The sequence below is a fragment of the Streptomyces pyxinicus genome (genome assembly GCF_024753135.1).
Classification (GTDB): Bacteria; Actinomycetota; Actinomycetes; order Streptomycetales; family Streptomycetaceae; genus Streptomyces; species Streptomyces pyxinicus.
Genome location: NZ_JANUGP010000001.1, coordinates 341,961 through 454,186, shown reverse-complemented (window position 1 = coordinate 454,186; position 112,226 = coordinate 341,961). Strand labels below are relative to the sequence as shown.

General features: G+C 72.8%; 102 protein-coding genes, 1 tRNA gene and 5 pseudogenes (2 of these 108 cut by a window edge). 63 read left to right on the top strand and 45 right to left on the bottom strand.

Translation table 11 applies throughout. From position 1 onward, the window contains the following. Together NX794_RS01960 and NX794_RS01955 are read right to left on the bottom strand one after the other, a co-directional pair. A protein-coding gene (locus NX794_RS01960) for a TetR family transcriptional regulator (protein ID WP_258776256.1) crosses the window boundary here: on the bottom strand, positions 1-652 show its 5' portion. The gene continues 173 nt to the left of window position 1, outside the view; the window shows 652 of its 825 coding nt (coding positions 1-652); its start codon is at positions 650-652; the stop codon falls past the left edge of the window. Positions 653-803: 151 nt separating this feature from the next. Next, positions 804-2,615 (bottom strand): 3-hydroxyacyl-CoA dehydrogenase family protein, encoded by a 1,812-nt coding sequence (locus tag NX794_RS01955; RefSeq protein WP_258776254.1) that lies wholly within the window; start codon positions 2,613-2,615, stop codon positions 804-806. A gap of 404 nt (positions 2,616-3,019) precedes the next feature. Between NX794_RS01955 and NX794_RS01950 the strand changes: the two genes are divergently transcribed. Then, entirely contained in the window at positions 3,020-3,604 is a 585-nt protein-coding gene (locus NX794_RS01950) for an adenylosuccinate lyase (RefSeq protein WP_258776252.1), read from the top strand. A 595-nt stretch (positions 3,605-4,199) separates the two neighbouring features. Here NX794_RS01950 and NX794_RS01945 read toward each other — a convergent pair. From NX794_RS01945 to NX794_RS01930, 4 genes are all read right to left on the bottom strand, one after another. Beyond that, positions 4,200-4,724 carry a GNAT family N-acetyltransferase gene (locus tag NX794_RS01945; protein ID WP_258776251.1) on the bottom strand — a complete coding sequence of 175 codons (525 nt, stop codon included), beginning with the start codon at positions 4,722-4,724 and terminating at the stop codon, positions 4,200-4,202. 49 nt (positions 4,725-4,773) lie between these two features. Beyond that, entirely contained in the window at positions 4,774-5,172 is a 399-nt protein-coding gene (locus NX794_RS01940) for a RidA family protein (protein ID WP_258776250.1), read from the bottom strand. 47 nt (positions 5,173-5,219) lie between these two features. Further along, the gene (locus tag NX794_RS01935) at positions 5,220-6,779 is read right to left on the bottom strand and encodes an alpha/beta hydrolase (RefSeq protein ID WP_258776249.1); all 1,560 of its coding nucleotides are present in this window, start codon (positions 6,777-6,779) and stop codon (positions 5,220-5,222) included. 167 nt (positions 6,780-6,946) lie between these two features. Continuing rightward, the gene (locus NX794_RS01930; RefSeq protein WP_258776248.1) at positions 6,947-8,020 is read right to left on the bottom strand and encodes an Rv2578c family radical SAM protein; all 1,074 of its coding nucleotides are present in this window, start codon (positions 8,018-8,020) and stop codon (positions 6,947-6,949) included. Positions 8,021-8,155: 135 nt separating this feature from the next. Here NX794_RS01930 and NX794_RS01925 point away from each other — a divergent pair, with 135 nt between their 5' ends. From NX794_RS01925 to NX794_RS01880, 10 genes are all read left to right on the top strand, one after another. After that, positions 8,156-8,599 (top strand): SRPBCC family protein, encoded by a 444-nt coding sequence (locus tag NX794_RS01925; RefSeq protein ID WP_258776245.1) that lies wholly within the window; start codon positions 8,156-8,158, stop codon positions 8,597-8,599. Between the two features lie 193 nt (positions 8,600-8,792). Continuing rightward, a complete protein-coding gene (locus tag NX794_RS01920) occupies positions 8,793-11,249 on the top strand; it encodes an MFS transporter (protein WP_428985831.1) in 2,457 nt (818 codons plus the stop codon). Between the two features lie 132 nt (positions 11,250-11,381). Then, entirely contained in the window at positions 11,382-13,844 is a 2,463-nt protein-coding gene (locus NX794_RS01915) for a SpoIIE family protein phosphatase (protein ID WP_258776244.1), read from the top strand. Between the two features lie 98 nt (positions 13,845-13,942). Beyond that, a complete protein-coding gene (locus NX794_RS01910; RefSeq protein ID WP_258776243.1) occupies positions 13,943-14,662 on the top strand; it encodes a class I SAM-dependent methyltransferase in 720 nt (239 codons plus the stop codon). A gap of 84 nt (positions 14,663-14,746) precedes the next feature. Beyond that, positions 14,747-15,580, top strand: coding sequence for a M55 family metallopeptidase (locus tag NX794_RS01905; protein WP_258776242.1), 834 nt, complete (start codon positions 14,747-14,749; stop codon positions 15,578-15,580). Then, positions 15,573-16,877 carry a M20/M25/M40 family metallo-hydrolase gene (locus NX794_RS01900; RefSeq protein ID WP_258776241.1) on the top strand — a complete coding sequence of 435 codons (1,305 nt, stop codon included), beginning with the start codon at positions 15,573-15,575 and terminating at the stop codon, positions 16,875-16,877. Before NX794_RS01905 ends, NX794_RS01900 begins: the two co-directional genes overlap by 8 nt. A 16-nt stretch (positions 16,878-16,893) precedes the next feature. Then, entirely contained in the window at positions 16,894-18,846 is a 1,953-nt protein-coding gene (locus NX794_RS01895) for an LpqB family beta-propeller domain-containing protein (protein ID WP_428985830.1), read from the top strand. Beyond that, the gene (locus NX794_RS01890) at positions 18,843-19,766 is read left to right on the top strand and encodes a S66 peptidase family protein (protein WP_258776239.1); all 924 of its coding nucleotides are present in this window, start codon (positions 18,843-18,845) and stop codon (positions 19,764-19,766) included. Before NX794_RS01895 ends, NX794_RS01890 begins: the two co-directional genes overlap by 4 nt. A 33-nt stretch (positions 19,767-19,799) precedes the next feature. After that, complete coding sequence (locus NX794_RS01885; RefSeq protein ID WP_258776238.1) at positions 19,800-20,351, top strand: GNAT family N-acetyltransferase; 552 nt, start codon at positions 19,800-19,802, stop codon at positions 20,349-20,351. Positions 20,352-20,435: 84 nt separating this feature from the next. Next, positions 20,436-22,388 carry a DUF5107 domain-containing protein gene (locus tag NX794_RS01880; protein WP_258776237.1) on the top strand — a complete coding sequence of 651 codons (1,953 nt, stop codon included), beginning with the start codon at positions 20,436-20,438 and terminating at the stop codon, positions 22,386-22,388. Positions 22,389-22,392: 4 nt separating this feature from the next. On the opposite strand, the gene NX794_RS01875 is transcribed toward NX794_RS01880, so the two are convergent. Together NX794_RS01875 and NX794_RS01865 are read right to left on the bottom strand one after the other, a co-directional pair. Then, positions 22,393-22,740, bottom strand: a complete 348-nt coding sequence (locus NX794_RS01875; protein WP_258776236.1) for a VOC family protein — start codon at positions 22,738-22,740, stop codon at positions 22,393-22,395. A 241-nt stretch (positions 22,741-22,981) separates the two neighbouring features. Then, complete coding sequence (locus NX794_RS01865) at positions 22,982-23,938, bottom strand: LLM class F420-dependent oxidoreductase (RefSeq protein WP_258776235.1); 957 nt, start codon at positions 23,936-23,938, stop codon at positions 22,982-22,984. A 192-nt stretch (positions 23,939-24,130) separates the two neighbouring features. On the opposite strand from NX794_RS01865, the gene NX794_RS01860 reads away from it, so the two are divergent. The 14 genes and pseudogenes from NX794_RS01860 (at position 24,131) to NX794_RS01795 (ending at position 33,929) form a co-directional block, all read left to right on the top strand. Then, positions 24,131-25,519 carry an NAD(P)/FAD-dependent oxidoreductase gene (locus tag NX794_RS01860; protein ID WP_258776234.1) on the top strand — a complete coding sequence of 463 codons (1,389 nt, stop codon included), beginning with the start codon at positions 24,131-24,133 and terminating at the stop codon, positions 25,517-25,519. Beyond that, a complete protein-coding gene (locus NX794_RS01855; RefSeq protein ID WP_258776233.1) occupies positions 25,516-27,363 on the top strand; it encodes a transketolase in 1,848 nt (615 codons plus the stop codon). Before NX794_RS01860 ends, NX794_RS01855 begins: the two co-directional genes overlap by 4 nt. Continuing rightward, positions 27,360-28,139 (top strand): annotated as a pseudogene (gene ligD, locus NX794_RS01850) (non-homologous end-joining DNA ligase); the annotation flags it as partial. The gene NX794_RS01855 and the pseudogene ligD, both read left to right, overlap by 4 nt. Positions 28,140-28,371: 232 nt before the next feature. Further along, positions 28,372-28,524: pseudogene (locus NX794_RS01845) on the top strand (non-homologous end-joining DNA ligase); the annotation flags it as partial. A gap of 67 nt (positions 28,525-28,591) precedes the next feature. Further along, entirely contained in the window at positions 28,592-28,936 is a 345-nt protein-coding gene (locus tag NX794_RS01840; RefSeq protein WP_258776232.1) for a gas vesicle protein GvpO, read from the top strand. A gap of 56 nt (positions 28,937-28,992) precedes the next feature. Further along, positions 28,993-29,427 (top strand): gas vesicle structural protein GvpA, encoded by a 435-nt coding sequence (locus NX794_RS01835; RefSeq protein WP_258776231.1) that lies wholly within the window; start codon positions 28,993-28,995, stop codon positions 29,425-29,427. Then, a complete protein-coding gene (locus NX794_RS01830) occupies positions 29,424-30,194 on the top strand; it encodes a GvpL/GvpF family gas vesicle protein (RefSeq protein WP_258776230.1) in 771 nt (256 codons plus the stop codon). Before NX794_RS01835 ends, NX794_RS01830 begins: the two co-directional genes overlap by 4 nt. A 31-nt stretch (positions 30,195-30,225) precedes the next feature. Continuing rightward, positions 30,226-30,489: a gas vesicle protein GvpG gene (locus tag NX794_RS01825; RefSeq protein ID WP_258776229.1), complete on the top strand. Its 264-nt coding sequence runs from the start codon at positions 30,226-30,228 to the stop codon at positions 30,487-30,489. Then, entirely contained in the window at positions 30,486-31,088 is a 603-nt protein-coding gene (locus tag NX794_RS01820; protein WP_258776228.1) for a DNA primase, read from the top strand. The genes NX794_RS01825 and NX794_RS01820 overlap by 4 nt, the downstream gene beginning before the upstream one ends. Further along, positions 31,085-32,290, top strand: coding sequence for an SRPBCC family protein (locus NX794_RS01815; RefSeq protein ID WP_258776227.1), 1,206 nt, complete (start codon positions 31,085-31,087; stop codon positions 32,288-32,290). Before NX794_RS01820 ends, NX794_RS01815 begins: the two co-directional genes overlap by 4 nt. Continuing rightward, the gene (locus NX794_RS01810) at positions 32,287-32,622 is read left to right on the top strand and encodes a gas vesicle protein (protein WP_258776226.1); all 336 of its coding nucleotides are present in this window, start codon (positions 32,287-32,289) and stop codon (positions 32,620-32,622) included. Before NX794_RS01815 ends, NX794_RS01810 begins: the two co-directional genes overlap by 4 nt. Beyond that, positions 32,619-33,422 carry a GvpL/GvpF family gas vesicle protein gene (locus NX794_RS01805; protein WP_258776225.1) on the top strand — a complete coding sequence of 268 codons (804 nt, stop codon included), beginning with the start codon at positions 32,619-32,621 and terminating at the stop codon, positions 33,420-33,422. The genes NX794_RS01810 and NX794_RS01805 overlap by 4 nt, the downstream gene beginning before the upstream one ends. Positions 33,423-33,435: 13 nt before the next feature. Further along, positions 33,436-33,624: a gas vesicle protein gene (locus NX794_RS01800; protein ID WP_258776224.1), complete on the top strand. Its 189-nt coding sequence runs from the start codon at positions 33,436-33,438 to the stop codon at positions 33,622-33,624. Beyond that, positions 33,621-33,929 carry a gas vesicle protein K gene (locus NX794_RS01795; RefSeq protein WP_258776223.1) on the top strand — a complete coding sequence of 103 codons (309 nt, stop codon included), beginning with the start codon at positions 33,621-33,623 and terminating at the stop codon, positions 33,927-33,929. Before NX794_RS01800 ends, NX794_RS01795 begins: the two co-directional genes overlap by 4 nt. 23 nt (positions 33,930-33,952) lie before the next feature. Here the strand turns inward: NX794_RS01795 and NX794_RS01790 are convergent, their stop codons facing one another. Next, on the bottom strand, positions 33,953-34,786 hold the full coding sequence (locus NX794_RS01790; protein WP_258776222.1) for a class I SAM-dependent methyltransferase: 834 nt from the start codon (positions 34,784-34,786) through the stop codon (positions 33,953-33,955). 91 nt (positions 34,787-34,877) lie between these two features. Then, positions 34,878-36,371, bottom strand: a complete 1,494-nt coding sequence (locus NX794_RS01785; protein WP_258776221.1) for a bifunctional phosphatase PAP2/diacylglycerol kinase family protein — start codon at positions 36,369-36,371, stop codon at positions 34,878-34,880. 103 nt (positions 36,372-36,474) lie between these two features. Here NX794_RS01785 and NX794_RS01780 point away from each other — a divergent pair, with 103 nt between their 5' ends. The 3 genes from NX794_RS01780 to NX794_RS01770 all read left to right on the top strand — a co-directional run bounded on the left by NX794_RS01780 (position 36,475) and on the right by NX794_RS01770 (position 39,177). Next, entirely contained in the window at positions 36,475-37,131 is a 657-nt protein-coding gene (locus NX794_RS01780; protein ID WP_258776219.1) for a histidine phosphatase family protein, read from the top strand. 73 nt (positions 37,132-37,204) lie between these two features. Next, positions 37,205-38,824 carry an ABC-F family ATP-binding cassette domain-containing protein gene (locus NX794_RS01775; protein WP_258776218.1) on the top strand — a complete coding sequence of 540 codons (1,620 nt, stop codon included), beginning with the start codon at positions 37,205-37,207 and terminating at the stop codon, positions 38,822-38,824. Positions 38,825-38,919: 95 nt separating this feature from the next. Then, positions 38,920-39,177 (top strand): DUF6158 family protein, encoded by a 258-nt coding sequence (locus NX794_RS01770; RefSeq protein ID WP_258776217.1) that lies wholly within the window; start codon positions 38,920-38,922, stop codon positions 39,175-39,177. 68 nt (positions 39,178-39,245) lie between these two features. Here the strand turns inward: NX794_RS01770 and NX794_RS01765 are convergent, their stop codons facing one another. The 3 genes from NX794_RS01765 to NX794_RS01755 form a co-directional block, all read right to left on the bottom strand. Beyond that, positions 39,246-39,788, bottom strand: coding sequence for a type 1 glutamine amidotransferase domain-containing protein (locus NX794_RS01765; protein WP_258776216.1), 543 nt, complete (start codon positions 39,786-39,788; stop codon positions 39,246-39,248). A gap of 104 nt (positions 39,789-39,892) precedes the next feature. Then, positions 39,893-40,270 (bottom strand): DUF2795 domain-containing protein, encoded by a 378-nt coding sequence (locus NX794_RS01760; protein ID WP_258776215.1) that lies wholly within the window; start codon positions 40,268-40,270, stop codon positions 39,893-39,895. A gap of 89 nt (positions 40,271-40,359) precedes the next feature. Beyond that, a complete protein-coding gene (locus NX794_RS01755; protein WP_258776214.1) occupies positions 40,360-42,156 on the bottom strand; it encodes a thiamine pyrophosphate-requiring protein in 1,797 nt (598 codons plus the stop codon). 287 nt (positions 42,157-42,443) lie between these two features. Between NX794_RS01755 and NX794_RS01750 the strand changes: the two genes are divergently transcribed. The 3 genes from NX794_RS01750 to NX794_RS01740 all read left to right on the top strand — a co-directional run bounded on the left by NX794_RS01750 (position 42,444) and on the right by NX794_RS01740 (position 45,640). Then, complete coding sequence (locus NX794_RS01750) at positions 42,444-43,157, top strand: hypothetical protein (RefSeq protein WP_258776213.1); 714 nt, start codon at positions 42,444-42,446, stop codon at positions 43,155-43,157. A 114-nt stretch (positions 43,158-43,271) separates the two neighbouring features. Continuing rightward, complete coding sequence (locus tag NX794_RS01745) at positions 43,272-44,528, top strand: aminotransferase class I/II-fold pyridoxal phosphate-dependent enzyme (protein ID WP_258776212.1); 1,257 nt, start codon at positions 43,272-43,274, stop codon at positions 44,526-44,528. Next, positions 44,525-45,640: an MBL fold metallo-hydrolase gene (locus NX794_RS01740; RefSeq protein WP_258776210.1), complete on the top strand. Its 1,116-nt coding sequence runs from the start codon at positions 44,525-44,527 to the stop codon at positions 45,638-45,640. The genes NX794_RS01745 and NX794_RS01740 overlap by 4 nt, the downstream gene beginning before the upstream one ends. Positions 45,641-45,665: 25 nt before the next feature. Here NX794_RS01740 and NX794_RS01735 read toward each other — a convergent pair whose 3' ends face one another. Continuing rightward, positions 45,666-46,277 carry a DedA family protein gene (locus NX794_RS01735; RefSeq protein WP_428985835.1) on the bottom strand — a complete coding sequence of 204 codons (612 nt, stop codon included), beginning with the start codon at positions 46,275-46,277 and terminating at the stop codon, positions 45,666-45,668. Positions 46,278-46,297: 20 nt separating this feature from the next. Next, on the bottom strand, positions 46,298-47,071 hold the full coding sequence (locus NX794_RS01730) for an MBL fold metallo-hydrolase (RefSeq protein ID WP_258776398.1): 774 nt from the start codon (positions 47,069-47,071) through the stop codon (positions 46,298-46,300). A 114-nt stretch (positions 47,072-47,185) separates the two neighbouring features. Between NX794_RS01730 and NX794_RS01725 the strand changes: the two genes are divergently transcribed. The 3 genes from NX794_RS01725 (at position 47,186) to NX794_RS01715 (ending at position 50,330) form a co-directional block, all read left to right on the top strand. Next, on the top strand, positions 47,186-47,587 hold the full coding sequence (locus NX794_RS01725; protein WP_258776396.1) for a hypothetical protein: 402 nt from the start codon (positions 47,186-47,188) through the stop codon (positions 47,585-47,587). Positions 47,588-47,717: 130 nt separating this feature from the next. Continuing rightward, entirely contained in the window at positions 47,718-49,829 is a 2,112-nt protein-coding gene (locus NX794_RS01720) for a phage holin family protein (RefSeq protein WP_428985829.1), read from the top strand. A 75-nt stretch (positions 49,830-49,904) separates the two neighbouring features. Beyond that, positions 49,905-50,330, top strand: coding sequence for an OsmC family protein (locus tag NX794_RS01715; protein ID WP_258776206.1), 426 nt, complete (start codon positions 49,905-49,907; stop codon positions 50,328-50,330). A 114-nt stretch (positions 50,331-50,444) separates the two neighbouring features. Here the strand turns inward: NX794_RS01715 and NX794_RS01710 are convergent, their stop codons facing one another. Further along, positions 50,445-51,308, bottom strand: coding sequence for a helix-turn-helix domain-containing protein (locus tag NX794_RS01710; protein ID WP_258776205.1), 864 nt, complete (start codon positions 51,306-51,308; stop codon positions 50,445-50,447). A gap of 98 nt (positions 51,309-51,406) precedes the next feature. Further along, complete coding sequence (locus NX794_RS01705) at positions 51,407-52,252, bottom strand: helix-turn-helix domain-containing protein (protein WP_258776204.1); 846 nt, start codon at positions 52,250-52,252, stop codon at positions 51,407-51,409. Between the two features lie 89 nt (positions 52,253-52,341). Between NX794_RS01705 and NX794_RS01700 the strand changes: the two genes are divergently transcribed. The 3 genes from NX794_RS01700 (at position 52,342) to NX794_RS01690 (ending at position 54,443) form a co-directional block, all read left to right on the top strand. Further along, the gene (locus NX794_RS01700) at positions 52,342-52,647 is read left to right on the top strand and encodes a 4a-hydroxytetrahydrobiopterin dehydratase (RefSeq protein WP_258776203.1); all 306 of its coding nucleotides are present in this window, start codon (positions 52,342-52,344) and stop codon (positions 52,645-52,647) included. Between the two features lie 5 nt (positions 52,648-52,652). Then, complete coding sequence (locus NX794_RS01695) at positions 52,653-53,396, top strand: class I SAM-dependent methyltransferase (protein ID WP_258776202.1); 744 nt, start codon at positions 52,653-52,655, stop codon at positions 53,394-53,396. A 150-nt stretch (positions 53,397-53,546) separates the two neighbouring features. Next, positions 53,547-54,443, top strand: a complete 897-nt coding sequence (locus NX794_RS01690) for a class I SAM-dependent methyltransferase (RefSeq protein ID WP_258776201.1) — start codon at positions 53,547-53,549, stop codon at positions 54,441-54,443. 75 nt (positions 54,444-54,518) lie between these two features. Here NX794_RS01690 and NX794_RS01685 read toward each other — a convergent pair whose 3' ends face one another. After that, on the bottom strand, positions 54,519-55,208 hold the full coding sequence (locus NX794_RS01685; protein ID WP_258776200.1) for a glycoside hydrolase family 75 protein: 690 nt from the start codon (positions 55,206-55,208) through the stop codon (positions 54,519-54,521). 206 nt (positions 55,209-55,414) lie between these two features. Between NX794_RS01685 and NX794_RS01680 the strand changes: the two genes are divergently transcribed. After that, positions 55,415-56,029: a hypothetical protein gene (locus NX794_RS01680; RefSeq protein WP_258776199.1), complete on the top strand. Its 615-nt coding sequence runs from the start codon at positions 55,415-55,417 to the stop codon at positions 56,027-56,029. 96 nt (positions 56,030-56,125) lie between these two features. Here the strand turns inward: NX794_RS01680 and NX794_RS01675 are convergent, their stop codons facing one another. From NX794_RS01675 to NX794_RS01665, 3 genes are all read right to left on the bottom strand, one after another. After that, positions 56,126-56,962: an aldo/keto reductase gene (locus NX794_RS01675; protein WP_309505952.1), complete on the bottom strand. Its 837-nt coding sequence runs from the start codon at positions 56,960-56,962 to the stop codon at positions 56,126-56,128. 94 nt (positions 56,963-57,056) lie between these two features. Next, positions 57,057-58,883, bottom strand: coding sequence for an AMP-dependent synthetase/ligase (locus tag NX794_RS01670; protein WP_258776197.1), 1,827 nt, complete (start codon positions 58,881-58,883; stop codon positions 57,057-57,059). Between the two features lie 274 nt (positions 58,884-59,157). Further along, positions 59,158-60,027: a LysR substrate-binding domain-containing protein gene (locus tag NX794_RS01665; RefSeq protein WP_258776196.1), complete on the bottom strand. Its 870-nt coding sequence runs from the start codon at positions 60,025-60,027 to the stop codon at positions 59,158-59,160. 196 nt (positions 60,028-60,223) lie between these two features. Between NX794_RS01665 and NX794_RS01660 the strand changes: the two genes are divergently transcribed. Further along, positions 60,224-61,267 (top strand): bile acid:sodium symporter family protein, encoded by a 1,044-nt coding sequence (locus NX794_RS01660; RefSeq protein WP_258776195.1) that lies wholly within the window; start codon positions 60,224-60,226, stop codon positions 61,265-61,267. Here the strand turns inward: NX794_RS01660 and NX794_RS01655 are convergent. Further along, positions 61,217-63,106, bottom strand: coding sequence for an exo-alpha-sialidase (locus NX794_RS01655; protein WP_258776193.1), 1,890 nt, complete (start codon positions 63,104-63,106; stop codon positions 61,217-61,219). The genes NX794_RS01660 and NX794_RS01655 overlap by 51 nt on opposite strands. Positions 63,107-63,403: 297 nt before the next feature. Here NX794_RS01655 and NX794_RS01650 point away from each other — a divergent pair, with 297 nt between their 5' ends. Next, positions 63,404-63,931, top strand: coding sequence for an isochorismatase family protein (locus tag NX794_RS01650; protein ID WP_258776192.1), 528 nt, complete (start codon positions 63,404-63,406; stop codon positions 63,929-63,931). 196 nt (positions 63,932-64,127) lie between these two features. Here NX794_RS01650 and fdhD read toward each other — a convergent pair whose 3' ends face one another. Both fdhD and NX794_RS01640 read right to left on the bottom strand, forming a co-directional pair. Further along, positions 64,128-64,976 carry a formate dehydrogenase accessory sulfurtransferase FdhD gene (gene fdhD, locus NX794_RS01645; RefSeq protein WP_258776190.1) on the bottom strand — a complete coding sequence of 283 codons (849 nt, stop codon included), beginning with the start codon at positions 64,974-64,976 and terminating at the stop codon, positions 64,128-64,130. Positions 64,977-65,072: 96 nt separating this feature from the next. After that, positions 65,073-65,331, bottom strand: a pseudogene (locus NX794_RS01640) (ketopantoate reductase C-terminal domain-containing protein); the annotation flags it as partial. Between the two features lie 118 nt (positions 65,332-65,449). Here NX794_RS01640 and NX794_RS01635 point away from each other — a divergent pair. From NX794_RS01635 to NX794_RS01620, 4 genes and pseudogenes are all read left to right on the top strand, one after another. Continuing rightward, positions 65,450-66,397, top strand: coding sequence for a beta-ketoacyl-ACP synthase III (locus tag NX794_RS01635; protein ID WP_258776189.1), 948 nt, complete (start codon positions 65,450-65,452; stop codon positions 66,395-66,397). Between the two features lie 95 nt (positions 66,398-66,492). After that, positions 66,493-67,170, top strand: a complete 678-nt coding sequence (locus NX794_RS01630) for a GntR family transcriptional regulator (protein WP_258776188.1) — start codon at positions 66,493-66,495, stop codon at positions 67,168-67,170. Positions 67,171-67,204: 34 nt separating this feature from the next. After that, positions 67,205-67,461 (top strand): annotated as a pseudogene (locus NX794_RS01625) (aldehyde dehydrogenase family protein); the annotation flags it as partial. Positions 67,462-67,598: 137 nt separating this feature from the next. Then, positions 67,599-67,686, top strand: a tRNA-Leu gene (locus NX794_RS01620). 485 nt (positions 67,687-68,171) lie between these two features. Here NX794_RS01620 and NX794_RS01615 read toward each other — a convergent pair. Together NX794_RS01615 and NX794_RS01610 are read right to left on the bottom strand one after the other, a co-directional pair. Next, positions 68,172-68,801, bottom strand: coding sequence for a class I SAM-dependent methyltransferase (locus NX794_RS01615; RefSeq protein ID WP_258776187.1), 630 nt, complete (start codon positions 68,799-68,801; stop codon positions 68,172-68,174). Positions 68,802-68,875: 74 nt separating this feature from the next. Further along, the gene (locus NX794_RS01610; RefSeq protein WP_258776186.1) at positions 68,876-69,328 is read right to left on the bottom strand and encodes a glycine-rich domain-containing protein; all 453 of its coding nucleotides are present in this window, start codon (positions 69,326-69,328) and stop codon (positions 68,876-68,878) included. Positions 69,329-69,573: 245 nt separating this feature from the next. Here NX794_RS01610 and NX794_RS01605 point away from each other — a divergent pair, with 245 nt between their 5' ends. Together NX794_RS01605 and NX794_RS01600 are read left to right on the top strand one after the other, a co-directional pair. Beyond that, positions 69,574-70,347 (top strand): helix-turn-helix domain-containing protein, encoded by a 774-nt coding sequence (locus tag NX794_RS01605; protein WP_258776185.1) that lies wholly within the window; start codon positions 69,574-69,576, stop codon positions 70,345-70,347. A 340-nt stretch (positions 70,348-70,687) separates the two neighbouring features. Continuing rightward, a complete protein-coding gene (locus tag NX794_RS01600) occupies positions 70,688-71,113 on the top strand; it encodes a hypothetical protein (RefSeq protein ID WP_258776182.1) in 426 nt (141 codons plus the stop codon). A gap of 147 nt (positions 71,114-71,260) precedes the next feature. Here NX794_RS01600 and NX794_RS01595 read toward each other — a convergent pair whose 3' ends face one another. Beyond that, complete coding sequence (locus NX794_RS01595) at positions 71,261-72,544, bottom strand: ROK family protein (protein WP_258776181.1); 1,284 nt, start codon at positions 72,542-72,544, stop codon at positions 71,261-71,263. Positions 72,545-72,740: 196 nt separating this feature from the next. Here NX794_RS01595 and NX794_RS01590 point away from each other — a divergent pair, with 196 nt between their 5' ends. The 6 genes from NX794_RS01590 to NX794_RS01565 all read left to right on the top strand — a co-directional run bounded on the left by NX794_RS01590 (position 72,741) and on the right by NX794_RS01565 (position 81,493). Next, positions 72,741-74,057, top strand: a complete 1,317-nt coding sequence (locus NX794_RS01590) for an ABC transporter substrate-binding protein (protein ID WP_258776180.1) — start codon at positions 72,741-72,743, stop codon at positions 74,055-74,057. Positions 74,058-74,062: 5 nt separating this feature from the next. Then, complete coding sequence (locus NX794_RS01585) at positions 74,063-75,049, top strand: carbohydrate ABC transporter permease (RefSeq protein ID WP_258776394.1); 987 nt, start codon at positions 74,063-74,065, stop codon at positions 75,047-75,049. Then, on the top strand, positions 75,042-75,902 hold the full coding sequence (locus tag NX794_RS01580; protein WP_258776179.1) for a carbohydrate ABC transporter permease: 861 nt from the start codon (positions 75,042-75,044) through the stop codon (positions 75,900-75,902). Before NX794_RS01585 ends, NX794_RS01580 begins: the two co-directional genes overlap by 8 nt. 50 nt (positions 75,903-75,952) lie before the next feature. Continuing rightward, positions 75,953-77,317: a GH1 family beta-glucosidase gene (locus NX794_RS01575; protein WP_258776178.1), complete on the top strand. Its 1,365-nt coding sequence runs from the start codon at positions 75,953-75,955 to the stop codon at positions 77,315-77,317. 135 nt (positions 77,318-77,452) lie between these two features. Continuing rightward, complete coding sequence (locus tag NX794_RS01570) at positions 77,453-79,366, top strand: discoidin domain-containing protein (RefSeq protein ID WP_258776176.1); 1,914 nt, start codon at positions 77,453-77,455, stop codon at positions 79,364-79,366. A gap of 240 nt (positions 79,367-79,606) precedes the next feature. Next, entirely contained in the window at positions 79,607-81,493 is a 1,887-nt protein-coding gene (locus NX794_RS01565) for a DUF2075 domain-containing protein (protein WP_258776174.1), read from the top strand. A gap of 22 nt (positions 81,494-81,515) precedes the next feature. On the opposite strand, the gene NX794_RS01560 is transcribed toward NX794_RS01565, so the two are convergent. Together NX794_RS01560 and NX794_RS01555 are read right to left on the bottom strand one after the other, a co-directional pair. Continuing rightward, positions 81,516-83,318: an HNH endonuclease gene (locus tag NX794_RS01560; protein ID WP_258776172.1), complete on the bottom strand. Its 1,803-nt coding sequence runs from the start codon at positions 83,316-83,318 to the stop codon at positions 81,516-81,518. Between the two features lie 105 nt (positions 83,319-83,423). Then, complete coding sequence (locus tag NX794_RS01555) at positions 83,424-84,191, bottom strand: CDP-alcohol phosphatidyltransferase family protein (RefSeq protein ID WP_258776169.1); 768 nt, start codon at positions 84,189-84,191, stop codon at positions 83,424-83,426. Positions 84,192-84,298: 107 nt separating this feature from the next. Here NX794_RS01555 and NX794_RS01550 point away from each other — a divergent pair, with 107 nt between their 5' ends. The 5 genes and pseudogenes from NX794_RS01550 to NX794_RS01530 form a co-directional block, all read left to right on the top strand. After that, positions 84,299-85,270: a zinc-dependent alcohol dehydrogenase gene (locus tag NX794_RS01550; RefSeq protein WP_258776168.1), complete on the top strand. Its 972-nt coding sequence runs from the start codon at positions 84,299-84,301 to the stop codon at positions 85,268-85,270. Between the two features lie 140 nt (positions 85,271-85,410). Beyond that, the gene (locus NX794_RS01545) at positions 85,411-85,809 is read left to right on the top strand and encodes a 6-pyruvoyl trahydropterin synthase family protein (RefSeq protein WP_258776166.1); all 399 of its coding nucleotides are present in this window, start codon (positions 85,411-85,413) and stop codon (positions 85,807-85,809) included. Continuing rightward, complete coding sequence (locus NX794_RS01540; RefSeq protein ID WP_258776165.1) at positions 85,806-86,993, top strand: glycosyltransferase family 4 protein; 1,188 nt, start codon at positions 85,806-85,808, stop codon at positions 86,991-86,993. The genes NX794_RS01545 and NX794_RS01540 overlap by 4 nt, the downstream gene beginning before the upstream one ends. Beyond that, complete coding sequence (locus NX794_RS01535; protein WP_258776164.1) at positions 86,990-87,958, top strand: trans-aconitate methyltransferase; 969 nt, start codon at positions 86,990-86,992, stop codon at positions 87,956-87,958. Before NX794_RS01540 ends, NX794_RS01535 begins: the two co-directional genes overlap by 4 nt. Beyond that, positions 87,955-88,899 (top strand): annotated as a pseudogene (locus NX794_RS01530) (lysylphosphatidylglycerol synthase transmembrane domain-containing protein); the annotation flags it as partial. The gene NX794_RS01535 and the pseudogene NX794_RS01530, both read left to right, overlap by 4 nt. Before the next feature lie 53 nt (positions 88,900-88,952). Here the strand turns inward: NX794_RS01530 and NX794_RS01525 are convergent. Beyond that, entirely contained in the window at positions 88,953-89,711 is a 759-nt protein-coding gene (locus NX794_RS01525; protein WP_309505951.1) for a creatininase family protein, read from the bottom strand. Positions 89,712-89,749: 38 nt separating this feature from the next. Here NX794_RS01525 and ribA point away from each other — a divergent pair, with 38 nt between their 5' ends. Then, on the top strand, positions 89,750-90,409 hold the full coding sequence (gene ribA / locus NX794_RS01520; protein WP_258776162.1) for a GTP cyclohydrolase II: 660 nt from the start codon (positions 89,750-89,752) through the stop codon (positions 90,407-90,409). Between the two features lie 11 nt (positions 90,410-90,420). Here the strand turns inward: ribA and NX794_RS01515 are convergent, their stop codons facing one another. Genes NX794_RS01515 through NX794_RS01505 form a run of 3 tightly spaced genes read right to left on the bottom strand, consistent with a single transcriptional unit; the run spans position 90,421 to position 93,624 of the window. Beyond that, positions 90,421-91,647, bottom strand: coding sequence for a serine hydrolase domain-containing protein (locus NX794_RS01515; RefSeq protein WP_258776161.1), 1,227 nt, complete (start codon positions 91,645-91,647; stop codon positions 90,421-90,423). A 52-nt stretch (positions 91,648-91,699) separates the two neighbouring features. Beyond that, positions 91,700-93,049, bottom strand: coding sequence for an MFS transporter (locus NX794_RS01510; RefSeq protein ID WP_258776159.1), 1,350 nt, complete (start codon positions 93,047-93,049; stop codon positions 91,700-91,702). Next, positions 93,046-93,624, bottom strand: coding sequence for a TetR/AcrR family transcriptional regulator (locus tag NX794_RS01505; protein ID WP_258776158.1), 579 nt, complete (start codon positions 93,622-93,624; stop codon positions 93,046-93,048). The genes NX794_RS01510 and NX794_RS01505 overlap by 4 nt, the downstream gene beginning before the upstream one ends. A 78-nt stretch (positions 93,625-93,702) precedes the next feature. Here NX794_RS01505 and NX794_RS01500 point away from each other — a divergent pair, with 78 nt between their 5' ends. Then, complete coding sequence (locus NX794_RS01500; protein ID WP_258776157.1) at positions 93,703-94,143, top strand: PPOX class F420-dependent oxidoreductase; 441 nt, start codon at positions 93,703-93,705, stop codon at positions 94,141-94,143. 35 nt (positions 94,144-94,178) lie between these two features. On the opposite strand, the gene NX794_RS01495 is transcribed toward NX794_RS01500, so the two are convergent. The 7 genes from NX794_RS01495 to tkt all read right to left on the bottom strand — a co-directional run bounded on the left by NX794_RS01495 (position 94,179) and on the right by tkt (position 103,309). After that, the gene (locus tag NX794_RS01495; protein WP_258776156.1) at positions 94,179-94,844 is read right to left on the bottom strand and encodes a TetR/AcrR family transcriptional regulator; all 666 of its coding nucleotides are present in this window, start codon (positions 94,842-94,844) and stop codon (positions 94,179-94,181) included. A 170-nt stretch (positions 94,845-95,014) separates the two neighbouring features. After that, on the bottom strand, positions 95,015-95,893 hold the full coding sequence (gene gnd, locus NX794_RS01490; protein WP_258776155.1) for a phosphogluconate dehydrogenase (NAD(+)-dependent, decarboxylating): 879 nt from the start codon (positions 95,891-95,893) through the stop codon (positions 95,015-95,017). Between the two features lie 2 nt (positions 95,894-95,895). Continuing rightward, positions 95,896-97,560: a glucose-6-phosphate isomerase gene (pgi, locus tag NX794_RS01485; protein WP_258776154.1), complete on the bottom strand. Its 1,665-nt coding sequence runs from the start codon at positions 97,558-97,560 to the stop codon at positions 95,896-95,898. 1 nt (position 97,561) lies between these two features. After that, positions 97,562-98,488, bottom strand: coding sequence for a glucose-6-phosphate dehydrogenase assembly protein OpcA (gene opcA, locus NX794_RS01480; protein ID WP_258776153.1), 927 nt, complete (start codon positions 98,486-98,488; stop codon positions 97,562-97,564). Then, a complete protein-coding gene (gene zwf / locus NX794_RS01475) occupies positions 98,485-100,074 on the bottom strand; it encodes a glucose-6-phosphate dehydrogenase (RefSeq protein WP_258776152.1) in 1,590 nt (529 codons plus the stop codon). Before zwf ends, opcA begins: the two co-directional genes overlap by 4 nt. Then, the gene (gene tal / locus NX794_RS01470; protein ID WP_258776151.1) at positions 100,074-101,216 is read right to left on the bottom strand and encodes a transaldolase; all 1,143 of its coding nucleotides are present in this window, start codon (positions 101,214-101,216) and stop codon (positions 100,074-100,076) included. The genes zwf and tal overlap by 1 nt, the downstream gene beginning before the upstream one ends. Positions 101,217-101,233: 17 nt before the next feature. Beyond that, the gene (gene tkt, locus NX794_RS01465; protein ID WP_258776150.1) at positions 101,234-103,309 is read right to left on the bottom strand and encodes a transketolase; all 2,076 of its coding nucleotides are present in this window, start codon (positions 103,307-103,309) and stop codon (positions 101,234-101,236) included. Between the two features lie 146 nt (positions 103,310-103,455). Here tkt and NX794_RS01460 point away from each other — a divergent pair, with 146 nt between their 5' ends. Both NX794_RS01460 and NX794_RS01455 read left to right on the top strand, forming a co-directional pair. Next, on the top strand, positions 103,456-104,370 hold the full coding sequence (locus tag NX794_RS01460) for a helix-turn-helix domain-containing protein (protein WP_258776149.1): 915 nt from the start codon (positions 103,456-103,458) through the stop codon (positions 104,368-104,370). 62 nt (positions 104,371-104,432) lie between these two features. After that, entirely contained in the window at positions 104,433-104,774 is a 342-nt protein-coding gene (locus NX794_RS01455; RefSeq protein ID WP_258776148.1) for a VOC family protein, read from the top strand. Here the strand turns inward: NX794_RS01455 and NX794_RS01450 are convergent. Beyond that, positions 104,738-105,757 carry a hypothetical protein gene (locus tag NX794_RS01450; RefSeq protein WP_258776147.1) on the bottom strand — a complete coding sequence of 340 codons (1,020 nt, stop codon included), beginning with the start codon at positions 105,755-105,757 and terminating at the stop codon, positions 104,738-104,740. The two genes, NX794_RS01455 and NX794_RS01450, sit on opposite strands and share 37 nt — an antisense overlap. 197 nt (positions 105,758-105,954) lie before the next feature. On the opposite strand from NX794_RS01450, the gene NX794_RS01445 reads away from it, so the two are divergent. Continuing rightward, complete coding sequence (locus tag NX794_RS01445; RefSeq protein ID WP_258776146.1) at positions 105,955-106,122, top strand: hypothetical protein; 168 nt, start codon at positions 105,955-105,957, stop codon at positions 106,120-106,122. Between the two features lie 92 nt (positions 106,123-106,214). Here NX794_RS01445 and NX794_RS01440 read toward each other — a convergent pair whose 3' ends face one another. From NX794_RS01440 to NX794_RS01430, 3 genes are all read right to left on the bottom strand, one after another. Then, entirely contained in the window at positions 106,215-107,627 is a 1,413-nt protein-coding gene (locus tag NX794_RS01440) for a glycoside hydrolase family 16 protein (RefSeq protein WP_258776145.1), read from the bottom strand. 217 nt (positions 107,628-107,844) lie between these two features. Next, the gene (locus NX794_RS01435; protein WP_258776144.1) at positions 107,845-108,690 is read right to left on the bottom strand and encodes a hypothetical protein; all 846 of its coding nucleotides are present in this window, start codon (positions 108,688-108,690) and stop codon (positions 107,845-107,847) included. 60 nt (positions 108,691-108,750) lie between these two features. Beyond that, on the bottom strand, positions 108,751-109,203 hold the full coding sequence (locus NX794_RS01430) for a hypothetical protein (protein WP_258776143.1): 453 nt from the start codon (positions 109,201-109,203) through the stop codon (positions 108,751-108,753). Between the two features lie 128 nt (positions 109,204-109,331). On the opposite strand from NX794_RS01430, the gene NX794_RS01425 reads away from it, so the two are divergent. Then, complete coding sequence (locus NX794_RS01425; protein ID WP_258776142.1) at positions 109,332-110,669, top strand: 6-phospho-beta-glucosidase; 1,338 nt, start codon at positions 109,332-109,334, stop codon at positions 110,667-110,669. A 96-nt stretch (positions 110,670-110,765) separates the two neighbouring features. On the opposite strand, the gene NX794_RS01420 is transcribed toward NX794_RS01425, so the two are convergent. Then, positions 110,766-112,226 carry the 3' portion of a carbohydrate binding domain-containing protein gene (locus NX794_RS01420; protein WP_258776140.1) on the bottom strand. It continues 225 nt past the right edge of the window, so the window shows 1,461 of its 1,686 coding nt (coding positions 226-1,686); its start codon lies beyond the right edge, outside the window — the gene reads right to left on this strand; it ends in the stop codon at positions 110,766-110,768.

Here is a 112,226-nt window from a genome sequence, read left to right as displayed (position 1 = left end):
TCTTGCGCACGATCGCGAAGGCATGGTCGAGCTGCGTCTCCACGTCCCCCTGCCCGCCCGCCCGGAGCCAGCGTCTGAGGACGTGGTTGTGGGCGGTGACGACGGCGGAGGCGGCGACCTCGGCGAGCAGCGGGTCGTCGTTGGCGTCGTCGGCGTGCGCCCGCTCGTCGAAGTGGCCGAGCAGATAGCGCGTGAACAACCGCTCGTAGCGGGCCACCGAGGCGATCTCGGCCTCGCGCAGGGTGGGCACCTCCCGGGTGAGCTTGTAGCGGGCCACCGAGATCGCCGGCTGGGCCGCGTACATCTTCATGACTTCCTTGATCCCGCGGCACACCGTGTCGAGCGGGTGCTCGTGCGCGGGGGCGGCGTTCAGGACCGCCTCGGCACGGACCAGGGTGTCGTCGTGGTCCGGGAAGATCGCCTCTTCCTTGGAGCGGAAGTGCCGGAAGAAGGTGCGGCGGGCGACGCCGGCCGCCGCCGCGATCTCGTCGACGGTGGTGGCCTCGTACCCCTTGGCCGCGAACAGCTCCATGGCCGCTGCCGCCAGTTCTCGGCGCATCTTGAGCCGCTGGGCGGCGGCGCGACTGCCTGCGGCACTCTCCGGCGCGTCGGGCGTTGCTGGTGTACGTGAGGACTTGGCGGGCTGGGACATGACCCGAACGTACTGCATGCGCCCGGCAAGACGCGCAGGTACGGGGTATCCCCCGCCCGTGCGGGGCGGGGGATCTCCGGGCTGGACCGGGTCGAGCAGGCCGCCCCAGTCCGCGCCGTCGTCGTCGCCGTCGAACCAGGCGCCGGCGCCGTCAGCGGCGGGCATACTCGCGGAAGCCGCGGCCGGTCTTGCGGCCGAGGCAGCCCGCGGCCACCAGGTGCTCCAGCAGCGGGGCCGGGGCGAGACCGGGGTCGCGGAACTCGCGGTGCAGCACCTTCTCGATGGCCAGCGAGACGTCCAGGCCCACCACGTCCAGCAGTTCGAAGGGGCCCATCGGATAGCCGCCGCCCAGCTTCATCGCCGCGTCGATGTCGTCCAGGGACGCGTAGTGCTCCTGGACCATCTTGATCGCGTTGTTGAGATAGGGGAACAGCAGCGCGTTGACGATGAAGCCCGCCCGGTCGCCGCAGTCCACGGCGTGCTTGCCGAGCCCGGCGCAGACCTCGCGCACCGTCGCGTGCACGTCGTCGGCCGTGAGCACCGTGCGCACCACCTCGACCAGCTTCATCGCGGGCGCCGGGTTGAAGAAGTGCATGCCGATCACGTCCTGCGGGCGCGAGGTGGCACGCGCGCAGGCGACGACGGGCAGCGAGGAGGTGGTGGTGGCCAGCACCGCGCCGGGCCTGCACACCTTGTCCAGCGTCGCGAACAGCTGCCGCTTGACCTCCAGGTCCTCCGCGACCGCCTCCACGGCCAGGTCCACCTCGGCGAAGGCGTCGTAGGACCCGGCCGGCGTGATCCGGTCCAGGATGCCCGCGGCGGCCTCGGCGGTCAGCCGGCCCTTGTCGACGGAGCGGGCCAGCGACTTGCCGATCCGGGCCTTGGCGGTCTGCGCCTTCTCCGCGCTGCGGGCGGCCAGCACCACGTCGTGGCCCGCCTTCGCGAACACCTCCGCGATGCCGGACGCCATGGTGCCCGAGCCCGCCACCCCGACCGAGCGGACCGTGCGGCCGGCGCCGGCCGTGCCGCCCGGGGGCGGGGTCAGCGGGTCCGGCACCACGGTGGCGCTGCCCGGCGCCTCGTAGGTGTAGAAGCCGCGCCCGGCCTTGCGGCCCGTCAGGCCCGCCTCGCTGAGCTGCTTGAGGATCGGGGCGGGCGCGTGCAGCCGGTCGCGGGACTCGGCGTACATGGCGTCCAGGACGGTCCGGGCGGTGTCGATGCCGATCAGGTCCAGCAGGGCGAGCGGGCCCATCGGCAGGCCGCAGCCGAGCCGCATCGCCGCGTCGATGTCCTCGCGGGAGGCGTAGCGGGCCTCGTACATCGCGGCGGCCTGGTTCAGGTAGCCGAACAGCAGCCCGTCGGCGACGAAGCCCGGCCGGTCGCCGACCGCGACGGGCTCCTTGCCCAGCTCGATCGCCAGGTCCGTGACCGCGGCGACGGCGTCCGGCGCGGTCAGCACCGAGGAGACGACCTCGACCAGCTTCATCGCGGGCGCCGGGTTGAAGAAGTGCAGGCCCAGCACCCGCTCGGGGCGGGCCGAGTCGGCGGCCAGCCGGGTCACGGACAGTGCGTTGGTGCCGGTCGCGAGGATCGTCTCCGGGCGGACCACGCCGTCCAGCTCACGGAAGATGCGGTGCTTGACCTCGTACGACTCCGGCGCCACCTCGATCACGAGGTCCGCGTCGGCCGCCGCGGCGAGGTCGGTGCCGGTGCGGACGCGGGAGAGGGCGTCGGCGCGCTCCTGTTCGGTGAGCCGGCCGCGCTCGACGGCGCGGGCGGTGGCGGCCTCCAGCGCGGCGAGCGACCGGGCGGCCTGGGCCTCGCTGACATCGATGCCGATCACCTCGCGGCCGGCCTTCAGCAGCACCTCGGCGATGCCGGTGCCCATGGTGCCGAGGCCCACGACGGCGATCGTCTTGAGCGGGGACGGAGAGTCGGACTGAGGGGACAGGGGAGTGGCCATCGCGGGACTCCAGAAAGAGGGTGACGACGAGGAGCGCGCCGGGTGCGTCCGAGGACGCACCGCGGTGCGGAGGAGGAATGCGAGGGATGCGGGTGTCGCCGGGCTGCTAGACGACAGGGCCTAGCGCACACGCCCGGTGCCACCGGTGCCACGGGCGTGCACGCGCCCGCGCGGCGGCGGATCTCCGACCGGCCCTGTCCCGGAGCCGGGTCGTACAGCGGTACACACGGGTACCGAACCGACCAATCAGACGCTCGCGACGGTTGCGTCACCAAACCGTCGCCAGCGGAAGTGCGAGCGGTAACTCGCTCATCCGAGCTTAACCGGTGGGTAACGAGCGCGCCAGCCCCCCGAGTTTGTGATCTGCCTCCCCCTTCCGCCCCCACCCCTCTACGCTGGTGCGCGTGGACGAAGAGTTGCGATCGCTCACGGAACGCTTACGGCGCGAGGCGGCCGGTTCGACCGCTTTCGAACCGCTGGTGGCCACCGGGGACCGGGACGAACTGGCGGACGTCCTCACCGCGCCCGGACAGCCGCTGTGGGCCCGGGAAATGGCCGCGTTCCGCCTCGGCACCGCCGGCGACCGGCGCGCCTTCGAGTCGCTGGTGCTGCTCCTCAACCACCGCGACCCGCCGCGCTGCGCCTCCGCCGCCCACGCCCTCGCCCGGCTCGGCGACCCGCGCACCGCCCGCGCCGCCGCCGCCCTCGCCACCAACGAACTCCGCGTGGCCTACGCCCTGCACCCGGTACGGCTCCTGGTCACACTGCGCGCCCCCGAGGCCGTGCCCGCCCTCATCACCACCCTGGAACGCCGGCTGCGCCCCCACGACCCCTACCGCCGGGTCGCCCTCGCCTGCGTCGACGGCCTCGGCGAACTCGGCGACACCCGCGCCCGCCGCGTCCTCAACGAGGCCCTCGCCCACCCGGCCCTGGCGGAGGCGGCGGTCCACGCGCTGGCCCGGATTCCCCGGCAGCGGGAGGCACGATGAGGCTCCGCCGGCACTCACGGCGGTAGGTGCCGGTGCCCCGAGCGGTGCTCCTTCGCCGCGGTGAGCGGGGCGCGGCCGACCCCGGCGCCGAGCCGAGCCGAGGCGGGCCGGGCCGGATCGTTCGGCGTCCGTGGGGTGCGTCTGTGCGTCGGCTGGTGGTGCCGGCAGGGGGAGGCGGGGTGAGGCGCCGCCTGCCTTGCAGTCGGCCTGCGCAGCGTCAGGTGCGGGTCTCCGGAGTGGCGTTTCGTTTTCGTGGTGAGCGGGGCGTGGCCGGTGCGGTGCCGGGCGGGGCCGGGTCGTTCGGCGTCCGTGGGGTCCGTCTGCGCGCCGGCCGGTGGTGCCGGCAGGGGGAGGCGGGGTGAGGCGCCGCCTGCCTTGCAGTCGGTCTGCGCAGCATCAGGTGCGGGTCTCGCGAGTGGCGTTTCGCTTTTGTGGTGAGCGGGGTGTGGCTGGTCCGGTGCCGGGCGGGGCCGGATCGTTCGGCGTCGGGGGGGGGTGCGTCTGCCGGCCGGGGTCGCCGGCAGCGGGAGGCGGGGTGAGGCGCCGCCGGCCTCGCTGTCGGTGTGTTCGCGGGAGTGGCGTGCGTGACGTGCCGTCAGGCTCGCGACTCCCTGACATACCGCACCTCGGGCACCTGTGCCCCGCCCGCCTCGAAGGTCTCCTCGGTGCCGTCCGCCCGGAAGCCGGCCCGCTCGTAGAACCGGCGCGCGCGGGTGTTCTCCCTCAGGACCCACAGCAGCAGGCGCGGGTGGTCCGAGCAGTGGTCCAGCGTCGCGGCCAGCAGGGTTCGGCCGATTCCGGTGCCGAGCCGGGCCGGGGCGACGTAGATCGCGTACAGCTCGGCGTCCGCGGTGTGCCGCTCGCCCTCCCGGTAGGGGCCGTGTGCCGCCCAGCCGACCACTTCGCCGGCGTGCTCGGCGACCAGGTTCGTCACCGAGCCGTCCCCGGTCAGGAACCGGTCCCGGCGCCGGGCGGCGTCCGCCGGGACGCTCAGCGCGTCCAGGTAGGGCCCCGGCATCAGGCCCCGGTAGGCGTGCTGCCAGCCGCGCACGCGCAGTTCGGCGACGCGGTCGCAGTCGGCGAGGGTCATCGGGCGGATGCGGATGGGGTGTTCGTCCATGACGGGACCCTAGGGAACACCGCCAGGGACCCGCCTCCGGATATCCGGCTTATTCGGCCACCACCGCCAGCGCCTCGATCTCCATCAGGAACTCCGGGGCCACCAGGCCGGCGACGCGTACGGCGGAGGAGGCGGGCAGGCGGTCGTCGGGTATGTGCGTGGCGCGGGCCGCGCGGATGGCCGGCAGGTGGGCCGTGTCCGTCACGAAGTACGTCAGCTTCACCACGTCCTCGAAGCCGGCGCCGGCGGCGGCCAGGCAGCGCCGCAGGTTCTCGAACACCTGCCGTGCCTGGGCCGCCGGGTCGTCCGGGCCGACCAGCCCGCCGTCCTCGTCCAGGGCGAGCTGGCCGGAGACGGCGACCAGGCGGCCGGTCGCCGAGACCACATGGCTGTACTGCGTGGCGGGAGCGACCCCGGCGGGGGCGGTGATGCGGGTCGGTTCGCTCATGGCCCCATGATGGACCGGCCCACTGACAACGCCCCGGCCAGGGGAGTTCAGCGGCGGAAGCCGAGCAGCCGGTGCAGCGTCGACCCACGCGACGAGACCGAGGCCGCCCTCGCGGCCAGGGGCTTCGGACCGGGCGACTTCGAGCACACCGCGTCGGCCACCGGTCCGCCCCGCGGCAGCGTGCCGTCGGCCAGATACGCCGACAGGTACCCGTCGAGGCAGGCGTTGCCGCTCAGCGTGATCCCGTGGTTGCCGCCGCCGTCCTCGACCACGAGCCGGGAACCGGCGAGCAGCCGGTGCGTGGTGACACCGCCCGCGTAGGGCGTGGCCGCGTCGCCGGTCGCCTGGAAGAGCAGTGCCGGCGGCAGCTTGCCGTTGGCCACGTTCACCGGCTCCAGCGGCGCGGTCGGCCAGAACGCGCAGGGCGCGTTGTACCAGGTGTTGTTCCAGACCATGAAGGGCGCCTTCGCGTGGACCTCTTCGGCGTCCGAGCGCCAGCGGTTCCACGAACGCGGCCAGGAGGCGTCCCGGCACTGCACCGCCGCGTAGACGCTGTAGCCGTTGTCGCCCGCGCCGTCCACGGCGGCGAGGTTCTCGTACGCCCGCACCAGCGGACCGGTGTCCCGGTCGTGGACGTACGCCGCGAACGCGTCCGCGAGGTGGGGCCAGTAGCCGTCGTAGTAGCCGCCGGGGACGAAGGTGTCCTCCAGCTCCGAGGCGCCGACCTTCCCGCCGGCCGGCTGCTTCGCCAGGGCCGCCCGCATCGCGTACCACCGCGCCTCGACCCGGGCGGGGTCCGTGCCGAGCCCGTAGGCGTCGTCGTGCGCGGCGATCCACGCCATCAGGGCACGGTGGCGGTCGTCGAAGGCGTGGTCCTGGCCCAGATTGTCCTCGTACCAGATACCGGTCGGGTCCACGACGGAGTCCAGCACCAGCCGGCGCACCCGCTCCGGGTACAGCTTCGCGTAGACCGCGCCGAGGTAGGTGCCGTAGGAGTAGCCGAAGTAGCTGATGCGCGGCGCGCCGAGGGCCTGGCGGATCGCGTCCAGGTCCCTGGCGGTGCTGACGGTGTCGATGTAGGGCAGCACGTCGGCGTACTTGCGGCCGCAGGCGGTGGCGAAGGAGCGGGCCCGGTCCAGGTTGGCCTGCTCCAGGGCGGGGGTGGCGGGCACGCTGTCCGGGCGGACCGGGGTGAAGTGGCCCGGCGCGCAGTCCAGGGCGGGGGTGCTCTCGCCGACCCCGCGCGGGTCGAAGCCGATGACGTCGTACCGGGCGGCCACCTTCGCGGGCAGCGCCGAGGCGACGAACCCGGCGAGGGTCAGTCCGCTGCCGCCGGGGCCGCCGGGATTGACCAGCAGCGGGCCCTGGGAGGTCGGCGCGGTGTGCGGGACGCGGGACAGGGCGAGCGTGATCTGCCGGCCCCCGGGGCGCGTGTGGTCCAGTGGCACCTTCAGGGAGGCGCACTGCAGGGTGGGGTAGTCGCCGCTGCCGCAGGTCTTCCAGGCGAGGTCCGCGGCGGTGGCCGGCCGGGCGGCCCGCGCGGGGGCGGCGGTGACCGAGCCGGCCAGGACGGCGGCGGCGCACAGCACGGCTGCGCGTTTCTTCATGGGGCCTCCCGGGACGGAGGGGCGGAGAACCGCGAGGATCACGGTTCTCGCCGCATCGTCCCGGCAATGGCGACCCGCCGAACGCGTGCGGGCGATAGATGACCCGATTGGGCCGTGCGATGCCCTCGAACGCGCTCAGCGGAAGGAACGCGCTCAAGGGAACGCGCTCAGAGGAGGGTGAGTTGCGTCGGTTCCGTCGCGACGGCCGGCGGCTCCGGCTCCTCCGGGCGGACCCGGCGGGCCAGGCCCGGGCGGCTGGGCCCGATGCCGTACTCCCGGGCCAGCTCGTGCACCTGGCGGGTGATCCGGCGCTGGTACCAGCGGGGCGCGTAGGCGCCCTCCGCGTACAGCCGCTCGTAGCGGCGCACCAGGTGCGGGTGGTGCTGTCCGAGCCAGGCCATGAACCACTCCCGGGCACCCGGCCGCAGATGCAGCACCAGCGGGGTCACGGAGGTGGCGCCGGCCGCCGCGATCGCCCGTACCGTGGCCCGCAGTTGGGCCGGCTCGTCGCCGAGGAACGGGATCACCGGCGCCATCAGCACCCCGCAGCCGATGCCGTGCTCGCCCAGGGTGCGTACGACGTCCAGCCGCCGTTCCGGGGCCGGGGTGCCCGGCTCCACCGTGCACCACAGCTCGGCGTCCAGGAAGCCGACGGAGACCGAGACACCGATGTCGGTCACCTCGGCGGCCCGGGTCAGCAGGTCCAGGTCGCGCAGGATCAGGGTGCCCTTGGTCAGGATCGAGAACGGGTTCGCGTGCTCGGTGAGGGCGGAGATGATGCCCGGCATCAGCCGGTAGCGGCCCTCCGCGCGCTGGTAGCAGTCCACGTTGGTGCCCATCGCCACGTGGTCGCCCTGCCAGCGCCGGGAGGCGAGCTGGCGGCGCAGCACCTCGGGCGCGTTCACCTTGACCACGATCTGGGAGTCGAAGCCGACGCCGGTGTCCAGGTCGAGGTAGCTGTGCGTCTTGCGGGCGAAGCAGTAGACGCACGCGTGCGTGCAGCCCCGGTACGGGTTGACCGTCCATTCGAACGGCATCCGTGAGGCGCCCGGCACCCGGTTCAGCACCGAGCGGGCCCGGACCTCGTGGAAGGTGATCCCCGCGAATTCGGGCGTGTCGAAGGTCCGGACCGTCACGGCGTCCGCGCCGAACAGCGCGGCGTCGGCCGCCCGGCCGTGCTCGGCGGGCTCGCCGGACCGCCCGGAGTTCCCGGGCCCGACGGTGAGGTTCTCCCAGCGCATGACGCCTCCTCGGTACGACTGCGGCACAGAATAGAACATCTGTTCCCATGATCGTGCGGACCCCGATTTGGGCGGCCGGGCGCCGGGGTGGTTGGCTTTCCCCAACCCCGAGCAACCAGGTCCTGGAGGAACGCAATGGCGCAGGTCGAGGCCACTACGGAGCGGGTCGTCGCGGCGGACGCGGAGAAGGTGTTCGACGCCCTCGCCGACTACCGCGGCACCCGGCAGAAGCTGCTGCCCGAGCACTTCAGCGAGTACGAGGTGCGCGAGGGCGGCGAGGGCGCGGGCACCCTCGTGCACTGGAAGCTCCAGGCGACCAGCAAGCGGGTGCGCGACTGCCTGCTGGAGGTGAGCGAGCCCACCCGGGGCGAGCTGGTCGAGAAGGACCGCAACTCCTCCATGGTCACCACCTGGCGCGTCACGCCGGCCGGCGAGGGGAGGTCCCGGGTCGTCGTCACCACCACCTGGAACGGCGCCGGCGGCATCGGCGGCTTCTTCGAGAAGACGTTCGCCCCCAAGGGGCTCGGCCGGATCTACGACGCCGTGCTCGCCAACCTCGCCGCCGAGGTCGAGAAGTAGGCCAGCCCCTCACCGGGCCCAAGCACCCGCCGGTGAACCGGGGCCCAAGCACCCACCGGTGAAAGGGCGTTGAGCCCTTCACCGGTTCGGGTGGATCTCCGCCCGATCTCTGGCCGTGCCGTAACTCGCCGCAGTTGTTCGCAGTTGCCGCCTTGCGCGGGAAATGTGACAGGTGTGACGAGAGGAGCGGTACGTGGGCGGCACGACTCTGGTGCAGGACGAACCGGTGACGACACCGGTCACGGGGGAGGAGACCGGCCGGACCGAGGCGGGCGAACCGGTCCGGGACGCGGCGGCACCCCCGCCCCCGATGCCCCCGCCCCCGGCGCCCCCGAGCGCCGCCGAACTCGCGCCGCGCCGCGTGCGGTTGGTGTTCGTCGGGCTGATGCTCGCCCTGCTGCTCGCGGCGCTCGACCAGATGATCGTCGCCACCGCGCTGCCGAAGATCGTCGGCGAGCTGCACGGCCTGGACAAGATGTCCTGGGCGATCACCGCCTATCTGCTGACCTCCACCATCGGCCTGCCCCTGTACGGCAAGCTCGGCGACCTCTTCGGCCGCAAGGGCGTCTTCCAGTTCGCCATCGCCGTCTTCGTGGTCGGCTCCGCGCTCGCCGGCCGGGCCGGCACCATGGACCAGCTGATCGCCTTCCGCGCGGTCCAGGGCGTCGGCGCGGGCGGCCTCATGATCGGCGTCCAGGCGATCATCGCCGACATCGTGCCGCCCCGCGAACGCGGCCGGTACATGGGCCTGATCGGCGCCGCCTTCGGCCTCGCCTCCGTCGCCGGACCGCTGCTCGGCGGCTATTTCACCGACCACCTCTCCTGGCGCTGGTGCTTCTACGTCAACGTCCCCTTCGGCCTGGTCACCCTCGCCGTCGTCGCCGTCGTGCTCGAACTGCCCAAGCCCGCCACCCGGGGACGGCTCGACGTGCCCGGCGCGCTGCTGCTCGCCGCCGCCTCCACCTGCCTGGTCCTGCTGACCAGTTGGGGCGGCACCGAGTACGCCTGGGGCTCCCGGCAGATCCTCGGACTCGGAGCCGGCGCGGTCGCCGCCGTCGCCCTGTTCCTGGTCGCCGAGCGCTTCGCCGCCGAACCCCTCATCCCGCTCCGGCTGTTCCGCGACTCGGTCTTCAACGTCAGCGGCCTGGTGGGCCTCGTGATCGGCGTCGCCCTGTTCGGCGCGGCCAGCTATCTGCCCACCTTCCTCCAGATGGTCGACGGCGCCAGCGCCACCGAGTCGGGGCTGCTGATGCTGCCCATGATGGCCGGGATCGTCGGCGCCTCGATCATCGGCGGCCAGCTCATCAGCCGCACCGGCCGCTACAAGGTCTTCCCCGTGCTCGGCGGCGCCGTCTCCACCCTCGGCATGTGGCTGCTGTCCCGCCTGGAGACCGACACCCCCCGCCTGCACTACAGCGTCTGGATGGCTGTCCTCGGCGCCGGCATCGGCCTGGTGATGCCCGTCCTGGTCCTCGCCGTGCAGAACTCCGTGCGCCCCGCCGACCTCGGCACCGCCACCAGCGCCAACAACTACTTCCGGCAGATCGGCGGCAGCGTCGGCGCCGCCGTCTTCGGCACCCTCTTCGCCGACCGGCTCGCCGACTCCCTGCGCGACGAACTGCCCCCGCGCGCCGGCGCCGGACTCCCCGACGCCGACTCCCTCACCCCGGGGCTCGTCCACGCGCTGCCCCCGGCCCTGCGCGACGCCTACATCCGCGCCTACGCCGACGCGATGCCCCGGATCTTCCTCTATCTCGTCCCGGTGCTCGCCCTCGGCCTGCTCATCGCCTTCTTCCTCAAGGAGAAACCACTGGTGTCCCACCACACCGCCGAAACCGACCCGGGGACCCTGAACGGCGCCCCCATCCCCACCGCCCGGCAGCCGCACCCGGCCGGCATCCCGGTCTGCGGCACCGTCCAGCACCCGGACGGCACCGTGGTGCCGCGCGCGGCGCTCACCCTCATCGACGTCGCCGGACAGCAGGTCGGCCGGGGCGCCAGCGGCGAGGACGGACGGTACGCGCTCAGCACGCCCGGCTCCGGGGCGTACGTCCTCATCGCCGCCGCCGGCGGGCACCAGCCGCAGGCCGTCTCCGTCACCGTCGGCGAACGTCCCGTGGAGCTCGACGTCGTCCTCGGCGGCGCCGGACGCCTCGCGGGCAGCGTCCTGACCGCCGACGGCAGCCCGGTCAGGGACGCCACCGTCACCCTCACCAACGTGCACGGCGAGGTCGTCGCCACCACCCGCAGCGGGCGCGAGGGCGGCTACGTGATCAGCGAGCTGGTCGCCGGCGAGTACACCCTCGCCGCCAGCGCCCCCGCCTTCCGGCCCGCCGCCCTGCCGGTCACCGTGCAGGCCTCCCGGGAGACCCGGCAGGACGTCGAGCTTGCGGGCGGCGCCGTGCTGCGGGGCACCGTCCGGGCGAGCGGCGGACGCGCGGTGGAGGACGCCCGGGTCACGCTCCTCGACGCCGCCGGCAACGTCGTCGACACCCTCACCACCGGACCCGACGGAACGTTCCGGTTCGTCGATCTGTCCTCCGGTGAGTACACCGTCATCGCGGCCGGATACCCGCCGGTCGCCACGGTGTTGCAGGTCGCGGGCGGCGGCCGGACCGAGCGGGACCTGCAACTGGGCCACGAGGACTGAGGCGGCGCCGGCCGGTGCGATCACGTGCGGGCAATTCCAGGATTGCGGCACATCGTCACCGGCCGTCCCCGTACCGTGGTCACGGGGGCACAGATCGTTTGCGCACAGCCGTGGGGAGAGAGGGCCTGGGCCATGGACGGTGGCGGCGAGCGGGACACGTCTCCCGAGCGCGGCACGGGCGACGCCGCGGCGGGCCGGATCCCGCTGGCCGTGATCGTCGTGGACCGGGACGGCCTGGTGTCCCACTGGAGCAGCGGCGCGCGGCGGCTCTTCGGCGTCGACCGGGACGCCGCCGTCGGCCGGCCCGCGGGCGACCTGCTGCCGGTCTCCGGCGCCCTGCCCGAGGAACCGCACGCCGAGCCCGCGCCGGACACCGGCGCGGGGTCCGACGGCCTCGGCCCCGACCTCGAAGCCTCCCTCGGCGGCGGCACCGGGTACGCGACCGCGGGCCGCGCCCGGCTCGACCCGGACCGGCGGGACCCGGACGGCGAGCGGCTCGACGTGCTGTGGTGGGCCTACCCGCTGGTCGGACCCGGCCCCTCCCGGCTGCTCGTGCTGGCCGCCGACGCCACCCGGCTGCGCGACGAGCGGGGGTACGACGACGAGACCGCCGAGCGCGTCTCGCCCGGCTTCGCCCGCCACACCGAACTGCCCGCCTCCGACGAACTCGCCCGGCGGCTCCCGGAGATCCTGCCCAGCATGGGCCCCGGGCTCAGCGGCCGCATCGTCTCCCAGATCCTCGAACTGGGCTATCCAGTCCTGGAGTTCAGCCAGTTCGACCGGGTGCCCGTGACCCCGTACTGGGGCGTGCCCCGCCGCCCCGGACGCGTCCGCGCCGAGGCCGCCGTACCCCTGGAGCGGGCCGTCCTCCCGGTGCCCGCCGGCGCCGAACTGGAGCTGGAGTACGCGGCCGTGCGCGAGCGGCTGGAGTTCCTCAACGAGGTCAGCTCCGGCATCGGCTCCTCCCTGGACCTCGGCGAGACCATCCGCGAGGTCACCAGCGCCGCCGTGCCCCGGTTCGCGGACTTCGCCGGCACCCACCTGCGCGCCGCCGTCCTGGCCGGCGAGGGCTTCCCGGACGGCCCGCCCGACGCCAGCACCGTGATGTTCCGGGTGTGGGTCGAGCACAACGACGAACCCGGGCGCTGGGACGACACCGTGCCGGTCGGCGAGGCCTTCGCCTTCCCCGAGCACACGCCCTTCTACCAGTGCATGGTCACGGGCGAGCCGGTGCTCGTCCCGAAGGTCACCGAGGAGTTGTCCGAGCGCATCTCCGGCCAGTTCGAGAAGCGCGACCTGCGCCCCCTCATCGGCGGCCGGTCCCTGCTGATCGTGCCGCTCAAGGCGCGCAACGTCGTCCTCGGCTTCATGGTGCTGATGCGCCGCCCCGACCGGTCGGCGTTCGACGGCATGGACCGCACCACCGGCGCCGAACTCGCCGCCCGCGCGGGCCTCGTGCTCGACAACGCCCGTATGTACACCTACCAGGAGAACGTCGCCGACACCCTCCAGGACAGCATGCTGCCGCAGGTGACGCCGCGGCTGCCCGGCTGTGACGTGGCCACCCGCTACCTGCCCGGCACGCGGCTCGGCCGGATCGGCGGCGACTGGTTCGACACCATCAAGCTGCCCGGCTCCCGCACCGCCCTGGTGGTCGGCGACGTCATGGGCCACGGTCTCAACTCGGCCGCGATGATGGGCCAGTTGCGCACCGCCGTGCAGACCATGGCCACCATGGAGACCCCGCCCGCCCAACTGCTGCGCAACCTGGACGACCTGGCCCGCCGGCTCGGCGACACCTACCTCGCCACCTGTCTGTACGCCGTCTACGACCCGATCCGCGGCGAGGTGACGCTCGCCAACGCCGGCCACATCCCGCCCGTGCTGGTCCGCGCCGAGGACGGCGGCAGCGAACTCCTCGACCTGCCCACCGGCGCGCCCATCGGCGTCGGCGGCGTCACCTTCGAGGCCACCCGCGTCAAGGTGGCGCCCGGCGACCGGCTGGTGCTGTGCACCGACGGCCTGGTCGAGGTGCGTGGCTCCGACATCGGCGAGGGCCTGGCCGCGCTGTGCGAGTCCGCCGCGCACCCGGCCGCCTCGATGGACGACGCCTGCGACACGATCATCCGCGCCCTCAACACCCATGGCGGCCGCAAGGACGACGTCGCCCTGCTCATGGCCCGCCTGAACGGCATCCCGGACGAGCACGTCGCCGCCTGGCACCTGGTCGCCGACCCGGGCGAGGTGCCCCGGGCCCGCCGCCTGGTCCGCGAGCGGCTGCGCGAATGGGGCCTGCCGCAGTCCGTGGAGACGGCCGAGCTGCTGGTCAGCGAGGTCGTCACCAACGCCGTGCAGCACGCCGAGGGCGACCGGATCGGCCTGCGGGTGGTCCGCACCGACGCCCTCCTCTTCGAGGTCACCGACGCCGAACCCACCCTGCCGACCATGGTCGCGGCCGGGCCGTACGACGAGACGGGCCGTGGCCTGCGCGTGGTGAGCCGGCTGGCCCGGGAGTGGGGCGCCAGCGCGGCCGGACACCGCAAGACGGTCTGGTTCGAGCAGGCGATCACCCCGGAGCACGACCGGCCGCGCTGAGCACCCGCTCGTACTCCCGGTAAAGGTCGTTCCCGCCTCTTGCCCACCTGCCCGCCGCCGCGATATCCCGATCACGGAACCGACCGTGGGGAGAGCGCATGAACGTCTCGGACAACTACCGCGAGAACTGGGAAAGTTACTGGAGCGGGACCTCCGACGCGACGGGGGAGGCGATCTGGGACTCCGACCCCTCGCTGGCCGCCGGACCGCACAGCGAACTGCTCCTGCCGCACGCCGACCCGGACCGCACCATCGTCGACCTCGGCTGCGGCAACGGCACCCAGACCCGCTACCTCGCCACCAGGTTCGCCCGTGCCGTCGGCGTCGACCTCTCGCACGCGGCCGTCGAGCACGCCCGGCGCGCCGGGGCGGACGGCACCGTCGAGTTCCGGCAGCTCGACCTCACCGACGCCGACGCCGTACGGGCCCTGCACGACCGCCTCGGCGACACGCACGTCTACATGCGGGCGGTCATCCACCAGAGCGAGCCCGCCGCGCGCCCCGCCGTGGCCGCCGCCGTCGCCCGGCTCATCGGCACCGAGGGCCGGGCCTTCGTGGTGGAGCTGACCTCCGCCTCCCGGGACGTGCTCGGGCGCGCCGCCGCCGAGCCGGCCGGCCCGCCGCCCAAGCTCCAGCGCGTCTTCGACCACCACCTCAAACCGGCCGACGCCGCCGACGACGAGGTCCCCCGGCTGCTCGCCGAGGCGGGCCTGAAGACCCTCGACACCGGCGAGACGGTGCTGCCCCAGACCGAACACCTGACGGACGGGACCCGCATCGACCTGCCGGCCCGCTGGTTCGTCCTGACCGCCGGGTAGCCACCGGGCCGGGAAACGCGGTACGTCGCACCGGGCGCCCGGGGTCGTAGCCTGGGCGCCCGGCGGCGCGTAACGTGACGCAGCATGAAGATCCTCATCAGTGCCGACATGGAGGGGGCCACGGGTGTCACCTGGCCCGCCGACGTGCTGCCGGGGACGCCGCAGTGGGAGCGGTGCCGGGCACTGTTCACCTCGGACGTGAACGCCGCCGTCCAGGGCTTCTTCGCCGGCGGCGCCGACGAGGTGCTCGTCAACGAGGCCCACTGGACCATGCGCAACCTGCTCCTGGAGCGGCTGGACGAACGGGCCGAGATGCTCACCGGCCGGCACAAGCACCTGTCCATGGTCGAGGGCGTGCAGCACGGGGACGTCGACGGGATCGCGTTCCTCGGCTACCACGCGGGCGCGGGGATGGCGGGCGTGCTCGCCCACACCTACCTCGCCAACCAGATCACCGGCGTGTGGCTCGACGACGTCCCGGCCAGCGAGGGGCTGCTCAACGCGCGGGTCGTCGCCGAGTACGGCGTCCCCGTCGTCCTCGTCACCGGGGACGACCTGGCCTGCGAGGACGCCCTCGGTTACGCCCCGGAGGCGCTGAAAGTCGCCGTCAAGGACCATGTGTCGCGGTACGCGGCGGTGTGCCGCACCCCCGCCCGGACCGCCGCCGAGATCCGCGCCGCCGCCGAGGAGGCCGCCCGGCTCGCGGTGCGGCACCGGCCGGCCGAGGCCGGGCCGCACACCGTCGCCGTCGAGTTCGACGCCGCGCACCTGGCGATGGCGGCCACCGTCGTGCCCGGGGTCGCCCGGACCGGCGAGCGGAAGGTGGCGTACACCAGCCCGACCATGTACGAGGGGATCAGGACGTTCAAGGCGGTCACCACGATCGTCTCTGCCGCCGTGGAGGAGCAGTATGGCTGACCACCAGGCCCTGGACGAGGTCGTGGAGTTCACCTCCGGCCTCATCCGGCTGGACACCACCAACCGGGGCGGCGGGGACTGCCGGGAGCGGCCGGCCGCCGAGTACGCGGCCGAGCGGCTGGCCGGGGCCGGCCTGGAGCCGCTGATGCTGGAGCGGACCCCGGGCCGTACCAACGTCGTCGCCCGGATCGAGGGCACCGACCCGGCCGCCGACGCGCTGCTCGTGCACGGTCATCTCGACGTGGTGCCCGCCGAGGCCGCCGACTGGAGCGTGCACCCGTTCTCGGGCGAGGTCCGGGACGGGGTCGTGTGGGGGCGGGGCGCCGTCGACATGAAGAACATGGACGCGATGATCCTCGCCGTCGTCCGGTCCTGGGCCCGGCAGGGGGTGCGGCCCCGGCGGGACCTGGTGATCGCGTTCACCGCCGACGAGGAGGCCAGTGCCGAGGACGGCTCCGGGTTCCTCGCCGACCGGCACCCCGAGCTGTTCGAGGGCTGCACCGAGGGCGTGAGCGAGTCCGGGGCCTTCACCTTCCACGACGGCGCCGGCCGGCAGCTCTACCCCATCGCGGCGGGGGAGCGGGGCACCGGCTGGCTGAAGCTGACCGCGCGCGGCCGGGCCGGGCACGGCTCCAAGGTGAACCGGGAGAACGCGGTGACCCGGCTCGCCGCCGCCGTCACCCGCATCGGCCAGCACGAGTGGCCGCTCCGGCTCACCCCGACCGTGCGGGCCGCCCTCACCGAACTCGCCGCGCTGTACGGCATCGAGCCCGACTTCCGGAACGTGGACCGGCTGCTGGACAAGCTCGGCCCCGCCGCCCGGTTGGTCGAGGCGACCATCCGCAATAGCGCCAACCCGACGATGCTGGACGCCGGTTACAAGCTGAACGTGATCCCGGGCGAGGCGGTCGCCTACGTGGACGGACGCTATCTGGCGGGCTGCGAGGACGAGTTCCGCGCCACCCTCGACGAGCTGACCGGACCGGACGTGAGCTGGGAGTTCGCGCACCACGAGGTGGCTCTTCAAGCGCCGCTTGACTCCCCGACGTACGCCCGGATGCGGGCCGCCGTCGAGGAGTTCGCGCCCGAGGGGCACGTGGTGCCGTACTGCCTGTCGGGCGGCACGGACGCCAAACAGTTCTCGCGGCTGGGCATCACCGGATACGGTTTCGCTCCGTTGAAGCTGCCCGAGGGGCTCGACTACCAGGCGCTGTTCCACGGCGTCGACGAGCGGGTGCCCGTCGAGGCGCTGCACTTCGGCGTCAGGGTGCTCGACCGCTTCCTGCGGACGGCGTAGAAGGGTGGGGGGAGAGGTGCGAAAGTCGGCGTACGGATCCTGGCCGTCGCCCATCGACGCGGCGCTGGCCGCCGCGCACGACGGGCAGCCGGAGTGGGTGGGGTTCGTCGGGGACGAGGTGTGGTGGACCGAGCCGCGCCCGGCCGAGGGCGGCCGGCGGGCGCTGGTGCGCCGCACGGCCGACGGCACCGAGGAGTCGGTGCTGCCCGAGCCGTGGAACGCGCGCAGCCGGGTCGTCGAGTACGGCGGCCGGCCCTGGCACGGCGTGCTGCGCGAGGGCGCGCCACTGGTGGTGTTCGCGCACTTCGCCGACCAGCGGCTGTACCGGTACGAGCCGGGCGCCGAGCCCGTCCCGCTGACCCCCGTCTCGGCGGTGGGCGACGGGCTGCGCTGGGCCGAGCCGCGGATCGACCTCGGCCGCGGCGAGGTGTGGTGCGTGCTGGAGGAGTTCACCGGGGAGGGCGCGGACGACGTGCGGCGCGTCCTGGCCGCCGTACCCCTGGACGGGTCGGCCGCCGACGACCGCTCGGCGGTACGCGAACTCGCCCCGGAGCGGCACCGGTTCGTCACCGGCGCCCGGCTCTCGCCCGACGGGCGGCGGGCCGCCTGGCTGGCCTGGGACCATCCCCGGATGCCCTGGGACGGCACCGAGCTGCTCGTCGCCGAGGTCGGTGACGACGGCACGCTGCGCGAGCCGCGCACGGTGGCGGGCGGCCCCGAGGAGTCCGTCGCGCAGGCCGAGTGGTCCCGCGACGGCCGGCTGCTGTACGCCGGCGACCGCGGCGGCTGGTGGAACCTGTACCGGGACGGCAGCCCGCTGTGCACCCGCGAGGAGGAGTTCGCCGGGCCGCTGTGGAAGCTGGGCCTCGGCTGGTTCGCCCCGCTGGACAACGGCCTGATAGCGGTCGTGCACGGCCGGGGCTCGATGCTGCTCGGCATACTCGACCCCGAGTCCGGCGAGGTGGTGGACGCCGCCGGGCCGTGGACGGAGTTCGCCGGCACCCTCGCGGTGCACGGCGAACGGGTCGTCGCGGTCGGTGCCAGCCCGCGCACCGCGCCCGAGGTGGTCGAGCTGGACACCCGGGCCGGCCGGGCCCGCGCCGTCGGCGCCCGGCACCGGGACCCGGTCGACCCCGCCTACTACCCGGAGCCGCAGATCCGGGTGATCGCCGGGCCCGACGGCCGCGAGGTGCACGCCCACGTCTATCCGCCGCACCACCCCGAACGCGCCCCGCTGGACGGCGAGTTGCCGCCCTACGTCATCTGGGCGCACGGCGGCCCCACCAGCCGGGTGCCGCTCGTCCTCGACCTGGAGATCGCCTACTTCACCTCCCGGGGCATCGGCGTCGCCGAGGTGAACTACGGCGGCTCCACCGGGTACGGGCGCGCCTACCGGGAGCGGCTGCGCGAGCAGTGGGGCGTGGTCGACGTGGAGGACTGCGCGGCCGTCGCCCGCGCCCTCGCCGACGAGGGCACCGCCGACCCGGCCCGGCTGGCCGTCCGGGGCGGCAGCGCGGGCGGCTGGACCACCGCCGCGTCCCTGACCGCCACCGACCTGTACGCCTGCGGCACCATCCGCTACCCGGTGCTCGACCTGACCGCCTGGGGCCCGGGGGAGACCCACGACTTCGAGTCCCGCTACCTGGAGTCCCTGATCGGCCCGTACGACGAGGTGCCCGCCCGGTACGCCGAACGCTCCCCGGTCACCCACGCCGACCGGCTCACCGCGCCGTTCCTGCTGCTCCAGGGCCTGGACGACGTCATCTGCCCGCCCGCCCAGTGCGAGCGCTTCCTCGCCCGGATCCAGGGCCGGGGCGTGCCGCACGCCTACCTCACCTTCGCCGGCGAGGGCCACGGGTTCCGCCGGGCCGACACGATGGTCCGTGCCCTGGAGGCCGAACTGTCCCTGTACGCCCAGGTGTTCGGCCTGGACGTGCCCGGTGTGCCGCGACTGGAGCTGCGTCCGTGACGGAGCTGACCCGCCCGGAGCGCCTGGCCCCGGGCGCCCGGGTGGCCGTCGTCGCGCCCAGCGGCCCGGTGCCCGAGGAACGCCTCCAGGCGGGTCTGGACGTGCTGCGCGGCTGGGACCTGGACCCGGTCGTCGCCCCCCATGTGCTGGACCGGCACCCGCGGTTCCCCTACCTGGCGGGCACGGACACCGACCGCGCGGCCGACCTCCAGGCCGCCTGGTGCGACCCGGCCGTGGACGCGGTGCTGTGCGCCCGGGGCGGGTACGGCGCCCAGCGCGTCGCCGACCTGCTCGACTGGGAGGCGATGCGGGCGGCCGGCCCGAAGGTCTTCGTCGGCTTCAGCGACATCACCACCCTGCACGAGGCCTTCGCCGTCCGCCTCGGGCTGGTCACCCTGCACGGGCCGATGGCGGCCGGCATCGACTTCGTCAAGAGCGCCCGGGCGCAGGAGCACCTGCGGGCCACCCTCTTCGCCCCGGAGACGGTGCGCACCCTCACCTCCGGCGGCACCGCGCTGGTCCCCGGCACGGCCCGCGGCACGACCCTCGGCGGCTGCCTCTCCCTGCTCGCCGCCGACCTCGGCACCCCGGGCGCCCGCACCGGCGCCGCCGGCGGACTGCTCTGCCTGGAAGACGTGGGGGAGGAGACCTACCGGCTGGACCGCTACCTCACCCAACTGCTGCGCGCCGGCTGGCTCCAGGGGGTGCGCGGGGTGCTGCTCGGCTCGTGGGAGCAGTGCCCGCCCGCCGACGAGCTGCGCCCGCTGCTGGCCGAACGGCTCGGGCCGCTCGGCGTTCCGGTGGCGGCGGACTTCGGGTTCGGGCACTGCGCGGGGGCGCTCACCGTGCCCTTCGGAGTGGCCGCCGAACTCGACGCGGACGCGGGCACGTTGACCCTGGACCGCCCGGCGCTGCGCTGACCCGCCGGGCCCGGGGCGTCGTAGGGTGGCCGGATGCCGCACCACACGCCCCACCACCTGGCCGAGGGTCCCCGGGTCGCGCTGCGCCCCTTCACCCTGGAGGACGGCCCCGAGTTCGCCGCGCGGGCCCGGGAGAGCAAGGACCTGCACCGGCCCTGGCTGTTCCCTCCGGACACCGAGCAGGCCTACGCCGCCTACGCCGGCCGGCTGATCGAGGACCCCGCCCGGGCCGGCTTCCTGGTGTGCGAGCGGCCGGACGGGGACATCGCCGGGTTCATCAACATCAACAACATCGTGCGGGGCGCCTTCCTGTGCGGGGCCCTCGGCTACGGCGCCTTCGCGCACGCCGCCGGGCGCGGGCTCATGCGCGAGGGCCTGGACCTGGTGATCGGCCACGCCTTCGGACCGCTCGGGCTGCACCGGCTGGAGATCAACGTCCAGCCGGGCAACACTGCCTCCCTCGCCCTCGCCCGGGGCGCGGGGTTCCGGCGGGAGGGCTTCTCACCGGCCATGCTCCATGTCGACGGCGCCTGGCGCGACCACGAACGCTGGGCGCTCACCGCCGAGATGCGCCCCGGCACCTGAACCGGGCCCGCCCGGACCGCCTTTGCGCAATCCTGACCGGCAGCTCCCCTGGCCGAGTCCCGTGCCCCCGGGTTCCATGGTCGGGTGACGAGCATCCGCCGTGAGGTACTGACCCTGCCCGCCGCCCCGTTGGGACCCGACAACCCGCTGCCCCCGCTGCGCCCGCTCGACGAGGCGCACCGCGTCGACCACCGGGACCCGCGCGACCTGCCCCGCGACATGGCCCGGCAGCTCGGCCACGAGCCGCTGCGCGGCCTGCTGCCGGTACGCGTCCGCGACGGCTACGGCAGAACCCGCGCACCCCGCGCGTTCGACGCGCTGGTGATCGAGAACGACCGGCTGCGCGCCACCGTGCTGCCCGGGCTCGGCGGCCGGATCGTCTCCCTGGTCCACCTGCCCACCGGACGCGAACTGCTCTACCGCAACCCGGTGTTCCAGCCCGCCGACTTCGCCCTCAACGGCGCCTGGTTCTCCGGCGGCGTCGAATGGAACATCGGCGCCACCGGACACACCACCCTGTCCTGCGCACCCCTGCACGCCGCCCGGGTCCCCGCCCCGGACGGCACCGAGATGCTGCGCCTGTGGGAGTGGGAGCGGCTGCGCGACCTGCCCTTCCAGGTCGACCTCTGGCTGCCGGACGGCTCCGACTTCCTGTACGTCGGCGTCCGCGTCCGCAACCCGCACGAGCGGCCCGCCGCCACCTACTGGTGGTCCAACATCGCGGTCCCCGAGGACGTCCGCGTCCTCGTCCCCGCCGAGGAGGCCTGGCACTTCGGCTACGACCGCACCCTGCGCCGCGTCCCGGTCCCCGCCTACGACGGCGTCGACCGCACCCGGCCCCTCGACAACCCCTACCCCGCCGACTACTTCTACGAGGTGCCCGACGAGCGCCGCCGCTGGATCGCCGCGCTGGACGCCGACGGGCACGGGCTCGTGCAGACCTCCACCGACGCGCTGCGCGGCCGCAAGCTCTTCGTGTGGGGCAGCGCTCCCGGCGGCCGGCGCTGGCAGCGGTGGCTGACCGAACCGGGCACCGGCGGCTACTGCGAGATCCAGGCCGGGCTCGCCCGCACCCAGCTCGAACATGTCCCACTGGCCGCCGGGAGCGAGCTGACCTGGCTGGAGGCGTACGGCCCGCTCGACGCGCCCCGCGAGGGCGAGTGGACCCGGGTCGTCCAGGGCGCCGAGGACCGGCTGGCCGCCGTACTGCCCCGGGCCCGGGTCGAGGCGGCCCACGCCGCCTGGCGGCCGTACGCCGACGCCGAACCCGGCGAGACGCTGGCCACCGGCTCCGGCTGGGGCGCTCTCGAACTCCTGCGCACCGGCGGGAAGCTGCCCGGCACGCCCTTTCCGGAGAGCACCCTCGGCGAGCCGCAGGAACCCTGGCGCGAACTGCTGCGCACCGGCACGCTGCCCGAGCCGCGCCGGGTACGGCCGCCCGGCGAGACCCTGGTCGCCCCACACTGGCGGGACATGCTGGAGACCGCCCCGGCCACCCCGGGCACCGAGTACCACCTCGGCATCGCCCAGTGGCACGCCGGCGACCGGGCGCAGGCCGTCCGCAGCTGGGAACGCGCCCTGCCGCTCGCGCCCTCCCTGTGGCCGCTGCTGCGCTGCCTGGCCGTCGCCGACCAGGAGTCCGGCCACCACGAGCGGGCCGCCGAACGGTACGCGGACGCCTTCGACGACCTGTGCCGGGAGCGGCGCGACGACGGCGAGACCTGGACGGCCGCCGTGGCCGCGCTCGGCCGGGAGACCCTGGAGGCGCTGCTGCGCGCCCGCCGGACACCGGCGGCGCGGCAGGTGTGGGACCGGCTGCTGCCCGCCGTCCGGCAGCGCGGCCGGTTCCGGCTGCTGGAGGCCGAGCTGCTGCTCGCCGAGGGCCGGGCCGAGGAGGCCCGCGCCGTCTTCGACGCGGGCTTCGAGGTCGCCGACCTGAGGGAGGGCGCGGACGTGATCGATCGGCTGTGGGCCCGCCTCACCGACGAGCCCCTGCCCGCCCGCTACGACTTCCGGATGCGGCCGGGCACGTCCTGACCGGTCAGGCGCGCTGGTCCACGTACTCGAAGACGGTCCCGTCCGGATGCATCGCCAGCAGGTTGCGGCCGGCGGGCGTCGCCAGCGGCCCCGCGACGATCCGCGCGCCCAGCTCCGCCAGCAGCCCGTGCGCCTCGTCCACGTCCCGCACCGCGATCGTCGCCGTCACCTTGCGCAGGATCTCCAGTTCCGCCTCCGGACCGCTCATCAGCAGGAAGGAGCCGATCGCGGCGACCTGGACGCCGCCCCGGTCGAAACGCAGCGCCCTGCCGCCCGCCAGACGCTCGTAGAAGGGGACGGCGGCTTCGAGGTCGTTGACGCAGATGCGCAGCGTGGCGCCCAGAATCTCCATGCGGGGGAGCCTAGTTGGACCGCCCGGGGCGACGCAGCGCCCCGCCTGGAACACCTGGACAAGCATCTTGTCGAAGAGCCGGCACAGGTGGCACGCGAGACGGTACGCGACGAACCGCGCGAGCAGTCCCGCAAGCGGCACCGCACCGCCACGCTCTACGCCGCCTCCGGTGCCACCGCGCTCTACGCGGGCGGCGCGGTGGCGCTCGCCATCGGCCTGGCACTGGCCGAAGGCCTGCCCGTCAGCCGTCGAGCCGCGGCAGCACCTTCGTCCGGTAGAAGTCGAAGAACCCGCGCTGGTCGGGGCCGATCTGGTTCACGTACACCCGGTCGAACCCGGCGTCGGCGTACGCCCGCAGCGCCGACACGTGCTGCTCGGCGTCGTCCCCGCACACCAGGTTCTCGCGCACCATGTCCTCCCCGACCAGCGGCTGCAACTGCTCGAAGTGGCGCGGCGAGGGCAGTACCTGGCCCATCTCGCCGGGCAGCAGCTCGTTGTACCAGAGCCGGTGCACCGTGCGGACGCACTCCTCGCGGTCGGTGCCGTAGCAGACCTTCGTCCCGCCGCTGACCAGCTTCGCGCCGCCCCCGCCCTTGCGGTACTGGGTGACCATGTCCTCGTCCGGTGTCATCGTGATGTAGCCGTCGCCGACCCGGGCGGCGAGCGCGGTGGCCTTGGGGCCGAATCCGGAGACGTCGATCGGCACCGGCTCGTCCGGGACGGTGTAGAGGCGGGCGTTCTCCACCGTGTAGTGCGTGCCCTGGTGGTTGACCTCCTCACCGGTGAACAGCCGGCGCATGATCTGGATCGCCTCCTCCAGCATCTCCAGGCGCACGTGCGTCGGGGGCCAGCGGTCGCCGAGAATGTGCTCGTTCAGCGCCTCGCCCGTGCCCACCCCGAGCCGGAAGCGGCCCTCGGTCATCACCGCGCAGGTCGCCGCCGCCTGCGCCACCACCGCCGGGTGCATCCGCACCGTCGGACAGGTCACCGCCGTCTCGATGGGCAGCGACACCGCCTCCGACAGGGCGCCGATCACCGACCACACGAAGGCGCTCTGGCCCTGCGCGTCGTTCCACGGGTGGTAGTGGTCGGAGATCCACAGCGCCTGGAAGCCGGCCTGCTCGGCCATCCGGGCCTGCTCGACCAGGGCGGCCGGATCGTGCTCCTCGGCCGCCAGGAAATAGCCGTACTCGGGCATGAAGGGCACCTCCGCGCGGGGCTGCTGGGTCCGGTGTCGACCGGTTGCGGGCCGGGTAACCGGGGGTGCGACGGCGAAACGCCACCGAATCGGCGTCCCGGGACGCCGACCGGGTGACCCGCCCGGCGTTTGGTTGCCCCGGCCCCGGTTACGCGGAAGGCCTGGGACGAGCCACACCGCCGGAGGCGCACCGTGAACCGACCTCGTGTCGTGGTCGTCGGCGCCGGTTTCGCCGGGTACCGGGCCGCCCGCACCCTGGCGCGTCTCGCCCGCGGCCGGGCCGACATCACCCTGCTGAACCCCACCGACTACTTCCTGTACCTGCCGCTGCTGCCCCAGGTCGCCGCCGGTGTCCTGGAGGCCCGCCGGGTCACCGTGTCCCTGCCCGGCACGCTGCGCGGGGTCCGGCTGGTGCTCGGCGAGGCGGACCACGTCGACCTGGACGCCCGGACCGTGCGGTACACCGGCCCCGAGGGCGACGCGGGCACCCTCGGCTACGACCGCCTGGTGCTGGCCGTCGGCAGCGTCAACAAGCTGCTGCCGGTGCCCGGGGTCGCCGAGCACGCGCACGGCTTCCGGGGGCTGCCCGAAGCCCTGTACCTGCGCGACCACGTGACCCGGCAGATGGAACTGGCCGCCGCCGAGACCGACCCGGCGCTCCGCGCGGCCCGGTGCACCTTCGTGGTGGTCGGCGCGGGCTACACCGGCACCGAGGTGGCCGCCCACCTGAAGATCTTCACCGACCGGCCGGCCCGGCGCGGCGGCCCGCGCCCCCGCTGGCTGCTGCTGGACGTGGCGCCGCGCGTGCTCCCGGAGATGGACGAGCGGATGTCCCGCACGGCCGCCCGCGCGCTGCGGGCCCGGGGCGTTCAAGTGCGGACCGGCACCTCGGTGCGGGAGGCCACGCCCGACGGCGTGCTCCTCAGCGACGGCGAGTTCGTCGCCTCCCGGACCCTGGTGTGGTGTGTGGGCGTCCGGCCGGACCCGCTGGTGACGGCCGTCGGGGAGCCGCTGGAGCGGGGACGGCTGCTCGTCGACCCGTACCTGCGGGTCCCCGGCCGCCCGGAGGTGTTCGCGTGCGGGGACGCGGCGGCCGTCCCGGATCTGCGGCGGCCCGGCGAGTTCACCCCGATGACGGCCCAGCACGCCTGGCGGCAGGGCCGGGTCGCCGCCGAGAACGTGGCCGCCTCGCTCGACCGGAGCCGGCGCGGGCGCCCCTACCGCCACCGCGACCTCGGGTTCGCCGTCGATCTGGGCGGAGCCCGGGCCGCCGCCAACCCGTTCGGCATCCCGCTGTCCGGACCGGCGGCCGGCGCCGTCACCCGCGGCTACCACCTGGCCGCGCTGCCCGGGAACCGGGTCCGGGTCGCCGCCGACTGGCTGCTGGACGCCGTACTGCCACGCCAGGGCGTCCAGTTGGGCCTCCTGCGCTCCTGGTCGGTGCCCCTGGACACGGCTTCACCGGAGCTGGCGCGGGTACCCGGCGGCCCGGACCCGACGCCCGCACCGGCGGGAGACGCACCGAAAACCCACCCGACCGACCCGTCCGACTCAGCGCAAGGAGACCGAGGAAACCGATGAACACCGCCGAACTCGCCGAACTGGGACAGCAGTTGCGCGTGGACAGTGTGCGGGCCGCCGCGGCAGCGGAGTCCGGGCACCCCACGTCCTCGATGTCCGCGGCCGACCTCGTGGCCGTCCTGCTCGCGAACCACCTGCGCTACGACTTCGAGCGCCCCGAGCACCCCGCCAACGACCGCTTCATCCTGTCCAAGGGACACGCCTCGCCGCTGCTGTACTCCGCCTTCAAGGCCGCCGGCGCCATCGAGGACGGCGAACTGCTCACCTTCCGCAAGCTCGGCAGCCGGCTGGAGGGACACCCCTCGCCCCGCCGCCTGCCCTGGGTCGAGACGGCCACCGGCTCCCTCGGCCAGGGCCTCCCGGTCGGCGTCGGCATCGCGCTCGCCGGCAAGCGGCTGGACCGCACCGGGCACCGGGTATGGGTGCTGTGCGGCGACAGCGAGCTGGCCGAGGGCTCGGTGTGGGAGGCCGCCGAGCACGCCGGGTACGAGAACCTGGACAACCTGATCGCCATCGTGGACGTCAACCGGCTCGGGCAGCGCGGCCCCACCCGGCACGGCCACGACCTGGACGCCTACGCCCGCCGCTTCCAGGCCTTCGGCTGGCACACCGTCGAGATCGACGGACACGACGTCGACAAGATCGACCGGGCCTACGGCGAGGCGCTGTCCACCACCGGGCAGCCCACCGTCATCCTCGCCCGCACCCTCAAGGGCAAGGGCGTCGCCGCCGTCGAGGACCGCGAGGGCCAGCACGGCAAGCCGCTGCCGCACGCCGACGAGGCCATCGAGGAACTCGGCGGAGAGCGCGACCTGCACCTCCACGTGGGCGAGCCGCCGGCCGCCGCCGCGCTGCGCGACCACACCACCGAGGTCCTCCGGCTCCCGCGCTACGACGTGGGCGACGAGGTCGCCACCCGGGACGCCTTCGGCGCCGCGCTGGCCGCGCTCGGCGGCGCCCGCGGCGACGTCGTCGCGCTGGACGGCGAGGTCGGCGACTCCACCCGCACCGAGGAGTTCGCCAAGGCCCACCCCGACCGGTACTTCGAGTGCTACATCGCCGAGCAGCAGCTCGTCGCCGCCGCCGTCGGCATGGCCGCGCGCGGCTGGGTGCCGTACGCGGCCACGTTCGCCGCCTTCCTCAGCCGCGCCTACGATTTCGTGCGCATGGCGGCCATCAGCGGCTCCGGGATCAACCTGGTCGGCTCGCACGCCGGCACCGCCATCGGCGAGGACGGGCCCTCCCAGATGGGCCTGGAGGACCTGGCGATGTTCCGCTCCGTGTACGGCTCGACCGTGCTCTACCCGTGCGACGCCAACCAGACCGCCAAGCTCATCGGGACCATGGCCGGCCTCGACGGCATCCGCTATCTGCGCACCTCCCGCGGCAAGACCCCGGTGATCTACGGGCCCGAGGAGGACTTCCCGGTCGGCGGCAGCAAGACGCTGCGCTCGTCCGAGGACGACCGGCTGACCGTCGTCGCGGCCGGCGTGACCGTGCCCGAGGCGCTGGCCGCCGCCGACCGGCTCGCCCAGGACGGCATCCGGGTTCGGGTGATCGACCTGTACTCGGTCAAGCCCGTCGACACCGAGACGCTGCGCCGGGCCGCCGAGGAGACCGGCTGCCTGGTCACCGTGGAAGATCACCACGCCGAGGGCGGCCTCGGGGACGCGGTCGCCGAGGCGTTCGCGGACGGCGGGCCCGTGCCGCGCCTGGTACGGCTCGCGGTGCGCACCATGCCCGGCTCCGCGGCCCCCGACGAGCAGCTGCACGCGGCCGGCATCGACGCCGAGGGCATCGCGGCGGCGGCCAAGCTGCTGGTGGAGGAGGCGGTCGTGCGATGACCGACGGCGACGCCCGGACCCTGCGGGCGGGCCGTCGTACCGTGCGGATCCAGCGGCCCGGGAAGGTGCTCTTCCCGGGCCGCGGGGGTACCGCGCCGTACACCAAGGGCGACCTCGCCGACTACCACCGGTCCGTGGCGCCGTACCTGCTGCCGCACCTGCGGGGCCGTCCGCTGATGCTGGAGCGGTATCCGGACGGCCTGGACGGCCCTCGGTTCATGCAAAAGAACACCCCGGAGCACTATCCGGACTGGATCAGGCGCGCCGAGGTCGCCAAGGAGGGCGGCACCGTCACGCACGTCGTGTGCGACGACACCGCCACCCTCCTCTACCTCGCCGACCAGGCCTGCGTCACCCTGCACCGTTGGCTCTCGCGCACCGACCGCGCCGCCGGCCCCGACCATCCCGACCGGCTCGTGTTCGACCTCGACCCGGCCGAGGACGACTTCAGGTAAGTCCGCGCCGCGGCCGGCTGGTTGCGGGAGCTGCTGGACGAACTGGGCCTGCCGGCCGCGCCGATGACCACCGGATCGCGCGGACTGCACCTCGTGGTCCCGCTCGACGGCCGCCAGGACTTCGACACGGTACGGCGGTTCGCCCACGACGTCGCCGAGTGCGCCGCGGCCCGGCACCCGGACCGGCTCACCACGGCCGCCCGCAAGAACGAGCGCGGCAACCGGCTCTACCTCGACGTGCAGCGCAACGGCTACGCGCAGACCGCCGTCGCCCCCTACACCGTCCGCGCCCTGCCGGGCGCGCCCGTCGCGGTGCCCCTAGGTCCTGTCGTCAAACTCCCGCCGTTCGCCCGGAGGGCGGGCTTCGCGGCGTCAGGTGCGTGCTCTGGGGGTCCCCCCGGCCGGAGGCTGGGGGAGTGCCGGGCCCTGATCCTCGTACTGGACGTACTTGGGTCAGGGCCCGGTGCGGCGAGAGTGCGTGCATGGCGTCGTGGAGCTGGGGGTACCTCCCGGCCGGAGGCTGGGGGAGGGAGTTTGACGACAGGGCCTAGCCTGGGAACAGGTGGACGATCCCGGCGTGGACGCCCGGCACTGGACCCTCGCCGACGCCGTGGACCAGGCACGCACGGACTCCTGGGCCGCCCTGCCCGGTCACGGGCGCTTGCTGCGAACGGCCCGTACACGCCTGGCCGCACTGCGTGACTGACCCGGGCGCATTCGCTCTTTGAGGTTTGGCCATGGATGTGGCGGCCACACGCAGGGGAGAGGTGGCCATGTCGAACTCAAATGACACATCAGCATCACAGAGTTCACGGGAATCACACGAGTCCCGCGAACCCCGCAAGACACAGAGCAAGTCCCCGATGGAGGTGCTCCGCGAGGCACGTGCCCAGCTCGCCGAACTCACCGGGATGACACCGGAATCGGTGTCCTCCTTCGAGCGGACGGACGAGGGCTGGGCACTGGAGGTCGAGGTTCTCGAACTGGAGAGGGTACCCGACACCATGAGCCTGATGGCGAGCTACCAGGTCGAGCTGGACGCACACGGCCAGCTCACGGGGTACCGGCGCGTACGCCGCTACGAACGCGGCAGGGCCGACGCGCGCGGCGGGCGCTAGACCCCGCCGGTGACACCCCACCACCACACGACTACACGCGAGGAGGAACAGCCGGCATGAGCGTTGTCCCGGCACAGCAGTCCGGAGGCGGAGGCGGCAGCAGCGGCCTCTACGACGTCCTTGAGCTGGTTCTCGACCGAGGCCTGGTGATCGACGCCTTCGTGCGGGTCTCCCTGGTCGGCATCGAGATCCTGAAGATCGACGTCCGGGTCGTCGTGGCCAGCGTCGACACCTATCTGCGCTTCGCCGAGGCCTGCAACCGCCTCGACCTGGAGTCCGGCCCGAACAAGAGCCCGGGCCTGCCCGAGATCGTCGGCGAGGTCACCGAGTCCGGTGCCCGCGGCAAGTCCAAGGGGGCGCTGTCCGGCGCCGCCGAGACCATATCCGACGCCTTCAGCCAGGCCCGCGGAGAGGGCGAGAAGGAGTCCCAGACCCAGTCCCGGCCGCGCGCCCGCAAGGCGCCCGCGCGCCGGAAGGAGGAGCAGGAGTGAGCACGTACGTCTATGGCATCACCGCGAGCTCGCACCCGGCGCTCCCCGAGGACGCCACCGGGGTGGGGCAGCCGTCCCTGCCGATCCGCCTCCTCACCGCGGGTGAGCTGACCGCCGTGGTCAGCGACGCCCCGGAGGACCTGCGGCCCAAGCGCCGGGACCTGCTGGCGCACCAGAACGTGCTCGCCGAGGCCGGCGTGGCCGGCTGCGTGCTGCCCATGCGCTTCGGCAGCGTCGCGGACGACGACGACGCGGTCACCCAGGTGCTCCAGGAGCGGCAGGAGCACTACCTGGAGCGGCTCCGGGAGCTGGACGGCAAGGTCGAGTACAACGTCAAGGCCACCCATGTCGAGGAGGCCGTGCTGCACCTGGTGATGGCGGAGAACGCCGAGGTGCGCGCCCTCGCCGAGGCCAACCGGCGCTCCGGCGGCGGGAGCTACGACGACAAGATCCGCCTCGGCGAGATGGTCGCGGCCAGCGTCAAGGCCAAGGAGTCCGACGACGCGCAGCGGGTGCGGAGCGAGCTGACGCCGACCGCCGCCGCGGTGAGCGTGGGACCGGAGTCCACCGGCTGGCTGCTCAGCGTGTCGTTCCTGGTGGCCCGGGACGAGGCCGAGCACTTCGTGGCCGCCGTCCAGCAGATCCGCGACGAGAACCCCCACCTGGAGCTGCGGGTGAACGGACCGCTGCCCCCGTACAGCTTCGTCGAGCCCGGTCCCGCCGAGCCCGCCGGCAGCACGGCCGGGGCGGACGCCGGGGCGCAGTGACGCCCGGGCCCGAACGGACAAGGAGATCACCATGGGACTGATCGGCGAAGTACTGATGCTGCCGTTCGCCCCCGTGCGCGGCAGCGCGTGGGCCATGAAGCAGGTGCTCCGCGAGGCGGAACGGATCTACTACGACCCCGCCACCGTTCGGGCCGAGCTGGCCCGCCTTGAGGAACAGCTTGAGGCCGGCGAGATCACCGAGGAGGAGTTCGACCGGCGCGAGGACGAACTCCTCGACCGGCTGGAGACGGCCATGGGCTCCGGCGACACCACAGGCAACGGGACGGGACGATGAATCGAACGACGCTGGGCCTCGCGATAGGGGCCGGCTATCTGCTGGGGCGGACGAAGAAGCTGAAAATGGCGCTCGCCGTCGGCTCCCTGGTGGCCGGCAAGAAGCTCAACCTCACCCCGAAGGGCATCGCCGACCTGGTGAGCCAGCAACTGCAGAACAATCCGCAGTTCAAGGAGATCGGCGACCAGCTGCGCCAGGACATGCGCGGGGTCGGCAAGGCCGCCACCGGGGCGATGGTCGAGCGGCAGATGAACGCGCTCGCCGACCGGCTGCAGGGCCGTACCTCCCAGGTGCGCGACCAGCTCAACGGCGTGGTGTCCGGGTCCGAGGACGACGAGGAGCGCGAGCCGCGCGACGAGGACTCCGACGACGAGGAGCCGCGCGAGGAGAGCCGCTCGGGCGGCGACGGGGACGCACCCCGCAAGCGGCCCGCGAAGAAGGCCCCGGCCCGCAAGTCCGCGGAGAAGTCCGCCGACAAGCCGCCGGCCAAGAAGGCGGCGGCGAAGAAGACCACCGCGGCCCGCAAGACGGCCGCGAAGAAGACGGCCTCCGCCCGCGGTACCGCGTCGCGGCGGCCGAAGGGCGGCGATGACCGATGACGCAGTCCGTGGGATCGGCCGCCGGCGCGGCCAAGGACGGCAACCCGCTCACCAACATCGCGCACAGCGAGGCCGCCGACCGGCTCAAGGCGGAGGCCCAGGAGTACCTGGCGGCCCAGGCCACCAAGGCGCTGACCGGCCTCGGCCGCAAGCTCGGCCAGACCACCCTGAAGCTCAACGACATCGCCGAGGGCAACAGCCCGGGCTTCGCCAAGCTGGCGCTGGAGGGCGGCCGCAAGATCGCCGAGGGCAAGGGCCCGGTGCGCAGCGCGCTGGAGCTCGGAGCCTCCCGGGCCAAGGAGAACGTCATGGGCGCGCTGAAGAACCTCGGGGGCGGCAAGGGGCAGAAGAAGGGCGGGGGCGGCAACAAGCCCACCGTGATCATGGAGTCCATCGACGTCGGCGTGCCGCTGCGCACCGCCTACGACCAGTGGACCCAGTACAAGGACTTCTCCAATTTCGCGAAGGGTGTCAAGAGCGCCAACCGCGCCGGTGACACCGACACCGACTGGCAGGCGAAGATCTTCTGGTCCAGCCGCAGCTGGAAGGCGCACACCACCGAGCAGGTCCCCGACTACCGCATCCAGTGGACGTCGGAGGGCGCGAAGGGCAGCACCAAGGGTGTCGTCACCTTCCACTCGCTCGGCGAGAACCTCACCCGGGTGCTGCTCGTCATGGAGTACTACCCGAGCGGTCTCTTCGAGAAGACCGGCAACATCTGGCGCGCCCAGGGCCGCCGGGCCAGGCTCGACCTGAAGAACTTCGCCCGGTTCATCACCCTCAAGGGCGAGGCGGAGGACGGCTGGCGCGGCGAGATCCGCGACGGCGAGGTGGTCCGCAGCCACGAGGACGCGGTGGCCGAGGAGGAACGCGAGTCCGAGGAGACCGAGTCCGAGGAGGGCGAGGAGCCCGAGGAGGGCGAGGAGACGGACGAGGGGCAGTACGAGGACGAGGCCGACGAGCCCGCCGAGTCCGAGGAGTCCGAGGAGCCCGAAGAGGACGCCGAGTACGAGGACGAGTACGAGGAAGGCGGCGAGGAGCCCGCCGAGGACGAGGAAGGCGCGTACGAGGACGAGGCCGAGGCCGAGCCCGAGGAGGGTGAGGAGCCGGAGGAGGAGTACGAGGCCGAAGAGGAAGAGGAGCCCGAGCCGGCCGAGGAGGAAGAGGAGCCTGAGCCGGCTGGGCGCGGGGGCCGTCGATGACGACGCCCGGCCGTTTCCCGGAGCCCTATGGCCAGGGCTCCGGGGCCAACCTCGGCGACATCCTGGAGCGTGTGCTCGACAAGGGTGTCGTCATCGCGGGTGACATCCGGATCAACCTCCTCGACATCGAACTCCTGACGATCAAACTGAGGCTGATCGTCGCCTCGGTCGACAAGGCCAAGGAGATGGGCATCGACTGGTGGGAGACCGACCCGGCCCTCTCCAGCCGGGCCCGCCGTGACGAGCTGGCCCGGGAGAACGCCGAGCTGCGCGAACGGCTGGCCCGGCTGGAGGAGCTGGAGCCCGGCCGCGAACCGAGGGAGGCACCATGAGCGGTCTGCGTTACGTCTACGCCGTCTGCCGGCCGTTCGGGACGCCCCTGCAGGCCCAGCTCACCGGGATCGGGGGCGCCCCGCCGGCGCTGCTGCGCCACCGCGACCTGGTCGCCGTCGTCAGCAGCGTCCCGGCGGCCGACTTCAGCGAGGACTCCCTCAAGGCCCACCTGGAGGACCTCGACTGGCTGGCCGCCACCGCCCGCGCCCACCAGGGCGTGATCGACGCGCTCACCACGGTCACCACCCCGCTGCCGCTCCGGCTCGCGACCGTCTTCCGGGACGACAGCGGGGTGCGCAGCATGATCGAGGAGCGCGAGGAGGACTTCCATTCGGCCCTGAACCGGCTCCAGGGCCGGGTGGAGTGGGGCGTGAAGGTGTACGTCGAGCCCGAGCCCGCCGAGCCCGCCCCGGAGCCGGCGAAGCCCGTCAGCGGCCGGGACTACCTGCGCCGGCGCCGGGAGCGCAGCCACGCGCACGAGGAGAAGTGGCAGCGGGCCGAGGGCTTCGCGCAGTCCCTGCACGAGCGGCTCGCCCGCTGTGCCGACGACTCCCGCCTGCACGCGCCGCAGAACAACGCGCTCACCTCCGGACCGGGCCAGAACGTGCTGAACGGCGCCTATCTGGTGCCTCGCGCGCACTCCGAGGAGTTCGTGGAGATGGTCGACCGGACGAAGGACGAGGCGCCCGGCATCCGGGTGGAGCTGACCGGTCCCTGGGCCGCCTACTCGTTCACGGAGGAACAGCCGCGCGGGAGGGCCGACCGGGCGCCCGGCGGGGGAGAGGGAGAGGAATCATGAGGGGGACCGAGCGGTGACCGTCGTGGAACGCCGGGAGATCGCGCTCGTAGACCTGCTCGACCGGCTGCTGGCGGGCGGGGTCGTCATCACCGGCGATCTCACCCTGCGCATCGCCGACGTCGACCTGGTGCGCATCGACCTGAACGCCCTGATCAGCTCGGTCAACGAGAACGTCCCCTCGCCTTTCGAGGAGTCGGTATGAGCACGGGCGGCTCGGGTGATACGGGCGGTACGGGCAAGCGGCTGGACCTGGAGCCCGACACGATCGAGCGCGATCTGGTGAAGCTCGTGCTCACGGTCGTGGAACTGCTGCGCCAGCTCATGGAACGGCAGGCGGTACGCCGCTTCGACACCGGCGACCTCACCGAGGAGCAGGAGGAGCGCATCGGGCTGACCCTGATGCTGCTGGAGGACCGGATGGCGGAGCTGCGGGACCGGTTCGGGCTGCGGCCCGAGGACCTGAACCTGGACCTGGGGCCGCTCGGCCCGCTGCTGCCCCGCGATTGAGGCGGCCCCGCGACTGAGGCGGCTCACGCCTCCCCGGGCGCCGGCTCGCGGCAGAGGATCTCCCCGTGCAGGACGGCGAACCAGCCGTCCTCCCGCCGGCCCCACTCCCGCCACGCCTCGGACACCGCCCGCAGTTGCCCGGCGGTCGCGTGGCCGCCCCGGGTGGCCAGCTCCGCGTAGGCGGAGGCCACGGTGCGGTCCGCCCACAGCCCGCTCCACCACGCCCGCTCCTCGGGCGTGGTGAACGTCCAGGTGCCCGAGGTGGCGGTGACGTCCGTCAGCCCCGCGGCCAGCGCCCACGCCTTCAGCCGGCGCCCGGCGTCGGGCTCCCCGCCATTGGCCCGGGCCACCCGCTCGTACAGGTCCAGCCAGTCGTCCAGGCCGTCGACCGCCGGGTACCAGGTCATCGCCGCGTAGTCCGCGTCGCGTACGGCGATGTAGCCGCCCGGCCTGGTCACCCGGCGCATCTCGCGCAGCGCCCGCACCGGGTCGCCCACGTGCTGGAGCACCTGGTGGGCGTGGACCACGCAGAAGGTGTCGTCCGGGAAGTCCAGGGCGTGCACGTCCGCGACCGCGAAGTCGGCGTTGCCCAGGCCGCGCGCCGCGGCGGTGGCGCGGGCCCGCTCCAGGATGCCCGGGGCGTGGTCGACGCCGGTGACCCGGCCGTCCGGGACCAGCTCCGCCAGGTCGGCGGTGATGGTGCCCGGACCGCAGCCGATGTCCAGGACCCTCATGTCGGGCCTGAGGACGCCGAGCAGGTAGGCCGCCGAGTTGGCGGCGGTGCGCCAGGTGTGCGAGCGCAGCACCGACTCGTGGTGCCCGTGGGTGTAGACGGCGGTCTCCCGCGCTTTCGGCATGGCGCCACCCCTTCGCGTCGTCGTACGCGACACGGTACGCGCGCACTCCGAATGATGAGACCCGCGTTTCACAGTCCGGACTGACGTTGCGTCAGATGGCCGGAGTCAGCGGCCGGTACACCGTCAGTGCCTCGGGCAGCTTCTCCAGCGTCACGTCGCCGGAGACCGGGGTGACCTCGCCGTCGAACGCCAGCGGGGTGCCGGCGGCGAGGCCGGTCAGGCGCAGCCGGTTGACCTGGGTCGCGGCGTGCGCCGGTGACCGGGTCAGGGGGCCGGCCGCGGCCGCCGCGAGCAGCCGCAGCGCGGGCCGCCGGCTGCCGTGCACCACTCGCACGTCCAGCAGGCCGTCCGCCAGGTCGGTGCGGCGGCCCGGGGCGAGGCCCATGCGGTGGTAGACGCCGTTGCCGACGAAGAGCAGCCACATCGGCCGCCGCTCGCCGCCCAGCTCCATCTCCAGCGGGTGCTGGTCCGCCCGCAGCACCCGCAGCGCGCCCAGCACCCCGGCCGACCAGCCGCCGATCCGGTGCGACCAGCGGTCGCGGGCACGCACCAGCTCCGGGTACACGCCCAGGCTGAGCGTGTTGAGGAAGAGTCCCTCGTCGTCGGCGGTGCGGAACCGGCCCACGTCCACCCGGACCGCCTCGCCGTGCCGCACGGCCCGGGCGAGCGCGCGCTCGTCCTCCACACCCAGGTCGTAGGCGAAGTGGTTGAGGGTGCCGCCGGGCAGCACCGCCAGCGGCAGGCCGTGGCGCAGGGCCACCCGGGCGGCGGCGTTCACGGTGCCGTCGCCGCCGCACACTCCGAGCACCGTGGCCCGCGCCGCGGCCTTCTCCAGCTCGTCCGCGACCTCCTCCGGCGCGCACTCGACCAGCTCGGCCCCCGGCAGCGCCGCGTGCAACGCCCGCACCCGGTCCGCCGTACCCGAGGCCCGGTTGGCCACCATCACCAGGCCCTCGCCCTCGGGCAGCGCCGGCGCCTCGGTGCGCGGGCGGGCCGGCCGCCACAGCTGGGCCCGGGTCGGCACCAGCCGCCGTACCAGGAAGGCCGCGCCCACGCCGAGGGCCGCGCCGGCCAGCACGTCGCTCGGGAAGTGCACGCCGGTGTAAACGCGGGAGGCGGCCACCGAGACCGCCGCCGGCGCCACCGCCGCGCCCCAGGCGGGCGACTCCAGCGCCACCCCGGTCGCGAAGGCGGCGGCCGACGCCGCGTGCCCGGACGGGAACGAGGTGGTGATCGGCTGCCGCTTCAGCCGCCGCACCAGCGGCACCGGGTCCAGCACCGGGCGGGCCCGGCGCACCGAGCGCTTGCCGAGGGTGTTGATCGTCAGCGAGGCGAGGCCGAGCGAGGCCAGCCCCCGTACGGCCGCCCGGCGGCCGCGCGGGGTGCGGCTCGCGGCCATCGCGGCGGCCGTGGCGAACCACAGCACCCCGTGGTTCGCGCTCCGGCTCAGCCGGGGCAGTACCCGCTCGGCGCCGGGCCAGTGCCGGGCGGCGGCCGTCTCGAACACCCGGCCGTCGAGGTCGAGCAGCTTGCGCAGGGGGTTGGGGCCGGTCGGGACGGCCGTCAGGTCCAGGTCTGGGCTCATGGGGTGCGGTTACCCTGAAGTGCCCGTTTCTTGTGTTCCCCGTGCGCCGGGTGGCCGACCGGTGCCGCACCGGGGGCCGGCCGGGGCGGAAGGAGACCCCCGGATGCGCCTGCTGCTGGTCCGCCACGGCCAGACCCCGTCCAACGTGGACCACCTGCTGGACACGGCCGTACCGGGTCCCGGACTGACCCCGCTCGGCGAGGCGCAGGCCGCCGCCCTGCCCGAGGCGCTCGCCGGCGAGGACATCGACGCCGTGTACGCCTCCACGCTGACCCGCACCCGGCTCACCGCCGCGCCGCTCGCCGCCGCCCGGGGCCTTCAGGTGCGGGTCCGGGACGGCATCCGGGAGGTGTCCGCCGGTGACCTGGAGATGCGGCCCGGTTCCTCGCCCGAGGGCCTGCTGTACCTGCGTACCGCCTTCGCCTGGGCGTCCGGCGAGACCGCCCTGCGCGTCCCCGGCGGCGAGAGCGGCGCGGAGGCCCTGGCCCGCTTCGACGCGGTGGTCGCGGAGGCCGCCGCGAGCGGCGCCCGGACCGTCGCCATGATCAGCCACGGCGCCGCCATCCGGGTCTGGACCGCCGCCCGCGCCGCCAACGTCGATGTCTCCTTCGCCGCCGCCCGCCCCCTCGGCAACACCGGCGTCGTCGTCCTGGAGGGCGCCCCGGCCGACGGCTGGAAGGCCCTGAGCTGGGAAGGGGCCACCGTGGTGCCGGCGGGGGAGGGCGGCCCGGCGGGGGAGCCGGTGGACCCGGCGGGCTGACGGGCCCGCCGCCCGCCGGGACCGGGCATAACGGTTTGCCCTCCCCGCCGGGCGCCCCGGAGAATGCCGGACCATGGGACATCTGGAAGCCGCGCACCTCGAATACCACCTCCCCGACGGGAGGACGCTGCTCGGTGACGTGTCCTTCCGGGTCGGTGAGGGAGCCGCCGTCGCCCTGGTCGGCCCCAACGGCGCCGGCAAGACCACACTGCTCCGGCTGATCTCCGGCGAGCTGAAACCGCACGGCGGCTCCGTCACCGTCAGCGGCGGCCTCGGCGTGATGCGCCAGTTCGTGGGTTCGGTGCGCGACGAGACGACCGTACGCGACCTGCTGGTGTCCGTCGCCCCGCCCCGCGTCCGGGAGGCCGCGAAGGCGGTGGACGACGCCGAGCACGCCCTGATGACCGTCGACGACGAGGCGGCCCAGCTCGGGTACGCCCAGGCCCTCGCCGACTGGGCCGAGGTGCGCGGCTACGAGGCCGAGACCCTGTGGGACATGTGCACCACGGCCGCGCTCGGGGTGCCCTACGAGCGCGCCCAGTGGCGGCAGGTGCGCACCCTCTCCGGCGGCGAGCAGAAACGCCTCGTGCTGGAGGCGCTGCTGCGCGGCACCGACGAGGTGCTGCTGCTGGACGAGCCGGACAACTACCTGGACGTGCCCGGCAAGCGCTGGCTGGAGGAACAGCTCCGGGAGACCCGCAAGACGGTGCTGTTCGTCTCGCACGACCGGGAACTCCTCGCCCGCGCCGCCGAGAAGATCGTCTCCGTGGAACCGGGGCCGGCCGGCGCCGACGCCTGGGTGCACGGCGGCGGCTTCGCCACCTACCACGAGGCCCGCCGCGAACGCTTCGCCCGCTTCGAGGAGTTGCGCCGCCGCTGGGACGAGAAGCACGCCCAGCTGAAGAAGCTGGTCCTGAACCTCCGGCAGGCCGCCGCCGTCAGCCACGAGATGGCCTCGCGCTACGCCGCCGCCCAGACCCGGCTGCGCAAGTTCGAGGAGGCCGGACCGCCCCCGGAGCCGCCCCGCGAGCAGGACATCACCATGCGGCTGCGCGGCGGCCGTACCGGCGTCCGGGCCGTCACCTGCGAGGCGCTCGAACTCACCGGCCTGATGCGGCCGTTCGACCTGGAGGTGTTCTACGGCGAACGGGTCGCCGTGCTCGGCTCCAACGGCTCCGGCAAGTCCCACTTCCTGCGCCTGCTGGCCGGCCAGGACGTCGCCCACACCGGCGGGTTCCGGCTGGGCGCACGGGTCGTACCCGGGCACTTCGCGCAGACCCACGCCCACCCCGAACTCCAGGGGCGGCCCCTGCTGGACATCCTGTGGAAGGAGCACGCCCAGGACCGGGGGGCGGCCATGTCCCGGCTGCGGCGCTACGAGCTGACGCAGCAGGCCGAGCAGTCCTTCGACCGCCTCTCCGGGGGCCAGCAGGCCCGCTTCCAGATCCTGCTGCTCGAACTCCAGGGCGTCACCGCGCTGTTGCTGGACGAGCCCACCGACAACCTGGACCTGGAGTCGGCGGAGGCTCTTCAGGAGGGCCTGGAGGCCTTCGACGGGACGGTCCTCGCGGTCACCCACGACCGCTGGTTCGCCCGCGCCTTCGACCGCTTCCTCGTCTTCGGCAGCGACGGCCGGGTCCGCGAGACCCCGGAACCGGTCTGGGACGAGCGACGGGTGGAGCGGGCCCGCTGACGTCGGGGGTCACGCTCCGTGCGCGTGCGCAGGCCCGGCGCCCCGGATGTCCGTACAGTGGACTCAGGAACGGACACGACGAGCGGGGCGACACGATGACCGGAGTCGACGCCAGCCGACTGGACGACCAGCAGCTCATGAAGGAGCTGGAGACGATCCACCGCACGCGCCACGACACCCTCCTGTACGGCTCGAACGACGCGCTGCGGGTCCACAACGAGCGCATGGCCCAGTTGGAGGGCGAGTACCTGCGCCGCAACCCGCGCCGCCTGGTCAGCGCGGCCCGCACCCGGGAGGGCGCCCGCGAACGCGGCACCGGCGACCAGGCGACTCCGGACACGCCGGGCACCTGAGGCCCCGCGGCGGGACAGGACAAGAGGGAAGGACCGGCGACAACCGGCCCTTCCCTCCATGACCGCTGTCAGCCGGCCTCGCCGCTGAACACGTGCAGGAAGGCGTCGCAGAACGCCTTCAGATCGTCCGGCTTGCGGCTGGTGACGAGCTGGTTGGGACCGTGGTCGCAGATCTTGACCTGCTCGTCCACCCAGGTGCCGCCCGCGTTGCGGATGTCGGTCCGGAGGCTCGGCCAGGAGGTCAGCACCCGGCCGCGCACCACGTCCGCCTCGACCAGCGTCCAGGGCGCGTGGCAGATCGCCGCGACCGGCCGCCCCTCCTCGAAGAAGGACTTGACGAAGGCGACGGCCTTGTCATCCATCCGCAGGAAGTCCGGATTGGCCACACCGCCCGGCAGCACCAGACCACCGAACGAGCCGGCGTCGGCCTCGCCCACCACCTCGTCCACGGGGAAGGTGTCCGCCTTGTCGAGGTGGTTGAACGCCTGGATCTGCCCGGAGTCGGTCGACACCAGCACCGGCTCGTGACCGGCGTCCGAGACCGCCTTCCACGGCTCGGTCAGCTCGACCTGCTCGACGCCCTCGGGCGCCACCAGAAACGCGACTCGCATGATTCCTCAGCTTCCTTTCCCGGTGCCCGCACGGCCTGCGCCGCCCGGACACGCCGTTTCCTGTCCCCGGCCGCGCGTCGGCGGCGCGGCCCACCGGCGCCGGCTCATCCGCCGCCGGCCAGCGCCTTGGCGAGCTGCTGCACGGTCTCGTACCGGCCCTCGCGCGGCAGCCCCGCCACCGCGTCGACCAGACCGCCCGGCGCGTTCCGGCGGCGCAGCTTGCGCGCCAGCTCACCGGGCGTGGCGGGGAAGGCCGCCCGGCTCAGGTGCCGGGCCAGCTCCATCCGCACCCGCTCCAGCGACGCCGGCGAACCCAGCCCGCCGACCGGCCCGCTCCACACCTCCGGGTCGTCGTCCGCGGCCGGCTCCGGGTCGTGCCACTCCTCGGCCCGCGTCGGATGCCCGGACCTGAGCATGCCCTTCAGCTCGTGCTTCATCTCATCGTCCCGGTGGACGCTCAGCCGGTCACTGCCTCGCTGCATGTCTCCCTCCAGAGGGTCGAAGGTCCGTGCCGCGTACCCGGCAGAGGCGGCCCGACACCCATACCGGCCCTGCGAAGTCGGCCGGTCCGCTACTGCCTGCTCCGCCCCGGCAGGAACTCCTGGACCTTGGCCTTCAGGCCCTGCTTGACGACCGAGGCACGGTCGGGGTCGCCCTTGAGGACGGCGGCGGCCGTGGCTTCCATCTGCTCCCAGGTGGCGTGCGGCGGGATGGGGGGTACGGCGGGGTCGGTGAGGAACTCGATCACGGCGGGGCCGTCGGCCGCCAGGGCCGCGCGCCAGCCGGCCGTCACGTCCTCGGGCTTCTCCACGCGGATGCCGGTCAGGCCGAGGGAGCGGGCGAAGGCGGCGTACCGCACGTCCGGCAGCTGCTGCGAGGGCAGGAAGGAGGGCGCGCCCTCCATCGCCCGCATCTCCCAGGTCACCTGGTTGAGGTCCTGGTTGTTCCAGACGGCCACCACCAGCCGCGGGTCCGGCCAGCGGTCCCGGTACTTCGCCGCGGTGATCATCTCCGCCAGCCCGTTCATCTGCATCGCGCCGTCGCCGACCAGCGCGACCACCGGCCGGTCCGGGTGCGCGAACTTGGCGCCGATCGCGTACGGCACACCGGGGCCCATCGTCGCCAGCGTCCCGGACAGCGAGCCGCGCATGCCCGGCCGCATGGTGATGTGCCGCGCGTACCAGTTGGCCACCGAACCGGAGTCCGCGGTCAGGATCGCGTCGTCCGGCAGCAGCGGGTCCAGCGCGCGGGCCACGTACTCCGGGTTGATCGGGTCCGCCGCCAGCCCGGCCCGCCGCTCCATCGTCTCGTGCCAGCGGCGCACGTTCGCGCACACGGTGTCGTACCACTCGCGCCCGCCCCGGTCGGCGTCCAGCAGCGGGATCAGCCGGCGCAGCGTCGCCCGCGCGTCTCCGACCAGGTTCACCTCGTACGGGTAGCGCATGCCGATCATGTGCGCGTCCAGGTCGATCTGCACGCCCCGCGCCTTGCCGAACTCCGGCATGAACTGCGTGTACGGGAACGACGAGCCGATGGTCAGCAGGGTGTCGCAGTCCCGCATCAGCTCGTACGACGGCCGGCTGCCCAGCAGCCCGATCGGCCCGGTGACGTACGGCAGTTCGTCGCTCAGCACGTCCTTGCCCAGCAGCGCCTTCGCGACGCCCGCGCCGAGCAGCTCGGCGATCTCCCGCACCTCCGCCACCGCCCCGGCGGCGCCCTGGCCGACCAGGATCGCGACCTTGTCGCCCGAGTTCAGCACGTCCGCCGCCCGGCGCAGCGCCGAGTCCGTCGGGGTCGCCGTGCCGTCGCTCATGCCCAGGCTGGACGGCACCATCTTGAACGCGTGCGTGGGCGGCGAGTAGTCCAGTTCCTGCACGTCACCGGGGATGATCAGGGCGGTCGGGCAGCGGCGCGCGTACGCGGTGCGGATCGCCCGGTCCAGCACGTTCGGCAGCTGCTCGGGGACGGTGACCGTCTCCACGAACTCCGAGGCGACGTCCTTGTAGAGCGTGTGCAGGTCGACTTCCTGCTGGTAGGAGCCGCCCATCGCGGTCCGGTCGGTCTGGCCGACGATCGCCAGCACCGGCACGTGGTCGAGCTTCGCGTCGTACAGTCCGTTGAGCAGATGGATCGCGCCCGGCCCCGAGGTCGCCACGCACACGCCGAGCTTCCCGCTGAACTTGGCGTACCCGACGGCCTCGAACGCGGACATCTCCTCGTGCCGGGACTGGATGAACCTCGGCCGGTCCTCGGCGCGGCCCCAGGCGGCGAGGAGTCCGTTGATGCCGTCGCCGGGATAGCCGAAGACCTGGTCCACGCCCCACGCGCGCAGGCGTTCGAGGATGTGGTCGGAGACCTTGACGCTCATCTGGGGGACCTCCCGGGTGCGGTACGAAGCGGTCCAACCGGTCTGCCCCACCGAGTCACCTGCGCCGGACACGGAAAACCTCCGGGCGCGGTGGTACGCCGTCACCCGGCCGGGCGTCCCTGTCCCGCGAATGGGGCACGGCCGCGCGCGGTACGGCGCGGCGCGGGCTGTGATGGCAAGGGAGGGCACGGCCCCGTGCCCCGCACCCGTGGCGCCGCGCGGCCCGCCGCCGGTGCGCACCCGACGTCCGTCCATCGTCCCGCCGCAGCAGCCGAGGAGTCCCTCTCATGCGCCGCACCGCCCGCGCCCTGTCCGTCGCCCTCGCCGCCGGTGCCGCGCTCGCGCTGGCCGGTCCCACCGCCCTCGCCGCCGACACCGGTCCCGGCGCGCCCGTCCCCAGCCACGCCGGCACCGCCCCGAGCCATCCCGGCAGCGCCCCGCCGGCCTGCGACGACGGTGCCGGACTCGCGCCCGAGGCGGCCGACATCCCCGCCCCGCCCTGCGACGACGCCGGCGGCTGGTGCGAGGAGGCCTCCTGCGCGGGCGACCCCGAGGGCGCCGGGCAAAGCCTCGGGCAGGGCGCCGGGCAGGAGGAGACCCCCGAGAAGCAAGGAGACGTCCTCGGAAAGCAGGGGGACATCCCCGTAAAGCAAGGGGACACCCCAGGAAAGACCGAGAACGGCGGGAAGGTCGAGAACACCGGCAAGGGTGAGAACACCGGTAAGGGCGAGGACGGCGGTGGCTGGTGCGCCGAGTCGTCGCACGGCTCCTCCTGCCAGGGCGGGCAGGACTGCCGTACCGGCCAGGGCAGCGGCGGTTGCGCCCAGCTGCCCGAGCAGCACGGCGTGGAGGCCGGTACGGGCGGTGCCTTCGGCGGCTCGGTACCCGCCCTCGTCGCCGGCGGAGCGTGCGTCGCCGCCGCCTGCGCCGGTGCCGCCTACCGGCTGCTCGGCCGCCGGCGGCCGGCCGGGGACGGGAGCGGGGAGATGCCGGGGCTGTGACGGGGGCGAGCACGGACACCGGCCTTGGCGGGCCGCCCGGCGGGTAGAGACCCTTCCGAGGACACACCGGCACCAACAACCCCGGTCGGCACACGGCACTGTGTGGAGGCGGACATGCGGCGGACGGACCCCGAGGGGCACGGCTCCGTCCGGCACGGCCCGCCGCCGCCCGGCGACGGCCTGCCCCTGCTGCCCGAACTGACCGCCGTGCTCGCCGCCGCAGCGGACCGCGCCGACGCCCAGCCCGTCGGCGGCGCCCCCGCCCTGCTGGAGGCGGCCTGCGGCTACTGGACCCGGCGCGGGCTGCCCGGCGTCCCCGACCAGGTCGCCGCCGCACCCGGCGCCCCGGCCCTGCTCACCGCCGTCACCGCGGCGCTCGCCGGGGACGGCGGCGCCGTCCTGGTGCCCCGCCCCTGCGCCGCCTGGTGGGCGCCGTACGCCCGGCTGCTCGGCCGGCCCGTCTTCCACGTGCCCACCCCCGCCGAGAGCGGCGGCGTGCCCGACCCGTACGCCCTGCTGGAGACGGTCCGCCGGGTGCGCGCGGAGGGCGGCGACCCGCGGCTGCTGGTGCTGTCCGTCGCGGACGACCCCATCGCCACCGTCGCCCCGCCCGAACTCCTGCACGAGACCGTCGAGGCCGCGGCAGCCGAGGGACTGCACCTGGTCAGCGACGAGACCTGGCGCGACACCGTGCACGACCCGCACGAGACCGTGCTGCTCAGCCCCGCCGAGATGTGGCCGGACCGGGTCACCGTCGTCACCGACCTGGCCGGGGCACTGCTCCCGCCCGGCTGGCCGGCCGCCGTCGCCCGCTTCCCGGCCACCGAGGACGGCCGGCACCTGCGCGCCCGCGTGCTCGACCTCCTCACCGCGCTCGGCGCCCGCATCGCCACCCCGGTCGCCGTGGCGGCCGGCTACGTCCTGGACGAACCGCCGCCGGTCACCGAGCGCCGCGCGGCCACGGTACGGCTGCACGCCCGCCTGGCCGCGGCCGCGCACACCGCCGTGGTGGCCGCCGGCGCCCTCGCCCGGCCGCCCCGCGCCGGCCGCCATCTGTACGCCGACCTCGGCCCGTTGCGCGCACCCCTGGCCGGCCGCGGCGTCGCTGACGCCCAGGAACTGGAGGACCTGCTCACCGATCGCCTCGGCACATCCGCCCCCGGCGGCCACCGCTTCGGCGACGACCTCGGCGCCCTGCGGGTACGGCTCGCCACCGGGCCCCTGCTGGGCGGCACGGACGCGGAACGCGCGGAATGCCTCACGTCACCCGCGCCGTTGGAACTGCCACAAGTGCAACGGGCGTTGACCTCCCTGAGATCGGTGTTCGACGACCTCGGCGACGACGCCCAGCGATGGGAGCAGCCTCGATGACGCAGCAGACGCAGCCGCAGCAGACGAACGAGCCCGGACTGACCGTTCCGCCCGCCGCCGACCCCGCCGTCACCCTGACGACCGCCGAGACCTTGGCGGCCCCCGCCCCCGCCGCCGTCACACCCGCACCCGCACCCCCGTTCCCACCGCTCGCCGACCCCCGCCCGATCGGTGAACGCCGGGTCTGGCCGCGCACGTTCCACGACCGGCTGACCGCCCCGCTGCCCGGCCTGAAGGGCCTCGCCCGCTTCGCCCGCGAGGGTGCCGTACGCCCCGGCCCGGAAGGCCTCGTGGACATCCCCCGGCTGCCGTACGAGCCGGCCCCGCTGCCCCGCGTCGACGCCCGCGGCCTTTCCATCACCTGGGCGGGGCACGCCAGTTGGGTCGTCCGGATCGGCGGTCTGACCGTCCTCACCGACCCGGTCTGGTCCCGCCGCATCCTGGGCACCCCGGCCCGCGTCACCCCGGTCGGCGTCGAGTGGGACAGCCTGCCGCGGGTGGACGCCGTCGTCATCAGCCACAACCACTACGACCACCTCGACGCCCCCACCCTGCGCCGACTCCCGCGCGACACCCCGGTGTTCGTGCCGGCCGGCCTCGGACGCTGGTTCCGGCGCCGCCGGTTCACGGTCGTCACCGAGCTGGACTGGTGGGAGGGCGCCGAACTCTCCGGTACGCGCTTCGACTTCGTGCCCGCGCACCACTGGTCCAAGCGCAGCCTCACCGACACCTGTCACAGCCTCTGGGGCGGCTGGGTCCTCACCGCCGCCGACGGCCGGCGCGTCTACTTCGCCGGGGACACGGGATACGGCCACTGGTTCTCCCGGATCGGCCGCCGCTACCCCGGCATCGACCTCGCCCTGATGCCCATCGGCGCCTACGACCCGCGCTGGTGGCTCAGCGACGTCCACTGCGACCCCGAGGAAGCCGTCCAGGCCACCCTCGACCTGGGCGCCCACCGCATGGCCCCCATGCACTGGGGCACCTTCGTGCTCTCCGCCGAACCGGTCCTGGAACCCCTCACCCGCGTCCGCGCGGCCTGGGAGAAAGCGGGCCTCGTCCGCGAGGACCTGTGGGATCTGCCGGTGGGCGGCTCGGGCACCCTCGGCTGAGACACGCGAGCAAACCGTCACGCCGTCACCGAAACCGCCGTACCACGCTCGGCACCGCGCTGACCAGCAGTGTCAGCGCGATCGCCACCAGGACCCCCTCCCAGGGCTCGGGGAACAGCGAACCCCCCAGGATCCCGATCACCTGGTACGTCACCGCCCAGGCCAGGCACGCCGGCCCGTTCCCCCGGGCGAACCTCCGCAGCGGCCAGTCGGCCATCAGGCAGGCGAGCATCACCGGTATCCGGCCGGCCGGCACCAGCCGGGACAGCACCAGCACCGCCACCCCGTGCTCCGCCAGCTTCCCCCGCGCCTGCTCAAGCCGCTCCTCCGGGGCCCGCGACCGGATCGCCTCCAGCCACCGCGACCCGTGCTCCGAGCGCATCCCGCGCCGCCCCAGCCAGTACAGCGCCGCGTCCCCGAGGAACGCGGCCAGCGACGCCGTGCCGAACAGCAGGAGCAGCGAGAAGGGTGCCGTCTGGTGGAAGGCCACCACCGCCGCCGAACTCACCAGCGCCCCGGTCGGCACCACCGGCACCAGCGCCCCGATCAGCACCAGCAGGAAGAGCGACGGATAGCCGAGCGCCTGCCGGGTCACGTCCGGCGACAGGCTCGACGTCGTCGCCGCGGCGGTGAGCACCGCGGCGCAGGCCCCACGTATCACCGCGCGACCTCCAGCCGGACGCTCTCGCCGTGCCCGAGCTTGCGGACCGTCACCTGCGGCGCGGCGAGCGCGGACAGCCGTACGAACTCGTCGCCCGGCGTGTGGAACTCGTGCGGGCGCACCGCGTCCATGCCGATCGGCCAGTACGTGCCGTAGTGCACCGGCACCGCCAGCCGCGGCGCCAGCCGGGCCACGGCCCGCGCCGCGCGCCCCGCGTCCAGGTGTCCCTCGCCGAGGTACGGCCCCCAGCCGCCCACCGGCAGCAGCGCCACGTCCACCGGCCCGACCTCGTCGGCCATCGCGTCGAACAGCCCGGTGTCCCCGGCGAAGTAGGTGCGCGCCTCGCCCGCGACGACGTAGCCGAGCGCGGGCGAGCGCTGCGGGCCCACCGGCAGCCGCCGCCCGTCATGCAGGGCCGGCACCACCCGCACCAGCAGCTCGCCGGCGCGCACCTCATCACCGGGGACCACCTCGCTGATTTGCAGCGACCGCAGCCGGCGCAGACCGGGTACCGCCCGGAGTGCGCCCCGGGGCACGAGCAGGCGCGTGCCCGGGTCGAGGGCGGCCAGCGAGGGCAGGTGCAGATGGTCGGCGTGCAGATGGCTGACGAGCACCAGGTCGGCACGGCGGGCCTCGGCGGGCGGCGGGGCGCCCCGGCGGCGCCGCAGATGCGCCAGCCGGCGGGCGAACAGGGGATCGGTGAGGACCCGGGTGTTCGCATCCTCCACGGTGCAGGTGGCGTGACCCCACCAGGTGATCTCCACCGGCACCTTCTTCGCCTCCTTCACGCGACTCCCCGAAGCCTACGGGCAGGAGTAGGGTCTGCGACGAAACCCGGAGGTGAGGGGGACGCCATGGGACGGCCGCGGGGTGCCTTCGACGCGATCACGCCGGTGCGGGTGACCGCGATCGCGAGTCTGACACCTCTGGAGGAGCTGGAGTCCGACCCCTTTCTGGTGGACTCCCGCAGCCAGCACGCCATGTGCGCCCGCTGGGCGGCCGAGCACGGCTTCGTGATCGCACGGGAGATCCTGGTCGGCGGGCTGCGCTTCGACCACTGCGCGCTGTGGGACGGGGTGCGGCCCGGAGTGGACGTGTTCGTCGCGCCCAGCACCCGGGTGCTCGCGCGCGCCCTGTCCTCGGTGGCGGAGTTCACCGCCGAGTGCGCCCGCCGCGGGGTGCGCGTGGAGACGGTGGGCCGGGCCGAGCCGTCGTACGACGCGCAGATGAAGGCCCGCGTCCACCGGCGCCTGTCGATGCCGACGGCCGGCTACGACGGCCGCTGAATCCCCGGCCGGGGCCGCTGAGCCCGGGTCGTACGGCCCGGGGCCGGGCGGGACGTACGGCCCCGGGCCGGGCGCGTCCGGTATGACAAGGTGGAGCCGGGGTCCGGTCGAGCGGGCCGGGACGTGAGAGGTGCGGGGCGTGCGAGGCGTGCGGTGGCGGCGGATCGCCAGTCAGATCGGGCGGAGCGTCGCCGTATGGGTGGTCTCCACGCTCACCATGCTGCTCCTCGCCGGGCTGCTGCCCGACTTCCGGCTCCAGGCCCCCGGCGGCGACAGCGCCACCCGTATCGCGGTCACGGCGGCCTGCGGCGCGGGGGCCTTCGGGCTGCTCTCGGCCGTCGCCTGGCCGCTGCTGGTCCGGCTGCTGCTGCTCGTGCCGGCCTTCGTGCTCGGCCTGCTGGTCTTCTTCCTCAACGGCTCCCTGCTGCTGCTCGCGCTGCACGTCAACCCCTCCGGCCGGGGCGAGGCCGCGCCGGAGACCGCCGTCATCGTCGCCGCCGTGATGTCCGCGGTCGCCTCCGCCACCGGCGCCGCCCTCACCGTGCGCGACGACGAGGCCTACCGCCGGCGCCTGCACCGCCTGGCCATGCGGGGCAGCCGGCACCGGCCGCCCGGCCCGTCCGCCCCGGGTCTGATCTGCGTACAGCTCGACGGCGTCGGCCACGACGTGCTCACCGGCGCGGTCCGCGCGGGACTGATGCCGACGGTCGCCCGCTGGCTCGCGAGACCCGACGGCGACGAGCCGCCCGTCGGACCCGTCCCGCCGCCCACCCACCGCCTCACCCCCTGGCGCACCGACTGGTCCAGCCAGACCGGGGCCAGCCAGCTCGGCATCCTGCACGGCAGCACCTTCGACGTGCCCGCCTTCCGCTGGTACGAGAAGGACCGCGGCGAGGTGATGGTCAGCAACCGGCCCACCAGCGCCGCCGAACTCCAGTACCGGGCCGTGCTGCGCACCGGCGAGGAGGGACTGCTCGCCGTCGACGGCGCCAGCCGCGGCAACCTCTTCAGCGGCGGCGCCGGCGAACAGGCCCTCGTGCTGTCCATAGCCGCCCGCCGCCGCAGCCGGGAGAACCGTTCCCGCGCCGGCTACTTCGCCTACTTCTCCGACCCCGCCAACGCCGTCCGCACCGCCCTGTCCTTCGTCGCCGAGGTGGGCCGCGAGATCGGCGAGTCCGTCCGGGCCCGCGTCCGGGGGCAGCGCCCACGGGTCAGCCGGGGTGGCCTCTACCCGTTCGTCCGCGCCTTCGCCACCGTCGTGGAACGGGACGTCGTCGTCGCCGCGGTCATGGGCGACCTGCTCGCCGGCCGCACCGTCGTCTACGCCGACCTGGTCGCCTACGACGAGGTCGCCCACCACTCCGGGCCGGGCAGCCGGGACGCCGAGAAGGTGCTCCAGCGCCTGGACCGCGCCCTCGCCCTGCTGGAGCGGGTCGCCGAACACGCCCCGCGCCCCTACCGGATCGTGGTCCTGTCCGACCACGGCCAGAGCCCCGGTGAGACCTTCCGCGCCCGCTACGGCCTCACCCTCGGCGACCTCGTCCGGGCCGGCTGCGGACTGGCCGTGCCGCGCCGCGCCCAGCGCACGCACAGCGGCGCGGAGGCCCGCGCCGCCGTCCGCGCGGCGCTGCGCCGGCCCGTCGAGGAGAGCGGCGGGCGGCACCGCCCCGCCCCCGGCTCGGAGCCGATCGTGCTGGCCTCGGGCAACCTCGGCCTGGTCTCCTTCCCGGACGTGCCGCACCGCATGACCAAGGAGGAGATCGACGCCCGCCACCCCGCCCTGCTCACCACCCTCGCCCACCATCCCGGCATCGGCTTCCTGCTGGTGCGCAGCGAGCGGCACGACGGGGTGCTGCTGGCCGCCCACGGAGCCGAGATCCCGCTGGCCGAACTGACCGACGACCGCGGACCGCTGGCCCGCTTCGGCCCCGGCGCCGCCGACGCCGTACGGCGCACCCACTCCTTCCCGCACACCGCGGACATCATGGTGAACTCCGCCTACGAGCCCGCCGACGGTGAGGTCCTCGCCTTCGAGGAGCAGATCGGCTCGCACGGCGGCCTCGGCGGCGCCCAGTCACGCCCCTTCCTGCTCTCCCCGCTGGACCTGACCGCCCCCACCGCCGACGGGCGGGAGCCGGTCGGCGCCGAGGAGGTGCACCAGGTCCTGCGCCGCTGGCTGGCCGAGCTGGACGGCCCGCAGGTGCCGCTGCCCGCCGACGCCCCGGAGGAGCGGGCCGCCTGAACCCGCGGGCCCCGATGTGATCGGATAGGGCCAGAGACATCCCGGCAACGGGACCCCACGCCGAAAGGACCCACCGTGGCCACCACGCGCATCGCACACACCGTCTGGGAAGGCACCCTGCTCGACGGCAACGGCGTCGTCACCTTCGACTCCTCCGGCATCGGGCAGCAGCCGGTGACGTGGGCCTCGCGCGCCCAGGACGCGAACGGCAAGACCAGCCCCGAGGAGCTGATCGCCGCCGCCCACTCCAGCTGCTTCTCCATGGCCCTCTCGCACGCCCTGACCGGCGCCGGCACCGCGCCCACCCGGCTGGAGACCAAGGCCGACGTCACCTTCCAGCCCGGTGAGGGCATCACCGGCATCCACCTGACCGTGCGCGGCGAGGTGCCCGGTCTGGACGCGCAGGGCTTCGCCTCGGCCGCCGAGGACGCCAAGAAGAACTGCCCGGTCAGCCAGGCCCTGACCGGTACGACCATCACGCTCACGGCCGAACTGGCCTGAGCCGCCCGGCGTTTGGAGTGCCGCGCCCCCGTGACGGAGGGCGCGGCACCACCAGCCGCTCAGCCGTTCCCAGCCCCGCCGCTGCGGACGCGGCCCCTTGGGCACGGGGGCTGCTCAGAGCGACTCGCGGCACTCCCGCAGCAGCTTCATCGTGCGCTGCGCCGAGGCCGCCAGGGCCGTCATGTGGTCCAGCACCTCCAAGTGCGAGGAGACCTCCCGGCGCGAGTCCAGGTACAGCGCGCCGGTCAGGTACTCGGTGAACACCATGTCCGGCAACTCCGGCTCCGCGAACCGGAACAGGGTGAACGGCGCATACGTCCCCGGATGCGGGCCGCTCGCGAACTCCGCGATCTGGAGGGTGACCCGGTCCCGCTCCGCGTACTCCAGCAGCCGGTCCAGCTGGCCGCGCAGCACCTCGGGGCGAGTGCTCACCGGGCGCCGCAGCACCGTCTCGTCCATGATCACCCACAGGTGGGGCGGGTCGGGGCGCTCCAGCAGCCGCTGCCGCTCCATGCGCAGCGACACGTGCCGCTCCACCGCCGCCGGCTGGGTCTGCCCTATCGTGCCGGCCTCCATCACGGCACGCGCGTACTCCTCCGTCTGGAGCAGTCCGGGCACGAAGTGCGGCTCGTAGGAGCGGATGACCCGGGCGGCGCCCTCCAGGCTGACGTACAGGCTGAACCAGTCCGGCAGCACGTCGTGGAACCGCTGCCACCAGCCCGGCTGGTTCGCCTCCTCGGCCAGCCGCACGAAGGCGCCCGCCTCGTCCGCCCCGACCCCGTAGGTGGTCAGCAGCACCTGCACGTAGGGGATCTTCAGCGCGACCTCGGCCATCTCCATGCGCCGTACGGTCGCCGACGCCACCCGGAGCACCCGGGCGGCCTCCTCCCGGCTCAGCCCGGCCGCCTCGCGCAGCTCCTGCAACCGCTTGCCGAGCACCACCTGACCCACGGTGGGCGCCGGCCGCCGCTCACTCACGCCACGCCCTCCCCCAACGCGCCGAAGTACGGGGGCAGTCTGTCACGACCGGCCGTTCTCGCACACGTGGTCGAGCGGAGTCGGTAGGAACCGGTGCGTCAACCTGCCAGCGTGTGCAGATATCCGGTGGTCTCGCGGTCCGCCGGCAGGAACGTCTCGATGGCGATCTCGGACACCGTGACGTCCATCGGGGTGTTGAACGTGGAGATGGACGACACGAACGACAGCAGCCGCCCGTCGTGCTTGATCCGCAGCGGCAGCGCGAAGTGGACGTCGGGTTCGGCCGGTTCGGCACCCGGCGCGTCCTCCGGCGGCACCGGGTAGGCTGCCACCTCCTCGTACAGCGCGCGCAGCCGCTCGGAGCGGTGCACGGCGATCTCCCGCTCCATCTGGGCCAGCAGATGCCCCCGCCACTCCCGCAGGTTCCGGATCCGCGGCGCCAGCCCCCGCGGGTGCAGGGTCAGCCGCATGGCGTTCGGCGCCGGGGCCAGCAGTTCGGGCGCCACACCCGCCAGCAGCATCTCGATGCCCCGGTTCGACGCCAGCACCGTGTAGCCGGCGTCGACCACCAGTGCCGGGTAGGGCTCGTAGCCCCGGATCAGCCGCTCCATGCCGTCGCGCAGCGCGTCCAGGGCCGGGTCGTCCAGTGGGGTCTCCGGGTAGTGCGGGGCGTAACCGGCCGCCAGCAGCAGCGCGTTGCGCTCGCGCACCGGCACCTCCAGCTGCTCGGCGAGCCGCAGCACCATGTCCTCGCTCGGCCGGGACCGGCCGGTCTCCACGAAGCTGATGTGCCGGGCGGAGGAGTCGGCCCGCAGCGCCAGCTCCAGCTGGGAGACGCGCCGCCGCTCCCGCCAGGCGCGCAGCAGCGGGCCGACTCCCCGGTCGGCGGCGGTACGGGACGCGGGTGACGCGGCTACGACGGGACCGGACGCGACAGTGGTCATACGGCGACCCTAGCCGTGGCAGGCTGAACCACTGAACCCCTACCCGGGGACCCCGGCCGGGGTCCCGCCACCGCGAAGGGAGCCGGCCCATGGCCGTCGAACCGCTGTCGCCGCAGGAGATCGAGGACGCGCTGACCGGGCTGCCCGGCTGGTCGGTCGCGGACGGCCGGCTCACCCGCTCCTACCGGCTGGCTTCGCATGTGGCGGCGGCCGCGCTGGTGGCGCACATCGCCGCCGTCCAGGACGAGTTGGACCACCACTCCGACCTCACCCTCGGCTACGACACCGTCTCCCTCAGCGTGCACACGCACAGCGCGGGCGGCGCCCTCACCGCGAAGGATTTCGCTCTCGCCCGCAGGGTGGAGGACATCGCCCCCGGCCACGGCGCACACTGAGCGGTGTGCTCGACTACGACAAGGAAGCCGGCCGTTACGACGCCTCGCGCGGCGGCGAGGCCCGCGCCGCCGCGGCCACCGAGTCCCTCCTCGCCCTGATACCCGGCACCGCCACCCGGCTGCTGGACATCGCCTGCGGCACCGGGATCGTCACCCGCCGGCTCGCCACCGCCCGCCCCGGCCTGCGCGTGACGGGCGCCGACCTCACCCCCGCCATGGTCCGCATGGCCACCGCGCGGCTGCCCGGCGCGATCGTGCGGGCCGACAGCCGCCGCCTGCCCTTCCGCACCGCCTGCGCGGACGTGGTCACCACCGTGTGGCTGCTGCACCTGCTGGACGACCCCGCCGACCGGGACGCCGTCGTCGCCGAGTGCGCCCGCGTGCTGCGGCCCGGCGGGCTGTACGTCACCACGGTCGACAAGGCCGCCGCGCACGACGTCGGCAGCGACGTCGACGCCGTTCTCGCGCCCCGCCCGCGCCGCCCCGCCGCTGACGCCGCGGAACAGGTGGTCGCGCATGCCGCCCGGCACGGGCTCCAGCCCTCGGGCCGTACCTCGTTCCGTGGCACCGGACAGGGCCGCAGCCCCCGCTCCACCATCGCCGATCTGCGCCGCGGCTGGTTCACCCAACTGCCCCCGGGCGAGCCGCGTACCGAGGAGTTCGCCGCCCGCCTGGCCCGGCTGCCGGACCAGGACCGCCCCCGCGTGGACCCGGTCTTCACCCTGTGCGCGTTCCGCAAACCCGGCTGATCCCTACCGGCACCCCGCCCCGTCCAGCCCTCCGTCCTCTGCGCCGGCGTTGCCATTCCGTATCCCGTTTTTGCCGTCCCGGCAACGTCACTGGCCTCCGCCCGCCACACCGTCGCACCCTGGCCGGGAACCGACGAAAGGCTGACCGGCATGGCACCCGCACACCACCACACCCACCGGCACGCCACCGGTCACGACCACGGCACGGCCGTCGACTGGGGCGCGCAGGCCTCCCATCTGGAGTCGGAGGCCGACCTCATGACCCCCGTCTACGAGCGGGCCATGGCCTGGCTCGCGCGGGAGGTGACCGATCCGGGGCTGATCGTGGACGCGGGCAGCGGTCCCGGAGTCGTCTCGTGCCTGTTCGCCGAGGCGTTCCCGGCCGCCCGGATCCTCGCCGTGGACGGCAGCGAACCGCTCCTGGAGCGCGCCCGCGCCCGCGCCGCCCGCCAGGGCGTGACCGACCGCTTCGACACCCTCACCGGCGAACTCCCGACAGTGCTGTCCGAGTTGGACTACCCGGCGGACCTGCTGTGGGCCGGCCGCAGCCTGCACCACCTGGGCGACCAGCGCGCCGCCCTCACCGCCTTCGCCGACCGGCTCGCGCCCGGCGGCACCCTGGTCCTCCTCGAAGGCGGCCTGCCCACCCGCTTCCTGCCCCGCGACATCGGCATCGGCCGCCCAGGCCTCCAGGCCCGGCTCGACGCCCTGGAGGAGGAACGGTTCGCCCGGATGCGGGCCGGCCTGCCCGGCTCGGCCGCCGAGACCGAGGACTGGACCGCCCTGCTGACCGCCGCCGGCCTGATCCGTCCCCGCACCCGCAGCTTCCTCCTCGACCTCCCCGCCCCCGCGACCGCCCGCACCCGCGCCTACGTCGTCGCGACCCTCGCCCACCTGCGCGACGGCTTCTCCGACACCCTCACCCCCGAGGACCGCACCACCCTCGACCACCTCCTCGCCCCGTCCGCCCCGACGAGCGTCCACCACCGGCCGGACGTGTTCGTGCTGGGGGCGTACACGGTGCATACGGCGGTGCGGCCGGTCTGAGGCCCAGGACGAGCCCGGACCGGCCGGCCGGCACCTGGTCGGCCGGTGGGGCAGCCAACCGATCTGCCGTTTCGCTCAGTTGGCGGACAGGAACTGCCTGGCCAGTTGGTCCCCCAGGGTCACGGCCGCGCTGTGGCTCTCGATGGGGGACGCCTTGGAGTTCTTGAAGAGGAGGTAGGTGACGCCCGAGTCGGTGCCGCCCGTCTCCGGGTCGGGGTCGATGCCGAGTGCCTTCGCGGTGGCGTAGGAGGCCTCGCCGATGATCTCGGTGGGGCCGGTGTCGCCGACGACGGCGTACTCCACCTTGTTGTTGTAGATGACCGCGACCACACCGCCGCCCTTGATGCCGGCGTTCGCGTAGTTCCAGATGGCGCTGGAGCTGGGCACCACGACGTAGGGGAGCGACTCGGCCTTCAGCGGCTTGCCGTCGGACTGGTGGAAGGCGGTGTCGGCCTGGTACCAGGGGTCGCGGTCCTCGTTGCAGTTGGTGGTGCGCTGGCCGTCGCAGTCGATGTCCATGTCGGCCTTCCAGAAGACCGCGCCGTTCTTCCCGCAGACGGGGACGGTGGCGGCGGTCTCCTCGTCGGTCCGGTACTTGCCGCTGGAGAGCTGCGTACAGGACGACACCTTGGCCAGCAGGTCGGCCGCGCTGACGGTGCCCTCCTGGGCGGACGTGGGGGAGGCGGTGGCGTTCGCGGGCAGGACGCCGGCCGCGAGGAGGGCGGCGCCGGAGGCCGCGGCGAGGGTTAGTGTTCGAAGGCGCACGGTGGGGGACCCTTCTGTTAGGAAACTTTCCTTACCGGGTGTCGTACACGGTGGACCTGTTTGCATGTCCTCGTCAACCCTTCGGTCGTTCGGTGGTGAAACCCGCGCCGATTGCGGAGGTTGGTGTCCCGGGCAAGACTGGCGGCAGGGGGTGTGCCGGAAATGTCCTACCCTGTCCGAGGCCATCGCGCTGGGAGGTGGACGTCATGTTCGTGCGCACGGTGTACGCCACCGGCGATCCCGCCGAGCTGGACACGGCGGTCCGGGCCCTCAACTCCCGGGGCCACGACCTGCTGGAGGAACGCCCCGGGTACCGGGGAGCAGGGGTCTTCGTCGACCGGCAGCTCGGCAAACTGCTCTCGGTCAGCTGGTGGGAGACCGAGGAGGCCCGGTACAACAGCGACGAGGTGATGCGCGAGCGCCGCCCCGCGCTGCTGGGGCCCTTCGCCGGAACGGTCGCGGTCGAGAACTACGAGGTCGCCGTCTTCCACGCGCTCCACCAGCGCTCCACCACCGGCGGCGGACTGCGCCTCGCCCGCGTGGAGTTCGATCCGGCGGACGCGGACCTGTTCGCCGACGCCTTCCACGCCGATCTGCTGCCCCGACTGGAGGCCCTGCCGGGACTGGCCCGGGCCGCGCTCTTCCTGGACCGGCACCGCGGTCGCGGCCTCGTCGGCACCCTCTTCACCGACCCGCACTCCCTCGCCGCCTCCCGCGCCGGCCAGGCTCGGGTCCGGCGGGAGGGGGCCGCCAAGGCGGAGGTGACGGTGGTCGGCCTGGAGGAGTTCGAGGTCGTGCACGCCGACGCCCGCACCCTGTGAGGGGCCACATGGCCGTGCGCCCCGCCGGTCGGCGGGGCGCACGGTACCGCTCCGGCAGGGTGCCGGACGGCGTCGGACTCGGACGAACGGACCGCGTCAGACGACGTCGAAGGCGGCCGGGTCGGGGCCCAGGCGCCGGTCCTCGTTGAGCGCGCTGATCGCCGCGAGGTCCTCGTCGTCCAGGCTGAAGTCGAACACCGCGATGTTCTCCTTGATCCGGGCCGGCGTCACGGACTTCGGGATCACGACGTTGCCGAGCTGCACATGCCAGCGCAGCACGACCTGGGCCGGGGTGCGGTCGTGCTTCTGCGCGATCGCGACGACGGCCGGCACCTCCAGCAGGCCCTTGCCCTGGCCGAGCGGCGACCAGGCCTCGGTGGCGATGCCCTGCTCGGCGTGGAACTCCCGCGCCACGCGCTGCTGGAGGTGCGGGTGCAGCTCGATCTGGTTGACCGCCGGGACGACGGACGTCTCGTCGACGAGCCGGCGCAGGTGCTCCGGAAGGAAGTTGGACACGCCGATGGCCTTGACCCGGCCGTCGGCGTACAGCTTCTCGAACGCCTTGTAGGTGTCGGTGTAGGTGCCACGGGACGGCAGCGGCCAGTGGATCAGGTACAGGTCCAGGTAGTCCAGACCCAGCTTGGCCAGCGACGCGTCGAAGGCGCGCAGGGTGGCGTCGTACCCCTGGTCGCTGTTCCAGAGCTTGGTGGTGACGAAGATGTCCTCGCGGGGCACGTCCGAGGCCGCGATGGCCTTGCCGGTGCCCTCTTCGTTGCCGTAGATCGCCGCTGTGTCGATGCTGCGGTACCCGGCCTCCAGTGCCGTGGCGACGGCCCGCTCGGCCTCGTCGTCCGGCACCTGCCATACGCCGTAGCCCAGCTGGGGCATCTCGACGCCGTTGTTGAGGATGATCGGGGGGACCTTGCTGCTCACGAGCCTCTTGATCCTTCGGTTGTCGACAGGTGGTACTCCATCGTCAACGATCACGGCCCGCGATGCATTCCGTACGGCGGATCCCGATTGCCGCTCAGCCGCGGTAGAGGGCCTCGACCTCGGTGTCGTAGGCCTTCTCGATGGCCTTGCGCTTCAGCTTCAGGGAGGGGGTGAGCAGCCCGTGCTCCTCCGTGAACGGCTGGGCCAGTATCCGGAAGGTGCGGATCGACTCGGCCTGCGAGACCAGCGTGTTCGCCGCGACCACCGCCCGCCGGACCTCCGTCTCCAGGTCCGGGTCGCGCACCAGGTCGGCCGGGGACAGCCTCGGCTTGTCGCGCATCAGCAGCCAGTGCTCCACCGCCTCCGGGTCGAGGGTGACCAGCGCGGCGATGTACGGGCGGTCGTTGCCGACCACGATGCACTGGTTGACCAGCGGATGCTCGCGCACCCGCTCCTCCAGCACGCCCGGCGAGACGCTCTTGCCGCCGGAGGTCACCAGGATCTCCTTCTTGCGGCCGGTGATGGTGAGATAGCCGTCCTCGTCCAGCGAGCCCAGGTCGCCGGTGGCGAGCCAGCCGTCGTGCAGGGTCTCGTCGGTGGCCTTCGGGTTGTTCAGGTAGCCCTGGAAGACGTTGCCGCCGTTCAGCCAGATCTCGCCGTCGTCCCCGATGTGCACGGTCACGCCCGGGATGGCCTGGCCGACCGTGCCGTAGCGGGTGCGCTCGGGCGGGTTGGCGGTGGCCGCCGCCGTGGACTCGGTCAGGCCGTAGCCCTCGTAGATCTGCACGCCCGCGCCCGCGAAGAACAGCCCCAGCCGGCGGTCCATGCCGGAGCCCCCGGACATCGCGTTGCGGATCCGGCCGCCCATCGCCGCCCGCACCTTGGCATAGACGAGCTTGTCGAACATCTGGTGCTGCACGCGCAGCCCCGCCGACGGGCCGGGCCCGAGACCCCACGCCTTGGCCTCCAGGGCCTCCGCGTACTTCACCGCGATGTCGACCGCCTTCTCGAAGGGCCCGGATCTGCCCTCCTTCTCCGCCTTGCGGCGGGCCGCGTTGAACACCTTCTCGAAGATGTACGGCACGGCGAGGATGAACGTCGGCCGGAACGCGGCCAAGTCGGGCAGCAGGGCGGCGGCGTGCAGCTGCGGCTGGTGGCCGAACCGGACCCGGCCGCGGATCGCGGCGACCTCCACCATTCGCCCGAAGACGTGCGCCAGCGGCAGGAACAGCAGGGTGGACGCCTCGTCCCCCTTGCGGGAGTGGAACACCGGCTCCCAGCGTTCGAGGACGGTGTCCGCCTCGAACATGAAGTTGCCGTGCGAGAGCACACAGCCCTTGGGGCGGCCGGTGGTGCCCGAGGTGTAGATGACCGTGGCGACCGAGTCCGGGGTGACCGCCTGCCGGTGCCGGTGCACCACCTCGTCGTCCAGGTGCGCCCCGGCGTCGTACAGCTCCTGCACACAGCCGGAGTCGAGCTGCCACAGGCGGCGCAGTTGCGGGAGCCGGTCGATGACGGTGGCGATGGTCATGGCGTGGTCCTCGTGCTCCACGACCGCCGCCGACACCTCCGCGTCGTACAGCATCCAGAAGCACTGCTCCGCCGAGGACGTGGGGTAGACGGGCACCACCTGGGCGCCGATGGTCCACAGGGCGAAGTCGAAGAGGGTCCACTCGTAGCGGGTGCGGGACATCACGGCGACGCGGTCGCCGAACCGGACGCCGCCCGCGAGCAGGCCCTTGGCCAGGGCGAGGACCTCGTCGCGGAACTCGGCGGCGGTCACGTCCCGCCACTGCCCGGTGGTGTCCTTGCGGCCGAGGGCGATGTGCAGCGGGTCGGTCCGGGCGTGCTCGAAGACGACGTCGGCCAGACCGCCCACCGGCGGCGCCGACGTGGCCGGCGGGTTGGTGAACTCGCGCAATCCTCGCTCCCCGGTCCTCACTGCCTGGTCGCGTCGGTGACGCTCGGCACAGCGCGGTGAAAGCTACCCCACACTTTCGGCGCGCGGGAGGGGGTAGGAAACCGAGCAAACCTCACGTTTCACCGGTGCGCCGGCCGGAAAATGCCCGCACATGGGGAAGGGCCGGACACACTACTGACGGGTCGGTAAGTTCCGCCGCCGTAATCTCCACCGAATCTGTACGCGCCCGGCACGGGCGGCTGCGCTACCGGCGGCCTGTCCGCGGGCCGGCCTCTCACTCGCTCCGCCGCCGCAGTTCCTCGCCGCCCGCCAGGATCGCCGCCGCCAGGGCCTTCGCGGCGCCGGTGGCCGGGGTGGGGCGGTGGCCGTGGGCGAGGACGAAGTCGATGCGGCCGAGGTCGGGGAGGCCCGCGCGGTCCGGAAGGCGGGTGAGGCCGGGCGGGACGAGGCGGCGGGCGTGGGCCATCACCCCGAGTCCGGCGCGGGCCGCCGCGATCAGGCCGTTGAGGCTGCCGCTCGTGCACGCGATCCGCCACTCCCTGCCCTGCCGGTCCAGCGCCTCCAGGGCGCGGGCCCGGGTGATGCCGGGCGGCGGGTACACGATCAGCGGCACCGGGCGGTCGGGGTCGAGGCGCAGCCGCTCCGCGCCGATCCACACCAGCTCGTCGCGCCAGACCAGCTCCCCGCGCGGATCCTGCGCACGCCGCTTGGCCAGCACCAGGTCCAGCTTCCCGGCGGCCAGCCGCTCGTGCAGGGTCCCGGACAGCTCGACCGTCAGCTCCAGGTCGACCTCGGGGTGGTCGTGCCGGAAGCGCTCCAGGATCTCGGGCAGCCGGGTGAGCACGAAGTCCTCCGACGCGCCGAACCGTAGCCGACCCCGCACCCGGGTGCCGGTGAAGAACGCCGTCGCCTGCTCGTGCACCTCCAGCAACCGGCGGGCGAAGCCGAGCATCGCCTCGCCGTCCTCGGTCAGCTCCACCGAGTGGGTGTCCCGGGAGAACAGCTGCCGCCCGGCCGCGTCCTCCAGCCGGCGCACGTGCTGACTCACCGTGGACTGGCGCAGCCCCAGCCGCGCGGCGGCCTGGGTGAAGCTCAGGGTCTGGGAGACCGCCAGGAACGTGCGCAGGTGCGTCGGGTCGTACACGTTCCGAGCCTAGCCGGTCATCATGAGACGTGATGGCAGTCAGAGTGGTGTGCGGGATTCCCGATCGGTGCGCGGACGGGGACGATGGAGAAGGGACCTGTCGTCCCCGAGAACTGTTGTCCCCGAGAACCGTCGTCCCCCGGGAACCGGCGGGTACCCGCCCGTCACGCACCGCCCGCACTGCGATCGGAGCACCGTGAAACGCCTGCGCTGGCCGAGCTGGATGCCGATCGACCGCTACATCGTGCTGCTCCTCGGGACGGTGGGCCTCGCCGCGCTCCTCCCGGCCAAGGGCGTCGGCGCCGACGTGGCCTCGGGCGCCTCCACCGCCGCCATCGCGTTCCTCTTCTTCCTCTACGGCGCCCGGCTCTCCACCCGCGAGGCGCTCGACGGACTCAAACACTGGCGGCTGCACGTCACCGTGCTGGTCTGCACCTTCGTGATCTTCCCGGTGCTGGGGCTGGCCGCGCGCGGACTGGTGCCCGTCCTGCTGACCCACCCCCTCTACCAGGGGCTGCTGTTCCTGACGCTGGTGCCGTCCACGATCCAGTCGTCCATCGCGTTCACCTCCATCGCCCGCGGCAACGTCCCCGCCGCGATCTGCGCCGGCTCCTTCTCCTCCCTGGTCGGCATCGTCCTCACCCCGCTGCTCGCCGCGGGGCTGCTCGGCAACAGCGGCGGCGGCTTCTCCGCGGACTCGCTGGTGAAGATCGTGCTCCAACTGCTCGTGCCGTTCCTCGCCGGGCAACTGCTGCGCCGCTGGATCGGCGGCTTCGTCACCCGGCACAAGAAGATCCTCGGACTCGTCGACCGAGGCTCGATCCTGCTCGTCGTCTACACCGCCTTCAGCGAGGGCATGGCCCAGGGCATCTGGCACCAGGTCAGCCCGGTCCGGCTGGCCGGGCTGCTCGCCGTCGAGGCGGTGCTGCTCGCCGTGATGCTCGTCCTCACCTGGTACGGCGCCCGGGCGCTCGGCTTCGGCCGGGAGGACCGGATCGCCATCCAGTTCGCCGGCTCGAAGAAGTCCCTCGCGTCCGGGCTGCCCATGGCGAGCGTCCTGTTCGGCGCCCACGCCTCGCTCGCCGTGCTGCCGCTGATGCTCTTCCACCAGATGCAGCTCATGGTGTGCGCGGTCATCGCCAAGCGCCGGGCCCGCGATCCGCAGGGGACCGGGGACCCGGCGCGCGAGTCAGCCGCGCACCCGGTCCAGGGGCAGCCACAGAACCGTGTCCTTCGCTGACCGTGTGACCTCCGGGTCTGACAGCTCCTCGTCGCCGAGCGCCCGGTCCCACACGTGTACGTCGTCGATCGCGCCGCTGAAGAAGGCGCGGCTGTCCATCCGCTGACCGACGTGCACCCCGAAGGGCGAGTTGCGGCTGACCGAGCCCGGCACGTCGGACGCCGAGGACTGCGCCCCGTCGACCCACAGGGAAAGCCGGCCCCCGCCGCGCCGCAGCACCACGTGGTGCCACTGCCCGTCGTTGTACGCGCTGTCCGTGCGCACGTACGCCGTCCGCGGTGCCGTCGCCCCGTCCCGGGTGGTGATCAGCCCCTGCACCCGGTCGCTCGCCGGTTCGCCGCGCAGCCACACCTGCGGCTGGCTGGTGCCGATCCCGCCCATCCACAGCAGCGGCTGCTCGCCCGTCGTCGCCGTGTACCGGAACCACAGCGACGCCGTGAAGTCCCGCGTCCCCAGCGGCAGCCCGTCCCGGTAGGGCAGGCGTACGGCGTCGTCGGCGCCGTCGAACTCCAGCGCGCCCCCGACGGCACCGTCCGTCTCCTCGGCGTCGCCGAGCACGGCGGCCGGGCGGGCGCCCGGGGCCCGGTCGGCGGTGACCGGGTCGGGGCCGCGCCGGGGGGTCAGCCAGTCCTCGGTGAAGCGGGCGAAGCGGATCTCGTCGCGGGCGTCGGCCGCGCCGCCCTCGTAGAGCAGCCCCACCGTGTCCCGGCCGACGGCGACCAGGTCCGAGTAGCCGGACCAGTCGGTGGTGACGACGGTGCCGCGGTCCACGCTCTCCCAGGTGCGCCCGCCGTCGTAGGAGGAGCGGATCATCATCGTGCGGCGCCGGTCGGGGTCGGCGGGGCAGGCCAGCAGGAGCCGGCCGCCCAGGCGCAGCAGCGACCCCTGCACCTGCGGGGCGTACAGGTCGGGGATGCCCCGGAAGGGTGCCGTGAAGCTGCCGCCGCCGTCGCGGCTGACGGCCTGGGTGCGGTGTCCGAGGTCGGTGCCGTCCTGCTCCCGGCCACTGACCAGGACCGAGCCGTCATCGCGTTCGGCCAGCGTGAGTTCGGACGGCTTCTGCCGGAAGGTGCCGTCGGCGGCGATGGGCCAGGTGTCGGTGGCGCCGATCCGCCAGTGCCCGCCGTGGTCGTCGCTGACGATCAGTGCCGCGTGGTTGGCGCTGACCCGGGTGCCGTCCCAGGTCTCGGCGTTGACCCCGAACACCAGCCGCCCCGCGTACCGGCCACGGGTGAGCTGGATGCCGTGCACGGGGCCGGTCGCGTACCAGGAGTTCCAGTCGGCGGGCAGGATCTCCGGGCTCAGGTCGCGCGGCTCGGACCAGCTCAGGCCGTCGTCGTCGCTGTACTGGAGATGCGGGGTGCGGTCGCACGGCACCGAGCAACTGGCGCTGTCCGCGCGGCCGGTGTTGTAGGTCTCGGCGAGCCAGATACGGCCGGTGGCGCGGTCCACGACCGGTGCCGGGTTGCCGTGGGTGTTCCCGGCACCCTCGGTGACCACCCGTAGGGGGCCCCAGGTGCGGCCGCCGTCGGTGGAGCGCTTGACCACGATGTCGATGTCGGCCGCGTCCCCGCAGTTCAGCACCCGGCCCTCGGCGAAGGCGAGCAGCGTGCCGTCGGTGGTCCGGACGACGGCCGGGATGCGGAAACAGGCGTACCCCGGGTCACGGTCGGCCTTGAAGAGGACCTGCTGGGTGAACTCGGCTGCTGATCCAACCGGTTGGGCCTCGGCTCGCGGGGCGGGGGTGAGGGAGACGAGCAGGGCCGTCGCCGTGACGACGGCTGCGGCGGTGGCGGTGGTGAGCAAGGATCTGAGACGGGTGCGAAGACCTGACGGCACGATGCGATCTGCCCTTCGTCGGCCGGACATCTGGTCATCCGGACATCCCATGTCCAACGTGCGCCCCATCGACGGTAGTTGGACCGCCTGCCGCTCACAAGAAGCGTGCGGAACGAGAAGCAGGTGGAACAGGAGGGATCCCGCGGACGCGGCACCGCCTTCCCGGAATCGGCCCGGCCCTCGATCACCTCACGCGGCTTCGCGGCATCCTCCCGGCGCCCGCCGAACGCGATCAGTTCACGGACCTGTTGATCCGGATTTCCGGCACCGACGGCTGACGGGGGCTAACGTTCCGTCATGAACGCAGCCCACGTCCTCGACCCGCGGCGTACCGCCCTGATCCTCGTCGACCTGATGGAACGCATCGTCGCGCTGCCCCTCGAACCCCGCAAGGGCACCGAAGTGCTCGACAGAGCAAGGGAGTTGGCCGCCGCGTTCCGCTCCGCCGGGGCCCTCGTCGTCCTGGTCCGGGTGGAACGGCCCTCGGTCGCCGAGCAGCCGCCCGGCAGCGCACTGGTGCCGGGGCTGCTCCAGGACGGGGACCTGGAGGTGGTCAAGCGGACAATCGGCGCCTTCCAGGGCACCGGGCTCGACGCGCGGTTGCGCGAACGCGGGGTCACCACCCTGGTGTTCGGGGGCATCGCCACCAACCTGGGCGTCGAGTCGACCGCCCGCGCCGCCGGCGACCTCGGGTACGACCTCGTCTTCGCCGAGGACGCGATGGCCGCGCTGACCGCCGCCGAGCACGAGGCCTCCGTAAGGCTCGACTTCCCGCGTCTCGGCACGGTTGTCACGGCGGGGCAGCTCCGGCTCGAAGCGGGCTGAGGCGCGGAACCCGGTGAGGCGCGGAGGCCGGCGTGAGGCGGGGTCCTGGGGCGCAGGGGGCGCTCCCCGCCGGGGGCAACCCGGTTGAAACGGCAAGGTAAGGGCGAAGGACGAAGGACGAAGGGCGAAAGGCGAAAGGCGAAAGGCGAAGGACGAAGGCAAGGATGCCCCGCCGCCGTGCCACGGCCGGGCGGGGTCAGCCCTGGGGAGCCGGCTCCCGCAGGGAGATCCGGTCCTCGCCCGCGTACACGTTCATCGAGCTGCCCCGCAGGAAGCCCACCAGGGTCAGCCCCGTCTCGGCGGCCAGGTCGACCGCGAGCGACGACGGCGCCGACACCGCCGCGAGCAGCGGGACGCCGGCCATCACCGCCTTCTGCGCCAGTTCGAAGGAGGCCCGGCCGGACACCAGCAGGACCGTCCGGGACAGCGGCAGGTCGCCGTTCCGCAGGGCGCGCCCGACCAACTTGTCCATGGCGTTGTGCCGGCCCACGTCCTCCCGTACGTCCAGCAGCTCGCCGTCCTCGGTGAACAGGGCCGCCGCGTGCAGGCCGCCGGTGCGGTCGAACACCCGCTGCGCCTCCCGCAGCCGCCCGGGCAGCTCCGCCAGCAGCTCGGGCGTCACCCGCAGCGGCGGGTTGTCGGCGATCGGCCAGCGCGCGGTCGTCCGTACGGCGTCCAGGCTCGCCTTGCCGCACAGCCCGCAGGAGGAGGACGTGTACACGTTCCGCTCCAGGGTGAAGTCGGGCAGGCTCACCTCGGGCGCGGTGCGGACGTCGACCACGTTGTAGGTGTTCGAGCCGTCCACCGTGGCCCCGGCGCAGTACACGATGTTCCGCAGGTCGGACGCGGCGGCCAGCACCCCCTCGCTCACCAGGAACCCGGCCGCCAGCGCGAAGTCGTCGCCGGGGGTGCGCATGGTGATCGCGAGCGGCTTGCCGTTGAGCCGGATCTCCAGCGGTTCCTCGGCTACGAGCGTGTCCGGCCGGCTGGAGACCGCCCCGTCCCGGATCCGGAGGACCCTGCGTCGTTCCGTGACTCGTCCCATGTCCTGATCAGCCCCGGTTCTCTACGTGCTGGTGGCCCTCTGCGTTCTCATTGTCCTGCACCGGGAGCGCGGGGTCGCGACCCGGTCGGCCTCGCCTCACGCGGCGCTCCGAACGGCCGGCAGGTCCGCGAGGGCGTGCACGGTGCGCAGGGTCGGCACCTCCACGCCGGTGATCTCCGCGAGTCCTGATGACGGCCGCGAGCAGCACGTCCAGCTCCATCGGTCTGCCGCGCTCCAGGTCCTGGAGGGTGGAGGTGCGGTGGTCGCCGACCCGTTCGGCGCCCGCGAGCCGCCACTCGACGGAGACGCCGACCTCGCAGCCGGGGGAGGCGGCGACCGCGAGCGTCTCCCGGGCCTGGGTGAAGCCGACAACTCGGGCGCCCGTTTCCTGTGGCATCACCTGCCCCCCTACCCATGAGTCACTGACAAGACTGGTGGATCCGCTACCCACGGCAACGAGGGGGACCCCCCGCATGAACGGCACGCGCATCGCCGCCGTCGGCCACTACCAGCCCGCCAGGCTGCTCACCAACGACGACCTGGCCGGCATGGTCGACACCAGCGACGAGTGGATCCGCAGCCGGGTGGGCATCCGGACCCGGCATATCGCCGGACCGGACGAACCGGTCGACGAACTCGCCGCGCACGCCGCCGCCAAGGCCCTCGCCGCCGCCGGCCTCACCCCGGGCGACATCGACCTCGTCCTGGTCGCCACCTCCACCGCGATCGACCGCTCCCCGAACACCGCCGCCCGGGTGGCCGCCCGCCTCGGCATCCCGGGGCCCGCCGCGATGGACGTCAACGTCGTCTGCGCCGGCTTCACCCACGCCCTCGCCACCGCCGACCACACCGTCCGGGCCGGTGCGGCGACCCGTGCCCTGGTCATCGGCGCCGACAAGATGACCGACGTCACCGACTGGACCGACCGCAGCACCTGCGTCCTGGTCGGCGACGGCGCCGGCGCCGCCGTGGTCGAGGCCTGCGAACCCGGCCAGGAGCCCGGCATCGGCCCGGTGCTGTGGGGGTCGGTACCCGAGATGGGCAACGCGGTGCGCATCGAGGGCACCCCGCCCCGGTTCGCGCAGGAGGGCCAGAGCGTCTACCGCTGGGCCACCACCCGGCTCCCGCCCATCGCCCGGCGTGCCTGCGAGAAGGCCGGCATCGTGCCCGCCGACCTCGCCGCGGTCGTCCTGCACCAGGCCAACCTGCGCATCATCGAGCCGCTCGCCGGGAAGATCGGTGCCGTCAACGCGGTGGTCGCCCGTGATGTCACCGAGTCCGGCAACACCTCCGCCGCGAGCATCCCGCTGGCCCTGTCCAAGCTGATCGAACAGGGCGCCGTCCGCAGCGGCGACCCCGCGTTGCTGTTCGGCTTCGGCGGCAACCTGTCGTACGCCGGACAGGTCGTACGCTGCCCCTAAGACCAGTTCTCCTCCCCTGGAACGGGCTCCGGTGCGCCGTAGACTGCAGACGAAAGACAATCCATAGCGGGCTCAGGAGCAGGAGGGGGACCGCGATGGTGTCGACCGGACTGCCGCAGGGAGCCGTGCCGAAGCTGGAGCGGCCGGGACCGCTGCGGGACCGGGTCTACGAGGCCCTGCTGGAGCTGATCACCACGCGTGCCCTCGGCCCCGGCCGGCACCTGGTGGAGAGCGAACTCGCCGGGCACCTCGGCGTCTCCCGGCAGCCGGTGCGCGAGGCGCTGCAACGGCTCAGCACCGAGGGCTGGGTCGATCTGCGGCCCGCCCAGGGCGCGTTCGTCCACGAGCCCACCGAGGAGGAGGCCGACCAACTCCTCACCGTCCGCACCTTGTTGGAGGCGGAGGCCGCCCGGCTGGCCGCCGCGCACGCCGACAGCCCAGGCATCGCCGTCCTCGAAGAGCTGTGCGCCGAGGGTGAGAGCGCGGTGGCCGCCGAGGACGTGGACCGCGCGGTCGCCCTCAACGCCGCCTTCCACGCCAAGGTGATGGAACTGGCCGGCAACACGGTCCTCGCCGAACTCGCCGCCCAGGTCGACCGCCGGATCCGCTGGTCCTACACGCCGGTCGCCCGGCAACGCGGCGCCCAGTCCTGGGCCGAGCACCGCGAGCTGATCACGGCGATCGCCGACCACGACGAACAGCGCGCCACCCACCTGATGCGCGAACACACCGAGCACACCCGGCGGTCGTACCACGAGCACGACGCCGGCTGAGCGCGGGCACACCGGATCGCCGGCCGCCATCGAGTCCAACGGCGCCGCGGTCACCCCCCTCGCCACCGACGACCGGGTCACCTACAACCGGCTCGCCCGCCAGATCCGCGCCCTCAAGACCGGCCACGGCACGGCCCGCTCCCGTGACGACCGGGACGAACTCCTCGGAGGCTTCGGCGCCTCCTGGCGCGGCGCCTTCGTCGGCGGCCCCCTCCTCGTACGGGCCGTGATCCGGGCCCGGCGGAGGAGCGACCGCCGGGTAATTTCCCGGGGTACCACCTGATGCCGTGACCCTCACGCACGGTGACACCCCTTGCGCACCCCGCGCACACCCCCGCCCAGCGCCCGGATACGCAGGTGAAACGCACTCCGAAACCTTGGTATTGTTGTCTCGTCGCTGCGGGGAGCACCCCGCCGACAGACACCTGGTCCGGGTGGCGGAATGGCAGACGCGCTAGCTTGAGGTGCTAGTGCCCTTTATCGGGCGTGGGGGTTCAAGTCCCCCCTCGGACACCAGCTGAGACCCCACTTCGCGTGGGGTTTTCTGCTCTCCATGACTGTGGCGTGACCAACAGCCGAGCGAATCCCTGGTCGGACCAGGGATGACAGGCCGAGTCGGCCCGCTCCGGAGGCGGCCAGTCGGCGCGCTCCGTGCTTACGTGAGTGCCCGCACCGGGACATAGTGTAGCCGGGCGAGTGGTGTGCCGGACGTTGGCGGAGACCTCGACGGGGTTCTCCCCGGCTTCCAGGTCGTTCGTGACCTTGCTGTGGCGCCAGTCGTGGATGCGGAAGTCCTCGGGCAGGTGGAGCCGGGTCGTCTGGCTGTCGTCCAGGGTCGGATACGTCGACTCCTGCGCAGGGCGAGAGCGTACCGCCATCGCCAAGGCCCTGAGCCCCCCTGTAACGGCACATCGGTGAGAGTGCATGAGACGGGCACACAGCCTTTCTGGCAAGCCCCTCGCGTACGCGCCGGGGGCGTCGTCCTGCCCGACCGGACAGGGTCAGGGAGCTACCGCACGAACGAGCATCGTGCCTACGGTCCTGCCTTCCGGCGGGTCGATGACGGATGCGGAAGCACCGGTGAATCCGTGGCCGGTGAGGAGTCGCTCCCATGTGCTTGGGCTGTGGTCGTGCCGCATACCTGCCCTGCCCGGTCGCGGCCTCTGACTTCCGGCAGGCAGGTGCGAGAACGCCAGAATGCCGCCCGCTGCCATGCGGGCCCGGATCAGTGGGAGCAGAGTCTCCGGATCGACGAACCAGACGGCGCCGAAGATCGAGAGCACGACGTCGAATGTTCGATCTGTCCTGCTCAGGAACGCCGTCGCCTCCACCGTGCGGAACTCAAGTCCCGGCAGATCACCCCAGCGCTCCCGTGCCACAGCCTCACGGGCGGGGGCGATGTCCACCCCGAGACCGGACGCGCCGAGAGTCACCAGGTGTGCCAAGTTACTTCCGCTCCCCGAGCCGAGTTCCAACACCCGGCGCCCGGCCACAGGGCCTAGAAGAGCCTCGTTCGGCCCATGATCGGCGTACTGAGTCCAGTTCAGCCAGGTTGTGTCTCCGTTGGCGTTCTCGGCCCTACGGGGCGTACTCCCGACCGCGTACCTGTCCCAGGACTCAGCCAATGACATGCAGTGTTCCTCTCCGGGAGCGGGGCCCACCCCCAACGTACGGGGATAAGCCCCAACTCACGTGCTGCTCGGCCCTACTTGGGTGAGTCGTGGCATCCGGCGTGGCACTGGTTGCAGTCGGCCGCGCTCTCCATGCCCCACAGGTCGGGATCGATCTCGAACCCGGCCGCCTTGATGGCGTTGATCGTCCGTTCCAGGACCAGCGGACCGCCGTCCCGCGCGTCGCGCCCGTCCCCCAGCTCGGGAACGTGGTGGATGTACCGGCCGAAGTGTCGGTCCGTGAAGTGGTGGTACGGGATCGAGTCCAGCATGAACGAGTGCCATGCCTCGTCCACCTGCTTGGACGGACCCATGAGCAGGTCCGGGTTCTCGCCGCACGTGACCAGGTAGGCGACCGCCTGCGCGAACTTGGCCTCCGCCAGTTCGCGGGTGTTGTCCGGATTCCGGAGAAGGAGCGTCACCTCCCGCTCCCACACCTCCGGGGTGACGTACGCCTTCGGGTCACGGATCATTACTGCCGTACTCATGCCGGCTGGCCTCCACGCGATCGGGGGTCGGATGTGCTCCGGTCCTGTCGCCCGCCTCGGCACCCGGGGCACAGGCACGGGGGCATCAAGCCGGTGGTGCTGATGCGGACGGACATGACGACCATGTTCCGGATCGCCGTAACCATCGCGGCGACGTTCCCGGCGTCTCTCGGGCGTCATGTCGGCGTCGCGCCGAGGGCGTCAAACCGGTGTCATGGGAAGCGCGGCGTGGCTAGCCTCAGAGCATGACGAGCACGGTCGAGCGTGAGCGAATCCCCAACGACGTGCTGACCTCAGTACGCAAATCGATGAACCTCAGCCAGGACGAGCTTGCCCAGGGGTTACGCGGCGCGGGTGAGGAGCTGGGGGAACCCAACGACGCCTCCAAGCGACTCGTGCAACGCTGGGAGTCCGGGGAGACCAGGACATGCCGTCCGCTGTACGCGCGGGCGCTGAAGCGGTTCACGGGCCGCGCCCCCGAGTCGCTGGGGTTCGCCATCCCCATGACTCGCGTCCACTCAGACGGCGCAGGAGGCCACGACATGGAAGCAGGGGAACTCGGTACCACCGACGCCGCCGCAAGCTTGGAGACAGAGGGTCAGGGCGAGTACGCGGGTATCTGGCTGTCGCGGTACGAGTTCTACTCGTCCAGCCGCGACGAGACGTTCGACTGCAAGCACCACGTCGTGATCGTCCAGCACGGCAACCGGCTGACAGCTCAGAGCCTGCCCGGCGCGTCGACCAACCCGGACAGCCCCCTGTCTCTGGATCTCACCGTGGACCGGAACGTCATCACGGGCACATGGACCGAACAGACCGCGGCCGATGGCTACTACCAGGGCGCCCGCTATCACGGCGCCGTTCAGATGCTGATCGAGCCGACGGGCCGACGCATGGCGGGCAAGTGGGTGGGGTTCGGGAAGGACTTCGACGTGAACACCGGACCGTGGGAGCTGCGCCTACTCGACAGGTCCACGGGTCGAGCGAGCATTGAGCGGTACTCGACTCTTCCGTCATGAGAGGGATGGTTGGTCACGTGACCAACGCATGACCAGCAGCGCCCCGAAGCCACAGGAAGCAGCAGGAAAGAACAGGAGAAGCGCCCGCCGAAATGCCACCATTCGGCGGGTGTTTCCGCAGCTCAGAGCTTACAGGAGCTGATGCCCGAGGCGAGAGTTCAAGTCCCCCCTCGGACACCAGCAGGGACGTTTCTGGGGCGAGGGTACGCCGCACGGGACGGGCGGCGGACATCGGCAGGCCGGGGAACGGAAGAGGAGGCCGAGAGAGGGGGGCGCCCGCGTGCCCACCCTTACGGACCGCACTCGCACCGGCGTCATCCGACGTATTACGTCGCCCTTTGTGGCGAAAACGCGCATCAGCATCAGCTTGGAGCAGGACCAGGCCGAACGCATCAGGCAGCACGCGGAACCGGCGGGCACGGATGTCTCGGCATACCTGGTGCACGCCCTGTCCGGCGTCCTGAAGGACTGCGCGGTCCCTCATCAGGCTCGTACGTCGGAGCCGCCCATGCGTGAGACCAAGGCAGGCTGTCCGGAGTGTCTGGACTGTGCGACGGACCCGGACCTCGCGGACTGGCGGTGCATCGGCACCACTCTGGGGCGAGCGTCCCCGCCGGCCAAGGAGCGGCTGGCTGCGGTGGACGCCTGGGTGGCTCTGGCGGCGGGTCGGCACGGCAGCGCGGTGATCTTCACCATCGAGCCGGGGGACACGCACGCCTACCTGAAGGTCCTCGCGCCGATGGACGTGCGCGTGGTCGCCGTCTGACGACAGGGAGCCACGTTCCGCCCCGTCCAGTCGCTTTCTTCCGCCGGTCACGCCTGCGGCCTTTGCTCCCACCCGAAATCATGCCCACCGCGACGTGCCGTTCTCGGCCGCGCAGGGCGGCGACCGTAACCGCCCCCTCCGCCCCCTTCACGCCAACCGCCCCTCCACCGCCGCCCGCCAAGCCGGAGGCTGATCCGGCGTTGGAGCCGGCCGGCGGCCCCCCGTCGCGAAGAACGCCGCCAGGGGCAGGACCGCCGCGCCCACCGTCACCGCGTCCGGGCCGAGCCGGCCCAGGTCGATGCGTACCCGGGAGGCGGGGTGGCGCAGGGCCTGGGCGAGGGCGTGTTCGCGGACGCGGTCCAGGAAGGCGCCGCCGAGCTGTAGGCCCGCCCAGCCGCCGATCAGCACCCGCTCGGGCTGAAAGAGGTTGATCAGGTCGGAGAGGCCGGCGCCCAGGTAGGCGGCGGTCTCCGCGAGGAGGCTCCCGGCGACCGGGTCGGGTGTGGTGCCGTCGGCGGGGCGGGCCGCCGCCAGCAGGTCGGTCAGTGCCTGTTCCTCGCCGCCCCCCGCCGACGGCCGCCCGCCCGCCTCCCGCCAGCGCGCGACCAGCGCCTCCGCGCCCGCGTACGCCTCCAGACAGCCCCGCGCCCCGCACCGGCACCGCCGCCCCCCGACCCGTACGGTCAGGTGCCCCCACTCCACCGCCCGGCCCCGCGCCGCTTCCTCGGTGACCACGCAGGCGCCGACCCCCGAACCGAACAGCACGACCACGGCGCCCGGCGCCCCGCGTCCCGCGCCGAACCACATCTCCGCCTGGCCCAGCGCCTTCGCCCCGTTGTCGATGAAGCAGGGGACAAAGGTGGGGAGTCGGGTCGCTTCGCGGAGCAGGCGTTCCAGGGGGACCGCGTCCCAGCCGATCGTCTGGCCGTGGACGACCGCGCCGTCCGCGCCGGTGTGCTCGATGATGCCGGGTACGCCGACGCCGATACCGAGCAGTTCGGCGGGGGAGAGGGCGGCCGTGCGCAACACCTCGGCGACGCCGTCCGCCACCTGGCCGACGATCGCCGTCACGTCGTAGCCGCTTGGCCCCAACGGGCGTTCAGCGCGCGCGAGTTCGCTCATGGCCAGGTCGAACAGCTCCACCCGTACCCGGGTCTCGCCGATGTCCACCCCGATCAACCGTCCGCTGTCCGGGCGGACGCGTAGCAGCCGGCGCGGCCGGCCGACGTCCGCGCCGACCACGCCCGCCTCCTCCAGCAGCCCCTCGGCGAGCAGGCCGGCCACGACGTTGCTGACGGAGCCCGAACTCAGGCCGGTCGCCGGACCGAGGGCGTGCCGGCTCATCGGCCCATCGACATACAACCGTTGTAGAACGGCGCTCCGGCTCTCCCGCCGCAGGTCACGCACCGTGCGGCCGCTCAGCCCTGCCACCTGGCCTCCCCTTTTCCCGCGGTTTTCCGGCACTGCCGACCGGTTGCCGCTGCCGGATCCCTTGACGTTCGTTTCTCCTGAGGTTTAACTCACGTCCTAAATTAAGCCATGAGGGGGCTTCGCGGGCCGAACGGGGTGTCGGACCGCGCGGGCGGTCCTCGCGGTTCTCGACTCCCGGAAAGGGACACCAGGAGCCATGCGCAGCATCAGAGCCGCGGCCGTAGGCGCCGTGACCATGTCTCTGGCCCTCGCGGCCACCGCCTGTGGCGGCGGTTCGTCCAGCGGCGGCGGGTCAAACGACTCGCCGAAGACCCTGACGTACTGGGCCTCCAACCAGGGCGCCAGCATCGCCGTGGACAAGCAGGTCCTCCAGCCCGAGCTGGACAAGTTCCAGAAGCAGAGCGGCATCAAGGTCAAGCTGGAGGTCGTGCCCTGGTCCGACCTGCTCAACCGCATCCTCACGGCGACGACCTCGGGTCAGGGCCCGGACGTGCTGAACATCGGCAACACCTGGAGCGCCTCCCTCCAGGCCACCGGCGCGCTGCTGCCCTGGGACGCGAAGAACTTCGGCAAGATCGGCGGCAAGGACCGCTTCGTCGACTCCGCGCTCGGCTCCACCGGCGCCACGGACAAGGACCCGGCCGCCGTACCGCTGTACTCGATGGCGTACGCCCTCTACTACAACAAGAAGATCTTCGCCGAGGCCGGCATCGCCAAGCCGCCCACCACCTGGGACGAACTGGTCGCCGACGGCAAGAAGATCAAGGCCAAGGGCAAGTCGGTGATCGGCGCCGAGGGCGCGAACGTGTCGGAGAACATCCACCACGTCTTCGTCTTCGCCAAGCAGCACGGCGCCGACTTCTTCACCGCCGACGGCAAGCCCGACTTCACCAACCCCAAGATCGTGGACGCCGTCAAGCAGTACGTCGACCTGATGGCCGAGGACAAGGTCATCCCGACCGGCGACGCCGAGTACGCGCAGAACCAGTCCGTCAGCGACTTCGCCAAGGGCAAGCAGGCCATGCTGCTGTGGCAGTCGGCCGCCGCCAACCTCAAGTCCCAGGGCATGAGCGAGGACGACTACGGCATCACGCCCGTGCCGGTGCGCTCGGGCACCCCCGGCACCGGCGCCCAGACCAACTCGATGGTCGCCGGCATCAACATCGCCGTCTTCAAGAACAGCCACAACCTCGACGGCGCCACGCAGTTCGTGAAGTTCATGACCAGCGACGCGGAGCAGAAGATCCTCAACACCGCCTACACCTCCATCCCACCGGTCAAGGGCGCCCAGTCGGACGCCGCCTTCAACTCCCCGGCCAACGCGGTGCTGAAGAACACCCTCGCCACCAGCGCCGCAGCCCTGCCGCAGGTGTCCTCGGAGTCCCAGTTCGAGACGGCGGTCGGCACGGCCGTCAAGGACCTGTTCGCCGACGCGGCGGCCGGCCGCGCGGTCACCGCCGACTCCGTCAAGGCCAAGCTGGAGAAGGCCCAGCAGCAGATGCCGGCGGCGTGAGCACGATGACCACCACCGCTCTCCAGGAGCCGGTGCGCAAGACGTCCCCCGGTGCGGCGCGCGAACCCCGCCGCCGCACCGGGCGGATCCGCCGCATCGGGCTCCCCTACCTGCTGCTCCTGCCCGCCCTGCTGCTCGAACTCCTCGTGCACCTGGTGCCGATGGTCATCGGCATCGTGATGAGCTTCAAGGAACTCACCCAGTTCTACATCCGCGACTGGGGCACCGCCCCCTGGTCCGGCCTCGGCAACTACCAGGTGTCCGTGGACTTCGACGCCCCCGTCGGCGAGGCCCTGCTGCACTCCTTCTTCGTCACCGTCGGCTTCACCCTGCTCTCGGTCGGCCTGTGCTGGCTCATCGGCACCGCGGCGGCCGTCTACATGCAGGGCACCTTCCGCGGCCGCGGACTGCTGCGCGCGCTGTTCCTGGTGCCGTACGCGCTGCCCGTCTACGCGGCCGTGATCACCTGGGTGTTCATGTTCCAGCACGACAACGGCCTGGTGAACCACGTCCTGCACGACCAGTTGCACCTCACCGACGAGCGGTCCTTCTGGCTGATCGGCGACAACAGCTTCTACGCCCTGCTGACCGTGTCTGTGTGGAAGGGCTGGCCGTTCGCCTTCCTCATCGTGATGGCCGGCCTCCAGAACATCCCCGGCGAGCTGTACGAGGCCGCCGCGCTGGACGGCGCCGGGATGTGGCAGCAGCTCCGCCGCATCACCCTGCCCTCGCTCCGGCCGGTCAACCAGGTACTGGTCCTGGTGCTGTTCCTGTGGACGTTCAACGACTTCAACACGCCCTACGTCCTATTCGGCAAGGCCGCGCCGGAGGCCGCCGACCTGATCTCGGTGCACATCTATCAAGCCTCCTTCGTCACCTGGAACTTCGGCACCGGCTCGGCCATGTCCGTGCTGCTGCTGCTCTTCCTGCTGGTCGTGACCGGCGGGTACCTCCTGTTCACCTCGCGCGGACGGAGGGCCGCCGATGTCTAGCCCCACCTCGCCCATGGCACCGCCGCGTTCGTTCGTCTGGTCCCGGCGAATCTTCCTGACCCTGCTGACCGGTTTCGTGCTGATCCCGGTGTACGTGATGGTCTCCAGCTCGCTGAAGCCGCTCGCGGACGTCACCGGCGAGTTCCGCTGGCTGCCCAGCGGGCTGACGATCCGGCCATACATCGACATCTGGTCGACGGTCCCGCTCGCCAAGTACTTCGTGAACTCGCTGATCGTGGCCGGCGCGGCGACCGTCTGCTCGGTGGTCATCGCGGTGTTCGCCGCCTACGCGGTCAGCCGCTACGAATTCCGGGGCAAGCGCGTCTTCACGGTCACCGTGCTGTCCACCCAGATGTTCCCGGGCATCCTCTTCCTGCTCCCGCTGTTCCTGATCTACGTCAACATCGGCAACGCCACCGGCATCGCCCTGTTCGGCTCGCGCGGCGGACTGATCCTGACGTACCTCACCTTCTCCCTGCCGTTCTCGATCTGGATGCTGATCGGGTACTTCGACTCGGTGCCGCGCGACCTGGACGAGGCGGCGCTGGTGGACGGCTGCGGTCCGCTCGGCGCGCTGCTGCGGATCGTCGTACCGGCCGCGATCCCCGGCATCGTCGCGGTCGCCGTCTACGCGTTCATGACCGCGTGGGGAGAAGTGCTCTTCGCCTCCGTCATGACCAACGACGCCACCCGGACCCTCGCCGTCGGGCTCCAGGGCTACTCCACCCTCAACGACGTCTACTGGAACCAGATCATGGCCGCCTCGCTGGTGGTGAGCGTGCCCGTGGTCGCGGGCTTCCTGCTGCTCCAGCGCTATCTCGTGGCCGGTCTGACGGCGGGCGCCGTCAAGTGACCGACGCCGTCGGCCGACCGGTCAACCCCCCATTTCCCGAAGGGACTTCCGTGTCCGAACGCATCGACCTGGCCGCCCTCCCGCAGGACTTCCTGTGGGGCACGGCCACAGCGGCGTACCAGATCGAGGGAGCCGTCGCCGAGGACGGCCGGGCCCCCTCGATCTGGGACACCTTCTCCCACACCCCCGGGAAGATCGCGAACGACGACAACGGCGACGTCGCCTGCGACCACTACCACCGCTGGCGCGAGGACATCGCCCTCATGCGGCAGCTCGGCGTCAACGCCTACCGGCTCTCGGTGGCCTGGCCCCGGGTGATCCCCGGCGGGACGGGCGCGGTGAACCCCAAGGGGCTCGCCTTCTATGACGAGTTGGTGGACGCCCTGCTGGCGGCGGAGATCACCCCGACCGTCACCCTCTACCACTGGGACCTGCCGCAGGCGCTCCAGGACCGGGGCGGCTGGCCCGAGCGCGACACCGCCCTCGCCTTCGCCGAGTACGCCGCCGTCGTCGCCGACCGCCTCGGCGACCGCGTCAAGCTCTGGGCGACCCTCAACGAGCCCTCCTGCTCGTCCTGGATCGGTCACCTGGAGGGCAAGATGGCCCCCGGCTGGACCGACCTGACCGCCGCCGTCCGCACCAGCTACCACCTCCTCCTCGGCCACGGCCTCGCCACCCGGGCGATCCGCGCGGCCGTCCCGGACGCCCAGGTCGGCATCGTCAACAACCTCTCCACGGTGTACGCCGCCACCGACCGCCCCGAGGACCAGGAGGCGGCCCGCCGGCACGACGGCCACGTCAACCGCTGGTGGCTCGACCCGGTGCACGGCCGCGGCTTCCCCGCCGACATGCGCGAGGTCTACGGCGTCGAACTCCCCGAACAGCAAGGCGACCTGGAAACCATCGCCGCCCCACTGGACTGGCTGGGCCTGAACTACTACTTCCCGGCGTACGTCGCCGACGACCCCGAGGGCCCGGCGCCCCGCGTCCGCTCCGTCCGCCGCGAGGACGTCCCGCGCACCGGCATGGACTGGGAGATCGACGCGTCCGGCATCGAGACCCTGCTGCTGCGGCTCACCGAGGAGTACGGCGCCCGGAAGATCTACGTCACCGAGAACGGCTCCGCCTTCCCCGACGTGGTCCGCCCCGACGGCAGCATCGACGACCCCGAGCGCCAGGACTACCTGGAGGGCCACCTCGCCGCCTGTGCCTCGGCGGTCCGCAAGGGCGCGCCGCTGGCCGGCTACTTCGCCTGGTCGCTGCTGGACAACTTCGAATGGGCGTACGGCTACGACAAGCGCTTCGGCCTCGTCCACGTCGACTACCGCACCCAGGTCCGCACGATCAAGGGCAGCGGCCGGCGGTACGCGGACATCGTCCGGGTGCACCGGGGCCAGGCCCGCCGGGCGGCCTGAGCCGGTTCTGAACCACCGGTGGGCGCAGGCGGGGAGGCCTGCGCCCACCGGTCTCACCACCCCCCGGGCATGTCATGCACGTGACAGACCTGCGGCGTCACAGGAAGCGCACCTCCACCCCACAAGGAGAGCCGCATGTCCACCCGCACCCGAGCCCGTACACCCCGACCCCGTACACCCCGCACCCCCCGCCCCCTGCTCGCCGCCCTCGCGGCCACCACGGCCCTGCTCTGCGCGGCGCCGTTCCTGGCCGTCCCCGCCTCCGCCGCCCCCACCGCCGTCGCCTGGGACACCGACCGCGCGGCCGACGCCTACGCCGTGAACCCGGCCGCCGTCACCGCGTCCGGCAGCGAGAACGCCGGCACCGGCCCGGGCCTCGCCTTCGACGGCAACAGCACTACCCGCTGGTCCAGCGACTTCGCCGACGACGCCTGGATCCGCGTCGACCTCGGCACGGTGCTCCGCGTCGACCGCGTCGTCCTCGACTGGGAGGCGGCGTACGGCAAGCGGTACGTCCTGGAGGTCTCGAAGAACGGCACCGACTGGACGCCCTTCTCCACCGAGACCGACGGCACCGGCGGCTCGGTCACCACGCACACCTACCCCCAGGACGTCACCGGCCGCTACATCCGTCTGCGCGGCGTCCAGCGCGCCACCCCGTACGGCTACTCCCTCTACAACTTCAAGGTCTACGGCGGCGAACCGGCCCCCGCCTCCACCACCCGCACCAACCTCGCCCTCAACCACCCGGCGTTCTCGAACTACTACCAGGACGCGGGCCACTCCCCGTCCTTCCTCACCGACGGCGGATGGCCCGCCGACCTCAAGGGCGACACCAGCCGCTGGTCGAGCGACTGGAACACCGACCGCTGGGTCTCGGTGGACCTCGGCGCGCGGTCGGCCATCGACACCGTCGACCTGTACTGGGAGTCCGCCTACGCCGTCGACTACCTCGTCCAGGTCTCCGACGACAACCGCACCTGGCGCACGGTCTACGAGCCCTCGGCCGCCGACATCGCCGCGCGCCGCGCCAATGTCAAGGCACCCGGCGACGCGGCCGGCCTGCACGACACGGTCAGACTGTCCACACCGGCGAGCGGCCGCTACGTCCGCATGCTCGGCAAGGAACGCCGCTCCTTCTACAACCCGGCGCCGGCCACCGCCCAGTTCGGCTACTCCCTCTACGAGTTCCAGGTCTGGGGCACGGGCGGCAGCGCCTCGGCCGCCTACCCGGCGCTCCCGGCCGACCAGTCCGGCTCCTACCGCACCACGTTCTTCGACGACTTCACCGGCGCCGCCCTCGACCGCTCCAAGTGGCGGGTGGTGCGCACCGGCACCGAGATGGGCTCGGTCAACGGCGAGTCACAGGCGTACGTCGACTCCCCGGACAACATCAGCACCCAGAACGGCAGCCTGGTCCTGAAGGCCAAGTACTGCAAGGGCTGCACCAAGGCGGGCGGCGGCACCTACGACTTCACCTCCGGCCGCGTCGACACCAACACCCACTTCGACTTCACCTACGGCAAGGTCAGCGCCCGCATGAAACTGCCCGTCGGCGACGGCTTCTGGCCCGCCTTCTGGCTGCTGGGCAGCAACGTCGACGACCCGTCCGTCTCCTGGCCGGCCTCCGGCGAGACCGACATCATGGAGAACATCGGCTACGGCGACTGGACCAGCACCGCCCTGCACGGCCCCGGCTACTCCGCCGACGGCAACATCGGCGCCCGCCAGACCTACCCGGGCGGCGGCACCGCCGACCAGTGGCACACCTACGCCGTCGAATGGACCCCGACGGCGATGCGCTTCTCCGTGGACGACCGCCTGGTCCAGGAGACGACCCGCGAAAAGCTCGAATCCACCCGCGGCCAGTGGGTCTACGACCACAACCAGTACGTCATCCTCAACCTCGCCCTCGGCGGCGCCTACCCGGCCGGCTGGAACAAGGCCACCACCCCCTACTGGGGCCTCCCGCAGTCCAGCGTGGACCGCGTCGCGAGCGGGGGAGTGCAGGTGGAGGTGGACTGGGTGCGGGTGGAGCAGAAGGGCTGAAGGGGCTCGACAGTCGGCTGGACACAGCCGACAGGGAGAGGGCCCGGGGTCTGCGGAGAGCCCGGGCCCTCGGGCACCCGCCCCGGCCCCCGGGCGGCCGCCATCATCGCTGTCGGCATCGCCGGGTAATCTCTGTGTCATCGTCATCGCGGCCCGACGGGCTTCCGCTCCACCCTGGTGGAGTTCCGAAGGACATGCCCCCACCCGCACGAGTCACTTCGTGCTGCCTGGGGGAAGTCCTTGCTGTTCCGCGCGTCCGCTCAAACGGTCGCCGTCATGGCACTTGACGGTTCGCTGTTCCTGCACCTGACCGACCGGTTCGTCCATATGCACGGCTACCGCCCCGGTACCTCGGAGGCGCGTTCCTGGGAGCGCAGCATCCCGGTGCTGGCAGCCGCGCTCAACGACGCGGGCCTCGGGGATGTCGAGGTCATGCTGGAGTACGCGCTTCCTCTCAACAGCAAGCGCGCGGACGTGGTGCTGGCCGGCGTGCATCCTGTCACCGGGGAGCCGTCGTACGTCGTGGTGGAACTGAAGCAGTGGAGCCAGGCACTCCCGCACGAGGACGACCCCACCTTGTGCCATGTGGACGCCTATGCCCATCCCGTTCTCAACCCCGTCGAACAGGTGCGCCGCTACTGCGACTACCTCGTCAATTTCAACGGGGCGGTGGCTGACCACGCGCACCGCGTCAACGGTGTGGCGTTCCTGCACAACGCCACGGAGTTCGGCGTGACCGGTCTGCGTGAGATCGAGCGCGACGGTCACGGACTGCTCTTCACCGATGAACGTCGTGGTGCCTTCCTCGACCACCTCCGCTCCAGGCTGAGCGACCGGCATGCCGGGGCCGCCGTCGCGGACGAGCTGCTCGCGGGCGCCACCGTGCCGTCGAAGCAGCTGATGTCCGTGGCCGCGGAGGAGGTACGCGAGCGGCAGCAGTTCGTGCTGCTCGACGAGCAGCAGGTCGCCTACCGCATGGTGCTCAACGCGGTGGAGAAGGCCAAGCACGCCGACCGCAAGGAAGTGGTGATCGTCACCGGCGGCCCCGGCACCGGCAAGAGCGTGATCGCCCTCCAGTTGCTGGGTGAGCTGTACCGGCGCGGAGTCCCGGCTCTGCACGCCACCGGATCGCAGTCGTTCACCAAGACGATGCGGAAGGTCGCGGGCTCCCGCAAGCGGGAGGTCCAGGACCTGTTCAAGTACTTCAACAGCTTCATGACCGCCGAGAAGAACAGCTTGGGTGCCCTCATCTGCGACGAGGCACACCGCATCCGGGAGACCTCGGCCAACCGCTACACGCGCGCCGCGAACCGGACCGGCAGGGCCCAGATCGACGAACTGATCGACGTCGCCTACGTACCTGTTTTCTTCCTCGACGAGCACCAGGTCGTGCGTCCAGGGGAGATGGGCACCGTGGCCGACATCAGGGCGGCGGCGGCCGAGCGCGACATCCCCTGCCACGTGGTCCCGCTGGACAGCCAGTTCCGTTGCGGTGGCAGCGACGCCTACCTGCGCTGGGTCGTCCGTCTCCTCGGCCTCGAGTCGGGCGGAGCCGTCGTCTGGGAACCCGACGACCGGATGCACCTGCTGGTCGCCGACAGCCCCCAGGAGATGGAGGCATTCCTCGAGGGCCGCCGCGCCCAGGGCTACGGCGCACGCATGTCCGCCGGCTATTGCTGGAACTGGTCCCCGGAGCCCAGGCCCGGCGCCCCGCTCCCGCCCGACGTCGTCATCGATGACTGGGCGCGCCCCTGGAACCTCCGCGGCGACCGCTCCGTTTCCGGCGCCCCTCCGGCCGCGCTCTGGGCCACCGACCCGGCCGGCTTCGGCCAGGTCGGTTGTGTCTACACCGCCCAGGGTTTCGAGTACGACTGGTCCGGCGTCATCATCGGTCCCGACCTGCTCTGGCGCGGTGACCGCTGGGTCACCGACCGCATCGCCTCCAAAGACCCGGCGTTCAAGAAGGCGACCTCGGATGCCGACGTGGACCGACTGATCCGCAACACGTACAAGGTACTGCTGACCCGGGGCATGGTCGGCACGATCGTGTACTCGACCGACCTTGAGACACGGGAGAAGCTGCGGGAGCTGGTGGGCGAGGGCGTCGGCAAGGCCGTGTCGGCCTGACGCGGCCGGCGTACCCGAGCGGCTATTTCGCCGTCCGCGCGTGAAGTGCACACAGGGCTCGGTGATAGCGCAGGTACGCCTCATCGATCTTGTGGCGGGCGTTTTGGCGGAGTTGGCCAAGAGAGCCACCCCCGTGTGTCCACCTGACGGCGCCGTCGGTGTCAACATAGATCTCGAGGCCGTCGAAGAGGATGTGGTGATTGGGGCAGAGGCAGAGAAGGTTGGGCAGTTCGTCCGGACCATTGTGCGGGGATCCCAGGCCACGGATGTGGGCGGCCTGGTTGTAGCGTTCGCCCAGGTACCTGAGACGAGTTCCACACACCTGACAAGCGTGGCCGTACATTTCCTTGACCTCGGCCACGATTCCGGCGTTGCGAACCGGCCGTGAGCCCCGGTATTCCCGGCGCTTGGCCGGTCCGGTCGCCCGTTCCGTGTCGGTGGGTTCCCGGTCGCGGCCGTTGTCGTCTTCGTCGGTCAGGCCGTCGGCGGTTTCATATCCCGAGAGGCCCACCCGAGCGAGCAACTCGCGTTGACCGATCTCGTCAAGCTGGGTGCTGCACAGCTTCAACACGGCTTCGAGGCGGGTGAAGGGGTCCTGCAACAGCTCGGCGCTTGCAAAGGTAAGGCCCGCGACGGGCTGGACCGTGTCGAGGAGCGCTGTTTGCGGCACGGCCCCGGCGTGATCTGGCAGCCCGTGCACCTCCCAGAGGTCACTGCTCTGCAAGTGCCGGAAGACACCTTCCGCGGTGACCCCGGAACCGGACGGTCCGAAAGCGGTCAGAAGAGGACCGACCTCCGCGCGGAACGAGGACCACGGCGCCAGACGTGGCTTGCCCGTCGCGACCCGGGAGATCGCCCACAGGAGGGCCAGCGACTGGCAGCGGCCGAGAGCTTCGTTCGTCGTGGCGCGGGGTGTGTCGAGAGAGCCGATCCGGTTCAGCAGATCCCTGGTGGTCGGTCGGAGAGACGGGACCCGAGCCGGTGCCGGAGTTCGCGGGGGGACTGGCTGCAGCCTCTTCGGCAGGAGTTCGGCGACGCCGCGGTAGTCCTCGGCGGACCGCAGAGTGAGGCTTCGCAGGGGCACTTGAGCGTCCAGGCGACGCAGGATGGGCGCGGCCGGAACCCGGACGGGGAACTCCTCGACGTCGCCGAGGGCAATGATGTGTTCCCAGGTGACGTTCTCCGCGTCGGTTCCCCAGACTTCCCCCGCCACGGCCGGACTGTCGAACAGGTGGAGGATGCGCGCCCGGGCGATGAAATGGTTCTCGGTGTAGAAGAGCACGTCGTCACCGACTCGGCGGTTCCGCAGAGCCCTGACTTTCTCGTTGTTGACCTGGGTGGTGGGGGTGGACCCCCACAGCCGGGCGATTCCATCCGGGTACAGGGCTGTCAGCACTTCCGCCTGCTCACCGAGCGCACCCTGGATGGCCGCGATGGGCACGCCTTGCCTTACGGACTTGGCGAAGTTCTGCGGGCCGCGGAGCGGGAGTCCGCCTCGAGGCTGGAGGAGCACTTGAGGCGCCACTTGTGGCGGTTGGTCGGTAACGGTGCCGCTGTCTTTCACCGTGAAGCCGAGTGCCCGCAGGTGATCCGCGGCGGAGCGTGCGTCACCACCCGGACCGTCGGCCGGCAGCAGGTCGCCGACCGAGTACAGGTGCGCCACCCCGGCTATGGCCGGCGCGTCATAGGGGTAGCCGTCCAGGATCAGTTCATACGTCGTCGCGCGGTCGAAGCCGTACCGGCGGTGAAACGTTTCATTACCCAGGTGCCGACACTCGTCGACCGCGGCGATCACTCCCGCACGCGTCACATCTTCAAGGCCCATGCGCAGGAGCCTAGTACGACAATCATGATTACCCGGATGCCCTGGGGTGGTGCCTGAGTCCGCTGATTCCCGCGGCCGGGCTGGTCCGGGACCCTCGGCGTCCCCTCACCCCGCCGCCAGCTCCAGCACCCCGGCCTCCGTCGTCCCCGCATCGGAGGCCAAGGTGCGGGAGTTGCGCACCAGCCAGTGCACGTCGCGGCCGAAGGACCAGGTCAGGGTGGTCAGGGCGGTGAGGGTGACCGTGAGGGTCAGGGTGGGGGGCAGGAGTGTGGAGCCGGCCAGGAGGAGGGCGATGCCCTGGAGGGCGGCGACGGTCTTGCGGGCGAAGGACGGGGGGAGGGGGGCGGCCAGCCAGGGGGCGAGGCGGGACGCGGCGACGAAGGCGTAGCGCATGGTGCCGATCAGGAGGACCCAGGGGCCCAGGGACATGGAGACGTAGACGCTCAGGACCAGGATGAGGAACGCGTCCACCTCCATGTCGAAGCGGGCGCCGAGGGCGGTGGAGGTGCCGGTGCGGCGGGCCACCTTGCCGTCGACGCCGTCCAGGAGGAGGGCGACGGCGGTCAGGGCGACCAGCAGGGTGACCGGCGGGGCGCTCTCGAAGGAGTCCGCGACCAGGGCCGTCACTCCGCCGACCAGGGTGGCCCGGCCGAGGGTGACCCGGTTCGCGGGGCCGAAGGAGGCGAGCCGGGAGCGGTGCAGGGCGCGGGAGAGGACCGCCCAGGTGGCGAACGCAAAGACGAGCCCGGTCAGCCAGCCGGCCGGTCCCAGGCCGATGGCCGAGCCGAGCAGGGCCAGCAGCAGGAGCTGGACGCCCGCTCCCACGGCGGTCTCCTGCTGGAGCCTCGTGTCATACGCGTTGTTCAGGGCCACCGCACATCCTCCGGACGAGTGACAGAGTCGATCACCGCCGCGTACTGTGCGCGGCCTGTGCCCTTGTCGGTACGTGAACCACTTCCCGATCGTTCAGGAGGATGCCGATGAACCGGTCGGCCCGCGCGTTCTGGCTCCGCTCACCCGGCCACGGCGAACTGCGTGAGGTCACCCTCCCGGAGCCCGGCCGGGACGAGGTCGTCGTCCGCGCGCTGTACTCCGGGGTGAGCCGGGGCACCGAGACGCTGGTGTTCCGCGGCGGGGTGCCGGAGAGCCAGCACGCCGTGATGCGCGCGCCGTTCCAGGAGGGCGACTTCCCGGGGCCCGTGAAGTACGGCTACCTGAGCGTCGGTGTGGTGGAGGAGGGGCCGGCCGGGCTGGTCGGGCGTACCGTCTTCTGTCTCTATCCGCACCAGAGCCGCTACGTCGTTCCGGTGAGCGCCGTGACCGTGGTGCCCGAGCGGGTGCCCGCCGAACGGGCCGTGCTGGCCGGCACCGTGGAGACCGCCGTGAACGCCCTGTGGGACGCGGCGCCGCTGGTCGGCGACCGGATCGCGGTGGTCGGGGGCGGGATGGTCGGCTGCTCGGTGGCCGCGCTGCTCGCCCGGTTCCCCGGCGTCCGGCTGCAGCTCGTCGACGCCGATCCGGACCGGGCCCGTACCGCCGAGGCGCTCGGTGTCGACTTCACCGCGCCCGAGGCCGCCCTCGGCGACTGCGACCTCGTCGTGCACGCCAGCGCCACCGAACAGGGCCTCACCGGCGCCCTGCGGCTGCTCGCGCCCGAGGGCACGGTCGTCGAACTGAGCTGGTACGGCGACCGGCGCGTGAGCCTGCCGCTCGGCGAGGCCTTCCACTCCCGCCGGCTCACCCTGCGCAGCAGCCAGGTCGGCACGGTCTCCCCGGCCGCCCGCCCCGGCCGCGGCTACGCCGACCGGATGGCCCTCGCCCTCGACCTGCTCGCCGACCCGGCGCTGGACGCGCTCGTCACCGGGGAGAGCGCCTTCGGGGAACTCCCGGACGTCATGCCGCGCCTCGCCACCGGGGAGATCCCCGCCCTGTGCCACCGGGTGCGCTACTGACCTCGGCGAACGCACCAGGACGGGCCGGGAAAAGAGTGCACGCGCACTGAACGCGGGGAAGCGTCCAGCCGTACTGATGGACATCCCCCCGACGGGCAAACGCGGGGGGACCAGACGCGCCGCACCTGGAGGGTCGTCCGTTGTTCAGCATCACCGTCCGCGATCACATCATGATCGCCCACAGCTTCCGCGGCGACGTGTTCGGGCCCGCGCAGCGACTGCACGGCGCCACGTTCCTCGTCGACGCGACGTTCCGCCGCGAGCAGCTGGACGACGACAACATCGTGGTCGACATCGGCCTCGCCACCCGGGAACTGGGCGCGATCACCGCCGAGTTGAACTACCGCAACCTGGACGACGAACCCGAGTTCGCGGGGATCAACACCTCCACCGAGTTCCTCGCCAAGGTCATCGCCGACCGGCTCGCCGCCCGCGTCCACCAGGGCGCGCTGGGGGAGGGGGCCAGGGGACTCGCCGGGATCTCCGTCACCCTGCACGAGTCGCACGTCGCCTGGGCGAGTTACGAGCGTGCCCTGTGAGCGGCCCGAGGGCCACCGTGGCGAAGGCGCGCCTCGCCTACGTGCCCGCCCAGCCCACCACCACCGAGAACGCCGGAATCGTCCCCATGTCCCTGCGCACCGTGCACTTCGTCCTGCCGGGCGGTGTCGACGACACGACCGCGCCCAGCGGCGGCAACGCCTACGACCGCCGGGTCTGCCTCGACCTGCCCGGCTTCGGCTGGCAGGTCACCCGGCACACCGCGCCCGGCACCTGGCCGCGCCCGGCCCGTGCCGACCGGGACGCGCTCGCCCGGACCCTGGGCGAACTGCCGGACGACGCGGTCGTGCTGCTGGACGGCATCGTCGCCTGCGGCGTCCCGGAGGTCGTCGTACCCGAGGCCGACCGGCTGCGGCTCGCCGTCCTCGTCCATCTGCCGCTCGGCGACGAGACCGGCCTGGACGCGGAGACCGCCGCCGAACTGGACACCCGCGAACGCATGGTGCTGCGGGCCGTGCCCGCGGTGATCGCCACCAGTGACTGGGCGGTGCGCCGCCTCGTCTCCCACCACGGACTCGCCCCCGGCCGGGTGCACACCGCCCCGCCCGGCGCCGACATCGCCCCCCTCGCACCCGGCACCGACGGCGTCTCGCGGCTGCTGTGCGTGGCCTCCGTGACCCCCCGCAAGGGACAGCACCGGCTGGTGGAGGCGCTCGCGACGGTACGGGACCTGCCGTGGACCTGCGAGTGCGTCGGCGGCCTCGGCCACGACCCCGCCTACGTCACCGGGCTGCGCGCCCTCATCGACCGGTACGGCCTCGCCGACCGCCTGCGCCTGACCGGCCCCCGGACCGGCGCCGCCCTCGACGCCACGTACGCCGCCGCCGACCTGATGGTGCTCACCTCCTACGCCGAGACCTACGGCATGGCCGTCACCGAGGCCCTGGCCCGGGGCATCCCGGTCCTCGCCACCGACGTGGGCGGGCTGCCCGAGGCGGTCGGCCGCGCCCCCGACGGCGGAGTGCCCGGCATCCTCGTCCCGCCGGAGGACCCGGCCGCGCTCGCCGCCGAACTGCGCGGCTGGTTCGGCGAACCCGACGTACGCCGCCGCCTCAAGACCGCCGCCCGGGGCCGCCGGGCCGCGCTCGACGGCTGGGCGACCACCGCCCGCGGCCTGGCCGGAGTCCTCCAGCGACTCCCCGAAGCCCCGAGGAGGGCGGCATGAACACCCCCCGAACAGCCGCTGCGAAGTGGCGGGAGTCAGGGCGGCGGCCCTTGGGCGTCGGCACCGCAGACGCCGTCATCGCCGGTGCCGGGCCCGTCGTACGGCCCGGCGAGCGGGCCACCGTACGGCTGCGGGGTGGGGACGGCGAGGAGCCGCCGCGCTACGCGCCCGAGTGGCTGACGTTGCGGGAGGGCGCGGATGCCGCCGCCCGGGCGGAGGACGCGCTCGACCCGCTGCGGATCCGGCTGGCCGGCCTGCCCGGCGGTCTCGTGGTGCACGACCTGGGCTGCGGCACCGGGTCGATGGGCCGCTGGCTGGCGCCCCGCCTGGACGGCGCCCAGCACTGGGTCCTGCACGACCGGGACCCGTACCTGCTGCACTTCGCCGCCGCGGCCGCCCCGCGCACCGCCGCCGACGGCAGCCGGGTCACGGTCGAGACGCGCCGCGGCGACGTGTCCCGGCTGACCGCCGACGCCCTCGCCGGGGCCGCGCTGGTCACCGCGTCCGCGCTGCTCGACGTCCTCACCCGCGACGAGGTCGGCACCCTCGCCGACGCCTGCGTGGGCGCCGGCTGCCCCGCGCTGCTCACCCTGTCCGTCGCCGGGCGCGTCGAACTCGGTCCCGCCGACCCGCTGGACGCGGAACTCGCGGAGGCCTTCAACGCCCACCAGCGGCGCGCCGGGCTGCTCGGCCCGGACGCGGTCACCGCCACCTGCGAGGCGTTCGCGGAGCGCGGGGCGACGGTCCGGGTGTACCCGAGCGCGTGGCGGCTCGGCCCGGACGAGGCCGCGCTGACCGGGCAGTGGCTGCGCGGCTGGGTGGGCGCGGCGGTCGAACAGCGCCCGGACCTGCGCGAGCGCGCCGAGCCGTACCTGCGCGACCGGCTCGCCGCCTGCGCGGCCGGCGAGTTGCGGGCCGTCGTCCACCACGACGACCTGCTGGCCCTGCCGGGAGGGACACCGTGAGCGGGCGCGCGGGGGTGGTGGACGCCGGGACCGTCACCGCGCCACTCCGGGAGACCCCGGCGACCGGGGCCGTGCCGACGCGCCGTCCCGGCTCCCGCGCCCTGCGCACCCACCTCGGCACCGCCGTCGGCGTGGCCATCCTCGCCGTCCTCCTGTGGCGGCTCGGCACCGGCGTCCTGCTCGACGGGCTGCGCCGGATCGACACCGCGACGGTGCTGGCCGCGCTCGGCATCGGCGCCGTCACCACCGGATGCAGCGCGTGGCGCTGGCAGTTGGTGGCCCGGGGCCTGCGCATCCGGCTGCCGCTCGGGACCGCCGTGGCCGACTACTACCGGGCGCTGTTCCTCAACGCGGCCCTGCCCGGCGGCATCCTGGGCGATGTGCACCGGGCGGTACGGCACGGGCAGAGCGCCGGTGACGTGCGGCGCGGGGTCAAGGCGGTGGTGCTGGAGCGGGTCGCCGGGCAGCTCGCGCTGACCGTCGTGGGCGCCGCCGTCCTGCTGATCCTGCCGTCGCCGGTGCGCGCGCAGGCGCGGGACTTCGGACCGCTGGTCGCCCTCGCGGTGCTCGGGGCGGTCGCCGTGGTGCTCGCGGTCCGCATGAACCGCGCACCGGGGAGCACCCTGCGGGCGGGCCTGCGTGAGGCACGTCAGGCTCTGTTCTCCCGGCAGGGCGGCCCCGGGGTCGCCCTCTCCTCGGGCGTGGTGCTGGCCGGTCACCTCGGGATGTTCGTGGTCGCGGCCCGGGTCGCCGGTACCGCCGCGCCGGTGGCGACGCTGGTCCCGCTCGCGATCCTCGCCCTCGCCGCGATGGGCCTGCCGCTGAACGTCGGCGGCTTCGGACCCCGCGAGGGCGTCACCGCCTGGGCGTTCGGCGCCGCCGGCCTCGGCGCGGACACCGGCGTCGCCGTGGCGGTCGTCTACGGCGTGCTCAGCCTCCTGGCGAGCCTCCCCGGCGCCGCCGTCCTCGCCGCCCGCTGGTACGGGAGCCCGCGCTACTCCCGGCCGGAGGTGAGCAGGTCCAGGTACGGTGCGAAGGACTCGGCGAGGCTCCTCAGCAACTCCTTTCCCTTTTCCGCCGAACCGAGGGAAGGACGGCCGATCACGCCCGATTCGGTATAGGCGGACATTCCCACGGTGAGCAGATGCCGGCGGTCGTCGGCGGTGAAATCGGCGGACTCGTAACCAGGTCGGACGAATTCGGGGTGAGCGTGCAGCAGAATCGACGTCTCGATTTCTCCCGCGTGCATGTCGGTGAGCAGCGAGGTCTCCACTCCCGACCGGGCCCGTGCCGCCTCCCAGTCCTCGGCGGCCGGGAACAGCGCCATCCGCTCGCCGCGCGCGGACGCCTCCTGGACGACGTTGCCCAGCACGTAGTTGCCGCCGTGCCCGTTCACCACCACGAGGGCCTGGACGCCCGAGCGGCGCAGCGAGTCCGCGATGTCCCGGACCACGGCGTGCAGTGTCGCGGCGGAGATGCTGACCGTGCCCGGCCAGGCCGCGTGCTCGTGCGAGCAGGAGACGGTCAGCGGCGGCAGCAGGTGCACCGGGTACGCGGCGGCGATCTCCCGCGCCACGGCGCAGGCCACCAACGTGTCGGTCGCCAGCGGGAGATGGGCGCCGTGCTGCTCGTAGCTGCCCACGGGAAGGACGGCGACCTGTGGTGAGACGCCCGCCCCCCGTGCCCGTACCTCTTCCGTGGTGTCGGTCGGCACCACTCCCCAGGCCACCGTGCGCGCGCCCGAACCACTCATCTCTTCCCGGCCTTTCATCTCTGCTTAGGAATCAGATCATGACAGAAAACATCGGCGTCCTCGGCAAGAAGTCCCCGCGGCGTTCGGGCACGGAACGCGTCGTGAATACCCCGCTGCCCACCGTGTACGGGCAATTCCAGGCGATCGGCTACCTGGACCATGACCGAGGCGACGAACAAGTGGCCCTCGTGCACGGTGAGATCGGCACCGACGACGTCCTGGTGCGGCTGCACTCCGAGTGCCTGACCGGGGACGCGTTCGGTTCGCGGCACTGCGAGTGCGGGGACCAGCTGGCCGCCGCGATGCGCGCGGTCGTCGCCGAAGGCGCCGGTGTCGTCGTCTACCTGCGGGGCCACGAGGGCCGCGGCATCGGACTGCTCGCCAAGCTGCGCGCGATGGCCCTCCAGGCGGACGGCCTGGACACCGTGGAGGCGAACCTCGCGCTCGGCCTGCCGGTGGACGCCCGTGACTACGGCGTGGCGGCCCAGATCCTGCGCGACCTCGGTGTGCGGTCGGTCCGGCTGATGTCCAACAACCCGCGCAAGCGGGAGGCGTTGGTCCGGCACGGCGTCGAGGTCGCCGAGCAGGTGCCGCTGCTGATCGAGCCGTGCGAGAGCAACATCACCTATCTGCGCACCAAGCGGGAGCGGATGGACCACCTCCTGCCGCACCTGGACGCGGTCGCGCACGGCTCCTGAGACCCGGGTGCTCAGCCCGTGACCGCCTCGTGCACCAGCCGCCGCAGTTCGGGGAGGACTTTAAGGGTCTTCGGGCGGAGCTGGGTCATGAACTGGACGGTGAGGTCGTGGGCCGGGGCGACCCAGAACGCGGTGGTGGCCGCGCCGGTCCAGCCGTAGGTGCCGGCGCTCGACGGGGCCAGGGTGCGGGACGGGTCGGTCACCACCGAGACGTTGAAGCCGAAGCCGAGGCCGTCGTTGCCGGGCTCCCGGTGGACCGGGGCGCCGAAGTCGCGCAGGATCGCGCCGCCGGGCAGCCGGTTGCCGGTCATCTGGGCGACGGTCCCGGCGGACAGCAGCCGGGTGCCGTCCAGTTCGCCGCCCCGGCGCAGGAGTTCCATGAACCGGTGGAAGTCGTGCGCCGAGGAGACCAGACCGCCGCTGCCGGACAGGAAACGCGGCCGGCCGCCGAGCACCGGCAGCCCCGGCACCGGCGCGATCCCGCCGCCCCCGCTCTCGCCGTACAACTCGGCCAGCCGGTCCCGGTGTTCGGGCGCGACCTGGAAGCCGGTGTCGGTCATGCCGAGCGGGGTGAGGATCCGCTCGGCGAAGAACACGTCCAGCGGCTGCCCGGAGACGACCTCGACGACCCGGCCCAGCACGTTGGAGGCGACCGAGTAGTTCCACCGCGTGCCCGGGTCGAACTGGAGCGGCATCCGCGCGTACACCTCCACGGTCTCCGCCAGGTCGGCGCCCGGCGGCACCGAGAACTCCAGGCCCGCCTCGCGGTAGAGGGCGTCGACCGGGTGCTTGTGGTAGAAGCCGAAGGTCAGCCCGGCGGTGTGGGTGAGCAGGTGCCGCAGCAGGACGGGACCGGCGGCCGGGCGGGTGCGTACGGCGGCGCCCGTACCGCCCTCGTACACCCGGGGGTGGGCGAAGGCCGGCAGGTGGCGCTCCAGCGGGTCGTCCAGGGACAGCCGGCCCTCCTCCACGAGCATCAGCACCGCCACGGCGGTGACCGGCTTGGTCATCGAGTAGATCCGCCACAGGGTGTCCGCCTCGACCGGCAGCCCCGCCGCGACATCGCGCCGCCCGTAGGTGCTCAGGTGGGCGACCCGGCCGCCCCGGGCCAGCGCCAGCAGGTAGCCGGGCAGGCGTCCGGCGTCGACGTGGCCGGCGACGTGCCGGTCCAGGCGGTCCAAGGCCTGCACGTCCAGCCCGGCCTCTTCCGGGTCCGTCTCCTGTCGCAACCGCCCCATGGCTCTCCTCCGCTCGTGCCGCCTCACTCTCGGAGGCTCACCCACCCGCGGCTCATCGTCCCGCGGGAACCCGTCCGGGTACCCGCTCAGCACCGGACGGTGTGATCGACGCGACGCCGCCGGCCCCGGGCAGGGCTGCGGCGAGGAGCGCGCCGAGCACGGCGAGCGCCGCCAGGACGAGCAGCGCCGGCCCGGTGCCCGCGCTCAGCAGCGCGGCGGCCGTGGCGACGCCGACGGCGGGGCCGATGTTCAGCGCGGTCTGCTGGAGCCCGCCCGCCACCCCGGCCACCGCCACCTCCGCGTGCCGTACGACGACCTGGGTGGCCGCCACCATCACGGTGCCGAACCCGCCGCCCAGCAGCGCGAACCCGCAGGCCAGAGCGGGTGTCGCGGTGTTCCCGGAGAGCACGAGGACGCCGAGTGCCAGCACCGAGGCCGCCGTCGCCGTCGTGACCCGCGCCCCCACCCGGCGCAGCAGTACGGGGCACAGCGCGGCGGAGCCGATCATGAGCACCGCCAGCGGCAGTCCGCGCAGCGCGCTGTCGAACGGGTCGAGCCCGAGCCCGCGCTGGAGCACGTACGTGATCACGAACAGGGTGCCGAACAGGGCCGCCGAGACGGCGACCAGGGTGCCGAGGGCCGCGCCGACCACCTGGGAGCCGACCACCCGGGCCGGCAGCAGCGGGTGCGCGGTCCGCCGTTCGTGCCGTACCAGGACGGCCGCCGCGACCAGGGAGACGGCACCGGCGGCGGGGGCGGCGGCACCGCCGGACAGCGCGTGCACCAGGGCGGCCAGCGTCACCGCGAGCAGCGCGGCGCCGGGCAGGTCCAGCGCGGGCGGTGAGCCGGCCGGGCGGTGCTCCCGGCCGAGCAGGGCCGGAAGCCCGAAGACCAGCGCCGGCAGCACGTTGACGAAGAACACCGCCCGCCAGCCAGGGCCCGACACCAGTGCCCCGCCCAGCAGCGGGCCCGCAGCCGCCGCCAGCCCGATCGCGACGGTGCGCACGGCCAGCGGCGCCGCCAGCCGGTCCGGCGGGTACGCGGCCCGCAGCATCGCCAGCGTGGCCGGCTGCGCCAGGGCCCCGAACACGCCCTGCACCGCGCGCAATCCGATCACCCATTCCACCCCGGGGGCGAGGCCGATGCCCGCCGAGGCGGTGCCGAACCCGAGCAGGCCGAGCGCGAATACCCGCCGGTGCCCGTACCGGTCGCCCAGCCGTCCCGCGAACACCAGCAGGCCCGCCACCGGGACCAGATAGGCGGTACTGGTCCACTGCACCTCGGTGAAGGAGGCTCCCAACTCCCTCTGAAGGCTGGGCTGCGCGACGGTGAGGACCGTACCGTCCAGCGCGACGACCACGGCGCCCGCCACACAGCTCGCCAGCGTCCAGACGCGGTTCACCGGTCCCGCCCCAGGTGGGCCAGCAGCACCGTCTCGACCAGCGGCGCGAAGTCCTTTTCCCCGAGGGCCAGTTGCAGACTGCGCCAGCGCCACAGCTGGGCCGCCCCGTGCAGGTTCGCCCACAGCGCGCCCGCCACCCGCCGGGCGTCCCCCTCCGGCCGCACCTCGCCGACCAGCTCCACGAGCACGCCGAACAACGGGAGACTCGTCTCCCGCAGGCCCAGATGACCGCTCTCCAGGATGTCGTGACGGAACATCAGCTCGTACATGCCGGGGCTGCCCAGCGCGAAGTCCAGGTACGTCCGCGCCAGCGCGGCCACGCGATCCCGGGGGCCGGCGGACGCCTCCCGGGCGAGCACCGCCCGCACCCGCTCGCCGAGGTCGGTAAAGCCCCGCCGGGCGATGGCCGACAGCAGCTCCAGGTGAGTGGGGAAGTAGCGGCGCGGCGCCCCGTGCGAGACCCCGGCCCGCCGGGCGATCTCCCGCAAGGTCAGCGCCTGCGGTCCCTCGGCGGCCAGCAGCTCGGCCCCCACGTCGATCAGCCGAGCCCGCAGGCCCGCGTCGGATTCGGTCATAGACACTGTCTACCAGCCGTAAGTAGACAGTGTCTATCGGCGGGAATGCGGCGCCCGCCGCGCGGGGTTGTCACTGTCATGACCCAGGACTCCGCGCAGGACGCGGCACTGCTCGAACTGCTCTCAGACGGGCACGCGGGGGTGCTGGTCACCCTCAAGCGGGACGGCCGCCCCCAGCTGTCCAACGTCAGCCACGCCTACGACCCGGACGAGCGGGTCGTCCGGATCTCGGTCACCGACGACCGCGCCAAGACCCGCAACCTGCGCCGCGATCCGCGCGCCTCCTACCACGTCACCAGCGCCGACCGCTGGGCCTACGCCGTCGCCGAGGGCACGGCCGAGGTGTCCCCGGTCGCCGCGGACCCGCATGACGAGACGGTCGAGGAGCTGATCCGGCTGTACCGGGACGTGCTCGGCGAACACCCCGACTGGGACGACTACCGCGCCGCCATGGTCCGCGACCGCAGGCTGGTGGTGCGGCTGCGCGTCGAGCGGGTGTACGGCGTCCCGAAGCGCTGAGCCCGCATCCGCAGGCCCTGCCGCCGGCCGAGGGCTCAGTCCGCGTCCAGGTCCGCCGTCAGATACGCGACCACCATGTCACCGAGCATGCGGCGGTAATGGTCCCGCTGGGCCGGGTCCACCAGGTCTCGGCCGAACAGGGCGTCGAAGGTGTGCCGGCCCGCCACCCGGAAGAAACAGTACGAACCGATCATGACGTGCAGGTCGACCGCGTCCACATCGCCGCGGAACCGCCCCGCCTCCTGCCCGGCCGCCAGCACCCGGCGCAGCGTGTCCAGTACCGGGGAACCGATCGTGCCGAGCTTGTCGGATGCCTCGAGGTGTTCGGCGCCGTGGATGTTCTCGATGCTGACCAGCCGGACGAACTCCGGGTGCCGCTCGTGGTGGTCGAAGGTCAGCTCCGCCAGCCGCCGGATCGCCGCGACCGGGTCCTGATGGTCCACGTCCAGGTGCCGTTCGGCCTCCCGGGAGGCGGTGTAGGCCCGCTCCAGCACCGCCGTGAACAACTGCTCCTTGCCGCCGAAGTAGTAGTAGATCATCCGCTTGGTGGTGTGGGTGCGGGCCGCTATCTCGTCGACCCGGGCGCCGTCGTAGCCGGCCCGTGCGAACTCCCGGGTGGCCGCGTCGAGGATCTCGGCCCTGGTGCGGGCCGCGTCCCGCGCCCGCCCCGCGGGCGGCGGCGGTTCTTCGACGCTCGTCATCGCTGTCCTTCGTGCCGGGGTCCCCAGGGCGTCGCGCGCCCGCGTGCCGGAGATTGTAGAAGCAGCGGCCCGCCTTCCCGGAGGACCAATGTCACATCCCCGGGTACGACGACGGCCCGGACCGCACGGGGCGGTCCGGGCCGGGGGAGCGCCGGTCGGGGTCTGTCGCCTCAGTCCTTCTTCTCGACCGCGTGGCCGCCGAACTGGTTGCGCAGCGCGGCGATCATCTTCATCTGCGGCGAGTCGTCCTGCCGGGAGGCGAACCGGGCGAACAGCGAGGCGGTGATGGCGGGCAGCGGCACCGCGTTGTCGATGGCCGCCTCCACCGTCCAGCGGCCCTCGCCGGAGTCCTCCGCGTAGCCGCGCAGCTTCTCCAGGTGCTCGTCCTCGTCCAGGGCGTTGACCGCCAGGTCCAGCAGCCAGGACCGGATGACCGTGCCCTCCTGCCAGGACCGGTACACCTCGCGGACGTTCTCCACCGAGTGCACCTTCTCCAGCAGCTCCCAGCCCTCGGCGTAGGCCTGCATCATGGCGTACTCGATGCCGTTGTGGACCATCTTCGAGAAGTGCCCGGCGCCGACCCGGCCCGCGTGGACGTAGCCGTACGGGCCCTCCGGCTTGAGCGCGTCGAAGATCGGCTGGAGCCGGTCGACGTTCTCCTTCTCGCCGCCGACCATCAGCGCGTAGCCGTTCTGGAGGCCCCACACACCGCCGGAGACGCCGGCGTCCACGAAGCCGATGCCCTTGATGGCCAGCGCGGCGGCGTGCTTCTCGTCGTCCGTCCAGCGGGAGTTGCCGCCGTCGATCACCGTGTCACCGGGCTCCAGCAGGTCGCCCAGCTCGTCCACGACGGTCTGCGTGGCGGTGCCCGCCGGGACCATCACCCACACATGGCGCGGCGCGTCCAGCTTCTCGACCAGTTCGGCGAGGCTCTTGACGTCGGTGACTTCGGGGTTGCGGTCGTAGCCGATGACGGTGTGGCCGGCGCGGCGGATCCGCTCGCGCATGTTGCCGCCCATCTTGCCGAGACCGATGAGACCGAGCTGCATGATCAGTTCTCCGATGCGTTCTTGAGAGTGCGGTAGGCGGCGACGAGGGCCGTGGTGGACGGGTCGAGACCGGGCACGTCCGCGCCCTCGCTCAGGGCGGGTTCCACGCGCTTGGCGAGGACCTTGCCCAGCTCCACGCCCCACTGGTCGAAGGAGTCGATGTTCCACACCGCGCCCTGCGTGAACACCTTGTGCTCGTAGAGGGCGATCAGCTGGCCGAGCACCGACGGGGTCAGCTCGGTGGCGAGGACGGTCGTGGTGGGGTGGTCGCCCTGGAAGGTCTTGTGCGGGACCTGCTCCTCGGCGACGCCCTCCGCGCGGACCTCGTCGGCGGTCTTGCCGAAGGCGAGGGCCTGGGTCTGGGCGAAGAAGTTGGCCATCAACAGGTCGTGCTGCGCCTTCAGTTCCTCGCTCAGCTCGGCGACCGGACGGGCGAAGCCGATGAAGTCCGCCGGGATCAGTTCGGTGCCCTGGTGGATCAACTGGTAATAGGCGTGCTGCCCGTTGGTGCCGGGCGTGCCCCACACCACCGGTCCGGTCTGCCAGTGCACCGGCCGGCCGTCGCGCTGCACCGACTTGCCGTTGGACTCCATGTCGAGCTGCTGGAGGTAGGCGGTGAACTTGGACAGGTAGTGGCTGTAGGGCAGCACCGCGTGCGACTGGGCGTCGTGGAAGTTGCCGTACCAGATGCCCAGGAGGCCCAGGAGCAGTGGGGCGTTGGCCTCGGCGGGGGCGGTGCGGAAGTGCTCGTCGACCAGGTGGAAGCCGTCGAGCATCTCCCGGAACCGGTCGGAGCCGATCGCGATCATCAGGGAGAGGCCGATCGCGGAGTCGTAGGAGTACCGGCCGCCGACCCAGTCCCAGAACTCGAACATGTTGTCCGCGTCGATGCCGAACGCGGTGACCTTCTCCGCGTTCGTGGACAGGGCCACGAAGTGCTTCGCGACCGCCTTCTCCTCGCCGCCGAAGGCCTTCAGCAGCCAGGAACGGGCCGAGCTGGCGTTGGTGATCGTCTCGATCGTGGTGAAGGTCTTGGACGCCACGATGAACAGCGTCTCGGCCGGGTCCAGGTCGCGGGTGGCCTCGTGCAGGTCGGCACCGTCCACGTTGGACACGAACCGGAACGTCAACTCCCGTGCCGTGAACGGCCGCAGCGCCTCGTAGGCCATCGCGGGACCGAGGTCGGAGCCGCCGATGCCGATGTTGACGACGTTCCTGATCCGCTTGCCGGTGTGGCCGGTCCACTCACCCGAGCGCACCCGCTCGGCGAAGGCCGCCATCTTGTCGAGCACGGCGTGCACCTTCGGGACGACGTTCTCGCCGTCCACCTCGATCACCGCGTCCCGCGGGGCACGCAGCGCGGTGTGCAGCACCGCCCGGTCCTCGGTGACGTTGATCCGCTCACCGCGGAACATGGCGTCCCGCAGGCCGAACACGCCGGTCGCGGCGGCGAGTTCCTGGAGCAGGGCCAGGGTCTCGTCCGTGACCAGGTGCTTGCTGTAGTCGATGTGCAGGTCACCGACCGTGACGACGTACCGCTCGGCGCGGCCGGGGTCCGCCGCGAACAGCTCGCGCAGGTGCGGACGGCCCTCGGCGCGGTGGTCGGCGAGCGCCGCCCACTCGGGCCTGCGGGTCAGCTGGGGGGTGTCTGACGGGGCGTCGGACATGTCAGGCGTTCTCCTTGGTCGCCTCGCCGGTCAGGGCGATGGCGTACATCTCGTCGGCGTCGAGGCGGCGCAGCTCCTCGGCGATCAGCTCGGAGGTCGGTCGGACCTTCAGCGCGAGGGTGCGCGGCGGCTGACCCGGCAGGGTCAGGGTCGCGAGCGGTCCCTCGGGCCGGTCGATGACGATCTCACCGTTGTCGGTACCCAGCCGGACGGCGGTCACGACCGGCCCTTCGGTGACGACCCGGTCCACCCGCACGCCCAGCCGCGCCTCCAGCCAGCGGGCCAGCAGCTCGGCGCTCGGGTTGTCCTCCTCGGCCTCCACGGCCGCCGAGGTCACCTTCACCCGGGCCTGGTCCAGGGCGGCGGCCAGCATGGACCGCCACAGCGTCAGCCGGGTCCAGGCGAGGTCGGTGTCGCCGGGCGCGTAGTTGCGGGCCCGCGCGTCCAGCACCTCCATCGGCCGTTCGACCGCGTACAGGTCGGTGATCCGGCGCTGGGCGAGCGCGCCGAGCGGGTCCTTGGCGGGGGCGTCCGGCGCGTCCACCGGCCACCAGACGACCACCGGGGCGTCCGGCAGCAGCAGCGGCAGCACCACCGAGTCGGCGTGGTCGGACACCTCGCCGTAGGTGCGCAGCACGACCGTCTCGCCGGTGCCGGCCTCGGAGCCGACCCGGACCTCGGCGTCGAGCCGGGAGTGGGTGCGGTCGCGCAGGGTGCGGGCGTGCCGTTTGATGACGACCAGGGTGCGGGAGGGATGCTCGTGCGAGGCCTCCTCCGCCGCCTTGATCGAGTCGTAGGCGTTCTCCTCGTCCGTAACGATGATCATCGTCAGGACCATGCCCACGGCCGGGGTGCCGATGGCGCGGCGGCCCTGCACCAACGCCTTGTTGATCTTGCTTGCCGTGGTGTCGGTCAGGTCGATCTTCATGGCCTGCGCCAGCTCCGTCCGTCTCGTGCGAGCATCTCGTCCGCTTCCCTGGGCCCCCAGCTGCCCGACGCGTACTGCGCCGGCCGTCCGTGCGCCGTCCAGTGCTCCTCGATCGGGTCGAGGATCTTCCAGGACTCTTCCACTTCCTGGTGACGGGGGAACAGGTTGGCGTCGCCGAGCAGCACGTCCAGGATGAGCCGCTCGTACGCCTCCGGGCTCGACTCGGTGAACGACTCGCCGTACGCGAAGTCCATCGACACGTCCCGGATCTCCATCGAGGTGCCGGGCACCTTCGAGCCGAACCGCACGGTCATGCCCTCGTCCGGCTGGACCCGGATCACGATGGCGTTGGAGCCCAGTTCCTCGGTGGCGGTGGCGTCGAACGGGGAGTGCGGGGCCCGCTTGAAGACCACCGCGATCTCGGTGACCCGGCGGCCGAGACGCTTGCCGGTGCGCAGGTAGAAGGGGACGCCCGCCCAACGGCGGTTCTCGACGCCCAGCTTGATCGCGGCGAAGGTGTCGGTCTTCGACTTCGGGTCGATGCCCTCCTCCTCCAGGTAGCCGACGACCTTCTCGCCGCCCTGCCAGCCACCCGCGTACTGGCCGCGCACCGTGTGCGCGCCCAGGTCCTCGGGCAGCCGCACCGACTTGAGCACCTTCAGCTTCTCGGTGAGCAGCGCCTCCGCGTCGAAGGCGATCGGCTCCTCCATGGCGGTCAGCGCCATTAGCTGGAGCAGGTGGTTCTGGATGACGTCCCGGGCGGCGCCGATGCCGTCGTAGTAGCCGGCCCGGCCGCCGATGCCGATGTCCTCGGCCATGGTGATCTGGACGTGGTCGACGTAACTGCGGTTCCAGATCGGCTCGTACATCTGGTTGGCGAAGCGCAGCGCCAGGATGTTCTGGACCGTCTCCTTGCCGAGGTAGTGGTCGATGCGGAAGACCTGGTCCGGTTCGAACACGTCGTGCACGATCGCGTTCAGCTCGCGGGCGCTGGCCAGATCGCGGCCGAACGGCTTCTCGATGACCGCGCGCCGCCAGGCGCCCTCGGGCGGGCTCGCCAGGCCGTGCTTCTTCAGCTGCCGCACGACCTTCGGGAAGAACTTCGGCGGCACCGAGAGGTAGAAGGCGAAGTTGCCGCCGGTGCCGCGGGAGGCGTCCAGCTCGTCGACGGCGTCCTTGAGCTGCTTGAACGCGGTGTCGTCGTCGAAGTCGCCGGGGATGAACCGCATGCCCTCGGCGAGCTGCTGCCACACCTCCTCACGGAACGGGGTACGGGCGTGGTCGCGCACCGCGTCGTGGACGACCTGCGCGAAGTCCTGGTCCTCCCAGTCGCGGCGGGCGAAGCCGACCAGGGAGAAACCCGGCGGCAGCAGGCCGCGGTTGGCCAGGTCGTACACGGCCGGCATCAGCTTCTTGCGGGACAGGTCACCGGTCACGCCGAAGATGACCAGACCGGACGGGCCCGCGATGCGCGGCAGCCGGCGGTCCCGGGCGTCCCGCAGCGGGTTCACCCAGTCGGCGGCCGGGGCCACCGGCACGCGCACCTCTTCGGGCGCGTCCGGCGCCTCAGGAGCCTGGTTCGTCATTACGCGTCAACTCCCTTGCTCTCCAGGGACTTCGCCACGGTACCCAGCAGGTCCCGCCAGGCCACCTCGAACTTGGCCACGCCCTCGTCCTCCAGCTGTCCGACGACCTCGTCGTAGGAGACGCCGAGCGCCTCGATCGCGGCCAGGTCGGCACGGGCCTCGGCGTACCGGCCGGTCACCGTGTCGCCGGTGATGTCACCGTGGTCGGCGACCGCGTGCAGCGTGGCCTCCGGCATGGTGTTGACCGTGCCCGGCGCGACCAGCTCGTCCACGTACAGGGTGTCCTTGTACGCGGGGTCCTTCACCCCGGTGGACGCCCACAGCGGGCGCTGCTTGTTGGCCGCCGCCCCGGCGAGCGCCAGCCAGCGGTCCGAGGTGAAGACGTCCTCGTAGGCCTCGTAGGCGAGCCGGGCGTTGGCGAGGGCGGCGCGGCCCTTGAGCCCGAGGGCCGCCGCGGTGCCGAGGGCGGTCAGCCGCTTGTCGATCTCGGAGTCCACGCGGGAGACGAAGAAGGACGCCACGGAGTGGATGCCCGACAGGTCGACGCCGTTCTCCCTGGCCTTCTCCAGACCGGCCAGGTAGGCGTCCATGACCTCCCGGTAGCGCTCCAGGGAGAAGATCAGGGTCACGTTGACGCTGATGCCCGCGCCGACGACCTCGGTGATCGCGGGCAGGCCCGCCTTTGTCGCCGGGATCTTGATCATCACGTTGGGCCGGTCGACCAGCCATGCCAGCTGCTTGGCCTCGGCGACGGTCGCCTTCTCGTTCCGGGCGAGGCGCGGGTCGACCTCGATGGAGACCCGGCCGTCCCGCCCGCCGGAAGCGGCGTACACCGGCTCCATGATGTCGGCGGCGGCCCGCACGTCGGCGGTGGTCATCATCCGTACGGCCTCGTCGACCGTCACGCCCCGCACGGCGAGGTCGGCCAGCTCCTCCTCGTAGCCCTTCCCGGAGCCGATGGCCGCCTGGAAGATCGAGGGGTTCGTGGTGACACCGACGGCGCTGCCGCTCGCCACCAGCTCGGCGAGGCTCCCCGAGGTGATCCGCTCCCGGGACAGGTCGTCCAGCCAGATCGACACCCCCTCGTCGGCGAGGCGCTTGAGGGCTCCGGGGGTCGCGATTGCTTCGGTCACAGTCTTCATCTTTCTTCGGGTCGGTGTCAGGCGCGCGTCGCGGCGAGCGACTCGCGGGCCGCGGCGGCGACGTTCTCGGGGGTGAAGCCGAACTCGGCGAACAGGGTCCCGGCGTCCGCGGAGGCGCCGAAGTGCTCCAGCGAGACGATGCGTCCCGCGTCGCCGACGTAGCGGTACCAGGTCAGGCCGATGCCGGCCTCCACGGCCACCCGGGCCTTCACGGCCGGCGGCAGCACCTGCTCGCGGTAGGCGCGGGGCTGCTCCTCGAACCACTCCACGGACGGCATCGACACCACCCGGGTGCCGACGCCCGCGCCCTCCAGCAGGTCCCGCGCGGCCACCGCGAGGTGCACCTCGGAGCCCGTCGCGATGAGGATCACCTCCGGGACCTCGGTGGACGACTCGCGCAGCACGTAGCCGCCCTTGGCCGCGTCCTCGTTCGGCGCGTACACCGGCACGCCCTGGCGGGTGAGCGCGAGCCCGTGCGGGGCCGGGTTCACGGCGTGCCTCTTCAGGATCTCGGCCCAGGCGATGGCGGTCTCGTTGGCGTCCGCCGGGCGGACGACGTTCAGACCGGGGATGGCGCGCAGCGCGGCCAGGTGTTCGACCGGCTGGTGGGTGGGACCGTCCTCGCCGAGGCCGATGGAGTCGTGCGTCCACACGTACGTCACCGGCAGCTGCATCAGCGCCGACATCCGGACGGCGTTGCGCATGTAGTCGGAGAACACCAGGAAGGTGCCGCCGTAGATCCGGGTGTTGCCGTGCAGGGCGATGCCGTTCAGCTCCGCGGCCATGGAGAACTCGCGGATGCCGAAGTGGACGGTACGGCCGTACGGGTCGGCCTCGGGCAGCGGGTTGCCCTTCGGCAGGAAGGAGCTGGTCTTGTCGATCGTGGTGTTGTTCGAGCCGGCCAGGTCGGCGGAGCCGCCCCACAGCTCGGGGATCACCGGGCCGAGTGCCTGGAGCACCTTGCCGGAGGCGGCCCGGGTGGCGACGGACGTGCCCTCCTCGAACACCGGGAGCGCGTCCTGCCAGCCCTCGGGCAGCTCGCCCTTGGCGACGCGGTCGAACAGCTCGGCCCGCGCCGGGTCGGCCGCGCGCCACTCGGCGATCCGCTTGTCCCAGGCCGCGTGCGCCTCGGCGCCCCGGTCCAGGGCTCCGCGGGTGTGCGCGACGACCTCGTCCTCGACCTGGAAGCTCCGCTCGGGGTCGAAGCCGAGGAGGCGCTTGGTGGCGGCGATCTCGTCCTCGCCGAGCGCCGAGCCGTGGGAGGCCTCGGTGTCGCGGGCGTTCGGGGCGGGCCAGGCGATGACCGTGCGCATCGCGATGATCGAGGGCTTCGCGGTCTCCGCCCGCGCGGCCGTCAGCGCCGCGTACAGCGCGGGCACGTCGATGTCGCCGTCCGCGGTCGGTACGACGCGCTGGGTGTGCCAGCCGTAGGCCTCGTACCGCTTCAGCACGTCCTCGGAGAAGGCGGTCGCGGTGTCGCCCTCGATGGAGATGTGGTTGTCGTCGTAGAGGAAGACCAGGTTGCCGAGCTTCTGGTGGCCGGCCAGCGAGGAGGCCTCCGCGGAGACGCCCTCCTCCAGGTCGCCGTCGGAGACGATCGCCCAGATGGTGTGGTCGAAGGGGGAATCGCCCTCGGGGGCCTCGGGGTCGAACAGGCCGCGCTCGTAGCGGGCGGCCATGGCCATGCCGACGGCGTTGGCGGCGCCCTGGCCCAGCGGGCCCGTGGTGGTCTCCACGCCGGCGGTGTGGCCGTACTCGGGGTGGCCGGGCGTCTTCGAGCCGTGGGTGCGGAACGCCCGCAGATCCGCCAGCTCCAGCTCGTACCCGGCGAGGTAGAGCTGTGTGTAGAGGGTGAGCGAGGTGTGACCCGGCGAGAGGACGAAGCGGTCACGGCCGGCCCACTCGGGGTCGGCCGGGTCGTGCCTCATCACCTTCTGAAAGATCGTGTACGCGGCAGGCGCCAGGCTCATCGCGGTGCCGGGGTGGCCGTTGCCGACCTTCTGCACCGCGTCGGCCGCCAGCAGACGGGCCGTGTCCACCGCGCGCCGGTCCAGGTCGGTCCACTCGAAGCCGTCGGCTGTGTGCGTAGTCATCTTCAAGAAGTCCTCGTTCGGTGCGGGATCAGTGGCTGTACGTGTTCAAACTTAAAAGTCTGACTTTTTCCCCGGAAGGGCGGGGTGTGTCAGCCTGTGGTGAATCTGGGACAGTGATCACGCGACAGGGACGGCACGAAAAGGACATGGCTGACAGAACATGCCAAGCCGATGACGGCAGGGCGGACGGCGACGGGATCAGAACCTTCCCCTTCCCGGCCGAGCTGGCCGTCGGTGGTGTCGGCATGCAGGTCGGCCCCATGGGCGCCGACCGCACCTGGCACGCCGACGCCCCGCTGCACCGCGTCCACCGCATCGACTTCCACGTCGTCATGCTCTTCACCGACGGCCCCGTCCGGCACATGGTCGACTTCACCGAGTACGAGGCGACGGCCGGCGACCTGCTGTGGATCCGACCCGGACAGGTCCACCGGTTCTCCCGTCAACACGGGTACCGCGGAACCGTCCTCACCATGCAGCCCGGCTTCCTGCCGCGCGCGACGGTCGAGGCGGCCGGCCTCTACCGCTACGACCTGCCACCGCTGCTGCGCTCGACTCCGGCCCAGCTCACCGCACTTCAGGCATCCCTCGACCACCTGCGCCGCGAATACGAGGACACCACGACCCTGCCGCTCAGCCTGCACACGGCGGTCCTGCGGCACAGCCTCACCGCGTCCCTGCTGCGCCTCGCCCACCTCGCGGCCGGCTCCACCGAGGCGGCACGTCACGCCGACACCCCGCTCAGCGCGACGTTCACCCGCTTCCGGGACGCCGTGGAGGAGGGCTTCTCCGTCAACCACAGCGTCAGCGCCTACGCGGACGCCCTCGGTTACTCCCGCCGTACCCTCGTCCGCGCCGTCCGCGCGGCCACCGGAGAGACGCCAAAGGGATTCATCGACAAACGCGTCACCCTGGAGGCCAAACGCCTCCTCGCCCACACCGACCTCCCCACCGCCCGGGTCGGCGCCGCCGTGGGCTTCCCCGACCCGGCCAACTTCTCCAAGTTCTTCCACCTGCACACGGAGGTGACTCCGGCGGGGTTCCGGGGGGAGTTGCGGTGAGGGCCGGCGCAGGGGGACCAGCCCGCCGCCGATTGTCAGTGGTCGTGGTTAGGGTGGCGAGCATGAGTCTGACAGCGATGATGATCACGGTGGACTGTGCGGAACCGCGGGAGCTGGCCCAGTGGTGGGCCACCGCGCTGGGAGGCGAGATCTCCCAGGACTACGGCGACTTCGTCATGGTCAGAGCGGAGCCCGTGGCCATGGGTTTCCAGCGTGTGGCCGAAGAGCGGCAGGTCAAGAACCGCGTACACGTCGACTTCGCCGCCAACCCCGGCTTGGGCCGGGCGGGCGAGGTGGAGCGGCTGGTCGGTCTGGGGGCGAGCGTCGTCGGCGAGCACAGTGCTCCGGGCCTCACCTGGACGGTGCTTCAGGACCCGGCCGGCAATGAATTCTGCGTCCACTGACGACAGTTGCGGGGAGTGCGGGGTGGGCACAGGCGGTCGTGGAGAGCGGCGAAGGCCGTGCAGGAGAGGGGGAGAGTGACGGCGGCGGTGACGAGGATGGCGACGATGACGGGTGTGAGGATGCCGGCGTAGTAGGCGGCGAAGAAGTTGCCGGTGGCCTGTTCGAGGAGGGCTCGGGTGAGGGGGCGTAGAGGCAGGGCGAGTTGCGTCGCCAGGCGGAGTGCCCCGGCGGTGAGTGCGGCCAGTGGCAGGGTGGTGGCGAGGATGCGGGCCGCCCCGGCGCGGGTCCAGGTCAGCGACCAGGAACGGCGCAGCGCCGCACGGGGGCCGAGGCCGGTGGCCGCGGCGGCCGGGGCGAGGGCGAACGCCAGGCGCAGTACCAGGGCGGCGAGAACGGCGGCGACGGGGGAGGCCGCGACGAGTGTGTAGGGCCAAGAGCCGCGTTCCAGGGGCTGCGGGGTGTCGAGCTGGTCGCCGGTGAGGGCGTGGGCCGTGGCAAGGGCGAGCAGGGGAAGGGGCCAGACGATCAGGCCGCGCAGCGCGTACACGGCGAGTATCGGTCGCAGCCGTGCGGGGTGCGTGACAGGTGACCGGCCCTCACGCGGTGGATTTTGGGTTTCTGCCGCGACCGCCTGGGAGCACACTCTCTGGAGGGCCGCGGTGCCGGTGCCGAGGAGGAGCAGGTAGAGCGGGAGCGTGCAGAGGGCGACCAGTCCCAGGGTGGTGTGGTCGTGGAGGTAGGGGTCCTCAAGCTGCTGGTAGTGGATGCGCTGATTCCGCATGTGAGTGAAGACGGGCCAGGCGAGCGCGAAGATCGCGGATGTCATCAGCAGCCCGCTCAGTCCGGCCCGGCCGACGACCCGTACCGTCGCGCTCGCCAGGCCGGCCCGGTGCCGTCGCAGGACGGCGAACGTGGTCGCGGCGACGCCGCGTCCCGGGCCCGTGCCTGGTGACGGCGGCGTGCGGTCGGGCTGTACGGGCATGAGGCGGACCTTCTGTGTTCGGGGGCGGTCGCCGGGAAGGACGCCGGGCGGATTGGGCGCGGTTCTTCTTCGACGGCCTAGTGTCTTCTCCGACGACCTCGTGCCGGACCGAGGCCGGATACTGCCGCGGTTCGCCACGCCTGTGAGGGCGGTGGGCGGGCATAAGGGCTTCACTTCCTCTGAAAGGGGCTCCTTTTATGCTCGGTATAGGCGCGGCGGTGTTGTTCTTCGTGGCGTTTCTGATCAACGCGGCCGATCTCAGCACCAATGACGTGTTCTCTTCGACGAACGTGATGCTGCTGGGGCTGACCGCTCTGGCCCTGCACGTGGCAGGGATCGGCAGCGGCTGGTCCCGCAGACGCTGAACCCCCGTACCGCGGGCCTGGTGGCAGCTCATCACCAGGCCCGCGGACTCTCGGGTGGGGCACGACCTCTGCGTGACCGAGTCCCGCGGCCGTCAGTGTCCGAACGTGAACCAGTTCAGGTTGACGAAGTCGGACGGTTGGCCGCTGGTGAAGGTGAGGTAGACGTCGTGGGTGCCGGTGACCGAGGAGATGTTGGCCGGGACCGTGCGCCAGGACTGCCAGCCGCCCGTGTTGCCGACCGCGAAGCTGCCGATCGGGGCGTTGCCGCGGCTGTCCAGCCGGACCTCGACCAGGCCGCTCACTCCGCTGCCGGCGCCGCTCGCCACCCGTGCGTTGAACTGCGTCGCCGGTGAGGAGCCGAAGGTGACGCCCTTGTACAGCGCCCAGTCGCCGTTCGCGAGCGAGCCGAGGTCCTGGCCGCCACCGCTGTCCGAGGTCGCCTCGGTGTTCACGCCGGACTGGCTGTCGTAGGACTCGCCCTGGATGGTGCCGTAGGCGTCCCGGTTGCCGGTCGGCGGGGGAGTCGTACCGCCGCCGCTGCCGGACTGGAGGACTTGGACGTAGTCCACGGTCATCGGGTGGCCCGGCTCGGTGCCGCCGTCGGGGCCGCCGCCGAACGCGCCCGGGAAGCCGCCGCCCATGGCCACGTCGAGGATCACGAAGTAGCCGTGGTTGGTGGCGTTGGCCCAAGTCGTCGCGTCGACGTCGGTGGCGCGTACGGTGTGGAAGTCGACGCCGTCGAGAGAGAAGCGGATCTGCTCGGGGCTGGTGGAGCGGTCCCACTCCATCGCGTAGGTGTGGAAGCCCGCCTGGCACGTGGTGCCGGTGCAGGGCGTGTTGTTGCCGATGCCGGTCGTCTCGTTGCACGGGCCGCCGGGGTTGGTGCCGCAGTGCATCGTGGCCCACTCGGTGTTGAGGCCCTGGACGTTCTCCATGATGTCCAGCTCGCCGACGCCCGGCCAGTTCCAGTAGTTGCCCCGGAACGGCGAGCCGAGCATCCAGAACGCCGGCCAGTACCCCTTGGCCGCGTTGCCGGTGACGTTGGGCATCTGGATGCGGGCCTGCACGCGCAGCTTGCCGCCGGCCGGGGGCTGGAAGTCGGTGCGGTTGGTCTCGACGCGGCCCGAGGTCCAGTTGCCGGACGCGTCCCGGCGAGGGGTGATGAGGAGGTTGCCGTTGCCGTCGAGGGCGACGTTGTTCGTGCTCGACGTCATCGTCTCGACCTCGCCGGTGCCCCAGTTGGCCGCGCCTCCGGGATACGAGGTCCCGGTGTCGTACTGCCAGTTGGCCGTGTTGACGCCGGAGCCCGCGGCGCCGTTGAAGTCGTCGAGGAAGACCTGCGTCCAGCCCGACGGCGGTGCGGGGGCGTCGGCCCCGGCGGGCAGCGTACCGGCGGCCAGCGCGGCGGCCGTCAGGCCGAGGGTGCCGAGCACGGCGACCAGCACGCGCCGCAGCGGGCGGGGAGTGGATCGGGGCGGTTTTGGTCTGCCGGAGGGTGTGGTCATGGGGAGCCTCCCGGGTACGCGAGCACGGGTACGGGTGAGAAGGGGTGAGAGCCCTCCCGCGAGCGGACTGAGAGCGCTCTCAAGGTGGGGACAATGTGCTCCCCGGCTCCCCTGGCGTCAAGCCGTGAAGCAGGGAAACTCCCCTACATGTAAGGGAGTTCAGGATGCGAACGCCGTGGACGGGGTGGCGGCCCCGTCCACGGCGCGCGGGAGCCGGCTACTGCCGGTGGTACGTGTACACCGTCGTCGCCACCGCGCACACGCTCGGCGGGATCACCTCGGCGCGCAGGGTTCCGGTGCCGGGGTCGTAGTCCACGCCCTCCGCCTCGAAGTTCCCCTTGCACACGCTCTGTTGGGGCAGCCCGAACAGGCTCGTGACCGTGCCGGTGACCGGCCTGCCGTCCAGCGCGTGCGGCAGGTCCACCTGGAGCAGCGGTCTGCTCTGCGGGAACAGCGTGCCCGAGGCGTCGTCGGAGGCGCACACCAGCCGGGCCGGGCCGACGAAGTCACAGCCCTGGATGTCCCGCACCGGCTTGTCCAGCGTGATCTGGCCCGCCTGTGCGAGGGTGCCGCCGGTCGGAGAGGTGGCGGAGTTGAGCAGCGGGGCCGGGAACACCTGGAGCCGGTCCTGGTCGCCCCACTCGCCCGACACCAGCCACTGCCCGTCCGGCGAGACACTGGCGAAGGAGTTGTTCACCTTCTCGCCCGCGTCCAGCGGATGCGTGTAGTCGTACCGCTTCCCGGCCGGCGTGGTCACCGAGTACAGCTTCGCGGTGGCCGTGTCCGCGCCCTGGTAGGCGTCGAAGGTGTAGCCGCTCGCCACGTCCGGGTCGCCGACGTGGTTCCAGCCCTTGACCCGCAGGTCAAGCGGTATGTCCAGCAGCCCCCGGTACAGCACCGAGCCGTCGGCGCGGGTCGCGAGGCCCTGGCCGCCGCCGAGGGTGTCGGTGTACGACGTCCCGGACGCCGTCCAGTGGTCCGGCTCGGACGCGGTGGCGGACGTGCCGGCGACACAGACCAGCGCGGCCGCCAGCGCCGCGGCAGCCGTTAATTGACGCTTCATCGGACTCCTGTCACTTCGGAGAAGACGGGAGGGGAATCGAACCACGGGTCGGGCCGCCGGTCACCGTCCGGGCCGTCCGCTTCCGGGCCGCTGCCGCCTGCCCGGGCCGTCCGCAGCAGGACCCTTGGCGCGCACACCGGCGTTCCGGCCGACGCCCACGGCAGCCGGCAGGCCGTCACCACCCGCAAGGTCACCCACAAGTCGCCGTCGGGAGAAGGCAATCGCAGGGGCAGGGGCGCGGTCTCGCCCGGGCCGCAGATCGGGCAGCTCGGCGGGAGCGGTCAGGGTGCGGCCCCCGGCCGGGCCCAGTTCCCAGGACGCGGCCAGCCAGGTGAGGCCGCGGCGCCGCTGGAGGTTGGTCACGACGATGCCCTCGTGCCGGTGGCGGCGGATGCCGACCGGCGCCGGGCCGTACCGGAAGCCGGCGGGGAAGGGCCCGGCGACTCGCGGTCGCGGGTCGCCCCGCTCCCACGTCCCGGCGTCCGCGACTCCCGCCGCTCTCCCCTCGCTCACCCGGCCAGCCTCACGCGGCACCGCGACCGCCGGATGACGCGCCCCTGAAGAACGGGCGCCGGTGAGGTGGCCGTTGCCGTCGCTGTCGGCAGCGCCGGAAGATCCGGCCGCCGGAGTAGGGTGCGGGCGTGAAGCTGACGATTCTGGGCGGCGGCGGGTTCCGGGTGCCGCTGGTGTACGGGGCGCTGCTGGCCGACCGGGGCGCGGGGCGGGTCACCGAGGTGGTCCTGCACGACCTGGACGAGGCCCGGCTGCGCGCGGTGAGCCGGGTACTGGCCGAGCAGGCCGCCGGGGTGACCGACGCGCCCGAGGTGAGCGCCACCACCGACCTCGACCGGGCGCTGCGCGGCACCGACTTCGTGTTCTCCGCGATCCGCGTGGGCGGTCTCGCGGGCCGTGCGGCGGACGAACGGGTGGCGCTCGGCGAGGGTGTGCTCGGGCAGGAGACCGTCGGCGCGGGCGGCATCGCCTACGGGCTGCGCACCGTCCCCGTCGCGGACGACATCGCCCGGCGCGTGGCCCGGCTCGCCCCGGACGCCTGGGTCATCAACTTCACCAACCCGGCCGGTCTGGTCACCGAGGCCATGTCCCGCCACCTCGGGGACCGCGTCATCGGCATCTGCGACTCCCCGGTGGGCCTCGGCCGCCGTATCGCCCGGGTCCTGGGCGCCGATCCCGCGGAGGCCTTCGTGGACTACGTGGGCCTCAACCACCTCGGCTGGGTGCGCGGCCTGCGTGTCGCCGGACGCGACCAGCTGCCCCGCCTGCTCGCCGACCCGGCGCTGCTCGGCTCCTTCGAGGAGGGCAGGCTCTTCGGCGCCGACTGGCTTGCCTCGCTCGGCGCGGTCCCCAACGAGTACCTGCACTACTACTACTTCAACCGGGAGACCGTCCGCGCCTACCAGCAGGCCGAGCAGACCCGCGGCGCCTTCCTGCGCGACCAGCAGGCCCGTTTCTACGCCGAGGCCGGCGACCCGGGCGGCTCCGCGCTGCGCGCCTGGGACCGCACCCGCGCCGAGCGTGAGGCGACGTACATGGCCGAGAACCGGGAGAGCGCCGGGGCGGGCGAACGCGAGGCCGAGGACCTGTCCGGCGGCTACGAGAAGGTGGCCCTCGCCCTGATGCGGGCCATCGCCCGGGACGAGCGCACCACCCTGATCCTCAACGTCCGCAACCGCTCCACCCTGTCCGCCCTGGACGCCGACGCGGTCGTGGAGGTGCCCTGTCTGGTCGACGCGGGCGGCGCACATCCGCTGGCCGCCGATCCGCTGCCCGGGCACGCCGCCGGCCTGGTCTGCTCGGTCAAGGCCGTCGAGCGCGAGGTGCTCGCCGCCGCCGAGTCCGGTTCCCGCGCCACGGCCGTGAAGGCCTTCGCGCTGCACCCGCTGGTCGACTCGGTCACCGTCGCCCGCAGACTGGTCGAGGGGTACACCGAGGTCCATCCGGGACTGGCGTACCTGAGATAGCCGTACGCGGAGGGCCGCTCCGCCGAGCGGCCCTCCGCGTCGCGCCCCCGGCCGTCGATGCGACCGGGCGACCCCTGCGGCCGGTGGGACCGGGCCTCAGCCCGTGAACCCGGCCGTGATCGAGGTGAACTGCCAGGTGTCCTGGCTGATGCCGGAGCAGTTGCTCACCACGCCGCCGCCGGGGCAGGGCCGGTCCCGGTTGACCGCCCAGAAGGCGAGCCGCGCGATGTGGTGGGAGTTCGCCCAGTCGCGGATCTGCGTCCAGGTCGCCGGGGTGGTGTTCTCCTGCTGGTCCGACAGGCCGTTCATGCCGGAGATGCCGATGTGCGCGTAGGCGGTGGCGTCGTCCCAGCCGAAGGTGGACTTCAGCTTGTTCTTCAGCCCCTCCGTCGCGTTCACGGTGCTGCCGTACATGTCCGAGCCGCCGCCGAAGTCGAACGGCATGATGGTGAACACGTCGATGTTCGCGCCGAGCGACTGCGCCTGCTCGATCAGCCGGTTGCCGTAGGAGGTCGGGCCGGTGGTGGAGGTGCCGAAGGTGACGATGGTCTTCAGACCGGGATTGTCGGCCTTGACCGTCTTCAGGGCGGTCAGGATGCGCGCCTGTACGGCCTCGTTCTCGAACTCGTCGGTGTTCTCGATGTCCATGTCCACGGCCTTGAGGCCGTAGGCGTCGATCACCTTCTGGATGGCCCCGGCGAGCGCGCTCGCGGTGGAGCAGTTGGCGCCGAGCTTGCTGCCCTGCCAGCCGCCGAACGACGGGACGACGTCCCCGCCGGCCGACCGGATCTGGTTGATCGCCGTCTGGTCCACGCCACCGGTCAGCGGACGGCTGCCGTCCCAGGACGGGGTGCAGCCGCCGGAGTCGAGCACGAACGCCATGGTGAACCACTTGGCGCCGGTCGCGTTCATCACCGTCGTCGGGCTCGGCGGATCGCCCCAGCCCTCGAACAGGTACGGCGCAGCCTGCTTGAACCCGGTGCCGCCGCCGCTGCCCGCGTCGGTCGTCACGCTCAGGGAGTTGGAGGCGGGCGAGGTGTTGCCGGCCGCGTCCCGCGCCTTCACGGTGAAGGTGTAGGCGGTGCTCGGGGACAGCCCGCCGACCGTCGCGGACGTGCCCGAGACGCTGAGCAGTTGGTTGCCGCCGCTGTAGACGTCGTACGCCGTGACGCCCGCGTTGTCCGTGGCGGCGTTCCACTTCAGCGAGACGCTGCTGGACGACTTGCCGGTGGAGGTGAGACCGCTCGGGGCGGTCGGGGCCTGGGTGTCACCGCCGCCCCCGCCGCCGGGGCCGTCCAGGCTGATGTCGTCGGCGTGGTAGGTGCCCTGCGCGTACCAGCCGTGCACATAGATGGTGGCGCTGGTCTGCGAGGCGCCGGTGGTGAAGGAGAGGCTGAGCCGACTGTAGGCGGACGGGGACGAGGTCCAGGTGGAGGCGCCGCCGTTCACCCCCAGGTAGACGTAGCTGCCGCGGACCCAACCGCTCAACGCGTACGTGGTGTTGGGCTGGACGGCGACGGTCTGGACGCACTGCGCGTTGTCGCCCGACGTCACCGC

Bases quoted from the DNA above. Each gene is read 5' to 3' on its own strand.
- NX794_RS01955 (WP_258776254.1), bottom strand. From the start codon at position 2,615: ATGGCCACTCCCCTGTCCCCTCAGTCCGACTCTCCGTCCCCGCTCAAG.
- NX794_RS01945 (WP_258776251.1), bottom strand. From the start codon at position 4,724: ATGGACGAACACCCCATCCGCATCCGCCCGATGACCCTCGCCGACTGC.
- NX794_RS01940 (WP_258776250.1), bottom strand. From the start codon at position 5,172: ATGAGCGAACCGACCCGCATCACCGCCCCCGCCGGGGTCGCTCCCGCC.
- NX794_RS01935 (WP_258776249.1), bottom strand. From the start codon at position 6,779: ATGAAGAAACGCGCAGCCGTGCTGTGCGCCGCCGCCGTCCTGGCCGGC.
- NX794_RS01930 (WP_258776248.1), bottom strand. From the start codon at position 8,020: ATGCGCTGGGAGAACCTCACCGTCGGGCCCGGGAACTCCGGGCGGTCC.
- NX794_RS01925 (WP_258776245.1), top strand. From the start codon at position 8,156: ATGGCGCAGGTCGAGGCCACTACGGAGCGGGTCGTCGCGGCGGACGCG.
- NX794_RS01915 (WP_258776244.1), top strand. From the start codon at position 11,382: ATGGACGGTGGCGGCGAGCGGGACACGTCTCCCGAGCGCGGCACGGGC.
- NX794_RS01910 (WP_258776243.1), top strand. From the start codon at position 13,943: ATGAACGTCTCGGACAACTACCGCGAGAACTGGGAAAGTTACTGGAGC.
- NX794_RS01905 (WP_258776242.1), top strand. From the start codon at position 14,747: ATGAAGATCCTCATCAGTGCCGACATGGAGGGGGCCACGGGTGTCACC.
- NX794_RS01900 (WP_258776241.1), top strand. From the start codon at position 15,573: ATGGCTGACCACCAGGCCCTGGACGAGGTCGTGGAGTTCACCTCCGGC.
- NX794_RS01885 (WP_258776238.1), top strand. From the start codon at position 19,800: ATGCCGCACCACACGCCCCACCACCTGGCCGAGGGTCCCCGGGTCGCG.
- NX794_RS01875 (WP_258776236.1), bottom strand. From the start codon at position 22,740: ATGGAGATTCTGGGCGCCACGCTGCGCATCTGCGTCAACGACCTCGAA.
- NX794_RS01865 (WP_258776235.1), bottom strand. From the start codon at position 23,938: ATGCCCGAGTACGGCTATTTCCTGGCGGCCGAGGAGCACGATCCGGCC.
- NX794_RS01855 (WP_258776233.1), top strand. From the start codon at position 25,516: ATGAACACCGCCGAACTCGCCGAACTGGGACAGCAGTTGCGCGTGGAC.
- NX794_RS01840 (WP_258776232.1), top strand. From the start codon at position 28,592: ATGTCGAACTCAAATGACACATCAGCATCACAGAGTTCACGGGAATCA.
- NX794_RS01835 (WP_258776231.1), top strand. From the start codon at position 28,993: ATGAGCGTTGTCCCGGCACAGCAGTCCGGAGGCGGAGGCGGCAGCAGC.
- NX794_RS01825 (WP_258776229.1), top strand. From the start codon at position 30,226: ATGGGACTGATCGGCGAAGTACTGATGCTGCCGTTCGCCCCCGTGCGC.
- NX794_RS01820 (WP_258776228.1), top strand. From the start codon at position 30,486: ATGAATCGAACGACGCTGGGCCTCGCGATAGGGGCCGGCTATCTGCTG.
- NX794_RS01815 (WP_258776227.1), top strand. From the start codon at position 31,085: ATGACGCAGTCCGTGGGATCGGCCGCCGGCGCGGCCAAGGACGGCAAC.
- NX794_RS01810 (WP_258776226.1), top strand. From the start codon at position 32,287: ATGACGACGCCCGGCCGTTTCCCGGAGCCCTATGGCCAGGGCTCCGGG.
- NX794_RS01805 (WP_258776225.1), top strand. From the start codon at position 32,619: ATGAGCGGTCTGCGTTACGTCTACGCCGTCTGCCGGCCGTTCGGGACG.
- NX794_RS01795 (WP_258776223.1), top strand. From the start codon at position 33,621: ATGAGCACGGGCGGCTCGGGTGATACGGGCGGTACGGGCAAGCGGCTG.
- NX794_RS01790 (WP_258776222.1), bottom strand. From the start codon at position 34,786: ATGCCGAAAGCGCGGGAGACCGCCGTCTACACCCACGGGCACCACGAG.
- NX794_RS01785 (WP_258776221.1), bottom strand. From the start codon at position 36,371: ATGAGCCCAGACCTGGACCTGACGGCCGTCCCGACCGGCCCCAACCCC.
- NX794_RS01780 (WP_258776219.1), top strand. From the start codon at position 36,475: ATGCGCCTGCTGCTGGTCCGCCACGGCCAGACCCCGTCCAACGTGGAC.
- NX794_RS01775 (WP_258776218.1), top strand. From the start codon at position 37,205: ATGGGACATCTGGAAGCCGCGCACCTCGAATACCACCTCCCCGACGGG.
- NX794_RS01770 (WP_258776217.1), top strand. From the start codon at position 38,920: ATGACCGGAGTCGACGCCAGCCGACTGGACGACCAGCAGCTCATGAAG.
- NX794_RS01765 (WP_258776216.1), bottom strand. From the start codon at position 39,788: ATGCGAGTCGCGTTTCTGGTGGCGCCCGAGGGCGTCGAGCAGGTCGAG.
- NX794_RS01760 (WP_258776215.1), bottom strand. From the start codon at position 40,270: ATGCAGCGAGGCAGTGACCGGCTGAGCGTCCACCGGGACGATGAGATG.
- NX794_RS01755 (WP_258776214.1), bottom strand. From the start codon at position 42,156: ATGAGCGTCAAGGTCTCCGACCACATCCTCGAACGCCTGCGCGCGTGG.
- NX794_RS01750 (WP_258776213.1), top strand. From the start codon at position 42,444: ATGCGCCGCACCGCCCGCGCCCTGTCCGTCGCCCTCGCCGCCGGTGCC.
- NX794_RS01745 (WP_258776212.1), top strand. From the start codon at position 43,272: ATGCGGCGGACGGACCCCGAGGGGCACGGCTCCGTCCGGCACGGCCCG.
- NX794_RS01740 (WP_258776210.1), top strand. From the start codon at position 44,525: ATGACGCAGCAGACGCAGCCGCAGCAGACGAACGAGCCCGGACTGACC.
- NX794_RS01705 (WP_258776204.1), bottom strand. From the start codon at position 52,252: ATGACCACTGTCGCGTCCGGTCCCGTCGTAGCCGCGTCACCCGCGTCC.
- NX794_RS01700 (WP_258776203.1), top strand. From the start codon at position 52,342: ATGGCCGTCGAACCGCTGTCGCCGCAGGAGATCGAGGACGCGCTGACC.
- NX794_RS01690 (WP_258776201.1), top strand. From the start codon at position 53,547: ATGGCACCCGCACACCACCACACCCACCGGCACGCCACCGGTCACGAC.
- NX794_RS01680 (WP_258776199.1), top strand. From the start codon at position 55,415: ATGTTCGTGCGCACGGTGTACGCCACCGGCGATCCCGCCGAGCTGGAC.
- NX794_RS01650 (WP_258776192.1), top strand. From the start codon at position 63,404: ATGAACGCAGCCCACGTCCTCGACCCGCGGCGTACCGCCCTGATCCTC.
- fdhD (WP_258776190.1), bottom strand. From the start codon at position 64,976: ATGGGACGAGTCACGGAACGACGCAGGGTCCTCCGGATCCGGGACGGG.
- NX794_RS01635 (WP_258776189.1), top strand. From the start codon at position 65,450: ATGAACGGCACGCGCATCGCCGCCGTCGGCCACTACCAGCCCGCCAGG.
- NX794_RS01630 (WP_258776188.1), top strand. From the start codon at position 66,493: ATGGTGTCGACCGGACTGCCGCAGGGAGCCGTGCCGAAGCTGGAGCGG.
- NX794_RS01615 (WP_258776187.1), bottom strand. From the start codon at position 68,801: ATGTCATTGGCTGAGTCCTGGGACAGGTACGCGGTCGGGAGTACGCCC.
- NX794_RS01610 (WP_258776186.1), bottom strand. From the start codon at position 69,328: ATGAGTACGGCAGTAATGATCCGTGACCCGAAGGCGTACGTCACCCCG.
- NX794_RS01605 (WP_258776185.1), top strand. From the start codon at position 69,574: ATGACGAGCACGGTCGAGCGTGAGCGAATCCCCAACGACGTGCTGACC.
- NX794_RS01590 (WP_258776180.1), top strand. From the start codon at position 72,741: ATGCGCAGCATCAGAGCCGCGGCCGTAGGCGCCGTGACCATGTCTCTG.
- NX794_RS01585 (WP_258776394.1), top strand. From the start codon at position 74,063: ATGACCACCACCGCTCTCCAGGAGCCGGTGCGCAAGACGTCCCCCGGT.
- NX794_RS01580 (WP_258776179.1), top strand. From the start codon at position 75,042: ATGTCTAGCCCCACCTCGCCCATGGCACCGCCGCGTTCGTTCGTCTGG.
- NX794_RS01570 (WP_258776176.1), top strand. From the start codon at position 77,453: ATGTCCACCCGCACCCGAGCCCGTACACCCCGACCCCGTACACCCCGC.
- NX794_RS01560 (WP_258776172.1), bottom strand. From the start codon at position 83,318: ATGGGCCTTGAAGATGTGACGCGTGCGGGAGTGATCGCCGCGGTCGAC.
- NX794_RS01550 (WP_258776168.1), top strand. From the start codon at position 84,299: ATGAACCGGTCGGCCCGCGCGTTCTGGCTCCGCTCACCCGGCCACGGC.
- NX794_RS01535 (WP_258776164.1), top strand. From the start codon at position 86,990: ATGAACACCCCCCGAACAGCCGCTGCGAAGTGGCGGGAGTCAGGGCGG.
- NX794_RS01525 (WP_309505951.1), bottom strand. From the start codon at position 89,711: ATGAGTGGTTCGGGCGCGCGCACGGTGGCCTGGGGAGTGGTGCCGACC.
- ribA (WP_258776162.1), top strand. From the start codon at position 89,750: ATGACAGAAAACATCGGCGTCCTCGGCAAGAAGTCCCCGCGGCGTTCG.
- NX794_RS01515 (WP_258776161.1), bottom strand. From the start codon at position 91,647: ATGGGGCGGTTGCGACAGGAGACGGACCCGGAAGAGGCCGGGCTGGAC.
- NX794_RS01505 (WP_258776158.1), bottom strand. From the start codon at position 93,624: ATGACCGAATCCGACGCGGGCCTGCGGGCTCGGCTGATCGACGTGGGG.
- NX794_RS01500 (WP_258776157.1), top strand. From the start codon at position 93,703: ATGACCCAGGACTCCGCGCAGGACGCGGCACTGCTCGAACTGCTCTCA.
- NX794_RS01495 (WP_258776156.1), bottom strand. From the start codon at position 94,844: ATGACGAGCGTCGAAGAACCGCCGCCGCCCGCGGGGCGGGCGCGGGAC.
- gnd (WP_258776155.1), bottom strand. From the start codon at position 95,893: ATGCAGCTCGGTCTCATCGGTCTCGGCAAGATGGGCGGCAACATGCGC.
- pgi (WP_258776154.1), bottom strand. From the start codon at position 97,560: ATGTCCGACGCCCCGTCAGACACCCCCCAGCTGACCCGCAGGCCCGAG.
- opcA (WP_258776153.1), bottom strand. From the start codon at position 98,488: ATGAAGATCGACCTGACCGACACCACGGCAAGCAAGATCAACAAGGCG.
- zwf (WP_258776152.1), bottom strand. From the start codon at position 100,074: ATGACGAACCAGGCTCCTGAGGCGCCGGACGCGCCCGAAGAGGTGCGC.
- tal (WP_258776151.1), bottom strand. From the start codon at position 101,216: ATGAAGACTGTGACCGAAGCAATCGCGACCCCCGGAGCCCTCAAGCGC.
- tkt (WP_258776150.1), bottom strand. From the start codon at position 103,309: ATGACTACGCACACAGCCGACGGCTTCGAGTGGACCGACCTGGACCGG.
- NX794_RS01460 (WP_258776149.1), top strand. From the start codon at position 103,456: ATGGCTGACAGAACATGCCAAGCCGATGACGGCAGGGCGGACGGCGAC.
- NX794_RS01455 (WP_258776148.1), top strand. From the start codon at position 104,433: ATGAGTCTGACAGCGATGATGATCACGGTGGACTGTGCGGAACCGCGG.
- NX794_RS01450 (WP_258776147.1), bottom strand. From the start codon at position 105,757: ATGCCCGTACAGCCCGACCGCACGCCGCCGTCACCAGGCACGGGCCCG.
- NX794_RS01445 (WP_258776146.1), top strand. From the start codon at position 105,955: ATGCTCGGTATAGGCGCGGCGGTGTTGTTCTTCGTGGCGTTTCTGATC.
- NX794_RS01440 (WP_258776145.1), bottom strand. From the start codon at position 107,627: ATGACCACACCCTCCGGCAGACCAAAACCGCCCCGATCCACTCCCCGC.
- NX794_RS01435 (WP_258776144.1), bottom strand. From the start codon at position 108,690: ATGAAGCGTCAATTAACGGCTGCCGCGGCGCTGGCGGCCGCGCTGGTC.